The following is an 87,674-nucleotide window of genomic DNA, read 5'->3' as shown; positions in this document are numbered from 1 at the left end:
GGCGATCCTGTGGGAGCTGGCTTGCCGGCGATAGGGCCGGGGCAGGCATAAAGTGTTTCAGGCTGTTCAAATATTCACCAACCTCCTTGCTTGTCCGCCCCGCCTTCTCTACAATTGCGCCCCTTGCCGAGCTGGCAGGCGCTCATGTGCCTCCCCTCCGTGCAAGACATACAGTGTCATTCACTCCTTGTCTGACCAGATTCACTGGCAGACTACTAACCCGTAAGGAGCATTCATGCGTCATTACGAAATCATCTTCCTGGTTCACCCGGACCAGAGCGAACAAGTCGGCGGCATGGTTGAGCGTTACACCAAGCTGATCGAAGAAGATGGTGGCAAAATCCACCGCCTGGAAGACTGGGGCCGTCGTCAACTGGCCTACGCAATCAACAATGTTCACAAGGCTCACTACGTGATGCTGAACGTTGAGTGCACCGGCAAGGCCCTGGCCGAGCTGGAAGACAACTTCCGCTACAACGATGCCGTTATCCGTAACCTGGTCATCCGTCGCGACGAAGCCGTTACCGGCCAGTCCGAGATGCTGAAGGCTGAAGAGAACCGCAGCGAGCGCCGTGAGCGTCGCGAGCGTCCTGAGCATGCTGACTCCGCCGAAGGCGACGACAGCAATGACAGCGACTCCAGCGATAACGCTGACGAGTAATCCACGGACCTTTAGAGGAGCCTATTAAATGGCACGTTTCTTCCGTCGTCGTAAATTCTGCCGCTTCACTGCTGAAGACGTGAAAGAGATCGACTTCAAAGATCTCAACACCCTGAAAGCTTACGTATCCGAAACCGGCAAGATCGTTCCAAGCCGTATCACCGGTACCAAAGCTCGTTATCAGCGTCAGCTGGCTACCGCTATCAAGCGCGCCCGCTTCCTGGCCCTGCTGCCCTACACCGACAGCCACGGCCGCTGAGACCGGGTCGTCGACAAGCAGTAAGGGATTAGCATGCGAGCGTTAGCAAGTTTCATCATGCGCGGTCGTGTGCAGGCCACCCTGGTGGTGGTCATCAGCGCGGTACTGCCGCTGCTGTTCTGGTTGAGTGCCGCTGCCAGCAGCCTTGTGCTGCTGCGGCGTGGGTTCAAGGATGCTACAACGGTCATCGCCGGCGGCCTGCTGGCCGGGCTGGCCGTGTGGGTCATGGGCGATCCCATCACCTTTCTGGTGATTGCGGGTGCCCTGGCCCTGGCCGCCATGCTGCGTGCCGAGCATCCCTGGAACCGGGTGTTGCTGGCCAGTGCCGTGTTCGCCGTGGCGTTTAGCCTCGTGCTTGATCTGGCGCTGGCACAAACCTTCGATGTGCTGGCCAAGGCGTTTGCCGAAGCCATGCCGAAAATCGAAGGGCAACCGGTGCTCTCCGGTGAGCTGATCCGCCCTGTGCTGGTCGCTTCCACAGCAGTGACGGTGCAATTGTTCAGTGTGTTGGCGTTAATGCTGGCGCGCTACTGGCAGGCAGCGTTGTACAACCCTGGAGGCTTCGGTCGCGAGTTTCGCGAACTGAAGTTGCCGAAACAGACCATGGCGGTCTTGGTGGCAGTGATGGTGGTGGCGCCGTTTATCGGCCCGCAGTTCATCATCCTGGCATCGGCGTCCAGCCTGGTTCTGGTACTGGCCGGCATCGCCTTGATGCACGGGCTGGTGGCACAGGGTCGACTGGCCGGTTTCTGGCTGGTGGGCATGTACGTGACGCTGCCGCTGATCATGCAGCTGATTTATCCGTTGCTGGTGGTTTTGGCCATTGTCGACAGCCTGATTGATTTTCGCGGTCGCAAGTCCCCCAAGGGGAATGACTCCGCGAACGGTGAAGGTTAAAAGTTAAGAGGTTTTACCAAATGGAACTGATCCTGCTGGAAAAAGTCGCTAACCTGGGCAACCTGGGCGACAAAGTAAAAGTTAAGGCTGGTTACGGCCGTAACTTCCTGCTGCCATTCGGCAAGGCCACCGTTGCCAACGCCGCCAACCTGGCTGCGTTCGAAGAGCGTCGCGCCGAGCTGGAAAAAGCAGCCGCTGACAAGAAAGCTTCGGCTGAAAGCCGCGCTGCCCAACTGGCCGAGCTGGAAGTGACCATCACTGCCACCGCTGGCGACGAAGGCAAGCTGTTCGGTTCGATCGGCACCCACGACATCGCTGACGCCCTGACCGCCTCCGGCGTTGAAGTGGCCAAAGCTGAAGTTCGTCTGCCGAACGGCACCATCCGTCAGGTTGGCGAATACGACGTAGCCGTGCACCTGCACAGCGACGTTGAAGCCACCGTACGCGTGGTTGTCGTAGCTGCCTAAGCTGCGCTGACTGGCTGGCTCCTTGCGAGCCAGGCGGTTAACATCGGGCACGGTCCTGTTTTCGACAGGCCGTGCCCTTTGTCTTTTTCATCCTCCAGAATTCTTTCGTGGCCATGAACGAGATCACCAACTCCGAACAGCTAGACCTGCAAACCGCAGCCCTGAAGGTGCCGCCGCATTCCATCGAGGCCGAACAGGCCGTGCTCGGTGGCCTGATGCTGGACAACAACGCCTGGGAGCGAGTGCTGGATCAGGTGTCGGATGGCGACTTTTACCGGCATGACCACCGCCTGATCTTCCGTGCCGTGCACAAGTTGGCCGACGCCAACCAGCCATTCGACGTGGTGACCCTGCACGAGCAGCTGGATAAAGAAGGCCTCTCTTCGCAAATCGGCGGCCTGGCGTACCTGGCCGAGCTGGCCAAGAACACCCCGTCGGTGGCCAACATCAAGGCCTATGCCGCGATCATTCGCGAGCGGGCCACGTTGCGCCAACTGATCAGCATCAGTACCGACATCGCCGACAACGCCTTCAACCCGCAGGGGCGTAACGCCGAAGAAATCCTCGACGATGCCGAACGGCAGATCTTCCAGATCGCCGAGGCGCGACCGAAAACCGGTGGCCCGGTAGGCGTCAACGAGCTGTTGACCATGGCCATCGACCGCATCGATACGCTGTTCAACTCCGACAGCGATATCACCGGCGTGTCCACCGGCTTTACCGACCTGGATGAAAAAACCAGTGGCCTGCAGGCGGCCGACCTGATCATCGTCGCGGGCCGTCCGTCGATGGGTAAGACCACCTTCGCCATGAACCTGGTGGAAAACGCCGTGCTGCGTACCGATAAGGCAGTGCTGGTGTTCTCCCTCGAGATGCCAGGCGAATCGCTGATCATGCGTATGCTTTCGTCGCTGGGCAGAATCGACCAGACCAAGGTGCGTTCCGGCCAGCTGGACGACGATGACTGGCCGCGCCTGACCTCGGCGGTGAACCTGCTCAACGACCGCAAGCTGTTCATCGACGATACCGCTGGCATCAGCCCCTCGGAAATGCGCGCCCGTACCCGTCGGCTGGCCCGTGAGCACGGCGAAATCGCCATGATCATGGTCGACTACCTGCAGTTGATGCAGATTCCGGGGTCGGCTGGCGACAACCGGACCAACGAAATTTCCGAGATTTCCCGCTCGCTCAAGGCCCTGGCCAAGGAATTCAACTGCCCGGTCATCGCCCTGTCGCAGCTGAACCGCTCCCTGGAACAGCGCCCGAACAAACGCCCGGTGAACTCCGACTTGCGTGAATCCGGTGCTATCGAGCAGGACGCCGACGTGATCATGTTCGTGTACCGCGACGAGGTGTACCACCCCGAGACCGAGCACAAGGGCGTGGCGGAAATCATCATCGGTAAGCAGCGTAACGGCCCCATCGGCTTCGTACGCCTGGCGTTCATCGGCAAGTACACCCGCTTCGAGAACCTAGCGCCGGGCATGTACAACTTCGACGACGACGAATAAAGGCGAACTCAGCAACCTGTGAGGGCGGGTAAACCCGCTCCCATAGGGTTCGCCATGCTCCCAATGAATCCGACAACCATCGTCGGATTTGGTCAAAATTTGTGCTATATTCCGCGCCCGCGATTTCCCTGCACACCAGAACCGGTCACTGACATGCAAGCAGCCAAACCACTCTACGACTATCCCAAGTACTGGGCCGAATGCTTCGGGCCAGCACCTTTCCTGCCAATGAGCAGGGAGGAGATGGATCTGCTCGGCTGGGATTCCTGCGACATCATCATCGTGACCGGTGATGCCTACGTCGACCATCCGTCGTTCGGCATGGCGATCATCGGCCGCCTGCTGGAAGCCCAGGGCTTCCGCGTGGGCATCATTGCCCAGCCGAACTGGCAGTCGAAAGACGACTTCATGAAGCTCGGCGAGCCGAACCTGTTCTTCGGTGTGGCCGCCGGCAACATGGACTCGATGATCAACCGCTACACCGCAGACAAGAAGATGCGTTCGGACGATGCCTACACCCCCGGTGGTTTGGCCGGCAGCCGTCCGGACCGCGCCAGCCTGGTGTACAGCCAGCGCTGCAAGGAAGCCTACAAGCATGTGCCGATCGTACTCGGCGGCATCGAGGCGTCGCTGCGCCGCATCGCCCACTACGACTACTGGCAGGACAAGGTCCGCCACTCGATCCTGATCGACGCCAGTGCCGACATCCTGCTGTTCGGCAACGCCGAGCGTGCGGTGGTCGAAGTGGCCCAGCGCCTGTCCAACGGCGAGAACATCGAAAGCATCACCGACGTGCGCGGCACGGCCTTCGTGCGCCGTGACACCCCGCAAGGCTGGTACGAGATCGACTCGACCCGCATCGACCGCCCTGGTCGCGTGGACAAGATCATCAACCCGTACGTGAACACCCAGGACACCCAGGCCTGCGCGATCGAGCAGGCCAAGGGCGACCAGGAAGACCCGAACGAAGCCAAAGTGGTGCAGATCCTCGACAGCCCGAGCGTGACCCGTGAAAAATCGGTGATCCGCCTGCCGTCGTTCGAAAAGGTGCGTAACGACCCGGTTCTCTACGCCCACGCCAACCGCGTGCTGCACCTGGAAACCAACCCGGGCAACGCCCGTGCCCTCGTGCAGAAGCATGGCGAAGTGGATGTGTGGTTCAACCCGCCGCCCATCCCCATGAGCACCGAAGAAATGGACTACGTGTTCGGCATGCCGTACGCCCGTGTGCCGCACCCGGCCTATGGCAAGGAGCGCATTCCGGCCTACGAGATGATCCGTTTCTCGGTGAACATCATGCGTGGCTGCTTCGGTGGCTGCACCTTCTGCTCGATCACCGAGCACGAAGGCCGCATCATCCAGAACCGCTCGCACGAGTCGATCCTGAACGAGATCGAAGAGATGCGCGACAAGGTGCCGGGCTTCACCGGCGTGGTCTCCGACCTTGGCGGCCCGACCGCCAACATGTACCGCATCGCCTGCAAGAGCCACGACATCGAGAAGCACTGCCGCAAGCCGTCGTGCGTGTTCCCCGGCATCTGCGAAAACCTCAACACCGACCACAGCTCGTTGATCGAGCTGTACCGCAAGGCCCGTGCCTTGCCGGGTGTGAAGAAGATCCTGATCGCCTCGGGCCTGCGTTACGACCTGGCCGTTGAGTCGCCGGAGTATGTGAAGGAGCTGGTCACCCACCATGTGGGCGGTTACCTGAAGATTGCCCCGGAGCACACCGAGCGTGGCCCGCTGGACAAGATGATGAAGCCGGGCATCGGCACCTACGACCGCTTCAAGCGCATGTTCGAGAAGTTCTCGAAAGAGGCGGGCAAGGAACAGTACCTGATCCCGTACTTCATCGCCGCGCACCCGGGCACCACCGACGAAGACATGATGAACCTGGCCCTGTGGCTGAAGGGCAACGGCTTCCGCGCCGACCAGGTGCAGGCGTTCTACCCGTCGCCGATGGCTTCGGCCACGGCCATGTACCACTCGGGCAAGAACCCGCTGCGCAAGGTGACCTACAAGAGCGAAGGGGTGGAGATCGTCAAGAGCGACGAGCAGCGCCGCCTGCACAAGGCGTTCTTGCGCTACCACGACCCGAAAGGCTGGCCGATGCTGCGTGAAGCACTGCAGCGTATGGGCCGTGCCGACCTGATCGGCCCGGGCAAGCACCAGCTGATCCCGCTGCACCAGCCGCAGACCGATACCTACCAGAGCGCACGCCGCAAGAACTCGACGCCGGCGGGCAGCCACAAGGTGGGCAAGGATCAGAAGATCCTGACCCAGCACACCGGCCTGCCACCGCGTGCCAGCGATGGCAGCAAGCCGTGGGACAAACGCGAGAAGGCCAAGGCCGAGGCGTTTGCGCGTAACGAGAAGGCGGCCAAAGAGCGCAAGGAAGCGGCCAAGGGTGGCAAGGGCAACAAGAAGCCGCGCCAGCCCGTTATCCCGCGCTGATTTCGGGGGCCGCTTTGCGGCCCATCGCCGGCAAGCCAGCTCCCAGAGGTACAGCGCAAGTCTTGAGCTTTGTGCGATCAGTGTGGGAGCTGGCTTGCCGGCGATGGGCTGCAAAGCAGCCCCGAAATCTCAAGGTCAATCAGGCTTCTGGTCGACCCACTTCGGCGCCACCGGCGCAATGAAGCTGTCCATGCCATCCAGCAGTTCATCCGGCTGCTGCTCCAACAACAACATCGCCCGATGTTGCGGCCGCACAAAGCCTTCTTCGACGATATGGTCGAGGAACCCGCCCAGCTTGTCATAGAAGCCGTTCACATCGAGCAGCCCCAGCGGCTTGGCGTGATAGCCCAGTTGCCCCCAGGTCCATACCTCGAACAATTCTTCCAGCGTACCCAGCCCACCCGGCAGGGCGATGAAGGCATCGCTCAGCTCGGCCATGCGTGCCTTGCGCGCGTGCATGCCATCGACCACTTCCAGGCGCGTCAGGCCTTTGTGGCCGACTTCAGCGTCCAGCAGGCTTTGCGGGATGATGCCGACCACTTCGCCACCTGCTGCCATGGCCGCGTCGGCCACCACGCCCATCAGGCCCACGGCGCCGCCGCCATACACCAGGGTCAGGCCACGGCGGGCAATGGCCTGGCCGAGCGCGACGGCAGCTTCACGGTAAGCAGGGTTGGCGCCAATGCTGGCACCACAGAATACACAAACGGAACGTACGGGCATTGCTCATCTCCTGTCACTCAGGTGCACAGGGTACGGCGCATGCCCGTTGCTTCCAAGGCCGCGTTCATTCCGGGCGGGAGAATTCGCAGATGGCGCCGGTAGCCCCGTGGGCATAGGCGGCGAGCAGGCTATTGATGAAGGCAGAGATGGGCATTTGGTATTGCTCCTAAATGAGAGGTTGTCCCATCGTCTAATAAAAGGGCATGATGTGCCCTTAGATTGGTTGTATACAATCCATTGAACAATTCTACTGGCTGGCCTCTTGACACCCCCTTGACCCATATCAGCAAGGGGCTGAACGGTTTCAGGCAGTCTCGCAATTGATAAAACCCTGCCAAGGAGATTCATGATGTTTGCGAAAGCTGTAGCGGTATCCCTGCTGACCCTCGCCAGCGCCTCTGTCTTCGCCGCCGAGTGCTCGGTAACTGTCGACTCGACCGACCAGATGTCCTTCAACACCAAGGAAATCACCGTCGACAAGAGCTGCAAGGAATTCACCGTCAAACTGACCCACTCGGGCAACCTGCCGAAGAACGTGATGGGCCACAACCTGGTGATCAGCAAGACTGCCGACATGCAGGGCATTGCTACCGAAGGCATGAGCCAGGGCCTGGACAAGGACTACATCAAGGCTGACAACGCCGCGATCATCGCTCACACCAAGATGATCGGTGCGCCTGAGAAAGAAACCGAAGTGAAGTTCGACGCTACCAAGCTGGAAGCCGGTGGTGACTACAGCTTCTTCTGCACCTTCCCGGGCCACATCTCGATGATGAAGGGCAAGGTTGTCGTCAAGTAATGACAGCTGAGTAGGCCTATCGGGCCTATTCGCGGGCACGCCCGCTCCCACAGGATCACCACACACTCTGAAGGCTGTGTAGTACCTGTGGGAGCGGGCGTGCCCGCGAAGCTTTTCAAGGGGCGAACGGCAGTTCGCGCTTGTGCTGGGTCTTGCGGTAGGTGGCAACGATGATGTCGAACGCCGCCTGATCGACCGGCTGACCATGCAGGAAGGCATCGATCTGCTGGTAGGTCACGCCATGGGACGCTTCGTCCGGCTTGCCCGGCGCCAGGTCCTCAAGGTCTGCAGTCGGCACCTTCTCCACCAGTGACTCCGGCGCACCAAAGCTGCGCGCAATGGCCCGTACCTGGTTCTTCACCAGCCCGCTCAGCGGCGCCAGGTCGCAGGCACCATCACCAAACTTGGTAAAGAAGCCCATTACCGCCTCGGCGGCGTGGTCGGTACCGATCACCAGGCCTGCACGTGCGCCGGCAATGGTGTACTGGGCGACCATGCGCGTACGCGCCTTGACGTTGCCCACCACGAAGTCCACTAGGGTTGGCGAGCCATTCTTCAGTTCTACAACCTCAGCGGCCAGCGCCCTCACTGCCGGGGCAATGTCGACGGTGTGCACTTCATCGGCCTTGATCACGTCCAGGCAAGCCTGGGCGTCATGCTCGTCATGCTGGACCTGGTACGGCAGGCGCACGGCAATGAAGGTGTAGGCCTTGTCGCCGGTCTCGGCGCGCAGTTCGTTGATGGCGCGCTGGGCGAGCAGGGCGGCGGTCAGCGAGTCGACGCCACCGCTGATGCCCAGCACCAGGGTCTTGAGCCGGGCGTTGGCCAGGCAGTCCTTGATGAACGCCACGCGCCGGGCGACTTCGGCCTCAAGCGCGGCAGTGTCGGCGAACGGCGGCTGTACCTTCAGTGCCTGGGCAATCTCTTGCTGAACCGCTTGCATGGGTTACTCCTTGCTGGGGACTTTGAATACGTGGCGCAGGTAGGCGACGAAGTTCTCGTCGCGGCATTGGGTCTTGGCGGCTTCGTCCGAGATCTTGGCCACTGGCGCGCCGTTGCAGTCGGTCATTTTAAGCACGATGCTCATCGGGGCCACACCCGGGATGTCGCAGGTCAGGTTGGTGCCGATGCCAAAACTGACGTTGATGCGACCGCGCAGGGCACGGAAGATTTCCAGCGAACGGGTGAGGTTGAGGCCATCGGAAAACACCAGGGTCTTGGTCATCGGGTCGATACCCAGTTTCTGGTAGTGGGCAATGGCCTTCTCGGCCCAGGCCACCGGTTCACCGGAGTCGTGGCGCAGGCCGTCGAAGAGCTTGGCAAAGTACAGGTCGAAATCGCCAAGGAAGGCATCCATGGTGATGCAGTCGGTCAGGGCGATGCCGAGCAGCCCGCGGTATTCGCGCACCCAGCAGTCCAGCGCGGCGATCTGGCTGTCGATCAGGCGTGGGCCGAGTTGCTGGTGGGCCATGATCCATTCATGGGCCATGGTGCCCAGTGGCTTGATATCCAGTTTCCATGCCAGGTCGACGTTGCTGGTGCCGACGAAGCGGCCCGGGAAGTCGTCGCGCAGTACCCGCACCACGTCTTCCTGCACACGGCTGGAAAAGCGCCGCCGGGTGCCGAAGTCGGCTACCTGCAGCTCGGCCAGTTCATCGTCACTGGCATGCGCGCGCAGCCAGTCGAACTTGCGGTACAGCTGGTCGCGGGCCTCCGCCAGGCGCATGCGTGGGTGCAGGTGGCGGTTGCGCACTTCGCTGATGATGGCCAGCAGCGGTACTTCGAACAGAATCACATGCAGCCACGGGCCTTTCAGGCGCAGGAACAGCTGGTCGTTTTCGATGCCGATGCGCACGTAGCGCAGGTTGAAGCGAAACAGCCGCAGAAAACGCAGGAAGTCGGGCTTGAGGAAGCTGATGCGCTCGAGGAAGGCCGGCTGGCCATCATCCAGGGTGAGGTCGCTGAGCAGTTCGAGCTGGTGGCGGATCTCGCCAAGATACGGGCGCAGGTCCTCGCCGTTGCGGCAGCGGAATTCCCATTCGACGTCGGCGTCCGGGTAGTTGTGCAGCACACCCTGCATCATGGTGAGTTTGTAGAAGTCGGTGTCGAGCAGGTTGTGCACGATGCGCTCGGCGAATGCGCTCTCGCTCATCAAGGGGGCTCCGGAAGCGGCGAATGGCGGACATTGTGCCAGCCTTTTGGGGATTGTTGTGTCCGGGCTTGCCCGCGAAGAGGCCGGAACAGCCAAAACAGAGGTGTTTTTCCGTGCACCGGCTAGCCTTGAAACGGTGCCGCCTGTAGCAGTCACGCACCAGCGGTGTGCAGTTCGGTGACGTCCGCTGTTACAGGCTGGTTGCACGTTAACACTTGGCGGGGTTGCAATGATGGCACCAGGCGGTTGCTCCTTGTCTGTACGTGTGGTGGCGCCTGCCGCGTGGCAGACGGTTGCACGCTCAATAAAGAAAAGGCCGCCGGTCGCCTGCTGGCGCCCAGCACAGTGTGTTTTCCCGGAAGACAAACCCTATGGCACGGCCCTTGCTCTGAGCACAGGGTTGAGAAGTTGTAGTGCCAACCAAAAAAAACTCTAGGAGCACCACCTCATGTCGCAGACGTTTTACAAGAAAGGTTTCCTGGCTCTGGCCGTGGCTACAGCACTGGGTGTTTCTTCGTATGTTCAGGCCGACGTCAAGATCGGTGTAGCGGGCCCGATGACCGGGGCGAACGCAGCGTTTGGCGAGCAGTACATGAAAGGTGCGCAGGCAGCGGCCGACAAGATCAACGCCGCCGGCGGCGTGAATGGCGAAAAAATCGTCCTGGTAAAAGGCGATGACGCCTGCGAGCCGAAGCAGGCCGTAGCCGTGGCCAACCGCCTGGTCGACCAGGACAAGGTGATCGGCGTGGTCGGCCACTTCTGTTCCTCCAACACCATCCCGGCCTCCGAGGTGTATGACGAAGCCGGCGTTATCGCCATCACCCCAGGCTCCACCAACCCGCAGGTGACCGAACGCGGCCTGAGCGCCATGTTCCGCATGTGCGGCCGTGACGACCAGCAGGGCATCGTGGCCGGCGACTACATCGTCGACGTGCTCAAGGGCAAGAAAGTCGCGGTGCTGCACGACAAGGACACCTACGGCCAAGGCCTGGCCGACGCCACCAAGGCGCAGCTGGAAAAGCGCGGCGTGAAGCCTGTGCTGTACGAAGGCCTGACCCGTGGCGAGAAAGACTTCAGCGCCGTGGTTACCAAGATCCGCTCCACCGGTGCCGACGTGGTCTACTTCGGCGGCCTGCACCCGGAGGCTGGCCCGCTGGTACGCCAGCTGCGCGAGCAGGGCCTGAAGGACGTCAAGTTCATGTCCGATGACGGCATCGTCACCGACGAACTGGTGGCCACCGCTGGCGGTGCGCAATACGTCGATGGCGTGTACATGACCTTCGGCGCCGACCCGCGCCTGCTGCCAGACAGCAAGGCGGTGGTTGAAGAGTTCCGCAAGAACGGTACCGAACCTGAAGGCTACACCCTGTATGCCTACGCCTCCCTGGAAGCCCTGGCCGCCGGTTTCAATGGCGCCAAGTCGAACAAGGGCGAAGACGCCGCCAAGTGGCTCAAGGCCAACCCGGTCAAGACTGTGATGGGCGAGAAGAAGTGGGACAGCAAGGGCGACCTGACCGTGTCCGACTACGTGGTCTACCAGTGGGACAAAGACGGTAAATACCACCAGCTGGAAAAACAAAAATAACAACGGCCCGCGGCCCGGGTGCGCCTGCCCCCGGGCCAAAGCCCCGCGGTACCTGTCTTTATCCGTAGATCTGCACAGTACTGCGCTGCGAGGGCCGCCTTGTCCCAGGCCCGCCGTGGTCGGCGCTCGTGCAATCTCAATCAGGTGAGATTGCGTTATGGATGGTATTTTCCTGCAGCAACTGGTCAACGGCCTGACCCTCGGGTCGGTCTATGGCCTGATCGCCATCGGCTACACAATGGTCTATGGCATTATCGGCATGATCAACTTCGCGCACGGCGAGGTGTACATGATCTCCGCGTACCTCGCAGCGATCAGCCTGGCATTGCTGGCTTACTTCGGTATCGAGTCGTTCCCCCTGCTGATGCTGGGCACGCTGTTGTTCACCATCGTCGTTACGGGCGTATACGGCTTCACCATCGAGCGCATCGCTTACAAACCCCTGCGTAACTCCACCCGCCTGGCACCGCTGATCAGCGCCATCGGTATTTCGCTGATCCTGCAAAACTATGCACAGATCAGCCAGGGTGCCCGCCAGCAAGGTGTTCCGACCTTGCTTGAAGGTGCCATGCGTGTCGAAGTCGGCACCGGCTTCGTGCAACTGACCTACACCAAGATCTTCATTCTGGTGGCAGCCTTCGTCGGCATGGGCCTGCTCACCTACGTGATCAAGTACACCAAGCTCGGCCGCATGTGCCGCGCCACCCAGCAAGACCGCAAGATGGCCTCGATCCTGGGCATCAACACCGACCGGGTGATTTCCTACGTGTTCGTCATCGGCGCAGTCATGGCCGCGCTGGCCGGCGTGCTGATCACCATGAACTACGGCACCTTCGACTTCTACGCCGGCTTCATCATCGGCATCAAGGCGTTCACCGCCGCCGTGCTGGGTGGTATCGGCTCGCTGCCTGGCGCCATGCTCGGCGGGATCATCCTGGGTATTTCCGAGTCGCTGTTCTCTGGCCTGATCAACTCCGACTACAAGGACGTGTTCAGCTTCTCGCTGCTGGTGATGATCCTTATCTTCCGCCCACAAGGCCTGCTGGGTCGCCCGCTCGTGGCTAAGGTGTGAACATGTCCGTTGCCAAAACTGCCGCTGTTACCGAAACCAAGGGTTTCGACCTTAAACGCAGCCTGCTGGAGACCATCGTCGCCGGCCTGCTGGCACTCATAGTGTTTGGCCCGGTCGTCGGCGTGGTGCTCGACGGCTACAGCTTCAACGCCGAGCCGCGGCGCGTGGCCTGGCTGGTGGGCGGGGTGATGCTGGGGCGCTTCCTGCTCAGCCTGTACCTGCAGACCGCTGCTGGCACGCGCATGCTTCAGGGCTTTGAAAGCGGTGGCTCGGGCGTGCATGTGAACGCACCGGACTACAAGTCGCGCTTGCGTTACATCATCCCCGCGCTGATCGTGATTGCCATTGTGTTCCCGGTGTTTGCCAACAAGTACCTGCTGACCGTGGTCATCCTCGGGCTGATCTACGTGTTGCTGGGCCTGGGCCTTAACATCGTGGTCGGCCTGGCCGGCCTGCTTGACCTGGGTTACGTGGCGTTCTATGCCATTGGTGCCTACGGGTTGGCGCTGGGCTACCAGTACCTGGGCCTGGGCTTCTGGAGCGTGCTGCCACTGGCGGCCATTGCCGCAGCACTGGCGGGGTGCATTCTCGGGTTCCCGGTGCTGAGGATGCACGGTGACTACCTGGCGATCGTGACCCTGGGCTTTGGTGAAATCATCCGCCTGGTGCTGAACAACTGGCTGTCGTTCACCGGTGGCCCCAACGGCATGCCGGCCCCGTCGCCAACCTTCTTCGGCCTGGAGTTCGGCCGTCGGGCCAAGGACGGCGGCGTACCGATTCACGAGTTCTTCGGCTTCGATTACAACGCCAACCTCAAGTTCGTGTTCATCTACGCGGTGCTGTTCATCGTCGTGCTGGCCGTGCTGTACATCAAGCACCGCCTGACCCGCATGCCGGTCGGCCGGGCCTGGGAAGCACTGCGTGAAGACGAGATCGCCTGCCGTTCGATGGGCCTGAACCACGTACTGGTCAAGCTCTCGGCCTTTACCCTGGGTGCTTCCACTGCCGGCCTGGCCGGGGTGTTCTTTGCCACTTACCAGGGCTTCGTCAACCCGTCGTCGTTCACCTTCTTCGAGTCGGCGCTGATCCTCGCCATCGTCGTACTGGGTGGCATGGGCTCGACTGTGGGCGTGGTGATCGCAGCGTTCGTGCTGACCGTGGCGCCCGAGTTGCTGCGCAGCTTCTCCGAATACCGGGTACTGCTGTTCGGCGTGCTGATGGTGCTGATGATGATCTGGCGACCGCGTGGGCTGATCCGCATCAGCCGTACCGGTGTGACCCCGCGTAAAGGAGTGGCGCCATGAGCGACGATATCATTCTCTCGGTCGACAACCTGATGATGCAGTTCGGTGGCATCAAGGCGCTCAGCGACGTCAGCCTCAAGGTCAAGCGCAACCAGATCTTCGCCCTGATCGGCCCCAATGGCGCGGGCAAGACCACGGTGTTCAACTGCCTGACCGGCTTCTACAAGGCCAGCGGCGGGCGCATCGAGCTGAACGTGCGCGGCAGCCACACCAACGTCATCCAGCTGCTTGGCGAGCGCTTCCAGGCGGCGGACTTCGTGTCGCCGGCGCGCTTTGCCAACCGCCTGTACTACAAGATGTTCGGCGGCACCCACCTGGTCAACCGCGCAGGCCTGGCCCGTACGTTCCAGAACATTCGCCTGTTCAAGGAAATGTCGGTGGTGGAAAACCTGCTGGTGGCCCAGCACATGTGGGTCAACCGCAACCTGCTGGCCGGTGTGCTCAACACCAAGGCTTACCGCAAGGCCGAGAGCGATGCGCTGGACCACGCCTTCTACTGGCTGGAAGTGGTCGACCTGGTGGACTGCGCCAACCGCCTGGCCGGCGAGTTGTCTTACGGCCAGCAGCGCCGCCTGGAGATTGCCCGGGCCATGTGCACGCGGCCAAAGATCATCTGCCTGGACGAACCGGCAGCAGGCCTGAACCCGCAGGAAACCGAAGCCCTCAGCCGCATGATCCGTGTGTTGCGGGACGAGCACGACATCACCGTGGTGCTGATCGAGCACGACATGGGCATGGTCATGAGCATTTCCGACCATATCGTGGTGCTGGACCACGGCAACGTGATTGCCGAAGGCGCCCCGCAAGACATCCGCCACAACCCGACGGTGATCGCCGCCTACCTGGGTGCAGACGAAGAGGAACTGGTATGAGTGCGCCCATTCTCGAACTGAAGGACCTGGACGTGTTTTATGGGCCGATCCAGGCGCTGAAAAAGGTGTCGATGCACATCAATGAAGGCGAGACGGTCAGCCTGATTGGTGCCAACGGTGCGGGCAAGTCGACCCTGTTGATGTCTATTTTCGGCCAGCCACGGGCAGCGTCGGGGCATATCGTTTATCGCGGCACCGACATCACCCGCAAGTCGTCGCACTACATCGCCTCCAACGGCATCGCTCAGTCGCCGGAAGGGCGCCGGGTGTTCCCCGACATGACCGTCGAGGAGAACCTGATGATGGGCACCATCCCCATCGGCGACAAGCATGCCGACGAAGACATGCAGCGTATGTACGAGCTGTTCCCGCGCTTGAAGGAGCGGCGTAACCAGCGGGCCATGACCATGTCCGGGGGTGAGCAGCAGATGTTGGCGATTGCCCGGGCACTGATGAGCCGGCCGAAGTTGCTGCTGCTGGATGAGCCGTCGCTGGGGCTGGCGCCGATTGTGGTCAAGCAGATCTTCTCGACCTTGCGCGAGCTGGCCAAGAGCGGGATGACCATCTTTCTGGTGGAGCAGAACGCCAACCATGCGCTGAAGCTGTCGGACCGGGCGTATGTGATGGTCAACGGGCAGATCCGCATGACCGGGACCGGGCAGGAGTTGCTGGTCAACGAAGAGGTGCGCAACGCCTACCTTGGCGGGCACTGAGTTTCATTCGGGGCCGCTGAGCGGCCCCGTTCTCAATGTGGACAACTTGCCGCGGGCCTGTTTCCACATACCCCGGTTTTCCTTCCCGAGCCCATCTTTCCACAGGCCGGATCTTTTCCACGGATAATGTGGAACCGCCTGTGGAAAACATGGTGGCATCTCACTCAAGCCCTTTGATACCGAGCCCTGCAGAGGTTTGATCGTTTTTTGATCAGGTGCGCTTTGTGGATGATTTTTCAAGGTTTTTCAAAGCCCTGCAAGCACTTGGATGTCGCTGAAAATCCTGTGGATAACTCTGTGAAGAAACGTTGGACAGACCGCTGCAGGCGGCATGCTTGAAAGCCTTGCGCCATCACTCAAAAGATATCCACCGACCACCTATCGCTGAAAGGGTTCCGCACCGTGGACAAGTTGCCCCCAATCCGTGGGGAAAGCCTTGTGGATAACATGCGCATAGCTGGCGCCGGGCCCTCTGCTGCAAGGGTTTGCCGAAGATGAACAAAAAATGAACAGCCGCCTGACTGGCTTGCTGCCAGCGCCCGGCGCGGGCATGCTGCAAAGCTGCCATGACAACCTACCGTGAGGAACAGAGCATGACGTCCACCGTATTCATCACTGGCGCCACGTCCGGTTTCGGCGAGGCCACCGCCCGCCGCTTTGCCGAGGCCGGCTGGAAACTGGTGCTCACTGGCCGTCGCAAGGAGCGCCTGGACGCCCTGTGCGCGGAACTGTCGGCCAAGACCGAAGTGCATGGCCTGGTGCTGGACGTACGTGACCGCAAGGCCATGGAACAGGCCATCGCCACCCTGCCGGCCGGCTTCGACAAGCTGCGCGGCCTGGTGAACAACGCTGGCCTGGCGCTGGGCGTGGACGCGGCGCAGAACTGCAGCCTGGACGACTGGGAAACCATGGTCGATACCAACATCAAGGGCCTGATGTACACCACCCGCCTGCTGCTGCCACGCCTGATCGCCCATGGCCGTGGGGCGTCGATCCTCAACGTGGGTTCGGTGGCGGGCAACTACCCGTACCCGGGCAGCAACGTGTACGGCGGCACCAAGGCCTTTGTCGGCCAGTTCTCGCTGAGCCTGCGCTGCGACCTGCGCGGCACCGGCGTGCGGGTGAGCAACATCGAGCCGGGCCTGTGCGAGAGCGAGTTCTCGCTGGTGCGTTTTGGTGGTGACCAGGCCAAGTACGACGCCACTTACGCGGGTGCCGAGCCGATCCAGCCGCAGGACATTGCCGAGACCATCTTCTGGATTCTCAACCAGCCGGCGCACATCAACATCAACAGCCTGGAGCTGATGCCGGTGAGCCAGGATTGGGCAGGGTTCTCCATCGACCGTTCGGTCAAAGGCTGATCAACAAAGCGGGGCCGCTTTGCGGCCCATCGCCGGCAAGCCAGCTCCCACAGGATTGTGCAATCCTCAGGAGCTGCGCTGTACCTGTGGGAGCTGGCTTGCCGGCGATGGCGTCAGTACAGGCGCTGCAACCCTTCCAGGCAGGTCGCCAAGTGGTAGGGCGTAGTCGAAGGCATATCATGCCGGCTGACATTGCCTTCCCCATCCCGGCATTCATACCAGCCCGCTTCCCGCAGGAACCGCGCTTCCAGCGCCTGCATCTGGGTAGCCAACTTCGCCTCACCCGCCTCACGTAGCACCAACGCCCGCAGGTACTCCGCCTGCGCCCAGATCCGCTGGGTAGCATCGATCACCTTGCCATCCACATCCAGCATTGCCAGCACTGCCGCATCTTTCACCCCGTACTGCTCGGCAAAGCCGAATGCCCGGTCGAGGGACGCATGCAGTGGCGTGTCACGCAGCAGCGGTGAGGTATGCAGCAGGTAGAACCACTCGAACTGGTGCCCCGGCTCAAACCAGTTATCCACAGCCCCGCGTGGCTTTTCCAGCATCAGGCCGTGGGCCGGTTCGATGAAGTGTGTTTGCAGTGCTTCGCACAGTTGCAGCAGCGACTGTTGGGTATGCTCGTCATCACGCACCGCCAGCACTTGCAGGAACGCTTCGGCCAGGTGCATCTGCGGGTTCTGCAGCGGGCCGCTGCCCAGGTCGGCCCAGTCTTCGCCCAGGCTGGCTTCATACAGGCCGTCGTCACGGGCGAACTGCTGGTCGATAATGTCCAGCGCAGCGTTCAAGGTGGACTCGACCAGGCTTTCGCGCACCTTGCCCCAATAGTGCGCGCAGGCGAAGACGATGAAGGCGTGGGTATACAGGTCCTTGCGCCGATCCAGCGGCTTGCCCTGGGCGTCGATGCTGTAGAACCAGCCACCGTGCTCGGCGTCGTGGAAATGCTTTTGCAGCGAGCGGAACAAGGCGGCCGCGCGTTCGGTTGCGCCGGGTTGCCCGATGCGGCTGCTGAACAGGTACAGCTGGCGTGCGCAGGCCATCGCCCGGTAGCGCTGCACCGGCAAGGGCTGGTGCTGGGCATCCAGGGCTTCGTAGGGCAGGGCCATGTCGGCATTCCAGCCCGGGCCTTGCCACAGCGGCACGATGCGTTCGGCGAAGTGCTGGTTGAAGCGGGCCAGTTCAGGCAGGGTGAGGCGGGGGTTGGACATTTCGGCGCTCGTCGCTGTCGGGCAGGGCGCCATGGTAGCAGAACTAGGGTTGTGGGTTGCCCAGCCCTTGCCAATGCCGCGCCCCGACAAAGATGAAGCGCAGTTGCTGGGTGATCTTTTCCTGCGGCGTCAGTGCCTGTGGATAACCCGGTTCCGGGCTGTCGATAAGCTCTGGCAGGGTGGCGAACACGGTTTTCACCACCAGGTCGGCCATCACCGCCAGCGCGGCGCTGTCCAGGTGCTGCCAGCGCTTCATGCGCGCAAGGTCGGTGGCCAGGTCGTCGCTGATGTCCTGGCGCAGGCGGGCAATGGCCTGGCGTACGGCTTGTGAACCACCGTACTGCTCGCGGGCCAGGAACAGGAACTGCGCGCGGTGGGCGGCCACCACATCGAGGAAGATGCGCACCGAGGCGTCGGTGATGCCGCCCAGTTCGAATTCGTTTTGCCGTACCAGGCGGATGGTCTGACGGAAGGTTGTGTCGATTTCGGCCACCAGGGCCAGGCCCAAGGCGTCCATGTCGGAAAAATGCCGGTAGAACCCGGTGGGCACGATGCCTGCCGTCTTTGCCACTTCACGCAGGCTGATACTGCCGAACCCCCGGCCGCTCTCCATCAGCAGGCAGGCGGCATCGAGCAGGGCCTGGCGGGTCTGTAGCTTCTGTTCGGCGCGCGGCAGCATGGTGCGGGCTTCTGTGACGGTAAGGCTGGGCACTCTAGTTAAAAAAACAAAGCCCGGTCAATGACCGGGCCTGGAGGGGAGCAAGCGTTGTGACATGAGTTGTTCTTTTCGACCATGGCGATCAGCTCACACGGCTGAGTTCAACCAGACGATCCGAACCACCTTCAGCTACGCGGCCACTGCGTTCGATCAGGCGATCAGAGCCACCTTCGGCGACACGGCCACTGCGTTCGATCAGGCGATCAGAGCCACCTTCGGCGACACGGCCACTGCGTTCGATCAGGCGATCAGAGCCACCTTCGGCGACACGGCCACTGCGTTCGATCAGGCGATCAGAGCCACCTTCGGCGACGCGGCCACTGCGTTCGATCAGGCGGTCAGAGCCACCTTCGGCGACACGGCCACTGCGCTCGATCAGGCGGTCAGAGCCACCTTCGGCGACGCGGCCACTGCGTTCGATCAGGCGGTCGGAACCACCTTCGGCTACGGTTTTCAGCGGTTGGGCGATTTCGGCAGCGCTGGAGCGCGACTCAGCGGTCAGGTGCTGTTCGGCGGCTGGCAGGGCAAAAGCGTTGGCAGCCAGGATGGACAGGGTCAGGGTCAGCAGATGGCGTTTCATGATTTCGGTGCTCCTCTCGGGGGCTGGAAAGTGGGTACGGAGCCAATGCTACGCCGCGTAACGCCAGAGAGAAGTTCATACGGGTAATGGTAACAATCGACCGCATTGATAGAGGTTTGAAACGGCTCTATTCCGTACCTTGCAGGGATAGGTGTGGCGCGTTTCCCCTGCTGCGGGCGGGTAACAGGTAGGGCCTGGCGCGACAAATTGCTGAGCAAAAGGCCAGGAAAAACTTCGCTATCATGGCGCCATCGATAAAACCCTGCCGGTTTTCATCAGTCCCAGATATTAAGTGCCACCGCTGCGCCCGTTTTGTGCCATGCCGCAAGGAGAACCCCGCAATGACGCGTCCCGCCAGAATTCTCGTCTGGACCCTCACCAGCCTGCTGACACTGCTGGCGATCCTGGTGGTTGTGATTGCCACCTTTGACTGGAACCGCGTCAAGCCGCTGCTGAACGAGAAGGTTTCCGAGGCCCTGCACCGGCCTTTTGCGATCAATGGCAACCTTGCCGTGCAGTGGCATACCGAGCCCGAGGAAGGTGGCTGGCGTGCCTGGGTGCCATGGCCGCACTTCATTGCCGAAGACCTGACGTTGGGCAACCCCGACTGGCTCGAGGAGCCGAAGATGGTCGGCCTGGAGCGTGTCGAGTTCCGCCTGGCGCCGCTGCCGTTGCTGTTCCAGCAGATCAGCATCCCGCGCATCAACCTCACCAAACCTACGGCCAGCCTCACCCGCCTGGCCGATGGCCGGGCCAACTGGGCCATTGACCTCGGGCCAAAGGACGAAAACGCAGAACCTTCAAAATGGCAGCTGGACATCGGCGCCATCGGTTTCGACCAGGGCAATGTCAGCTTCGACGACCAGACCCTGCAAACCAGCATGAAGGTGCAGATCGACCCGCTGGGCAAGCCGATCCCGTTCAGCGACATCGTCGGCAAGGCCAGCGCCGAGAAAGCCGGTGGTGCCCAGGACTACGCCTTCGGGCTCAAGGCCCAGGGCCGCTACAAGGGCCAGCCGGTGTCCGGCACCGGCAAAATCGGCGGCCTGTTGGCATTGCAGGACGCCAGCCAGCCGTTCCCGCTGCAGGCCGACGTGCGGATTGCCGATACCCATGTGGTGCTCGCCGGCACCCTGACCGATCCACGCAACCTCGGCGCCCTCGACCTGCGCCTGCGCTTGTCCGGCGCCAGCCTGGGTAACCTCTATCCATTGACCGGCGTGACCCTGCCAGACACCCCGGCCTACTCCACTGACGGCCGCCTCAACGCCAACCTGCACGCGGCGCAAGGGGCGACATTCAACTACCAGGGCTTCAACGGCAAGATCGGTGACAGCGATATCCACGGTGACCTGGCCTTTGTCGCCAGCCAGCCACGGCCCAAGCTGTCCGGCAACCTGGTTTCGAACCAGTTGTTGTTCAAGGACCTGGCACCGCTGATCGGCGCCGACTCCAACGCCGAACAGAAGGCCCGTGGCGGTGCCAGCAAACAGCCGGCGGGCAAGGTGCTGCCGGTGGAAGAGTTCCGCACCGAGCGTTGGCGCAGCATGGACGCGGATGTCACCTTTGCCGGCAAGCGCATCGTGCACAGCGCGCAACTGCCGTTCAATGACTTGTCGGCCCACGTGATTCTGGAAGACGGCCTGCTGCGCCTGGAGCCCCTGCGGTTTGGCGTGGCGGGCGGCAACCTGGCCTCAAAGATCCGCCTGGACGGGCGCAACGTGCCGTTGCAGGGGCGTGCCCAGCTGACAGCGCGTGGTTTCAAGCTCAAGCAACTGTTCCCTTCCTTTGCACCGATGCAGACCAGCTTTGGCGAGCTGAACGGTGATGCTGACATCAGCGGCCGTGGCAACTCGGTAGCGGCTCTGCTGGGCACGGCCAATGGTGACCTGCGCATGCTGATCAACGATGGCGCCATCAGTCGCAGCCTGATGGAAATTGCCGGTTTGAATGTGGGCAACTATGTGGTCGGCAAACTGTTTGGTGACGAGGATGTGAAAATCAATTGCGCGGCGGCGGATGTGGGGATCAAGGATGGCCTGGCCACAACGCGCCTGTTCATCTTCGATACCGAGAACGCCATCATCTACATCAACGGCACGGCCAATTTCGCCAGCGAGCAGCTGGACTTGAAGATCACGCCAGAATCGAAAGGGCTGCGGCTGTTCTCGCTGCGCTCGCCGCTGTATGTGCGCGGGCCGTTTGCCAAGCCCAGTGCCGGGGTGCAGGCGTTGCCGTTGGCGCTACGCGGTGCGGGAATGGTGGCGCTAGGTGTCGTGGCCGGCCCGGCGGCGGGGTTGCTGGCGCTGATTGCGCCTAGCAGCGGGGATGATCCCAACCAGTGCACGCCGTTGTTGCAGCAGATGAAGGCGGGCAAGGCGCCGGCTGCGGTGAAAGGCAAGAAATGATAGGGGGCCGCGTTGCGGCCCAATCGCCGGCAAGCCAGCTCCCACAGGGACCGCACAGTATTCAGGGTTTGTGCAGTCCCTGTGGGAGCTGGCTTGCCGGCGATTGGGCTGCAAAGCAGCCCCTTGCGATTACAACCCCTGCAACAGATCGGACATGTCGTCCGCGTGCTCTTCTTCCTGCGCCAGGATGTCTTCAAACATCCGCCGTGTAGTCGGGTCTTTATCGCCGATGTACTGAATGATCTCGCGGTAGCTATCAATGGCAATCCGCTCGGCCACCAGATCCTCCAGCACCATCTCCTTCAACGATTTGCCCGCCACATACTGGGCATGGGAGTTCTTGCTCAGGTTATCCGGGTTGAAATCCGGCTCCCCGCCCAGCTGCACGATGCGCTCCGCCAGTTTGTCGGCATGCTCGGCTTCCTGGTTGGCATGCTCCAGAAACTCGCTGGCCGCCACACTGGCCTTGATGCCGCTGGCCATGAAGTAGTGGCGTTTGTAGCGCAGCACGCAGACCAGTTCGGTGGCCAGTGACTCGTTCAGCAGGCGCAGGATCTCCTTGCGGTCGGCGTTGTAGCCCTCGGTCACCGCGCCTTGCTCGACATGCTGGCGGGCACGCTCGCGCAGGGTTTGCACATCGGTCAGTTCAACGTTGCTCATGGTTATCTCCAGACGGGTCAGGACGGTAGATGAGGGTGGGACTCAGGCGCCATGCAAGGCGTCGCTGTCCTCTTGGCGTTGTTTGCAGGTTTTGAAACCCTTGGCGTCGACATGGCCGGTGGCGTCGAAGCGCACGTAGTAGGGCTGCTGTTTGCCGTCGCGGTTGAGGATGTAGTCGTTGCAGGTGCCCCCGTGCGGCAGGTCGATCACGTTCGACGGGCTGCCGCCGATGGCGATGACCTTCTGCATGGTCATGCCGTGTTCCACCTGCTTGACCAGCGGTTCGTCGCGGTAGGTGACGTAGTCCACCGGGTTTTCCGGGCGGCTGCCGCAGGCGGCCAGGGTGGCGCTTGCCAGAAGGATTGCCAGGGTCTGCTTGTACATGGTCCCGCTCCTTGCAAAGGGTCTGTGTGGTTTGGAACCACAGCGCGCGCCGGGAGTTCGATTGCGATGGTCATGATGGCCGCTGTAGTGTTGGCCGGTCGTCCACGGAAAGGGGCTGGGGCAATGCAGCAGGAATTGGCCACGCGATACCCGTTGGTGCTGGTGCCGGGCATGCTCGGGTTTGTCCGGTTGGTGCTCTATCCGTATTGGTTCGGCATCGTGCCGGCCCTGCGCAAGGGCGGGGCACGGGTGTTTCCGGTGCAGGTTTCGCCGCTGCACTCAAGTGAAGTGCGTGGCGAGCAGTTGCTGGCGATCATCGAAGACATTTGCCAGCGCACCGGCGCCGCCAAGGTCAATCTCATCGGCCATAGCCAAGGTGCCCTGAGTGCGCGCTACGCTGCTGCCAAGCGGCCGGATCGGGTGGCTTCGGTCACCTCGGTGGCTGGCCCCAACCATGGCTCCGAGCTGGCTGACCACCTGGAGCGCACGGCACCGGGTGATTCCCCCCAGGGCCGTATTCTCAAGGCAGTGCTGCATGGCTTTGCCGTGTTGCTGGTGTGGCTGGAAACCGGCTGGCGCCGTAACCCGCTGCCGGTGGATGTGCACGCCTCGCACCAGTCGCTGACCAGCGCCGGGGTGGGGCTGTTCAACCAGGCTTATCCACAGGGCCTGCCACAGAACTGGGGTGGGGAAGGGGCGTATGAGGTCAATGGCGTGCGCTATTACTCGTGGTCCGGCACCTTGCAGCCCGGCCTGACCGACCAAGGTCGCAACCGTTTTGATGGCAGCAACCGCTTCTGCCGCCTGTTCGCGCGCAGCTTCGTCAGGGAAAAGGGCCAATGCGACGGCATGGTCGGGCGCTGCAGTTCGCACCTGGGCCAGGTGATTGGCGACGACTACCCGTTGGACCATCTGGATATCGTCAACCAGTCACTCGGCGCCGTGGGCAAAGGTGCAGAGCCGGTGCGGCTGTTCACTGAACATGCCGCCCGGCTCAAGGCCGCGGGGCTTTAGCGGCGAATGGGCGTGGTCCAGCGCTCGGCCAGCACCACGCCAGCCAGGGTCAGCAAGCCGCCGACCAGGTGATAGCGGGCCAGTTGTTCGTCGAGCACCACGGCGGCGATCACTGCGGTGACAACCGGCAGCAGGTTGAAGAACAGCGTGGTGCGACTTGGCCCCAGACGATGCACAGCTTGCATCCACACCAGCGGCGCGATCATCGAGGCCAGCACGCAGGCGTACAGCACCAGGCCGATGTTGTGGCTGTTCAGGCCGGTCTTGTCCGATAGCAGGAACAACGGCAGCAGCACGACGATGGCCACCAGCACCTGCAGGTACAGCAACTGCAGGGGCGGCAGGCGCAGCTGCCATTTCTTCAGCAGGAAGCTGTACAGCGCGTAAGCCAGGGTGGCCACCAGCATCAGCAGGTCGCCGCTGTTCAGGCCGTGCGCCAGCAGGCTGGCGGGATGGCCGGCGCTGACCACTTCCAGTACGCCAAAGAACGACACCACTGCGCCCAGCAGGGCACCGTAGCTCAGGCGCTGGCCCAGCCAGGCGATGGAAAGTGCCAGTGACATCAGCGGCATCAGCGAGAGGATGATGCCCATGTTGGTGGCGCTGGTAATGCCGGCGGCGAAGTAGGCCAGGCTCTGGTACAGCGCCATGCCCAACACACCCAGCACGAACACCTTGCCCAGGTGCGGGCGGATCGCCGCGCGGTTGCGCCACACGGCAGGCAGCAGGAACGGAGTGAACAGCAGGGCGGCCAGCAGCCAGCGGTAGAAGCCGATTTCGGCGGGGTGGATGGCCCCGGCGGACATCTTGGTGACCACGGTGTTGCCGGCCCAGATGAGGATGGCGGTGAGGGGGAACAGGTAGTTCATGTAGCGGGTTACTCGTGTAGGACTGAAAGGGCCTGCGCAGCAGGCCCTGATGTCAGCCATTATCAACTGTCTGTCCACAAGCCTATACTTCCATCCAGACAACCCGCCCCGCAAGACAGTCAGCATGCCGCCCAAACACCTCGACATCCCTCAGTTCACCCAGCTCCCGGCCCCGGTGTACTTCCGCCACGACGAGTTCGGTGCCGACACCCTCAGCGCCCCGCACCGTCACACCTGGGGCCAGCTCAACTACTCCGCCCATGGCGTGATGCAGCTGGACGTCGCCGGCCAGCGCTTCCTGTCGCCGCCGCACTACGCCGTGTGGGTGCCGCCCGATACCGAACATGGCTGCTACAACCCCCAGGCCATCGTCTACCGCTCGGTCTACCTGGACCGCACCCTGTGCGCCGGCCTGCCGCAACAACCGTGCAGCCTGATGATCAGCGACATCCTCAAGGCCATCCTCGCCGACTTTGCCCGGCGCGACCTCAAGGTGGCGGAGGGCGAGCGCGACCAGCGCCTGGTGCAGGTGCTGCTCGACCAGCTGCTGCTGGCACCCACCCAGGCCTGTTACCTGCCGTTTGCGCATGGCGAAAGCCTGCGTCAGGTGCTCGACGCCTTGGGTGCCGAGCCCGGCGACAACCGCCCGTTGGCCGCATGGGCCGCGCAGGTGCATGTCAGCGAGCGCACCCTGGCCCGCCAGTTTCTGCGTGAGCTGGGCATGAGTTTTGGCGAGTGGCGCTTGCGCCTGCGGTTCTTGCGAGCCATCGAAGCGCTGGAGGCCGGCCTGCCGATTCAGGCCATCGCCTTCGACCTTGGCTACAGCAGTGCCTCGGCGTTCATTGCCATGTTCCAGCGCCAGGCCCAGTGTACGCCCGAGCAATATCGCCGGCAGGCACGGGCAGGGCGCTGAAAAATCTTGGCTACACTCAGCTCGACCCCCGTGCATCGGGCGCGGAGCGAAGGAGACCACTCCATGAAAGTGCTGCACATTCCATTACTGGTGCTGGCCGTGCTGTTCAGCGCCCAAGGCTTCGCGGCCAACACCGCGCAGCAGGAAAAGATGAAAACCTGCAACGCCGACGCCACCACCAAGGCCCTCAAGGGCGATGAGCGCAAAGCCTTCATGAGCACTTGCCTGAAAAAGGACGTGCCGCAAACCCAGCAAGAGAAGATGAAAACCTGCAACGCCGACGCCACCACCAAGGCCCTGAAGGGTGACGAACGCAAAGCCTTCATGAGCGACTGCCTGAAGAAGAAATGACCTGCGCCTATGCCTGCAGGCGCAAGGCTGGCAGACTGCGGGCATTCCCGCTGTCTGCCGTCGAGGCTGTATGACCTTTACCCCCCGTCAGATCACCCTGGCCAGCCTGATCATCGTCATGGCCGGGCTGCTGCTGGCCTTGCCCCTGAAGTTGCTGCCCAGCCTGCTTGCCGGCCTGCTGGTGTTCGAACTGGTCAACATGCTCACCCCGCGCCTGCAACCGCTGCTGGCCGGCCAACGCGCCCGCTGGCTGGCCGTGGCGCTGCTCGGTACGCTGGTGGTCAGTACCCTGACGCTGCTGATTGCCGGTGCCTTCAGCTTCTTGCTGCACGAGGCGGAAAACCCCGGCGCCTCGCTGGACAAGTTCATGGCCTTGGTCGAGCGCGCCCGTGGCCAGCTGCCGCCGTTCATCGAGGGCTACCTGCCCGCCAGCGCGGCCGAGTTCAAGGTGGCCATCGGTGACTGGATCAAGAGCCACCTGAGCGATCTGCAACTGGTGGGCAAGGGCATGGCGCACATGTTCGTGACACTGCTGATCGGCATGATCCTCGGTGCCATCATCGCGTTGCAGCGCATTCCCGATGTTTCCCGGCGCAAGCCCCTGGCGGCGGCGCTGTTCGAGCGCCTCAATCTACTGGTGAAGGCGTTTCGCAACATCGTCTTCGCGCAGATCAAGATCTCGCTGCTCAACACGGTTTTCACCGGCATCTTCCTGGCGGTGGTGATGCCGCTGTTCGGCGTGCACCTGCCGCTGACCAAGACGCTGATCGTGCTGACCTTCCTGCTGGGTTTGCTGCCGGTGATCGGCAACTTGATGTCCAACACCCTGATCACCATTGTGGGCTTGTCGCTGTCGATCTGGGTGGCGGCGGCGGCGCTGGGCTACCTGATTGTCATCCACAAGGTCGAGTACTTCCTCAACGCGCGGATTGTGGGTGGGCAGATCAGTGCCAAGGCGTGGGAGCTGTTGCTGGCGATGCTGGTGTTCGAGGCGGCGTTCGGGCTGCCTGGGGTGGTGGCGGGGCCGATCTACTATGCCTACCTCAAGAGTGAGCTGAAGCGGGCCGAACTGGTCTGATTTTTCACTGACCTGTACCGGCCTCTTCGCGGGCAAGCCCGCGAAGAGGCCGGTACAGGTCATAGGAATGTATCAGGCAGCCCCGTACCGCTTGCGCGCCTCAATGGCCAGCCCGCTACCAATGCTGCCAAAGATATTGCCTTCCACATGCCGCGCATTCGGCAGCATCGCCGCAACGCTGTTACGCAGCGCCGGAATACCGCTGGAACCGCCAGTGAAGAACACCGTGTCCACCTGGCCTTCGCTCACGCCAGCCTTGGCCAGCAACTCGGTCACGCTACCCCGCACTCGCTCCAGCAGCCCTTCGATCGCTTCTTCGAACAGCACGCGAGTCAGTTCTGCCGTCAGCTCAGGCTCGACACGGCGCAGGTCGATGTGGCGGCTTTCACTGTTGGTCAGCTCGATCTTGCTGGCCTCGACTTCCATCGCCAACCAGTGCCCTGCGCGCTGTTCGATCAGCTTGAACAGGCGGTCGATGCCGAAACTGTCTTCGATGTCATAGCGCATGCTGCCCAGCGCCAGCTGCGACTTTTGAGAATACAGGGCGTTGATGGTGTGCCAGGTGGCCAGGTTGAGGTGGTAGCTGGTGGGCATCAACGCGCCGCTCTTCATGCGGCTGCCGTAGCCGAACAGCGGCATCACGCCTTGCAGGCTCAACTGCTTGTCGAAGTCGGTACCGCCGATGTGCACGCCGCCGGTGGCGAGGATGTCGCTCTGGCGCTCGGCGACCAGGTGGCGCTCGGGCGACAGGCGGATCAGGGTGAAGTCGGACGTACCACCGCCGATGTCGACGATCAGCACCAGTTCTTCGCGGCTGATGCTCGACTCATAGTCGAAGGCTGCGGCAATCGGCTCGTACTGGAACGACACATCCTTGAAACCGATCTTGCGCGCTACGTCGGCCAGAGTGTCTTCGGCTTCCTGGTCGGCAGCCGGGTCTTCGTCGACGAAGAACACCGGGCGGCCCAGCACCACCTGGTCGAATTCGCGGCCAGCGGCAGCTTCGGCGCGCTTTTTCAGCTCGCCGATGAACATGCCCAGCAGGTCCTTGAACGGCAGGGCGCTGCCCAGCACGCTGGTGTCGTGCTTGATCAGCTTGGAGCCCAGCAGGCTCTTCAGCGAGCGCATCAGGCGGCCTTCGTAGCCTTCCAGGTACTCGTGCAGTGCCAGGCGGCCATACACCGGGCGACGTTCCTCGATATTGAAGAACACCACCGAAGGCAAGGTGATCTTGCCGTCTTCCAGGGCGATCAGCGATTCCACGCCAGGGCGATGCCAGCCGACCGTGGAGTTGGAGGTGCCAAAGTCGATGCCCAGGGCGCGGGCCGGGGATACGTCAGACATGGGGAATGAGCTTCCGGAGGCAAAACGGCCGCGCAGTGTATGCCAGTTGGCTACAGAATCAAGACCAGTCGTCTGCCATGGGGCAAACCCAAGGCGGCCTTGAAAGGCTATGCTTGACCCCTATCTTCAGTGGCAACACGCACATTTACATTGGTGATCCATAAATGGACTTCAAAGACTATTACAAGATACTCGGCGTAGAGCCCACGGCGGACGACAAGGCGATCAAGGCCGCGTACCGCAAGCTGGCCCGCAAGTATCACCCCGATGTCAGCAAGGAGCGCGACGCCGAGGACAAATTCAAAGAGGCCAACGAGGCCTACGAAGTGCTGGGCGACGCGCAGAAACGTGCCGAGTTCGACGAAATCCGCAAGTACGGCGGCCAGCATGGCCGGCCGTTCCAGGCACCACCGGGCTGGGAAAGCCGTGGCGGTGGCGGCGGCTTCGAGGGCGGCGACTTCTCCGACTTCTTCAGCTCGATCTTCGGTGGGCGAGGGGGTGGCAACCCTTTCGGTGGCGCCCGTCAGCAACAACGCAGTGCCGGCAGGCGAGGGCAGGACGTGGAGCTTGAACTGGCGGTGTTCCTTGAAGAGACCCTGAGCAAGGAGTCCAAGCAAATCAGCTTCCAGGTGCCGCAAACCAACGCCATGGGGCAGCGCACCGGCTTCACCACCAAGACCCTGAACGTGAAGATTCCGGCCGGGGTGACCGATGGCGAGCGTATCCGCCTTAAAGGGCAGGGCGCGCCGGGCAGCGGTGGCGGGGCCAATGGCGACCTGTTCCTGACCATCCGCATGGCACCGCACCCGCTGTTTGATGTCGAAGGCCATGACCTGATCATCACCGTGCCGCTGGCACCGTGGGAGGCGGCACTGGGCACCAAGGTGGCGGTGCCGACCCTGGAAGGCAAGATCAACCTGACCATCCGCCCCGACAGCCAGAGCGGCCAGCGCCTGCGCGTACCGGGCAAAGGCCTGGCGAACAAGCAGGGTGAGCGCGGCAACCTTTACGCGCAGCTCAAGGTGGTCATGCCGACGACTTCTGACGAATCTACCCGTGAACTGTGGGCCAAGCTTTCCGAAAAGGCCGCGTTCAACCCGAGGGCACAATGGAGTAAGTGATCATGAGCAGCACCCTGATCGTTCAACTGGACATGCGTACCCTGTGTCAGGAAGCCGATGTCACGGCGGACTGCGTGATCGAAATCGTCGAGCACGGCATTGTCGAACCCTCTGGGCGAACGCCTGAGGACTGGTTGTTCGACGATCAGGCGCCGTTATTGGCCAAGCGCGCGGCGAAGCTGCATCAAGAGCTGGAACTGGAATGGGAAGGGGTGGCGCTGGCGCTGGAGCTGTTGCAGGAAGTGCAGGCGCTGCGCAGCGAGAACAACATGCTGCGCCAGCGGCTGGGCAGGTTCACTCAGATGTGAGTGTGTTTGCCTGCACCGGCCACTTCGCGGGCAAGCCCGCTCCCACAGGTACTGCACAGGTCTCGGGGAATGTGCGATCCCTGTGGGAGCGGGCTTGCCCGCGAAGAGGCCAGTTAAGGCAACATCAATCTCAGGTTGGCTCTGCACCTGGGTTCAGCACCAGCTGCATGAAGGTCAAATCCAGCCACCGGCCAAACTTCACCCCTACCTGCGGCATCTGCCCGGTCACCACAAAGCCCAACCGCTCATGCAGGCGCACCGACGCCGCATTGCCACTTTCGATGGCCGCGACCATCACATGCTTGCCGCAACCGCGTGCCCGCTCGACCAACGCCGCCATCAACACCGGCCCCAGCCCCTTGCCACGCTGGTCACCCCGAACGTAGACCGAATGTTCCACTGTCAGGCGAAACCCTTCGAACGGCCGCCAGTCGCCAAACGAGGCATACCCCAGTACCCCCGTCTCATCCACCGCCACCAGGATCGGATACCCCTGCTGCGCCCGTGCGTCGAACCAGGCCTGGCGGTTGGCAAGGTCCACTGGTGTTTCGTTCCAGATCGCCGTGGTGTTGCGCACGGCGTCGTTGTAGATATCGAGGATGCCTGGCACGTCGGTAGGCAGGGCATCGCGTAATTCGTAACTCATGACAGCGTCTCGCAGGGTCGTTGCTTGCAGATTAAATGGTTACCAGCCCACGCACACCTTCGGCCTGCATGTTTTCGCCACGGCCGCGCTGGACGATCTCACCGCGGGCCATGACCAGGTACTGGTCGGCCAGTTCTTCGGCAAAGTCGTAGAACTGCTCCACCAGCAGAATCGCCATGTCACCACGCTCGGCCAGGCGGCGGATGACTGCGCCGATTTCCTTGATGACCGAGGGCTGGATGCCTTCGGTCGGCTCGTCGAGGATCAGCAGGCGCGGGCGGCTGGCCAGGGCGCGGCCGATGGCGAGCTGTTGTTGCTGGCCGCCCGACAGGTCACCGCCACGGCGTTGCTTCATCTGCTCCAGTACCGGGAACAGCTCGTAGATGAACGCGGGGACTTCGCGGGCTTCACGGGCCGGGAAGCGGGACAGGCCCATCAGCAGGTTTTCCTCGACGGTGAGGCGCGGGAAGATCTCGCGGCCCTGGGGTACATAGGCGATACCGGCATGTACCCGTTGCTGGGGCTTGAGGCGGGTGATGGGTTTGCCTTCCCATTCGATGCTGCCATCGCGGGCGGGTACCAGGCCCATCAGGCAACGCAGCAGGGTGGTCTTGCCCACACCATTGCGGCCCAGCAGGCAGGTGACTTCGCCGACCTTGGCTTCGAAGGACAGGCCCCGGAGGATGTGGCTGCCGCCGTAGTACTGGTGCAGCGTGTCGATTTTCAGCATGTCATGTCCTTGGAATAGATCATCGGCCCAGATACACCTCAACCACCCGCTCATCCGCCTGTACCTGCTCCAGCGACCCTTCTGCCAGCACACTGCCCTGGTGCAGGACGGTCACATGGTCGGCAATGCTCCCCACAAACCCCATGTCATGCTCCACCACCATCAGCGAGTGCTTGCCGGCCAGGCCTTTGAACAGCTCGGCGGTGAACTCGGTCTCGGCATCGGTCATGCCGGCCACCGGCTCGTCCAGCAACAGCAATTGCGGCTCCTGCACCAGCAGCATGCCGATCTCCAGGAACTGCTTCTGCCCGTGCGACAGCAAGCCGGCCTGACGCTGAGCCAGGGGCAGCAGGCGCAAGGTGGTCAGCACCTCTTCGATGCGCTGGCGCTGCTCACCGCCCAGGCGCGCCGCCAGGCTGGCCCACACCGACTTGTCGGTCTTCAGCGCCAGCTCCAGGTTTTCGAATACCGTAAGCGCCTCGAACACCGTGGGCTTCTGGAACTTGCGGCCAATGCCGGCCTGGGCGATCTGGTATTCGCTCATGCGGGTCAGGTCGAGGGTGTCGCCAAAATAGGCGCTGCCGGTGTCGGGGCGGGTCTTGCCGGTGATCACGTCCATCATCGTGGTCTTGCCGGCGCCGTTGGGGCCGATGATGCAACGCAGTTCGCCCACGCCGATGTACAGGTTCAGCGCGTTGAGTGCCTTGAAGCCATCGAAGCTGACGCTGATGTCCTCAAGGCTCAGCACCGTGCCGTGGCGGGTATCCAGGCCGGCCTTGCGGCTCTGGCCCAGGCCGATGGCATCACGCCCGGCGCCGAGGTTGTCGAACACAGGTTCCAGCATGAATTCCGGGTGGACCGGGGGCACGCCTCTCATGGCTGGCTCCTTTTCTTCAACAGGCCGACCACGCCCTTGGGCAGGTACAGGGTGACAAGGATGAACAGTGCGCCAAGGAAGAACAGCCAGAACTCCGGGAAGGCCACGGTGAACCAGCTTTTCATGCCATTGACCAGGCCGGCACCGAGCAACGGGCCGATCAGCGTGCCACGCCCGCCCAGGGCCACCCACACGGCGGCTTCGATGGAGTTGGTCGGTGACATCTCGCTGGGGTTGATGATGCCCACCTGTGGCACGTACAGCGCACCCGCCAGGCCGCACAGCACAGCGCTCAGCACCCACACCAGCAGCTTGAAGCCACGCGGGTCGTAGCCGCAGAACATCAGGCGGTTTTCGGCATCGCGCACGGCGGTGAGCAGGCGGCCGAATTTGCTGCGGGTCAGACGCCAGCACAGGTACAGGCTGGCCAGCAGCAACCCGACGGTAAGCAGGAACAGCACCGCCCGGGTGCCTTGCGCGGTAATGTCGAAACCGAGAATGGTGCGGAAGTTGGTGAAGCCGTTGTTGCCGCCAAAGCCGGTTTCGTTGCGGAAGAACAGCAGCATGCCGGCGAACGTCAGGGCCTGGGTCATGATCGAGAAGTACACGCCCTTGATTCGCGAGCGGAAGGCAAACCAGCCAAACACCAGCGCCAGCAGCCCCGGCGCCAGCACCACCAGGCACAGGGCCCAGGCGAAATGCTGGGTGCCGGCCCAGTACCACGGCAGCTCGGTCCACGACAGAAAGGTCATGAACCCCGGCAGGCCGTCACCGGCCGCCTGGCGCATCAGGTACATGCCCATGGCGTAGCCGCCCAGGGCGAAGAACAGGCCGTGGCCCAGCGACAGCAAGCCGGCGTAGCCCCAGACCAGGTCCAGGGCCAGGGCGACGATGGCGTAGCAGAGGATCTTGCCGACCAGGGTCAGGGTGTAGGCCGACACTTGCAGGGCATGGTCCGCCGGCAGCAGTGACAACAGCGGCAGGGCGACCAGCAGCAGGACGACGAGGGCGCCGATGGCCAGCGTCAGGCGTGGCCCGGCCTTTTGCGTAGCGGTGACAAGCAGTGGCTGGTTCATCAGTCGATTACCCGTCCCTTGAGGGCGAACAGGCCTTGCGGGCGTTTCTGGATGAACAGAATGATCAACGCAAGGATGAGGATCTTGCCGAGCACGGCACCGATCTGCGGCTCCAGCAGCTTGTTGGCGATGCCAAGGCCGAAGGCCGCCCAGAGGCTGCCGGCCAGTTGGCCGACGCCGCCCAGCACCACCACCAGGAACGAGTCGATGATGTAGCTTTGGCCGAGGTCCGGGCCCACGTTGCCGACCTGGCTCAAGGCCACGCCGCCGAGCCCGGCAATGCCAGAGCCCAGGCCGAAGGCGAGCATGTCGACGCGCCCGGTGGACACACCGCAGCAGGCGGCCATGTTGCGGTTCTGGGTGACAGCGCGCACGTTCAGGCCCAACCGCGTGCGGTTGAGCAGCAGCCAGGTGAGCAGCACCACGGCCAGGGCAAAGCCGATGATGACCAGGCGGTTGTACGGCAGCACCAGGTTGGGCAGCAGCTGGATGCCGCCTGACAGCCAGGCCGGGTTGCTCACCTCGACGTTTTGCGCGCCGAACAGCAGGCGGATGGCCTGGATCAGGATCAGGCTGATGCCCCAGGTGGCCAGCAGCGTTTCCAATGGGCGGCCGTAGAGGTGGCGGATGACCGTGCGCTCCAGTGCCATGCCGACCCCGGCACTGATGGCGAAGGCCACCGGCAGGGCAATCAGCGGGTAGAACTCGATGGCGCCCGGGGCGTAGCGCTGCACCAGCACCTGGACCATGTAGGTGCTGTAGGCGCCCAGCATCAGCATTTCACCGTGGGCCATGTTGATCACACCCAGCAGGCCAAAGGTGATGGCCAGACCAAGCGCGGCCAGCAGCAGGATCGAGCCCAGCGACAGGCCGCTGAACGCCTGGCCGAGCAGCTCGCCGACCAGCAGCTTGCGCTTGACCTGGGCCAAGCTGGTTTCGGCAGCGGTGCGCACCCCTGGGTCGCTTTCTGCATCGGGCTGCAGCAGGGCTTCGAGGCGGGTGCGGGCCAGCGGGTCACCGGTTTCGCCCAGCAGGCGCACGGCGGCCAGGCGCACTGCCGGCTCGCTGGCGCCCAGTTGCAGGTTGGCCAGGGCCAGGCCGAGGGCGGCATGCACGGCGGCGTCGGGTTCGCTGGCGAAGCGCCGGTCGAGGAAGGCCATTTGCGCGGGTTGTGCGCTTTTTTGCAGTTGCTGGGCGGCGGCCAGGCGGGTGTCGCTGTTGTCGCTGAGCAGCTGGTGGCTGGCCAGGGCGTTGTCGATCAGGCCACGCAGGCGGTTGTTCAGGCGTACTTTGCGGGTGTCGTCAGCGGCGATGCGGCCTTGGCGCAGGTTTTCGAGCAGTGGCAGGCGTGCGGCATCGGGTTGCGCCGCCCAGCTTTCGAGCAGTTGGGCTTGCTCGGCGGGCTTGGCGGTGAGGAAGAATTCGCCTTCGCTGGCCTGGGTTGCCAGGGGCAATAGCAAGAGAAGGGTGAGCAGGAGTCTGAGCATGCGGGCAATCCTGGAAATCGGTGTTGGATTCATCGCCGGCAAGCCAGCACCCACAGGTCCTCCACAGGCCTTGAGGGCGGTGCTGTCCTTGTGGGAGCTGGCTTGCCGGCGATTGGGCTGCAAAGCAGCCCCAGTGCACTCAGTTACCTTTCACTGCATAGTCCGGGCGCTTGTCGTTACCTGGAATAAACGGGCTCCAAGGCTGCGCCCGCAGCGGCTGTTCGGTTTCCCACACCACGCTGAACTGCCCGTCATCCTGGATCTCGCCAATCATCACCGGCTTGTGCAGGTGGTGGTTGGTCTTGTCCATGGTCAGGGTGAAGCCCGATGGCGCCTTGAAGGTTTGCCCGGCCAGCGCTTCGCGCACCTTGTCCACATCGGTGGACTTGGCTTTTTCCACCGCCTGCGCCCACATGTGGATACCTACGTAGGTGGCCTCCATCGGGTCGTTGGTCACGGCTTTGTCGGCGCCCGGCAGGCCCTTGGCCTTGGCGTAGGCCTTCCAGTCGGCAACGAACTTCTGGTTCACCGGGTTATCCACCGACTCGAAGTAGTTCCAGGCGGCCAGGTGGCCCACCAGCGGCTTGGTGTCGATGCCGCGCAGCTCTTCTTCGCCTACCGAGAACGCCACCACCGGCACGTCGGTAGCCTTCAGGCCCTGGTTGGCCAGTTCCTTGTAGAACGGCACGTTGGAGTCGCCATTGACCGTTGAGATGACCGCCGTCTTGCCGCCAGCGGAGAACTTCTTGATGTTGGCGACGATGGTTTGGTAATCGGCGTGACCGAACGGCGTGTACACCTCTTCGATGTCCTTGTCGGCCACACCTTTGCTGTGCAGGAAGGCGCGCAGGATCTTGTTGGTGGTGCGCGGGTAAACGTAGTCGGTGCCCAACAGGAAGAAGCGCTTGGCGCTGCCGCCGTCTTCGCTCATCAGGTATTCCACGGCCGGGATCGCTTGCTGGTTGGGCGCGGCGCCGGTGTAGAACACGTTTGGCGACATCTCTTCACCCTCGTATTGCACGGGGTAGAACAGCAGGCCGTTGAGCTCTTCGAACACCGGCAGCACCGACTTGCGCGAGACCGATGTCCAGCAGCCGAACACCACCGCCACCTTGTCCTGGGTCAGCAGCTGGCGGCTCTTTTCGGCGAACAGCGGCCAGTTGGAGGCCGGGTCGACCACGACCGGTTCGAGCATCTTGCCGTTGACCCCGCCCTTGGCGTTGATCTCGTCGATGGTCATCAGCGCCATGTCCTTGAGCGAGGTCTCGGAAATGGCCATGGTCCCGGACAGCGAATGCAGAATACCGACCTTGATGGTCTCGGCGGCCTGGATACTCCAGCTCAGGCCCATTGCGGCAATCGATGCGCTGAGGGTAAAAGCCTTGATCAGACTGCGACGCTTCATGTGCTCTCTCCGCTGAGTTTTTATGTGTTGGGCAAGCGGGGAGAGGTATTGCAAGGGGTGTGCCTAGTGGCAAAAGGTACGTAATAGAGGGGTTGTGCGAGGTGTTGGGGCGTTGGTTGGATCCAGATTGGTGCCTGGGATATTTATGTGCACAGGATTGGGGCTGCAAAGCAGCCCCGATGGCCGTCAGCCTTTACGTGTTGCCCTGTGTCATTCGCGCTGCTTCTTTTCTGATCTCGCCTATTTGCTTGATGAACTCGCCATCATCGGCCTTGGCCGTGTACACCATGTTGAACTGTATGTCCTCGATGATCGAAGGGTCCTTTAGCAGACCCTCGTCGCCCAGTAGCTCCAGCGTCCACTGCGAGATGGCGCCGGTACCTTCGTACGGCAGATAACGACCATCGTGGAACATCAACTCATAGACCCAGGTACCTGCATCGTACCCAAGCCCGTCTTCCGCCACCGTTGACGACAATGCGATCTGCTGGTCTTCGCGGGGGTTGTGCAGCACCAGCTTGGGGTTTTCACGCGCTTTCGTTACATCCTCATCGTTCTCCTTGCCTGGGTAGAACGAGCGGGCTGCGTTCTTGTCGGGCTCAAGGAGCGTAGCGCTACGTGTTTGCTTGAGGATGGCGCATAGTTCTTCCACCTTTTTGTCTGTTTTGAGTACGAGCGTGACAGATACATACTTCAGCTGGCGCAGATATTGGCCAGGGTAGCTTTTGTCGAAGTCTTCTGCCTTGAACTCGAATGAATGGGTCAGCGGGGTGGTGCGTTCAGCATCCGCCTTGAAAATTTCGGCCCATTTGCTGTCGTTTTCGGTGGTGCCATTGCCCAGTTGTTTCTTGAGGCTGAACGACTTCTTGATGGTCAGCCGCCGTTCGTTCCTGGCCAGGTACTCGTTCTCCATTTGCTGCAAATTCACCAGCAGCGACTCGCCCACCAGCATGCCTTTCCAATTGACGCGCCAAGCGGTGGTGTCGATGAAGCTGTCACGCCGGTAGTCACCGATCTCGTAGCGCCAGGCTGCCTCTGCGCTCATGCACAGTGCGCGGACAGCGTCGTAGGCGGCGCCGTAGATATACTCCTGGCGTGTCACCAGCCAGTTATAGGTGGGGATGATGGTAAACCCGGTGGTCATGGACACATAAGCCTCCTGCAGGTTGACCTTTTCTTGTACACACTGAGCGAGGGCGATGGTGCTGGCGTTGAGTTCGATGTTGGTTTCGGTGATTTGCTGGTCGAGTATTTTTAGGTCCCATTCGGCCTGTGCCTTGTCAAACGCCCACTGCGCTGCGCGGCGGTTGTAGGCGGCTTGAGTTTCCAGTTCATCGGCAATGACTTTGGAGATGTCACTAGCCATATCGAAGCCTTGGCCAAGATGCAGGTTTAAGGCTCCAGGATCGTTTCCTCCAACGGCAAGTCCATAAATCGTGGGGATTGAAACACCCAGTGAACCCGCGATAGCGAGGTTGTAGATAGCTGCTGCCTTGAAGGTTTTTGAGGTCCAGCTTAAGGCTGTGGCGGCTTCTTCTTCGGGAGAGCGACCGACATCAATGAGGTCGCTGAAATACTTCTCTTGCGCCAGCGTTTTTTCGCGGCTGATCAGCAGTCCCTTCTTCTTGGCTTTAACGCCGCTAACGGCCTCCCTTTGCAGACGAATCGCAAAGTCGGCCATCTTGATATCTTGGGCTTTCAACTGCACTGCCAAACTTGTGTTGAACTCTTCCTCCATCAAACTCATGTAATGCCGGCCGAAGTCCGACAGCTGCTGGGCCGCTGCCTTGGCCAGGGGCAGCAATTGGCGGAATCGGTAGTGTGGAATATCAATCTGGCCACTGCGGTAGGGGATTGGAAGGTTGCTGACGCCACCCTTTGTGTTGGCAAAGGCATCCAGGCTCTCGCTATTCCAGTCCAGCGGTGGCAAGCGTTTGCCATCCAAAGTAAGCCCATGCCGCAGGTTGTACAGCCGGCTTTGCAGGGTTTCGTGCAGGTCGGTCACCCGCCGATTGACTGGCCGACGAAATGCGTCGTTTGCGAGTGAGGCCAACGTTGCGGCCTGCCAGCGCGAGGCGTTGCTGCCTATGGGTAACGGGCCAAGCAGTTGCAGGGCCTGCTGATAGCATAGCCAGGCCTGGTTCAGCGAGCTGAGTGTGAGCTGGCGGTAGAAGTGGTCGCCTTGGCGCTGCCAGTTTTCCAGTAGTGCCAGGTAAATAGCCTGTTGGTAGTGGCGTGACAAGGTGAACACCCGGCTGACGACATCTACTTCCGCGCGCAGTGTCGAGCTCAGGGTACCGACTTGTGCAAGGGGGCGGGTAGCCCAGGGGGCAGGGCGGCCGTCCTGATCGGGTTCGGTCCGGTAAGGATTGAACAGATAACGCAGGTACCAGTCTTCGGCCTCCTCGAACTGCTGCTGCTCGGTCAGGCGCATGGCGATCATGGCAGGCACATGCAGGAACAACTCACGGAAGTACAGGGCATTGGCGCCATGGAAGTCCATGGGGACTGTGGTTTTCGAATCATCAAGTGCGGGTTCTTGAAGATTTTGCGTGTCCCAGGCCAGCACCCGGTCGACGCTCTGGTTAGCGCGTGCCAGCAACTGACCGGCACCTTGCCCGGTTTGCGCCAGCGAGTTTTTGCCGAACAGAGTGTTGAGGCGGATTTTGTCCGCAGGCAAGGTAGGCGAAAGGTCCTTGACGCCAGTGAGGTCAAGGTACTGTGCCTGGGCAGTATTCTTGGAAATTGAAATATTCCAATCTTCGTCTGCTTCTAAGTTGCAACAGGTGATGGTGAGTGTGAAACTGAGATTTAGGGGGCAGTCCTGGATGGTAAAATACGTTATTATCGTTATGTTAAGCTCTCTATTCAATTCAAAAATACAATGAATGCTTTTTGTCCGGGAATTTTCAGTTTGGTCGTCTGTGATATGGTTGGGGCCATGATCGGACCATACAGAGAAATCGAATGATTTAATTAGGGTCGAGATGATTTTGGCTGTAAATTTCAACTTTTTTTCTGAAGCTGATAAGATGTGTGCGTCTATGTGCAGCCTGGCATGGTTGAGTTGATCTGAGAATTCGGATAAGTCAATTGTTGGGTCAGGTCGCTCTATGTTCAGTAGTATAGGTATAGGTGTTTTGTTAGGGATATAATTTATTCTGAAGCTATCAATTTTAAGAGGTGGTCCATCAAATGGTTTTTTGATTGTCGATGATTTTTCATAGCTTGCGCGCAGGGCCTTGGTGAGTTTGGTTTCTTCCTCTGAGTCAAAAGACTGTCGATTTATAAGTAAGAGGTCGCGAGCTTCAAGGAAGTAGTTGGTGTCCTTAATATATTCGTTTGTGTTGTCGTGCAGCAGTACCGTCAACCAGGGGTCAGTTGCACGCTTACCTTCGCAATTAACTACGGCAATCAGGGATGGCTTGAAATCCAGATCTTTCGCATAACTGTCTTGCCATGCCCCATTCGGGGCATATCCATCAAGGCGCATGAGTTCATTAGGTGTGCTCCATGTCCCGTCACTTTGTTGGAAACTGTAGTTAACCGTCAGCTTTCTTTTTTTATCCAGGGTCTTACCGGTGTCCTTTGGATCTGGCAAATCAGTGCTGTCCCGTTCTGCCCACAGCGTATAACGACGTCCGGCAATAACCACAGGCACAATGATATCGCCATCTTGGCCTTGGACAATTGTTCCGGAAGCCGCCACGTCAATCTTTTCCCACTCGCTCCAAGCCAACGGGCTTAGCCGTTCCTGATCATCGCGCATTTGCATGTTGAGGGTGCGCCAGTAGTACTCATAAGGCGTTGTATTGGTTTTGGCGATGAAATGGTAGGTATCGCGCTTGGGGTCGTGCCCGTCCAGGTAACCGCTGATTACTTGAAGATTGCTGATGCGTTCAAACTTGGCCAGGTAAGTACAAATGGCCGAATGCAGCAGCGAAGTGTCCATCTTGCCCTGATTGAGTTCTACCTCCAGCTCCTGAAACGCCATGCTTTTGTTCGGACGGTTGGCATAGTAAATAAGGTTGGCGGGATGGTTGCTGCGCTCCCGGTTCCGTTTCCAGGTGCCATATTGCCCCAGGCCATTTTGCCACTCTACTTGAGCCTGCCCCGAGGGGGCGCTGTTGCCGTACCCCGGCTCAAGTCGCGCAAACAGGCGAGAAAGATAGTGTTGCAGGCTACCAATGGCCTGATTGAGCAGTGTGGTGGTTACGTCACTGCTGACGCATATGTCGCTCAGGCAGAAAGTCGACAGTTCGTCGAAGGAGGTGATGCTGGCGCTGGCTTCTGGCTCGGGCGGCGCCCAATAGGCAATCAGATAGCCGGCCAATGCATCGCGCCAACGTTCGTGCATCGGCTTGTCGATGGTTTCACGCAAGGCATCATCGGTGCTGGCCATGATCAGTTGGCTGGCGGCTTCGAAGGCTTGGTAGGGCGAGTGTTCGTTCAGCTCGCTGAGGCTCAACAACGAGGTACAGGCCAAACCTGTTTTATCGCAGAGCGCTTTCAGCCGCAGGACAAAGTCGATGTCACTCATGTTGCTGGGAACGCAGGGGACGCCGGTTAAGCGATTAACCGTTTTCGGCCGATCAGCCAGCACTTCCAAGGTGATCGGGAAATAACCATATTCTCCGCTGGGTTGGCGTTCTTCCCATGTTTTGAGCCACTCGTCGGTTCGATACCCCTTGTCAGACTGGTCTTTGGTGACCAGTAAAGGGCCCGGGTTGTGGTTAAGAAAGTCGAGCAGTTTATCTACTGCGCCTTGGAAGTCTCGCTCCCACTTGTAGCCGCCTGTTGTGCGAACGACGAAATTACGTAAAAAGTGCCTTATTCTTATGCGGTCATAGTAAGCGCGCTCGCTGTCGGAGAGCGTTTGCAGGAAATCGTCAAATGTCGGCCTGTCATCCTCGACCTGCATAAGTGTGAGAATGGTTGGGCTGGCTGCTTCAACTTCGGCCTCGCTCCACCCGATCAAGGTCCCTAGTGCTTTGGCGGCGGCGGTGACTTTTTTCGGCTCGGTACTCTCACGGTGCTTGGCCAGAAAGGCTATGGCGTCATGCTCATCGGCGCCGTTTGCCCGGCATAGTTCGACCCAAGTCTGGAAACGACTTAGCTGATAGCACAGGTCGAGACTCGGCGCTGAGCTTGGCGCCTGTTCCAGGTCGAACCACCCGGGGTTGTCATACAGTGCCATGAGTGCACCGGCGCTTACCCGCAACAGTGTGCACAGTGCATAACGGCGTTCTAGCTTGAACCACAGTTGGGCTGCTGCCAGCTGGGCCGCGTCTTTGGGTTGGCTAGGCGTATCCATAACAGTGATCGCTGCCTGCAACAGCTCCAACGCCGTTGTACCACACAAGCCCAATAACGGCTTTGCATGCTGCAGCGTCAGGTGAGGCTTGGTCCGCTGGTTACCGAAAACGATCATCAGCAAGGTTCCGACCAGCTCTTCCTGTCGCTCGGAGGTCGCAGAGGGCTGCACCATATCATCGATGAAGGGGCGCTGTTCTTTGAGGGCGACCAGTAATGCGTTCCCCAGTATCACCTCTGTGTCGGGGACCGGTGCTAATGTTTCCAGCAGCACGCTGGGCGGGATCTGTTGTTGACGCAGCCAAAGGTCAAGGTTGCTTAGCCCGATCAGGGCATCGAGCACATCAGAAGGCTGGGTATCGCTGATGACAGGTTTACCGGCCATCTGGGCAAGCACGTCAGTGCCAGTCGTGGCCAGGAGCTTAACCAGTGCGTCAGCTTCGCGGGCAGACCGCTTGAGCAGGCGATGCAAGCGGCTGAGGCGATACAGCGACGAGAGTAATGTCAGCGAGACGCTGAGTGTTTTCACCCCTAGTGCCAGTTTGGCTTGCGCCAGATACACCCGTGTTGTCTGCTCGTCTACGCCCATTGCCTTGGCAAGTGCGGGCACGACTTTGAACTGACCATCGTTACCATCGTTGGGGTCGAATGTGCGGTCATCGAGTATCAACGCGTTAGCGGTGTCGGGCTGTCCTGCACCAGGGCCATCGAGCACCCGGTCAAGCATCGGGACTTGGTCGCCAACCGCAAAGGCGTTGACCTCGCACACCAGGGCGGCGAACTGTTCGGCAGTAATGCCATACGCTTCGCTGAAATAGCGGAACACACCCAAGGCACGCAGCGTGTTGGCAGTGAAATGCCAATTGCCGGTCTGTCCTTCGGCGCGCAGGATCGAGGTCAATAGCAGGTCGACCTCGCTGAACGGCAGTGCCAGTGCCCGTTGCAAGTGGATCATCTGGTACATGCGCGAAAGGGCGTCGTAGTCGAGATCATTGAACTGTGGCTTGATACCTGCACCCGCCAACGTATCTTTGATCGTTAGCGGCGACTTGCGACGGGCATTGATGTACGCAGCGCCATAATGGAATTTTGTCAGGGCTGGCTTGTTGGGGCGATAGGCAGTGGAGCTGTGTACCTGGCTGTAGCTGGCAGTGGCGTCGTCATCGATGCCGGCCACTGCCAGCAATTCCAGCACTTCTTCGAAGCTCAGGCCGGTGCGGCGCCCGAACGTTTCGACGTCCAGTAACGAGTTGATGGCTTTTTGGGGGGCGATATCTTCCATGCCATACCATGTGCGCCAGTGGTTACCGCTACTGCGCAGGGCTTTGTCATCCAGCAATAGCGCTTGCAGCGCCGGGCTGAACCCGCTGGCGTTGCGCATGACCTGGCGCAACTCATCAGTGCGCAACTGCGGGTGGCAGAAGCTGGGGTAGCTGTATTCCGCTTGCTGCAGCAGCTCGAAGTGCGGGATTTTTTTGTACTTAAGGCCTGCCTTCAATTGCTCATGGGCATAGTTGAAAGGCAAGTTGACGTGCTGCCCGGCGTTTGCCAAAGCCTCAGGCAAATAGGCTGCGACACCGGCACGCTCTTGGGCATGGTGCGTCAGCGTGTGGATGGCCAGGGCCAGTGCACTGACTGGCTGCTCCAGCTTGGCTGGGTCGAGTAGCAGTTCACTGATATCCGGGCGTCGCATTGCCAGTGTCTGGCGGGTGGTGTGGTTGCTGCCCCCTTCGATCTCCAGAACCTTCTGATAAAGCGCATGCAAATAGGCAATGGGGCCGGTGTTCGATTCAGGGGCATCGGGGTTGCAGGGGTTGGCCAGTTGTTCCGGGAACAATTTGGCGAAGGTGCAGGCACTGGCGGATTGCTCGGTCATGAATAGTGCTCCCTGGCGGGTGAGGGTGGGGTTTTGCCTCATGCTGTCTGGTCCTATTGGACGAGGGCGGTGGGGGAGCGCACAACTGGCAAAAATGTCAGGTCGAGGCCTGGGGGAATGCCGGAACACTGGCATGGCGATGGCACCTGTAGTCACGCCTTCCGGAAGTGATTGCGAGGATGCACAGGTGTGTGCCGTGGCGACTTTGAAGGCGGGGCGCGGTTAAGACGGTTGCTGAGGGCTATGCAGCGCTCGTTGGCCGAGCGCTGTGTAGAAGGGGAGCAACGGGAGTTCCTTAGGGCTGCAAGGCAGCCCCAGGGCTATCAGCCGTTGCGCACAGCCGAGCGTGGGTGGCGTCTGCTGCGCACACCCTGATAGGTCACTGCCAGCAGCACGAACCAGATCGGCGTCACCACCAGCGCCGAACGCGTATCTGCCTCCAGGCTCAGCAACACCAGGATGAAAGCGAAGAACACCAAACACACGTAGCACATGAAGCGCCCGCCCGGCATCTTGTACTTCGACGCCTGGTGCAGTGCCGCACGGTTTTTGCGGTACTTCAGGTACGACAGCAGGATCAGCGTCCAGACGAACATGAACAGCACCGCCGAAACGGTGGTTACCAGGGTGAATGCCTCGATCACGTTCGGCACCAGGTAGATCAGCACCGCCCCCAGCAGCAGGCAGGTGCAGGAGAAGTACAGGCCGTTGGCCGGCACCGAGCGGCTCGACAGTTTCTCGAAGGCCTTGGGTGCGTCACCTTCCTGGCTCAGGCCGAAGAGCATGCGGCTGGTGGAAAACACGCCGCTGTTGGCTGACGAGGCCGCCGAGGTCAGTACCACGAAGTTGATGATGCTGGCCGCCGCCGGCAGCCCGGCCAACACGAACAGCTCGACGAACGGGCTCTTGCCCGGCACCACGTCGCGCCATGGGGTCACGGCCATGATCGCGATCAGCGCCAGCACGTAGAACACAATGATCCGTACCGGAATCGAGTTGATTGCCCGCGGCAGGGTGCGCTCCGGGTTCTTCGCTTCGGCGGCCGTGGTGCCTACCAGTTCAATGCCGACAAAGGCGAACACCGCAATCTGGAAGCCGGCGAAGAAGCCCATCAAACCGTGGGGGAACATGCCGCCATCGTTCCACAAGTTGGCCAACTGCGCCGTGCGCCCGCTGGGCGAAGTGAAACCGGTGATGACCATGTACAGCCCGGTGGCAACCAGGCCGAGGATGGCGACAATCTTGATCAGGGCGAACCAGAATTCCATTTCGCCAAACATTTTCACAGTGACCAGGTTCAGCGACAGCAGCAGCCCGACACAGGTCAGCGCCGGTATCCACTGCGGCAGGTCGGGGAACCAGAACTGCGTGTAGGCCGCGATGGCCACCACGTCGGCAATACCGGTGACCACCCAGCAGAACCAGTAGGTCCAGCCGGTGAAGTAACCGGCCCAGGGGCCGAGCAGGTCGGCGGAGAAGTCGATGAACGATTTGTAGTTGAGGTTCGACAGCAGCAGTTCGCCCATGGCGCGCATGACGAAGAACAGCATGAAGCCGATGATCATGTAGACGAAGATGATCGATGGCCCGGCCAGGCTGATGGTTTTGCCCGAGCCCATGAACAGGCCGGTACCGATCGCGCCACCGATGGCGATCAGCTGGATGTGGCGGTTGGTGAGGTTGCGTTGCAGGTGTTGCTCTTCTGGTGGTGTGGGTGAAGTTGCGGTCATAAGCTGCATTCCCTTGAAAGTCGCCGGCTAGGCTAACACGTGCGTTCCGATTCGAGATCGCGACAGATCGACACGATTTTCGGATAGCAGCCTGCGTTTCGTAGGAGTAGTTCGACACCTGTACCGGACTCTTCGCGGGCATGCCCGCGAAGAGGCCAGTGCAGGTATCAGGCGTTGACCAGCTCCCGGCGCCGCCTTACTACAAAGCTATCGACAGCCCACATCACCACCATCGATACCCCCACCAGCGGGAACATCACTCCCAGCACCAGCATCACCCCCACCGCCGTCTTCCAGCGCGGCAGGTCATGGCGCAGCGGCGGTACGCCCAGCTCACCGGTTGGCCGGCGCTTCCACCACATCACCAGGCCGCTCACCGAGCCCAGCAGGATCATCAAGCACACCAGCAGGATGATGATCTGGTTGATCGCCCCGAACATCTTGCCTTCGTGCAGCATTACCCCCAGCTCGGTGGCGCGGGCGACCGGGCTGTAGTCCTGCCAGCGCACATCGGCCAGGACCTTGCCGGTGTACTGGTCGACATGCAGGGTGGCGTCGTTGCGCGGGTCGTCGGCGAACACGGCAATGGTGAACACGCCGTCTGCCGTGGTCGGCAGGGTGATGCTGTAGCCCGGCTCGACCTGGCGGACAGTGGCAATGTCTTCGACCTGCTGCACGCTCACCTGGGGTGCTGCGGGCATGTCCGACATCATGCTGTGCCCGGCGTGTTCGGCGTGCGCGCCGGACTGCGGCATCGGCGTGTTCTCCATCGCCCAGGGCACGGTCTGGCGGTGTGCGCTGTTCAAGTCACCGGCTTGCTGGTCTGACTTGGGCACGTCGTTCCACATGGCTGCGGGGAAACGGTTCCACACATCGGCGTACTGCTTGCCCCACAGGCCGGTCCAGGTCATGCCGCTGACCAGCATCAGCAGCAGCAGGGCCGAGCCCCAGAAGCCGGTTACCGCGTGCAGGTCGCGCCACAACAGCCGGCCGCGAGCACTCAGCCGTGGCCATAGCACGCCAGCGCCAGTGCGCCCGCGTGGCCACCATAGATAGAGGCCGGACACCACCAGCACGATGCCCCAGCCGGCTGCCAGCTCCACCAAGCGGTCACCGACCGTGCCGACCATCAGTTCGCCATGCAGGGCGCGGGCGATGGCCTGCAGGTTTTGCTTGCCGTCCTGCTCGCCGAGGACCTTGCCGCTGTACGGGTCGACAAACACATTCAGTTCACGCCCGCCGTCATGCACCACGAACTGCGCACTGCGCTCGGCGTTCAGCGGCGGCAGGTACTGGCCGACGTGGGCCTTGGGGTAGGCCTGGCGCACTTCGGCCAGCATCAGGTCGGCGCTCTGTCGATGGTGGCCGGCTTCGACCACCATCAGGTCGCGGTATAGCAGCGGGTCAAGCTGCGGCTTGAACAGGTAGATGATCCCGGTGATTGCCAGCAGGATCATGAACGGGGCCACGAACAGCCCCGCATAGAAATGCCAACGCCAGGCCAGGTTATAGAAATTGATGCGTGTTCCTCTCATGGGAACCTCCTGTGTGACCAGCTGATGGGCGCAACCGAAGTTGCGCCCGTTGTTGTTATCAGAAGCTGAAATCGACCTTGGTCCAGAAGGTCCTGCCTGGCTCATTGACCGGCTGTGGATCTGTAGCCGGGTAGCCGAACCCGGCGTTCCCGGCCAGGTTCAAGTGCTCGGCGTAGGTTTTGTCGAACAGGTTGTCGACCCCCGCGCTGAGCTTGAGGTTGTTGTTCACCTTGTAGGCGCCATTGAGCGAGAACACGCCGAAGCCGGCGCTCTTGTCGTAGTCCTTGCCGACCACGTTGCCCTGGTTCTCGGCAATGCGGTTTTGCGCCGCCACCAACCGCCACAGTGCACCGACGCTCCACACATCACGGCTGTAGGTCAGGCCCAGGCGGCTCTCCAGGGGTGGCATTTGCGGTAGCGCTTTGCCATCACTGCTGTTTTTGCCCCAAGCGTAGGCCAGCGTGCCGTCGGCCTTCCAGTTTTCGGTCAGCTGGTAGGCCGCGCCCAGTTCGCCGCCCATGATGCGGGCGTCGATGTTCTGTGCCTGGGAGGTGCTCATGCCCATCATGCCGGTACGGTAGTCGAACAGGATGTAGTCGCGGATCTGCCCGACATAGCCCGAAGCCCAGGCTTCCAGGCGCTCGGTGCGGTACTGGATGCCGAAGTCGAGCTGGGTGGTTTTCTCCGGCTTGATACCGTCAAAGGCGTTGGCCGCCCCGGGCGGTGCCAGCTTGGGCGAGAACAGCTCCCAGTAGTCGGGGAAGCGCTGGGCATGGCCGAGGCCGATGTAGGTAGTGGCGGGGATGGCCGCCAGGTCGTGCTCGTAGCGGACGAAGCCGCTGGGCAGGGTGTCGGCGCGAGTGTCGCCCTCGGTGGCGCTGCCTTTGCGGAAGTCACGGGCCGAGGCGCGGTCCAGGCGGGCACCGGTAATCAGCCGGTCTTCACCGCTGACGTACCAGGTCAGTTCGCTGAAAGCGCCGTAGTTATGGAAGTCGGCGTCCTTGGTCCAGGCCTGGCCCTTGTGCGCATCCACGCCCATGCCGCCGCGCTGGCGGTGTTCGTTGGTCTGTGCGTCGATGCCGCTGATCAGTTGCACATCGGCCCAGCGCCAGGTGGCCTTGATACGTGCGCCCATGGTGCGGCGGTCGACGTTGCTGACCATCGGCATGCCCATCATGCCGCTGCCCGATGGGGTGCGCAGGCTGTAGTTGTCCATCACATGGTCGGCGTAGTTGTAGTAGACCTGCGCCTCGACCTTGTCGAGCACCTCGCCGAGGTTGGACTTTTCAAAGCGCAGGCCCAGGCTTTCGCGCTTGAACTGCGAGCCGTCCATACCGCGCCCGGCATAGCGGGCCTCGCCATCGCCCTTGCCTGCAGTCAGCTCCAGCAGGGTGTCCTGGTCGGGCGTCCAGCCGAGGGCGACATCGCCGTTCCATTTTTCCCAGCGCGACGGCACGGTGTCGTTGTTGCCGTCGTGGTAGTCGTCCGAGCGAGACTGGTTACCGACGAAGCGGGCATAGGCCTGGCTGTTGCCGGCGGCGGCATCCAGCACTTTGTCGAAGCGGCCGTTGGAGCCGGCCAGCAGGCTGGCGTTTACCCGGCTGCCGAGGGTGCCGAATTTCTCTGGTTCGCGTTCGAAAAGGATGGTGCCTGCCGAGCCGCCCGGGCCCCAGATCACGCTTTGCGGGCCTTTGATCACGGTCAGGCGGTCGTAGGTTTCCGGCGAGATGTAGGACGTGGGCGCGTCCATGCGGTTGGGGCAGGCGCCCAGCATCAGGCCACCGTTGGTGAGGATGTTCAGGCGCGAGCCGAACATGCCGCGCAGTACCGGGTCGCCGTTGGTGCCACCGGCACGGATTGCCGAGAAGCCGGGGATGGTCTTCAGGTAGTCGGCGCCGTCGCTGGCCGGTACGGGCTGGCGCGGGTCTTTCGGGTTGGTGACCACGGTCAGCGGCGAACTCGGGGCCACGGCGGTGATTACCGTCGGGCTCAGCTCGGGTGCTTCGTGCACATGGCCTTCATGGCCAGGGTCGGCGGCCAGGGCCACGGGCGCGAGCAGCGAGCCGCACAGGGCGGCGATGGTCCCACGCAGGGACAAGGCAAAAACAGGGGTGCAGCCGGACATAATGATTCCAGTCGATCAGTCATGAGTTAGCGCGAAGCCTCCTGGCTTCGTGCGCAAAATGTGGGTCAGACGCTGATCGAGGAAGGTGGGGCGCGGCTGCGCGCACCGGGGAATACAGCCTGCCGGGCATGGCCCTGGTGCGTTGGCGCAAGCAGGTGGGTGGTGGGGACGACACTGTCGGCACTGAGCGGGCTGAGGGCCTGGGGCAGGGCCGGGCAGTTGAACAACAGGCTGCAGTAACCGCACTTTTCCCACATCACATGCAGCTGGCCATCGTTGCCGTGGCCGTGATGGGTGTCGCCGCCATGCTGATGGGCAGCCGTCATCGGCATGTCCATCGGCATGCTCATGCCGGCATGGTGGTCCATCGGCATCGACTGGGAAATCAGCGGGCCGATGAAGATCATCCACATGGCGAACAGGCTCAGCCATCCGCCACCGGCGCGCCTGCGGTCAGGGCGGGTGGTACGGCTGATGCTGTTGCGCGGCAGGCTCATGGCGAGTGCCTGTCAGCAGGTATCAGTGTGCGTGTTCGTGGGCTTGCGGCTGGTCCGCTGGCGCCTGCTTCTGCACGGCCACTTCAACAGTGATGTCGCCGGCTTTTTCGAAGTGCAGGGTCAACGGGAAGCGCTTGCCGTCGGTGAGCAGGCTGCGGTCCTTGGGCTGCATCAGCATCACGTGGTAGGCGCTGGGGGCGAAGGTCAGGTCCTTGCCGGCAGGTACCACCACGTTGGGCACCTGCTGCATCTTCATGGCGCCGCTGGCGCTCATGGCATGCTCGTGCAGTTGTGCATCATTCGTGATGGGGCTGTCGACGCTGAGCAGGCGGTCGTCGGCCTTGCCGTTGTTGTGCACCACGAAATATGCGGCGACGTTTGGCGCGTTGGGTGGTAACTGCAGCGACCAGGGGTGGGCGATGTGCAGGTCGCCCACGCTGTATTCGTGGGCGTTGGCAAAGGCGCCGGGCAGCAGCAGGGCGGCCATGACGAGGGCGTGCTTGAGCATGGTGAATCTCCGTTCTGTTCAGGTTCAGGCAGACAGCGTGATGAACTCAGGCCAGCGGAGAGGCACGGGGGTTGAGCGCAGGCCAAAGTTGGCGCGGCGTGGGTTGGTAGTCAGCTGGTGGCGACAACAGCCCGGCGAGCAGTGTGGGCGGGTTGTGCAACTGTGGCGGGTAGCCGGGAAGGGCCAGCAGCGGTGCGGCGCCCGAGCAGCACCAGCAGTTCATCATGCTGGCGCTGTCGTCGTTTTGCGTGCCGAGGTCGATCTTGGCCAGGGCCTGGACGTCGACTTTGGCCTTGTTGGCCATGCTGGAACAGAAAGCCCCCCACAGCAGCTGCTCGGCCGGGCCCTTGGGCGCAGCAGAAGACAGCGGCATGGCCAGCAGGTTGAACAGCACTGCAAGGCAGGCTATCCAGGCAATGTGCCGACGTGGGGGCATGGAGAGATCCGGTCAGGAATCGTGGTGGGTATTGTAAGGCGGAGTATAGGTAAAAATGGCGGGGTGCGGTGAAGTGACGCAGTTAGGCAGTTGAAGCTGTGTCGTCTGCTTCGCGGGCACGCCCGCTCCCACAGGTAGCTCGCAGCTCTCAAGGCTGTTGGTTATCCTGTGGGAGCGGGCGTGCCCGCGAAGAAGGTTAAATCAATCTCAGGCCTTGTTGCGGCCCATCAACCCACGCACGGTCTCTTGCAGGTCCGCCGGCAGCACCACCACCTTGGCATTGCTGCTGCCCGCCAGGTTCTCCATGGCCCCGACATAGCGCTCACCCAGCAGGTACATGGCTGGTACGGTCTCGTTGCCCACCGCTTCCTTCACCAGCGAGATCGCCCGCGCCGAGGCCTCGGCCAGGCTGATCTGCGCCTCGGCATCCAGCCTGGCGGCCTGCAGGCGTGCTTCCGCTTCAAGGATCGCCGCCTGCTTGGCCCCTTCGGCACGGGTTACATCGGCCTTGCGCTCACGCTCGGCTGCCGCCTGACGCTCCATGGCCAGTTGCATGTTTTCCGAAGGCTTGATGTCCTGGATTTCCACCGAGCGTACGGTCACGCCCCAGTCTTCGGTTTGCTCGGACATCGCATCGCGCAAACGTGCCTTGATCTGCTCGCGGCTGGACAAGGCTTCGTCCAGGTCCATGGCACCGACGATGGCACGCAGCGAGGTCATGGTCAGGCTGGTGACGGCGAACGAGAAGTTCTGCACGCCGTAGGAGGCCTTCTGCGGGTCGACCACCTTGGCGAAGCACAGTGCGTTGGCGACGATGACTGCGTTGTCCTTGGTGATGATTTCCTGTTGCTGCACATCGAGGATGATGTCTTTGGTCGGCAGGCGGTAGGCGACCACATCCATGTAGGGGATGAGGATGTTCAGGCCGGGCTTGAGCGTGCTGTGGTAGCGGCCCAGGCGCTCGACGATCCATTCCTCGCCCTGGGGCACGATACGCACCCCCTTGAACACGGTGATCAGGACGAACAGGGCGATGGCCGCGACGACGATAAGGCTGGTCATGATGCTAAATTCCTTTTAGTGCAGGTTCAGGCCCGGATGACGCGGGCGGTGTTCCCCTCGATGGCGGTAAGGCGCACCCGCTCGCCAGCAGGGATCTCGCTGTCGGCGATGCAGGTCCATTCTTCGTTACCCAGAATCGGCTTCTGGAAGCGTACGCGGCCTTTCTGAAACTCCGAAACGCCGGCAGTCAGCAAGCCCACTTCACCGATCACGCTGTCGGCGGTCCAGCGCACATCCGGCTGCTTGCGCCGGAACAGCTTGAACCAACACGCGGTGGTGACCGACGACAGCAATACCCACAGCAGTACCTGCATGTCCAGTTGCAGGCTGGGGGCGGCCAGCGAGATGAGCGAGACCAGCACGGCACCGATGCCGAACCAGAGGATGAAGAACGTCGGCAGGACCAGTTCAAGCAGGATCAGCGCGATGCCGAAGACCAGCCAGATCCACCATTGCATTTCCATATGGGTGAAACCTTCCAGGGGTGGGGGAGTTGAGTTTAAGGCAGTAGGGCGGTAACGGGCCACTTGGCAGGCTGGAAGAAAAATCTGAAATCAGTGTAGGAGCGCTGTTGCCAGATCAGTCAGGGAGCCGAATTGTCGGTCAACTTCCGGCAACACCGGCCGCTTCAGGATCAGTACCGGCACACCCAACTCCCGCGCCACTTCGAGCTTCGGCTCGGTCGCCACACTGCCGCTGTTCTTGCTGATCAGCACATCGACCCTGCGGCGCTGGAACAACGCCCGTTCATCCTCGATATGGAATGGCCCGCGGGCACCAATCACTTCGCAACGCTCGTTGCCAGGGCATGCCTCCAACGCCCGCAAGGTCCAGAACTGCTCCGGCGGTATTTCGTCCAGATGTTGCAGCGGCTCTCGTCCCAGCGTGAACAGTGGCCTGCGGAACGGCTTGAGCGCCTCGATCAACCCCGCCCAGTCCTCGACCTCGCGCCAGTCGTCCCCCGCTTGCGCCTGCCAGGCCGGGCGTCGCAAGGCCCAGCACGGGATGCCGGCAATACGCGCAGCACTGGCGGCGTTGCGGCTGATCTGCGCGGCGTAAGGGTGGGTGGCGTCGATCAACAGCGTGATACCGGCCTCGCGCAGGTAGCTGGCCAGGCCTTCGGCGCCGCCAAAGCCACCGACCCGCACCTGGCATTGCAAATCCTGCGGCACGCGGCCGATACCGGCCAGGCTGTAGACGTGCTGCGGGCCGAGGCGACGGGCGATGGCCAGGGCCTCGGTGACGCCGCCCAACAGCAGAATGCGCGCGGTCATTGCACACCCGCCCGGCCAACGATGCCGCCTTGGCGGTCGATGGCGAACACTTCCACTTGCACCTGTGCCGGCACCACGCTGCGGGCGAAGGCCAGGGCGTGGGCACACACTGCGTCACCGAGGGCAACGCCGGCTGCATGAGCCAGAGCGAGTGCTTGCTGGCTGGTGTTGGCGCCGATGATGGCGGCCTGCAACGCTTCGTCAGCGCCAATGTCTGCAGCCCAGCCCGCCAGTTGCGGCAGGTCGATGCTGGAATGGCGGCTGTGCAGGTCCATGTGCCCGGCCGCCAGTTTGCTGATCTTGCCGAAGCCACCGCACAGGCTCAGGCGTGGGACCGGCACCTTGCGCAGGTGCTTGAGCACTGCGCCAACGAAATCGCCCATTTCGATCAGGGCGATTTCTGGCAAGCCGTAGACGCGGCGCATGGTGTCTTCGCTGGCGTTGCCGGTGCAGGCGGCGATATGTGTGTAGCCGTTGGTGTGGGCCACGTCGATGCCTTGATGAATCGAGGCGATATAGGCTGCACAGGAGAACGGCCGCACGATGCCGCTGGTGCCGAGGATCGACAGCCCGCCCAGTATGCCCAGGCGCGGGTTCATGGTTTTCAGGGCCAGTTGCTCACCGCCCTGCACATTGACCGTGACCTCGAAACCGCCGGGATAGCCGCACTCATCGGCCAAGCGCTGCAGGTGTTCAGTGATCATGCGCCGAGGTACCGGGTTGATGGCTGGCTCGCCCACCGCAAGCACCAGCCCCGGGCGGGTCACGGTGCCGACGCCGGTCCCCGCGACAAAGCGGATGCCCGTCTCGGCCAACAGACGCACCTGGCTGTAGAGCAAGGCGCCGTGTGTCACGTCCGGATCGTCGCCCGCATCCTTGAGGGTACCGGCTTCGGCGCCTTCGCCAATCAGGCGGCAGAACTCCAGGCGCATCTGCACCACCTTGCCCTTGGGCAGGGTGATGTCCACCGCATCGTCTTGCTGGCCGGTGAGCAGCAGCTTGGCCGCTGCCAGGCTGGTGGCGGTGGCGCAGCTGCCGGTGGTCAGGCCGCTGCGCAGGGGCGCCGGCTGTTCGCGGGTTTCTTCACGCATCGGCGGGCTTCATCACTTCCAGCAGGGTGATCGGCAGCGCCTGGCGCCAGGTGTCGAACGTGCCCAAGGGTTGGGCATGGGCGACATGCAGGCGGGTCAGTTCACCCCCGTGCTGTTCGCGAAAGTGCGCCAGGGCCAGTTCGCTTTGCAAGGTCACTGCGTTGGCCACCAGCCGGCCGCCGGGGCGCAGGTTCGCCCAGCACAGGTCCAGCACGCCTTCACGGGTGACGCCGCCGCCGATGAAGATGGCATCGGGCTGTTCCAGGCCTTGCAGTGCCATTGGCGCCTTGCCACGAACCAACTGCAGGCCGGGTACACCCAGCGCATCGCGGTTATGTTCGATAAAGCCCTGGCGGCCTTCGTCGGCCTCGATGGCCAGTGCGCGACAGGCCGGGTGGGCACGCATCCATTCGATGCCGATCGAGCCGCAGCCCGCGCCCACGTCCCACAGCAGTTCGCCGGGCTGGGGCGCCAGGCGCGCCAGCGTGATAGCGCGGACATCGCGCTTGGTCAGCTGGCCGTCGTGCCGGAAGGCACTGTCCGGCAGCCCGGCCAGGCGATGTAGGCGTGGCGCTTCGGGTGAGGCCAGGCATTCGATGGCCACCAGGTTGAGCGCTGCGGCTTCGGCGTGCGGCCAGTTTTGGGCGGTGCCGGCCAATGCGCGTTCTTCCTGGCCACCCAGGTGCTCGAAAACCTGCAGGCGGCTTGGCCCGAAGCCACGTTCGCGAAGCAGTGCTGCAACGGCCGCCGGGCTGTCGCCGTCGTTGCTCAGCACCAGCAAGCGCACACCGCTGTGCAGGTGGGCATTGAGCGCCGCCAAGGGGCGGGCGACCAGCGACACCACTTGCACGTCCTGCAGCGGCCAGCCCAGACGCGCAGCGGCCAGGGCGCAGGAGGAGGGCATCGACAGCACGCGCATTTCATCGGCAGGCACCTGGCGCGCCAGGCTGGCGCCGACGCCGTAGAACATCGGGTCGCCGCTGGCCAGCACGCACACCGGCTCGCCGCGCAAGGCCAGCACCGGGGCCAGCGAGAACGGGCTTGGCCAGCCCAGCCGTTCGCCGGGCACGCAGCGTGGCAGCAAGGCCAGCTGGCGCGGGCTGCCGAAGATCCGCGCAGCACCCAGCAGCGCGCGCCGGGCCTGTTTGCCCAGGCCACTGAAGCCGTCTTCGCCGATGCCTACTACTGTCAGCCAGGGTGCCATGTATACCTCTTCAAGATTTTGGGGCCGCTGCGCACCCAAAAATCTGCTCAAACTCGAATGATGCTCGACCACCGGCTTTTCATGCCGCCGGACAAAGCAGGCATAATACCGCGCCTTCTACACTCAAGCGCATTTTCACAGATTGCCGGACGCCCCTTTGACGCAGGCCCATGCCCCCAACGTTTCGCCCCGCCCCTCGGCCTGCCCGGGGTTGTGGCGCATCGTCAGTGCCCGTGATGGCGGCATCTGCCGCATCAAGCTGCCGGGCGGCCTGCTGCTGGCCGATCAAGCCGAAGCGGTAGCGTCGGCGGCCGAGCGTTTTGCTGGCGGTGTGATCGAGGCCACCAACCGTGGCAACCTGCAGATCCGTGGTATCGGCAGCGCTCATCGTGCCCTGATCGACACGTTGCTCGATGCCGGCCTTGGCCCGCGTGATGCGGCCGGTGACGATGTGCGCAACCTGATGCTCAGCCCGCTGGCCGGGCATGACCCAGCCATGCTGCTGGATGCGCGGCCGTTGGCCGAGCAGATCCTCCTTATGCTGGAAAGCACCCCGCGCTTCCATCAACTGTCGGCCAAGTTCGCCGTACAGCTGGATGCCGGCGAACGCCTGGCCATGCTCGAACACCCTCACGACCTGTGGCTGTCGGCCCTGCGCCTGGAGCAGCAGACCTGGCTGGCGTTCGGCCTGGCGGGTTGCCCGGCAGATGGCCAGGCGCTAGGTGCGGTGCCGCTGGAGCAAGGCCTGGCACTGGTGCGTGCCGTGCTGGAACGCTTTCTCGACCTGGCAACCCCTGCGCAGTCGCGCATGCGCCAGTTGCTTGAGGTGTACCCGGCAAGCGATTTCGTCGATGGGCTCGGGCTGGACATCCGCCGCGACGACGCTGTGCTCGCGTGGCGACGCGAACCACACCTTGCTTCTTGGCTGGGCGTGCTGCCGCAGTCGCAGGGCGTGGCACTCGGCGTTGCCCCGCCCCAAGGCCGCCTGACCCCCGCGATGCTGCGCGGTGCTGCATGTATTGCCCGTGAATGGGGCGATGGCAGCCTGCGCCTTAGCCCCTGGCAAAGCCTGGTGCTGACCAATCTGCAAGAACGACACATCGACCAGGCCCAGGCCGAACTGTCTGCGCTGGGCTTGCTGTGCCACGACCATGAACCCCTGGCGCGCATCAGCGCCTGCACCGGCGCCAGCGGCTGCGCCAAGGCCCTTGGCGAAACCAAGGCCGACGCCGTTGCCTTGGCCGCGCTGCTGGGCCCTGGCGTACCCGCCAGCGTGCACCTGTCCGGTTGCCCTCGTTCCTGCGCCGTGGCCCATGTAGCCCCGGCCACTTTGCTGGCCCGTTCACCGGGCCGTTATGACCTGTACCTGCGTGATGCGCGCCATCCGGGCTTCGGAGCCCTGCGCGCCACCGACCTTACCTTGAATGAAGCAGGCGCCATGCTCGACCTGCCGACGGAGCACCTTGATGATTGACTACATCCGCGATGGTCAGGAGATCTATCGCAATTCCTTCCGGATCATCCGCGAGGAAGCCCGACTCGAGCGGATCCCCGCAGACCTCGAAAAGCTTGCCGTGCGTGTAATCCACGCCTGCGGCATGGTCGATGCCATCGACGGCCTGCAGTTCTCCGAAGGTGCCGGCCGGGCCGGGCGCGAAGCGCTGCTGAACGGCGCGCCGATTTTGTGCGACGCGCACATGGTGGCTGAAGGCATTACCCGGGCACGCCTGCCGGCAGACAACAAAGTTATCTGCACCCTGCGTGACCCGAGCGTGCCGGGCCTGGCGAAGGATGCTGGCAATACCCGCTCCGCCGTAGCCCTTGAGCTGTGGCGCCCATATCTGGAAGGCAGCGTGGTGGTGATCGGCAACGCGCCAACCGCGCTGTTCTACCTGCTGGAGATGATTGACGCTGGTGCTCCCAAGCCGGCATTGATCCTCGGCTTCCCGGTCGGTTTCGTCGGCGCTGCCGAGTCCAAGGCCATGCTCGCCGCCGACAGCCGTGGCGTGCCGTTCGTGATCATGCAGGGCCGCCTGGGCGGCAGCGCGATGGCCGCCGCCGCGGTCAACGCCCTGGCCACGGAGGTGGAATGATGGCGCCGCGTGGACGACTGCTGGGCCTGGGCGTGGGCCCTGGCGACCCTGAACTGATCACCCTCAAGGCCCTGCGCCTGTTGCGCGAAGCGCCTGTGGTCGGCTACTTCGTGGCCAAGGGCAAGCGTGGCAATGCCTTCGGTATCATCGAGGCACACCTGCAGCCCGAGCAGACCCTGCTGCCGCTGGTGTACCCCGTCACCACCGAAGCCCTGCCGGCGCCACTGTCCTATGAACAGGTGATCAGCGACTTCTACGACGAAGCCAGCGTGCAGGTGGCCGAGCACCTGGATGTCGGCCGCGACGTGGCGGTGATCTGCGAAGGCGACCCGTTCTTCTACGGCTCCTACATGTACCTGCACGATCGCCTGGCGCAGCGGTATGAGGCTGAAGTGATCCCGGGCGTCTGCTCGATGCTGGGTGGGGCTTCGGTGCTGGGCGCGCCGCTGGTGTACCGCAACCAGAGCCTGTCGGTGTTGTCGGGCGTATTGCCGGCCGAAGAGCTCAAGCGCCGCCTGGCCGACGCCGATGCTGCGGTGATCATGAAGCTTGGCCGCAACTTCCCCAAGGTGCGCGAGGTGCTGGCCGAACTGGGCCTGGACGGGCGTGCGCTGTATGTGGAGCGGGCCACCATGGCCAACCAGAAGATTGTGCCGCTGGACCAGGTCGACCCGCAGTCGTCGCCGTACTTCTCGCTGATCATCGTGCCGGGTGAAAAATGGCAGGGTTGAACATGCACAAGGCACCCGCCATCGTCATCCTTGGCCCAGGCAGCCTGGCCACCGCGCAGCGTATCCAAAAGCGTTACCCGCAGGCGTCGATCCATGGCCTGGAAGGCCGGGTCGAAGGTGTCGACCTTCACTACGCTGCGTTCGGCGACACCCTGCGCCGGCTGTACCAGCAGGACACGCCGATCATCGCCCTGTGCGCTGCAGGTATCGTCATCCGCAGCCTGGCCAGCCTGCTCAGCGAGAAGGGCGTCGAGCCGCCTGTGCTGGCTGTGGCCGAAGATGGCAGCGCGGTAGTGCCGCTACTCGGTGGCCTGAGCGGCGTGAACGTGATGGCGCGTGAACTGGCTGAAGCGCTTGGGGTTGCCGCTGCCATTACCACCAGTGGCGAGCTGCGTTTTGGTACCTGCTTGCTGAACCCGCCACAGGGCTATGCCTTGGCGGATATCGAACAAGGCAAGCGCTTTGTCTCCGACCTGCTGGCCGGCGAATCGGTGCGCATCGAAGGTGATGCCCCCTGGCTGCAGCAGGCGCAGTTACCCGCCAGCGAGGCGGCTCGGCGCACCATTCATGTGGGGCATCAGGCGCGCCCGGCCAACCGCGACGAACTGCTGATTCACCCGCGTTCGGTGGTTGTGGCTGTTGCAGGCGGTAACCTGCACGGTATTCGTGCCGCACTGCAGCAGGCCGGCATCGCCGAGCCATCAGTGGCTTGCCTGCTGGCGGACGAGCAGGCCATGGCCGACAGCGGCTTGCATGAGGCCGCGCAGGCGTTGGGTGTGGCCTTGCGTTTCGCTGCCAACCCAGACGGTGTGGCCAGCATGCTTGCGGCGGCGTTGCCCGATGCCCGGCTGACCGAGCTTGAGGGTGTGGCCATTGCCGTGGCGCCAGCCCCGGTCGAGGTGGCGCAGGTTGGCCGCCGTCGTGGTCGTCTGGCCGTGATTGGCCTGGGGCCGGGTGCTGCCGAACTGATGGTGCCGGCGGTGAAGGCCGAGCTGGCGCGTGCCGAAGACGTACTCGGCTATGAAACCTACGTGCGCATGGCTGGGCCGTTCCGTGACGACCAGGTGCTGCACTGCACCGACAACCGTGAAGAGATGCAACGCGCCCGGCATGCCTTCGAGCTGGCGGCCCAGGGCCGTTCGGTGGTGGTGGTGTCGTCGGGTGACCCGGGCGTGTTCGCCATGGCTGCTGCGGTGCTTGAAGCGTTGCATGAGTGCAGTGACCCGGCGTGGCACCGCGTCGACCTCGAGATACTGCCTGGCGTATCGGCCTCGCTCGCGACGGCCGCCCAGGCAGGTGCTCCACTGGGGCATGACTTCTGCGTGATGTCGCTGTCGGACAACCTCAAACCTTGGTCGATCATCGAAAAACGCCTGGACCTGGCAGCCCAGGCTGACCTGGTGCTGGCCTTCTATAACCCGATCTCCAAAGCCAGGCCTCATCAGCTGGGTGTGGCGCTGGAGGTTGTGCGCCGGCATCGCGATGGCAACACCCCTGTAGTCCTTGGCCGCGACATCGGTAGGCCGGGGCAGACGCTGAAGGTAGTCACATTGGCCGAGTTGCTGCCAGAAATGGTCGACATGCGCACCATGGTTCTGGTCGGCTCGTCCACGACCTGCCAATTCCCCAGCGGCGATGGCAAGCAGTGGGTGTACACCCCGCGCTGGTACCCTGCAGCCGAGTGAGGCACCGAGGGAACCGGTTCATGCCTGTTCCCTCGTCGTTTACGGCATAGGGTGAATGCCCCTCGATGATTCCCGTCGAGGACATTCAAGGACCCTTTCCATGACCGATACCAAAGCATCCAGTGGCGATAGCATCGCTGTTGTCGAACAATCCCTTCTGGCGCTGAGCGCAGGCATGTCGGCGCAAAGCCGGCGCGATGCCAAGACCACCTTCCAGTTCGCTTCTCGCGTGGCGTCCAAGCTGCATGACCGTGACGGTGAGTCCGAAGCCTGGTTCAACAAGTTTCTGGAAGTGATGCGCACCCTGGGCTGGGTGGCGGGCCGACGCTCTTACGAACGTGACTACGACCAGAGCGCATCGCTGACCTTGGGCCCGATTGCCTTCAAGGTCGCCAGTGCCGCAGGTAAAGCCCTTCTCGGTGGGCCGGTAGGCGAGGCCGTGGCCAAGTTAGCCGGCGATGCCATCAATGCACTCGGCAACATCGAAGAGGCGCAGAAGGTCTACAAGCAGAACGTCAAAGGTAACCCTGTCTCGACCACGGGGCTGGGGATGTGCCTCGAAACGCCTGAGGGCGAACTGTTCATGCTGGTGAACGCATTCAGTGCTTCGCCGAGCGAAAACGACCTGAATACCACGGTGTTCGAATGGAAGAGTTCGAGCAAGGACCGTTACTGTGGTTCGGCTGTGCTCTCCCTGAACGAAGTGGTGTATACCGACGAGGTGCGTGCATCGATCGAGCAGAAACTCGCGGACAAGGCCGTCAAGGCCGCCGACGAATACGAGATTTGACAGCAAACGGGGCCTGCGGGCCCCGTTCTTCATTCTGCACGTTTGAAATTCGAGGTATTGCAATGAGTAAGGAAGGCTATTCCTTGTGGCTCGTTGGCGGCACCGCGCTGTTGGTCGCGGACACAGCGCAGCCCTTGAGGCAGTATGCGCTGGACTCGATTCTGTTTGCCCAACTGCGCTCGGACAAATTGAACGGTTCACGGTTTACCCACTACGGGCGCTGGTACAGCGGGTACCGCACCGCCCTTGAGGAACGCGGCTGGGTGATCGTGCGCAGTCGCAGTGATCACCAGCAGGTGCAGGCTGGGCAATCACTGGTGCCGGTTCAGCGGCTCAGCGACGATTTGCAGGCCCGTCATCCCAGCCTGTCGGGCCATCTGCGGGCTGCCATTACCCTGCTCTCGCAGGTGGTGATGCAGAAGCACCTGCAACCCTTCACGCTGGCGGAGCAGGACAAGACCACACACTGCGCCTACGAGCTGGGCGTGATGCTACCTGATGCGTCGCTGGATATGTGTGGGCTGGCGTTCAAGAGTTCCCTGTCCCCTTCGCAGATTCGTCCTTGCACCCCTTTGCAGCCGTTACCTACCGAGGGGGTAGAGCTGCGAGCCAGCGTTGCGACATTAAGCGAATACCTGACTGTCGCTCATCGTCAGGGTCTGCACGATCTGCTTGAGCGAACGCAGCATGCTGGAAAAATTATGGACCTAGGCGTGTTGAAACCGGAGGAAGACGATGCAAAAGCATGAAGCCGTAGTTGTGGGCGCGGGCTTGGTTTCTTTCATTCCCGGGGTCGGCCTCGAACAGCGCAAGGCCGTGAAACTGGCCTCGTTGTGGGCTGAGACCGTGACATTGAAAGATATGGCCGAGGAAGCGCACCAGGAACAGTACCAATACTACCGTAAGAAATTAATGTTCCTGGGGTGGGACGCAAAGTCTGCTGAAGAAGTCCATTGGCCAGACCCGCAGCGTCCGAAAATCGTTGACCAAGCGTTAAGCAAGATCGACGCCATAGCAGGGTCTCAGCACTCCAGCAGCATGGCGGTGGCATTTGAAGTATTGAAGAAAAACGACTGGGCCTTGTTTCAATTTGAATCTCGCAGCAAAGAACGAGAGCAGTTTCAACTGTTGTCCTGTGCGCCCGTCAACGGCAGTTATGTGGACATTGTGCTGTACCACGAGGCTGGTAACTCGGCTGTTTTTACCAGTGGCTTTCTGTTTCGTGAGCGCCGCAACATGCAGGTGACCGCAGAGCTGGTGCGCTTCAATACACGCCTGTTCGATCAGGAGCGTCGCAGCAGTGTAGAGCGGGCATTGGTGGCAACTGCCTTGAAGGAAATCGAAAAAGCGGATATTTAGGGCATCAGGTATCCCTTGATACCGGTAAAGATGATCTGCGCTGCCAATGCGCAGACAAACAGGCCCATCAAGCGGCTGACGATCTGCAGGCCCTGCTCGCCAAGAATGCGTTCGATGCCGTGTGACAGGTACAGCACCAGGCCCACGGTGAAGCTGGCCAAGGCAATGCTGATGATGGCGAGCAGCTTGTCATCCCAGTGCGGCTGGCCGACGCCCATCACCAGCAGGGCACCGATGGTGCCGGGGCCGACGGTCAGTGGGATGGTCAGCGGTACGATGGTCACATCTTGCTGCACGTTGTCGGCCTGCACGGCCGGTTTGCCCTGAGCCATGCCCAAGGCCGAGATGAACAGCACGCTGCCGGCACCGATGCGGAAGGCGTCGGCGGTGATGCCAAAAATACCGAAAATCACCCGCCCGAACAGGTACAGCAGCACGCTGGCGACCAGCGCTGCGAAGGCCACCTTCCAGGCCAGTTGCTTGCGCTCCTTGCTGGAGTGGCCGCGGGTCAGGCTGATGAAGCACGACAGCACGAAGAACGGGCTGTAGAGCACGAGCATTTTCAGGTAGACGCTGAACAACTCATGGAGCATGGGCCGTAGTCCTCAGCAATGCAGATGCTTGTGTCCGCTAGGAAGTATGCGCCGGATCTACCTGGGTTTCCCGCTGGTTGGCCCAGTACTGGATCAGCTCGCGCAACTGTGACAATTCCACCGGTTTGGCCATGTGCCCGTCCATGCCCGCCAGCCGTGCGCGCTCCTTGTGTTCGGCCAGAATGTGCGCCGTCAGCGCCACCACCGGCGTGCGCTGGCGCTGGTTGGCCGCTTCCCAGGCGCGCAGTTGCTGGGTGGCCGAGAAGCCGTCCAGTATCGGCATCTCGCAGTCCATCAACACCAGGTCATAGCGCTGCGCTTTCATCGCCTGCAGGGCTTCTTCGCCATTGCAGGCCGTGTCGGGCTCAAGGTTGAGCTTGCCGAGCATGCCGCGGATCACCTTGGTCGAAATGCTGTTGTCCTCGGCGACCAGCACGCGGAAGTTGCCAGGCAGGTCCAGCGCCTGCGGGATGCCAGGCAGGCTGGCAGGCACCGCCTGCTCGCGGCCGCGCTGGGCCAGCTCTTCGGCCAGGGTGGTTTTCAGTGTGTAGCCGGCCACCGGCTTGGCCAGTATCCGCTTGACCCCGGCATTGCGCGCAATGACCTTGCTCGGCGCATTGCTGATGCCGGTGAGCATCACCACCAGGATGTCGTGGTTCAGGCTCGGGTCTTCCTTGATCTTGGCGGCCAACTGCATACCGGTCATGCCGGGCATGTTCTGGTCCAGCAGCACGGCGTCGAAGTAGTCACGCAGGTGCGCCTTGGTACGCAGCAGCGCCAGGGCTTCCTTGCCCGATGGCACCGCGCTGACGTTCATGCCCCAGGCGCTGCACTGCTGTACCAGCACCTTGCGGCAGGTGTCGTTGTCGTCCACCACCAGCACACGGGCATCGCGCAGCGGGCCGTCGAGGTCGGCCGGTGGTTGCTCCAGGCGTGAAGGGTCCAGCGGCAGGGTCAGCCACAGGGTGTTGCCCATGCCCGTGCTGCTCTTGATGCCGAACTCGCCCTGCATCAGGCCGATCAGCTGCTTGGCAATGACCAGGCCAAGGTGCCCGCCCAGCTTGTTGCTGGACAGGAAATGGTGGCTGTGCAACTCCGCCTGCAGCAAGGCTTCGCGGTCGGCGGCGGGCAACGGCTCGCCGCTGTCCTGCACGGCAATGCGCAAACGGGGTACCTCGCCACGCTGGTCCAGCGCCACCACCAGCAGGATCTCGCCCTGGTCGGTGTTTTTCAGCGCATTCTCCAGCAGGCTCGACAGGGCCTGGCGCAGGCGTGTCGGGTCGCCACTGATCACGCGCGGCACCTGTGGCTGGGTGAAGCTGATCAGCTCGATGTTCTGTTGCTCGGCCTTGGCGCGGAAGATGTTCAGGCAGTCCTCGATCAGCGCGTTAAGGTCGAACTGCACATCATCCAGCTCGATCTGCCGGGACTCCAGCTTGGAAATGTCGAGAATTTCGTTGATCAGCGTGAGCAGCTCGTTGCCGGCACTGTGGATGGTCTGCACGTAGTCGCGTTGCTTGACCGACAGCGGTGTGCCCAGCAACAGCTCGGTCATGCCCAGTACACCATTCATGGGGGTGCGGATTTCGTGGCTGATCTTGGCCAGGAACTCAGCCTTGGCGTTGATTTCGGCATCGCTGGCGGCCAATGCACGGCTGGCGCTGAAGCGCTCCTCGCTCATGCGCCGCAGGCGTTCGCTGACGGCCAGGTTCAGCAGCAGGCCGCTGACCACGGTCAGGCCCAACAGGATGCACAGCAACCAGGGCGTCGAGGTGCGGGTCAGGCCCAGCAAGGCCGGCAGCAGTACCAGACCACCCAGGTTGAACACCACCATGGCCAGGCTGAACAGGCGTCCGGGTGCATAGCCACGGTACCAGTGGTAGCTGCTGACCAGCAGCATGCTCACGCTGCCCAAGGCCAGCAGGGCGTAGGTCATCAGGTTGAGGGGCAGGGTGTCGACGAACAGCAGCACCAGGCCGCTGACCCCGACCACCAGCATTTCACCTTGCAGCAGGCGGTTAAGCCGGGGCGAATTGCACGGCGTGAAGAAATGTTGGGTGAAATACAGCCCGGCCAGGCCTGCCAGCACCAGCGTCAGGTAGGCAGCCGGTGTTTGCGCGTTATGCCACACATGCCACCAAGGGCCGCTGAGGTTCAGCAGGATCAGGCCGCTGAGCAGCATCAGGCCGTGGTACAGCGCCAGGATCAGGGTGGTGGTGGAGCGGCTGTAGAGGAAGCGGATCAGGTTGTGCATGATCAGCATCACCAGGCCGCCGAACAGCATGCCGAACAGCAGGGGCTGGCTTTGGTCTGAGGCCGCTACGGCTGCCGGCTCCAGGCTGATGGCCGGGCGCAGCTGGTGTTCGGAAACCAGGCGCAGGTAGATGTCCAGCGGTTGTTTGCTGTTGGGCAGGGGTAATACATGGTCGCTGCCACGCAGGGTGGGGCTGGCGTTGCCGGCCAGGCGTCCGTGGTGCAGCTGACGCAGAAGTTGGTCGCCCTCAAGGGCGTAGAGGTCCAGGCCGGAAAGGTCCGGGGCAAATACCCGCAGCAGTTGTTCCTGGTCGCCGGGTTGCAGGCGATAATGCAGCCACAAGGCCTGCTCTGGGGGGGCAGCATCCAGCTCGGCGAGGATCAGCGGGCTGAACTGGTTGCGGTAGCGCTCGGAGCGCACATCGCTCAGTTGCAGGTTGGCCTGTTCGTCGAGCAGAACGGTCCAGCCTCCGTCATGTTCGGCAGCTGCCGGGAACATACAGAGCAAGGTCAGCAAGCTGACGATCAGAGCTGAGGCAATCCGAAGCCGACGCACTACGAAATCCCTTCTTAGCCGATGTGCCGGGTACTAACTATGCGCGGCGCGCCAAGTCGAAAGCAAGGCCCGTGCCGGGCCTTGTCGACGAGCCGGATGCCGTGCGCTGAAAGCGCTACGGCGTTCCGGTTGTACTTACTGCTGGTGCTCACCGCGCTCGCGGGCGATGGCCCGATAACCGATGTCGGTACGGTAGAAGCTGCCGTTCCAGCTCACTTCCTTGGCCAGACGGTAAGCCTGCTGCTGCGCGTCAGCGACGGTGCTGCCCATGGCAGTGGCACACAAAACGCGACCGCCGTTGGTGACCACTTGGCCATCCTTGAGCGAAGTACCGGCATGGAACACCTTGCCTTCGATCTTGGCCGCAGCGTCCAGGCCGCTGATGGCGTCGCCCTTGGCGTAGTCGCCCGGGTAACCTCCAGCTGCCAGCACCACGCCCAGGCTTGGGCGCGGGTCCCACTGGGCTTCGACCTTGTCCAGCGCCTTGGCGAAGGCGGCTTCGATCAGCAGCACCAGGCTCGACTCCAGGCGCAGCATGACCGGCTGGGTCTCTGGGTCGCCGAAGCGGCAGTTGAACTCGATGACTTTGGGGTTGCCCGCCTTGTCGATCATCAGGCCCGCGTAGAGGAAGCCGGTGTAGACGTTGCCTTCCTCGGCCATGCCGCGCACGGTCGGCCAGATGACCTGGTCCATCACACGCTGGTGCACGTCGGCGGTGACCACCGGGGCAGGGGAGTAGGCACCCATACCGCCGGTGTTCGGGCCGGTGTCCTGGTCGCCGACGCGCTTGTGGTCCTGGCTGGTGGCCATGGGCAGCACGTTGTGGCCGTCGACCATGACGATGAAGCTGGCTTCCTCGCCGTCGAGGAACTCTTCGATCACCACACGCGAACCGGCTTCACCAAAGGCGTTACCGGCCAGCATGTCACGCACGGCGGCTTCGGCTTCTTCGAGGGTCATGGCGACGATCACGCCTTTGCCCGCAGCCAGGCCGTCGGCCTTGATCACGATCGGTGCGCCTTTCTCTTGCAGGTAGGCAAGTGCAGGCTCGATTTCGGTGAAGTTCTGGTAGTCGGCGGTCGGGATCTTGTGGCGTGCCAGGAAGTCCTTGGTGAAGGCCTTGGAACCTTCCAGCTGGGCCGCGCCCTTGGTTGGGCCGAAGCAGTCCAGGCCACGGCTGCGGAACAGGTCCACCACGCCGATGACCAGCGGTGCTTCAGGGCCGACGATGGTCAGGTCGACGTTCTTCTCGGCGAAGTCGGCCAGTTGCTCCAGCGCGCAGACGTCGATGGCGACGTTTTCGCACTTGGCTTCAATGGCGGTGCCGGCGTTGCCCGGGGCAACGAAAACTTTCTCGACGCGTGGGTCCTGGGCGACTTTCCAGGCCAGGGCGTGCTCACGGCCGCCGCTGCCGATGATCAAAACTTTCATGTCAAAACCTCGAATTCTTTCGGACGGGAGGCAAGGCCTCACACTGTACGAGGTCGCAATGAAGCAGGTAGATGCAAGGCGGGGCCGGTTCCGATGAGCGGAGTTGCCTTCTGGCAATGAGCATCAGCGGAACCGGCCCCAACGCAGCAGATGCCTGCTTCAGTGCGGCCGATTACCGTAAATCAGTGGCGGAAGTGGCGCATACCGGTGAAGACCATGGCGATGCCAGCTTCGTCGGCAGCAGCAATCACCTCGGCATCGCGCATCGAACCACCCGGCTGGATCACGGCGCTGATACCCACTTTAGCCGCATTGTCGATGCCATCACGGAACGGGAAGAACGCGTCCGAAGCCATGACCGCGCCCTGCACCTGCAGGCCAGCATGCTCGGCCTTGATTGCAGCAATGCGGGCGGAGTTGACGCGGCTCATCTGGCCAGCGCCTACGCCGATGGTCTGGCGCTGCTTGGCGTAGACGATGGCGTTGGACTTGACGAACTTTGCCACTTTCCAGGCGAACACCAGGTCGTGGATTTCTTGCTCGGTCGGGGCGCGCTTGGTGACGATTTTCAGGTCATCGGCGGTGATCATGCCGATATCGCGGCTCTGCACCAGCAGGCCACCGTTGACGCGCTTGAAGTCCCAACCGGCAGCGCGCTCGGCAGGCCATTCGCCGCACTCAAGCAGGCGTACGTTCTGCTTGGCGGCAACCACTTCACGGGCAGCCTGGGAAATTTTCGGCGCGATGATCACTTCGACGAACTGGCGGTCGACGATGGCCTTGGCGGTTTCGCCGTCCAGCTCGCGGTTGAAGGCAATGATGCCGCCGAATGCCGACTCGGTGTCGGTGGCATAGGCCAGGTCGTAGGCCTTGCGGATGCCGCCTTCGTCTTCAGGCACAACGGCCACGCCGCACGGGTTGGCGTGCTTGACGATGACGCAAGCCGGCTTGACGAAACTCTTCACGCACTCCAGCGCGGCGTCGGTGTCGGCCACGTTGTTGAACGACAGCTCCTTGCCTTGCAGCTGGATGGCGGTGGAAATGCTGGCTTCGCCTTTCTTGGCTTCTACGTAGAACGCCGCGCTCTGGTGCGGGTTCTCGCCGTAACGCATTTCCTGGGCCTTGACGAACTGGCTGTTGAAGGTGCGCGGGAATTCGCTGCGGTCGGAAGTCGAAAGGGTGTCCTTGGCCTGGTTGATGGTGCCCATGTAGTTGGCGATCATGCCGTCGTAGGCGGCAGTGTGCTCGAACGCCTTGAGCATCAGGTCGAAGCGCTGGGCGTAGGTCAGGCCACCGGCCTTGAGGCCTTCGACGATGCCGGCGTAGTCGCTGGCGTTGACCACGATGGCCACGTCTTTGTGGTTTTTGGCAGCCGAACGGACCATGGTCGGGCCGCCGATGTCGATGTTCTCGATAGCGGTCGGCAGGTCACAGCCAGGCTTGGAAATGGTGGCTTCGAACGGGTACAGGTTGACCGCGACCAGGTCGATCGGCTTGATGCCGTGCTCGTTCATGATGGCGTCGTCGGTGCCGCGACGGCCGAGGATGCCGCCGTGGATCTTCGGGTGCAGGGTCTTGACCCGGCCATCCATCATTTCGGCGAAGCCGGTGTAGTCGGCCACTTCCACCGCGTTCACGCCGTTGTCCTTGAGCAGCTTGTAGGTGCCGCCGGTGGACAGGATCTCGACACCGAGCTGCTGCAGCTCACGGGCGAATTCGAGGATACCGGTCTTGTCGGAGACGCTGATCAGGGCGCGGCGGACTGGCAGGCGGGTAGTCTGGTCGGTCATTTCGGGTTCCAATAACGCGGTGGAGTCAGCAAAAAAGGCGCCTCTGTTCAGGGAGCCGCCTTTTCTGGTTGGGATTCTGGCTTACAGCAAGTCGTACTGCTTGAGCTTCTTGCGCAGGGTGCCTCGGTTCAGCCCGAGCATCTCGCTGGCCTTGGTCTGGTTGCCCTTCACGTAGTTCATCACGCATTCGAGCAGGGGCGCCTCGACTTCGGAGAGCACCAGGTTGTACACGTCCGTCACGGTCGCGCCTTCCAGGTGGGCGAAGTAGTTGTGCAGCGCCTTCTCGACGCTGTCGCGAAGGGTCTGGCCCTCTTCGCTCGGCGTGTTGAGGTGCTGTTTCAGGTTGGCGTTGTCGCTCACGGGCGTTGTTCCACTCACAAATGTCTCGGTCATCATCGTCATGCGGCCACCCCTTGTCCGTCCTCTGTCTCAAGGCTCTGTCGACGTTCACTGAAAAACGCGCGAACGTTGGCGCACTGCGCTTGTGTGTCTTCCAAAGCGTTGAACCGGGAGCGAAACTCCTTGCCGCCGGGTCGTGTTGCCAGGTACCAGCCAACGTGCTTGCGGGCGATACGTACGCCCATCACATCGCCATAGAAGGCATGCAGCGCGGCCAGGTGCTCCAGCAGGATGCGTTCCACTTCGTCCAGCTGCGGCGCTGGCAGGTGTTCGCCAGTGCGCAGGTAATGCTCGATCTCGCGAAAGATCCACGGCCGCCCTTGGGCGGCGCGGCCGATCAACAGGCCGTCGACCCCGGTGGCATCCAGCACCGCCCGGGCCTTTTCTGGCGAAGTGATATCGCCGTTGGCAAAAACCGGGATCGACACCGCCTGTTTGATGGCAGCGATGGTGTCGTATTCGGCTTCGCCGGTGTACAGGTCGGCGCGTGTGCGGCCATGCACCGCCAGCGCCTGGATGCCGGCCTGTTCGGCGATCTTCGCCACGTTCAGGCCGTTCTTGTTCGCCCGGTCCCAACCGGTGCGGATCTTCAGGGTCACCGGAACATCCACGGCGCCGACAACGGCGTGGAGGATTTCGTGGACCAAGGCTTCATCTCTCAATAAAGCAGAGCCTGCAGCTTTGTTGCAGACTTTTTTTGCCGGGCAGCCCATGTTGATATCGATGATCTGGGCGCCCGCTTCGACGTTGGCCTTTGCCGCCGCTGCCATCATCTGCGCATCACCGCCGGCGATCTGCACCGAGCGTGGCTCGGGATCACCTTCATGGATGCGGCGCAGGCTCGACTTGCGGCTGTTCCACAGGCTCATGTCGCTGCTGACCATTTCCGACACCACCATGCCCGCGCCCAGGCGCTGGCAAAGTGTACGGAAAGGCTGGTCCGTGACCCCGGCCATGGGCGCGAGGATCAGGTTGTTACGTAGTGTGTATTGGCCGATGCGTACCGCCGACATAGGTGATCCCTGTTGTGGGGCCGAATCTTGGAGTTCGAAAAAGGGTTGGCATGATACCCGCTCTCGGTGACCGGATAAAGATGGATTTGGATAAAATCTGAACAGTTGTCGGCTTATGACTTTTGGTGCGACATATGGACAGCGGGGCTGCCTGGCAGCCCCGCTGGCGCACTGCCTATTCCGGCGAACGGAAGCTCAGGCTGTAGTTGACGGCCTTCGGCCCCGGGTCGAGGATGTCCAGGGCGATATGGATCGGCGTCTGGCTGGGCATGTCGCCACGCCCGGCCAACTCGCCCGACAGGTACTCGCTGGGCTTGAAGCGACGGCTGGCGATCAGCTGGCCATTGAGGTCGGCAAAGCGCAGCTCCAGCAGCGGGAACGGCTGGGAGAAGGGGGCGCGGTTGTAGATGATCGCATCGACGATCAGTGCACCCTTGAAGTCGGGGTGGCTGCGCACTACCAGGTTGCTGCTCTTGATGCGTGCAATATCGACGCGGGTGGGCACCTGGCAACCGACCATCGGGCAGATCTGCTGGAAGATTGGCCGGTACTGGTCCTGGCGGGCCATCTCGTCGAAGTGGAACCACACGTACTGGAAGGCCAACAGGCCAGCAGCCAGCAAGGTCAGAAAACCCCACAACAAACGCTTGCCCCAGTTGGGGGCGGGTTTTTCCCAGCCCAGCTGCAGCGGGTCGTCGACCACATCGACCAGCGGTTCCTTGCGTGCCAGGCGCTCGGGTTTACTGGCAAGGCCTGGTTCAAGGCGGTCGCCGGGTAGGGGCTCGTCGGGTTCGTCGTCGCGGGCCGACAGGTGCAGCGCCAGCGGCTCATCGTCGCGGGCGCTCAGGCCTTTTTCCGGTATTTCGTCATCGCTGGCGCGCAGTGGCTCGCTGAAGGCAGGCTGCTCATCGATTTCGGGCGCGCGGTGGACGGGCGGCTCGTCATCGATCTCCAGGTCAAGGTTGCTGCCCAGGGTCGGTTCGGTGCGCTCGCCGGGTGCCGGTTCCAGGTCCAGCGCCAGGGGCTCCGGCTCCAACAGCACCGGGGCGGCTTCTGCCGGCTGTTGGGGTTCAAAGGGCTCGTCGGTGGCTGTGCCGAACAGGTTGTCTGCGTGCTCGTCCGGGTGCAGCTCGTCGCGCCTTGCCTGCAGCCCGCCATCCAGGTTGGCCGGGCGTGTGGGTGCCGGTTGGCCACGACGTTCCAGGCGCTCCAGTTCCTTGTCGAGGTCAAGCTCATCCAGGGCCTGGGCGGTAAGCGCCCAGGCATCGTCAGGGCTATCGTTGCGTACTTCGATGGCGGGCTCAGGGGTGACCGCCTGTTCGATCAGCGGTTCGGCCGGCACAGCGGGTACTGGCGCAGGCACCACCGGTGCATTGGCGCGGTTCTGCTCCAGCAACTGCTTGGCGGCATTGAACACCTGCAAGCAGTGACCGCAGCGCACCACACCGCGAGCCACGCTCAACTGGTGGTGGGTGACGCGAAAGCTGGTCTGGCAATGCGGGCACTGGGTGACGAAACTGTCGGTCATGCGGCAATCCGGGAGCTGTGCAGAAGACTATTCTAGGCCCGCTTAACGGCGGCGACCACTGATGCGCACCCAGCCGTCGCGTACGACGATCGGGTCCAGCTCGAAGTCGGCAGCGTAGGCGGCAGCCACCTCTTCGCCCTGCTCGGCGAGGATGCCCGACAGGGCCAGCAGGCCACCTGGGCGGACCAGGCCGGACAACTGCGGCGCCAGCGATACCAGCGGGCCGGCCAGGATGTTGGCGACCAGCACGTCGGCCTGCATGGCCGGCATATGCTCGGGCAGGTACAGCGCCAGCTTTTCATCGGCAATGCCGTTGCGCTGGGCATTGTCGCGCGAAGCCTCGATGGCCTGCACGTCGATGTCGGTGCCGACTGCTTCACGGGCGCCCAGCAGCAGCGCGGCAATGGCCAGGATGCCCGAGCCACAGCCGAAGTCCAGCACCTGGGTGCCTTCCATTTGCTGGGCATCCAGCCACTCCAGGCACAAGGCGGTGGTGGGGTGGGTGCCGGTGCCGAAGGCCAGGCCCGGGTCGAGCAGCAGGTTGACGGCGTCCTTTTCCGGGGCATCGTGCCAGCTTGGTACGATCCACAGGCGTTGGCCGAAACGCATCGGCTGGAAGTTGTCCATCCAGCTGCGTTCCCAGTCCTGGTCCTCGATCACTTCGGCCTGGTGTTCGGGCAGCTCGGCGCCGGTCAGCAGGCGCAGGTGGGCGAACACTTGCTCAGGGTCGGCATCGGCCTCGAACAGCGCCAGCAGGTGAGTGTGCGACCACAGCGGGGTGGTGTTGAGGTCTGGCTCGAAGATCGGTTGATCTTCGGCGTCCATGAACGTGACCGAGACGGCGCCTACTTCAAGCAGGGCGTCTTCGTAGGTTTCGGCTTGTTCCGGGCTGATGGCCAGGCGTACTTGCAGCCAGGGCATGGCGGGCACCTTTGGTAAATCGACAGGGGCAGCCCTAGGCTGCGCGAAGGCTGGCAGTTTACGCGAGTACGGAAGGTTTGTAGAGAAGGCCTGGTACGGACCCTGTGGGAGCGGGCGCGCCCGCGAACACGGGCGAAGCCCGTGCCATCCACCGCGGTGCCTGCTTCGCGGGCATGCCCGCTCCCACAGAGGTCGTGATGCATCAGACGAAACAGAGCGAGAGCGACTCAGCTATATAAGCCGGCTTCTCTTCACCTTCTATTTCCAACGTGGCAATCGCCTTCAGCAACCATTGCCCCGGCTTTTTCTCGGTCACCTCGGCCAGGTCCACCTTCAAACGCACCTGGCTGTCGACCTTGACCGGCTGAATGAACCTGACGCTGTCCAGCCCATAGTTCACCACCATCTTCAGCCCTTGCGGCAGGACCAGGATGTCCTCGATCAGCTTGGGAATCAGCGACAACGTCAGGAAACCGTGGGCAATCGTACCGCCAAACGGTGTTTTTGCCGCCTTCTCAGGGTCGACATGAATGAACTGGAAATCGCCGGTTGCCTCGGCGAACAGGTTGATGCGCTGCTGGTCGATCTTGAGCCAGGCAGAGCGGCCCAGTTCCTTACCAACGTACTGCGAAAGCTCTGTAACCGGTACATAGGGCATCGCGGACTCTCCAGGTTGTCAGTTGGTACGAAAGTGCAAGATCAGCACGGCTAACCGTTTCAGTCAAGTTGCCCGCTTTTCGGCGAATATCGGTCTATAGCCGGGCGTGCTTATAATGGCCACCATGCCCGAGGGAGATGCTTATGCTGTTGCGTGGTTTGACCTGGCTGGTGCTGTTCCAGCTGCTGGGGACGGCGATCAATCACCTGTTGGTGCCGGTTTTGCCGGGGCCGATTATTGGCCTGTTGCTGCTGTTGTTCTTTCTCATGGCTCGCGGTGAGGTGGGCAAGCCGTTGAACGAGGCCGCCAGTAGCCTGCTGCGCTACCTGCCGCTGTTGCTGGTGCCGCCGGCGGTAGGGGTAATGGTGTATGCCAAGGACATTGCCGCTGATTTCTGGGCCATTGCCGGAGCCTTGCTGATTTCCTGCCTGGTGACGCTGGTGTTTGTCGGGGTGCTGATGCAAAAGCTCATCCAGCGCCAGGGCAAACGTGAGGAGCAGCCATGATGCTCGACTGGCAAGGCGCGCTTGACGCAGTCGTCCATCACCCGTTGTTCGGTATCGGCATTACGCTCGGGGCCTACCAGGTTGTGCTGGCGGCCTACGAAAAGACCCGCTGGATCTTCCTGCAGCCGGTGCTGGTTTCGATGTTGCTGGTAATCGGCGTATTGCTGCTGTGCGGTATCGACTACAGCGAGTACCGCAAAAGCACCGAAATCATGAACATCCTGCTGGGGCCTGCCACCGTCGCCCTGGCTGTGCCGCTCTATCTCAACCTGCGGCGTATCCGCCAACTGTTCTGGCCCACATTTACTACGCTGGTAGTCGGAGGCCTGTTCGCCACCCTGTGCTGCCTGTTGCTGGGCTGGTGGTTCGGTGCCGAACACATGATCCTGATGACCATGGCGCCGAAGTCCGTTACCTCGCCGATCGCCATGCTGGTGGCCGAACAGATTGGTGGCGTGGCGGCCTTGGCTGCGGTGTTCGTATTGATTACCGGGGTGATCGGGGCCATCTTCGGTCCGGCGCTGCTGAGCCGCTTCGGGGTGCACAGCCCTGAGGCGCGAGGCATGTCGCTGGGCGTGACCGCGCACGCGGTGGGCACTTCGGTGGCCCTGCAGGAAAGTGACGAATGCGGCGCCTTTGCCGCGCTGGCGATGAGCCTGATGGGCGTGGCCACGGCGGTGTTCCTGCCGCTGGCGGTCAGCCTGGTGGCTTGAGGACTTGTGATGACGCTACCGCTGTTTCCGCTCAATACCGTGCTGTTTCCTGGCTGCTTTCTCGATTTGCAGATTTTCGAGGCGCGCTACCTGGACATGATAAGCCGCTGCATGAAGCAGGGCGAAGGTTTTGGTGTGGTGTGCATCCTTGAGGGCGAGCAGGTTGGCAAAGCGCCGCCGATGGTCGCCTCGATTGGCTGTGAGGCGGTCATCCGCGACTTCGTCCAGCAAGACAACGGGTTGCTGGGTATTCGCGTCGAAGGTGTGCGGCGCTTCAACCTCGACAGCACCGAAGTGCAGAAGGACCAGTTGCTGGTAGGGCAGGTGCAATGGTTGCCGGAGCAGGCGGACAGCCCGTTGCTGGAGGCGGACGACGACCTGTTGGCGCTGCTGGTGGCGTTGGGTGAGCACCCGATGGTCGAAGCGCTGGACATGCCGAGGCCAGTGGACGGGCGGCAGGCGCTGTCCAATCAGCTGGCGTACCTGCTGCCGTTCATGGAAGAGGACAAGCTGGATCTGCTGACCCTTGACTCGCCGCAGCAGCGGCTGGGGGAGATCCAGAAGCTGCTGGAGCGGATTCAGGGCGAACTGTTTGCCTGAGGGGACTGGCTAAATCAATATTGGTATCGAAGCAAAGCCTGCGGCAGCGCATGCATGGCGAAGAACGCCAGTAGCGCCACGCAGGCCGGCAGCACCAGCCACCACGCCCGCTGCGGCAGGGCTGGCAGTGTCTGGCGCCGTTGCACCAGGGTCAGGCTAAGCGCACACACACAGCACGCCAGCAGCGCCCCGGCCAGGATGTCTGTCGGCCAGTGAGCCCCCAGGTAAACCCGCGACAGGGCAATCGCCAGGGCCGGAATGCAACCCAGCATCACCCAGGTCAGGCGCATCCGCGGTGGCTGCCCACGCCCCGCCAGCACGGCCATCACCAGAAAGAACGCAAACGACGCCGAACTGTGCCCGCTGGGCATGCTGTAGCTGGTCAGCGGGTCGGTCAGCACTTCTGGCCGTGCCCGGGCGAACAGCCATTTGAGTGTGCCGTTGGCAATCGCCGTGCCCATCAGGGCGCCGGCAGCGAACAGGGCGTGTCGCCACTGCCGGGCAAGCAGCAACAGGCCTGTCAGCAGCCCGCCAAGGAAGAACTGGGTACGGAAGTCACCCAGCCGCGTCACCAGGACCACGGTGCCATCGATGGCCTGGCTGCGGTGTTCCTGGACCAGTGTCATCACGCCTTGATCGAACTCATGCAGGTAAGGCCAGCCGATAAATATCCCGGCCAGGGCGATGAAACTGAGGCCGGCAACCAGCCGGGTGCCGTGGCGCTGGTCACGCAGGCTGCTGTTGAGGCTAAGGCCGATCAGCACGGCCAGGGTGCCGGCGATGATGCCCGCATCCAGCCAGAAGCCTTCCGGCAGCGGTAGGCGCATGGCTGCGCCAGTGGCCCAACCGGGCAGCAGGTAGGCGACCGACCAGCCGGCGCCGGCCACCAGGCTGACGGCGATGAAGCGCGGCAGGGGCATGTCGAACATGCCGGCCACCATCGGCAGCATCGGTCGCAGAGGGCCGATAAACCGGCCTACCAGCAGGCTGGCAATGCCATAACGCTGGAAGTAGGTCTCTGCGCTGCCAATCCATTCCGGGTGGTGGCGCAGTAAGGGCAGGCAGCGGATGTTCTGGTGGAAGTACTTGCCCACCGTATACGACAGCGCATCACCCAAAAGGCCGCCAAGAAAGCCCAGCAGCAAGGTTTCCCCCAGGCTGAAGGCGCCACTGCCGGCCAGTACCGCGACGGCGAACAGCAGCACGGTGCCCGGCACGATGATGCCGGCGATGGCCAGGCATTCGATGCAGGCCACCAGGAAAATCGCCAGGCCAAGCCACTGTGGGTTGGCGCTTAGCCAGCCGGTCAGGCTGTCGAGCCATTGGCCCATGTTCAGCTTCCTTGTTCGTGAATGAAGAAGTCCCGGCCTTCGACTTGGCCGCGGCGTAACGGGTTCCGCGTGCAGAAGCGGGCGTATTCGGCATCGACGAAACGGTAGGGCAGGTGTTCGTCACGCCCGTGCGGGATGCCCAGGCGCGCGGCCTGGATGACCCGTGGTACGGCGTTGCCGCAATCGTCCACGTACAGCCGCTCGGCGTCGAAGCGCTGGGCGTCCCAGTGCGGCACTTTCAGGCCCAGAGCCCGGCATAGCAGGGTCTGGCCCGCGCACAGACGCTCATCCGGGCGCAGCTGGCCGCTGGCATCGGGGTTGTTCAGTTGCATCTGCGCCAGGCTGTTGGGGCCTGAAAGGGCATCCTGCCAAGGATAGGCGGACTTGATCAGCACCGCGTTGCCCGGCCCGTGAGCGCTGAAATTCAGCGAGTCGCCGCCGCGGGCGTAGTACATGTAGATGTGCCCGCCATCGAGGAACAGCGCTTTGCGCTTTTCGGTGTAGCCGAGCGAGGCGTGGCTGCCTTTGTCGGCGAGGTAGTAAGCCTCGGTCTCGATGATGCGCGCGGCAAGCCACAGGTCGCCGTGGCGATGGCGGATAACCTTGCCGAGCAGGGCTTTGGCCAGGGTCTGGGCGTCGCGGTCGAAAAAGCTGTCGGGCAGGGCTGGCATGCGGGCGGTTCGTGGCTGGGGAGGCGGGATGATAGCAATGAATGGCTTAATCGAGGCTGAACCTGTTGGGCGTTGCGTGGCTGCATTCGCGAGCAAGTTCGCGCCTGCAAGTGCTCGCAAATCCTTGTAGGCGCGGGCGTGCCCGCGAAAGGGCCACAACAGGAGATTGATTTTTCGATAACCCCGGTTACATCTTTCCTACGCATTGCCCCCGACCATTTTCTACCATCCGCCACCCGCCGCTGGGCGTACACCTGCGCGGCAGTTATAATCAGCCGATTTCCCCTTCGCCAAGACACCGAACCCATGACTGAGTCCGTTCTTGACTATATGACCCGCTTGGGTCGCGCTGCCCGTGAGGCTTCCCGGGTGATCGGCCGTGCCAGCACCGCGCAGAAGAACCGCGCCCTGCAAGCCGCCGCCGATGCGCTGGATGCTGCCCGTGCCGAGCTGACTGCCGCCAACGAACTGGACCTGGCCGCCGGCCGCGCCAATGGCCTGGAGCCGGCGCTGCTCGACCGCCTGGCGCTGACCCCGGCACGCATCGACGGCATGATCACCGGCCTGCGCCAGGTGGCCAGCCTGCCGGACCCGGTCGGTGCGATTCGCGACATGAGCTACCGCCCATCGGGCATTCAGGTCGGCAAGATGCGCACACCGCTGGGGGTGATCGGGATCATCTACGAATCGCGCCCGAACGTGACCATCGATGCCGCCAGCCTGTGCCTGAAGTCGGGTAACGCGACCATCCTGCGCGGCGGCTCCGAAGCCATCCATTCCAACCGCGCCATCGCCACCTGCATCCAGCGTGGCCTTGCTGAAGCCGGCCTGCCGGCAGCCGTGGTTCAAGTGGTCGAGACCACTGACCGTGAAGCCGTGGGTGCGCTGATCAGCATGCCGCAGTTCGTCGACGTCATCGTGCCGCGCGGCGGCCGTGGCCTGATCGAACGCATCAGCCGCGATGCCCGGGTGCCGGTCATCAAGCACCTGGACGGCATCTGCCACGTCTACGTCAGCCAGCATGCCGACCTGGACAAGGCCTGGAACGTGGCCTTCAACGCCAAGACCTACCGTTATGGCATCTGTGGCGCCATGGAAACCCTGCTGGTCGACCAGCAGGTGGCCGAGCGCTTCCTGCCGGAAATGGCCCGCCGCTTCCAGGAGAAGGGCGTGGAGCTGCGTGGCTGCGAACGTACCCGCGCGCTGATCGAGGCCAAGCCGGCCAGCGAAGACGACTGGCACACCGAGTACCTGGACGCGATCCTGTCGATCCGCGTCGTGGACGGCCTGGACCAGGCCATCGAGCACATCAACCACTATGGCTCGCACCACACCGACTCGATCATCAGCGAACACCAGGGCGAAGCTCGCCAGTTCATGGCTGAAGTCGACTCGGCGTCGGTCATGCTCAACACCCCGACGTGCTTCGCCGACGGCTTCGAGTACGGCCTGGGTGCGGAAATCGGCATTTCCACCGACAAGCTGCATGCCCGTGGCCCGGTCGGCCTGGAAGGCCTGACCTGCGAGAAGTACGTGGTCATCGGCGATGGCCAGCTGCGCGGCCAGGGGTCGTGCTGAGTTGAGCAAAGCCCAGGCAGTCCGGCGTATCGGCATTCTAGGCGGCACCTTCGACCCCGTGCACATCGGCCACCTGCGCAGCGCGCTGGAAGTGGCCGAGTTCATGGGGCTGGACGAGTTGCGCCTGTTGCCCAACGCCCGGCCGCCACACCGCGATACCCCGCAGGTGGCCGCCGAGGATCGCCTGGCCATGGTGCGTGAAGCGGTGCAAGGCGTTGCCTGCCTGAGCGTCGATGCCCGCGAGCTTGCGCGTGACAAACCGTCGTACACCATCGATACGCTGGAGTCGATCCGCGCCGAACTGGCCGACAACGACCAGCTGTTCCTGGTGCTGGGCTGGGATGCCTTCTGTGGCCTCCCTACCTGGCACCGCTGGGAAGAACTGCTGCAACACTGTCACATCCTGGTGCTGCAACGCCCGGATGCCGACGTAGAACCCCCTGACGAGCTGCGCAACCTGCTGGCTGCGCGCTCGGAGAGCGATCCTGCCGCCATGTCCGGCCCGGCGGGAAATATTTCGTTCGTCTGGCAGACGCCGCTTGCGGTGTCGGCTACACAGATCCGACAGCTGCTGGCCAGCGGCAAATCGGTGAGGTTCCTGGTGCCGGACGCCGTACTGGCCTACATCGAGGCGCACGAACTGTATCGTGCGCCCAACTGACGGTGCCTCTGGCGCCTCATCCAACGAGTTGAACGAGTTTTATATGACCAAGCAGAAAATTTACGGCGAAGAACTGGTCGCCCTGACCAAGGCAGCGCTGGAAGACGTCAAGGCCCAGGACATCCAGGTCATCGACGTGCGCGAAAAGCACAGCCTGACCGACTACATGATCATTGCCACCGGTACCTCCAACCGCCAGATCAACGCGATGCTGGAAAAGGTCCGCGAAGCCGTGAAGGCCAAGGGCGCCCAACCACTGGGTGAAGAAGGCAAGGGCGACAGCGACTGGGTGCTGCTGGACCTGAACGACGTCATCGTGCACATGATGACTGCCGCTGCCCGCCAGTTCTACGACCTGGAGCGCCTGTGGCAGGGTGCCGAGCAAAGCCGTGCTGCCGATGGCAAGCACCACAGCCCGGACCACGCTCACGAGTACTCCGACAAGCTCAAAGACCGCGAATAAGGGCAGCGCTGTGCGTTTGCGCCTGATTGCGGTCGGCTCGCGCATGCCGAAGTGGGTCGAGGAAGGCTGGCATGAATATGCCAAGCGCCTGCCTGCCGAGCTGTCGCTGGAGCTGGTGGAAATCCCGCTGAACACCCGTGGCAAGAATGCCGACGTCGCCCGCCTGATCCGTCAGGAGGGCGAAGCCATGCTGAGCAAGGTGCAGCCTGGGGAACGCATTGTCACCCTCGAGGTCCATGGCAAGCCCTGGAGTACCGAGCAGCTGGCGACCGAGCTGGACCGCTGGCGCCTGGATGCGCGCACGGTGAATTTGATGGTGGGGGGCCCGGAGGGCCTTGCGCCTGAGGTCTGTGCGCGCGCCGAGCAACGCTGGTCGCTGTCGCCGCTGACCCTGCCGCACCCGTTGGTAAGGATACTCATCGGCGAGCAGATCTACCGCGCCTGGACCGTGTTGTCCGGGCACCCTTACCACAAATGAGCCTGTAAGCAGTCCGATGTCGCAGCCGATCCGTCTCAAGGACCACGAGAAAGACGCCCGCCTGGTGCGCAACCGCGTCGTGGTCGGCGCGGTGGCGATCATGCTGCTTATTTGTGTGCTGATCGCGCGGCTGTATTACCTGCAGATCATCCAGTACGACTACCACTCGACGCTGTCGGAGAACAACCGGGTGCATGTGCAGCCGATTCCGCCGACTCGCGGGCTGATTTTCGACCGCAACGGGGTGATCGTTGCCGACAACCGGCCCAGCTTCAGCCTGTCGATGACCCGCGAACGTGCGGGTAACTGGCAAGAAGTGCTGGATACCATCGTCGAAGTGCTGGAGCTGACTGCCGACGACCGCGCGTTGTTCGAGAAGCGCATGCGTCAGGGCCGTAGGCCTTTCGAGCCCGTGCCGATCCTGTTCGAGCTGAATGAAGAGCAGATCGCCCGGGTGGCGGTAAACCAGTTCCGCCTGCCTGGTGTGGAAGTGGTTGCCCAGCTGGTGCGGCATTATCCGCAGGGTGCGCATTTCGCCCATTCGGTGGGTTATGTGGGGCGCATCAACGAGAAAGAGCTGAAAACCCTCGACCCGGTGAACTACAGCGGCACCCACCATATCGGCAAGACCGGCATCGAGCGCTTCTACGAAGACGCCTTGCACGGCCAGGTCGGCTACGAGGAAGTCGAGACCAACGCCCGTGGCCGTGTGCTGCGAGTGCTCAAACGCACCGACCCGAAACCTGGCAAAGACATCGTACTGAGCCTGGACATCAAGCTGCAGGAAGCCGCCGAAGCCGCGCTGGGCGGGCGGCGTGGCGCAGTGGTGGCGCTCGACCCGCGTACTGGCGAGGTGCTGGCGATGGTCAGCCAGCCAAGTTTCGACCCCAACCTGTTCGTGACGGGCATCAGCTTCAAGGCCTATGCCGAACTGCGCGACTCGATAGACCGGCCGCTGTTCAACCGCGTGCTGCGAGGCCTGTACCCGCCGGGTTCGACCATCAAGCCGGCCGTGGCGATTGCCGGCCTGGACAGTGGGGTGGTCAACGCCAGCAGCCGGGTGTTCGACCCGGGCTACTACCAGTTGCCCAACTATGACCACAAATACCGTAACTGGAACCGCTCCGGCGACGGCTGGGTCGATCTGGACACCGCGATCATGCGGTCCAACGACACCTACTTCTATGACCTTGCGCACAAGATGGGCATCGATCGGCTGTCCAGCTACATGAACAAGTTTGGTATCGGCCAGCGGGTTTCCCTCGACATGTTCGAGGAGTCCGCCGGGTTGATGCCATCGCGTGAATGGAAGCGTGCCACGCGCCGCCAGGCCTGGTTCCCGGGTGAGACCCTGATTCTCGGCATCGGCCAGGGCTACATGCAGGCCACACCACTGCAACTGGCCCAGGCCACGGCATTGATCGCCAACAAGGGCGTGTGGAACCGCCCGCACCTGGCCAAGACCATCGAAGGCCAGCCGCCGGTGGACGAAAACCCCATGGACAACATCGTGCTGCGTGACAAGTCCGACTGGGCCAAGGTCACCCACGGCATGGAGCAGGTGATGCACAACGCCCGTGGTACCGCACGCAAGGCAGCTGCTGGCGCCCAGTACCGCATTGCCGGCAAGAGCGGTACCGCCCAGGTAGTGGCGATCAAGCAGGGTGAGAAGTACGACCGCAACAAGCTCCAGGAGCGCCACCGCGACCACGCCCTGTTTGTCGCCTTTGCCCCGGCCGATGACCCGAAAATCGTGGTCTCGGTGATGGTCGAGAACGGTGAGTCCGGCTCTGGTGTTGCTGCCCCCGTGGTACGCCAGATCATGGACGCCTGGCTGCTCGACGAAAACGGCCGGCTCAAGCCCGAGTTCGCGCCTGCCACCGTGACCCAGGAATCGGCCCTGTGATGAACAATTTCGATCGCATGCTCTCCAGCGAGGATGTGATGCGTCGGCGCGCCAGCTTTCTGCAGCGCATTCATGTCGACGGCCCCTTGCTGGTCATTCTGCTCACCCTCGCGGCCGGCAGCCTGTTCGTACTGTATTCGGCCAGTGGCAAGAACTGGGATTTGCTGCTCAAGCAGGCCACCTCGTTCGGCATCGGCCTGGTGTCGATGTTCGTCATCGCCCAGCTCGAGCCACGCTTCATGGCCCGTTGGGTGCCGCTGGCCTACCTGACCGGTGTGCTGTTGCTGGTGGTGGTGGACGTGATGGGCCACAACGCCATGGGCGCCACGCGCTGGATCAACATCCCCGGGGTGATCCGCTTCCAGCCCTCGGAATTCATGAAAATCATCATGCCGGCGACCATCGCCTGGTACCTGTCCAAGCGCACCTTGCCACCGCATTTGAAGCACGTGGCCATCAGCCTTGTGCTGATTGGCGTGCCGTTCATATTGATCGTACGCCAGCCCGACCTGGGCACGGCGCTGCTCATCCTTGCCTCCGGTGCCTTCGTGCTGTTCATGGGTGGCCTGCGCTGGCGCTGGATCCTCAGCGTGCTGGCAGCGGCAGTGCCGGTGGCGGTGGCGATGTGGTTCTTCGTGATGCACGACTACCAGAAGCAGCGCGTACTGACCTTCCTCGACCCGGAAAGCGACCCGTTGGGCACGGGCTGGAACATCATCCAGTCCAAGGCCGCAATCGGCTCGGGCGGGGTATTTGGCAAGGGCTGGCTGCTCGGTACCCAGTCGCACCTGGACTTTTTGCCCGAAAGCCACACCGACTTCATCATCGCCGTGCTGGGCGAGGAATTCGGCCTGGTCGGCATCTGCCTGTTGCTGATTGTCTATCTGTTGCTGATCGGCCGTGGCCTGATGATCACAGCCCAGGCGCAGACCCTGTTCGGCAAGCTGCTCGCGGGCAGCCTGACCATGACCTTTTTTGTGTACGTGTTCGTCAATATCGGAATGGTCAGCGGCCTTCTCCCCGTGGTGGGCGTGCCGCTGCCGTTTATCAGCTATGGCGGAACATCGTTGGTGACGCTGCTGTCAGCGTTTGGCGTTCTGATGTCGATCCACACGCACCGCAAATGGATCGCACAGGTTTGAATAAGGTGAAGAACTTCATGCAAGCAGTGCGTAACTGGGCTGCCCGTTGTGCGCCGTGGATCGGCGCGGTGGGCCTGTTCGGCGCTGTACAGCTGGCCCATGCCGGCGATTACCAAGGCTCGCCGCAGGTGGCCCGGTTTGTCGGCGAAATGAGCCGCGACTATGGCTTTGCCCCTGAGCAGCTGATGGGCGTGTTCGCTGACGTGCAGCGAAAGCAGTCGATCCTCGACGCTATTTCGCGCCCGGCCGAACGGGTCAAGCCGTGGAAGGACTACCGGCCGATGTTCCTCACCGACGCGCGCATCGCCCGTGGTGTGGACTTCTGGCGCCAGCACGAGGCGGTATTGGCCCGCGCCGAGCAGGAATACGGCGTGCCGGCACAGTACATCGTCGCCATCATCGGTGTGGAAACGTTCTTCGGCCGCAATACTGGCAACTACCGGGTGATCGATGCCCTGTCGACCCTGGGCTTCGACTACCCGCCTCGGGCTGAATTCTTCCGCAAGGAACTGCGCGAGTTCCTGTTGCTGGCTCGCGATGAACAGCTCGACCCGCTCACGCTCAAAGGCTCCTACGCCGGCGCCATGGGCCTGCCGCAGTTCATGCCGAGCAGCTTCCGTAACTTTGCGGTGGACTTCGACGGCGACGGCCACATCAACATCTGGAACAACCCGGACGATGCCATCGGCAGCGTCGCCAGCTACTTCAAGCGCCATGGCTGGGTGGCCGGTGGGGGCGTGGTCAGCCGCGCCTGGGTGGATGGCACACGCGCCGACGAAGGCCTGACCACAGGCATCGAGCCTGTGAAAACCGTCGGGGAGTTGCGCACGCTCGGCTGGTCGGTTCATGATTCGCTGCGCGATGATCTGCCGGTTACCGCTTTCCGCCTTGAAGGTGACAATGGCCCCGAGTACTGGGTGGGCCTGAAGAACTTCTACGCGATCACGCGTTACAACCGCAGCGTGATGTATGCCATGGCGGTGCATCAGCTTGCGGAACAGCTGGTTCAAGTACGGGGCGTCAAGTAATGCGCGCAATCATCTCTGCCAATTCTTTCAAGCTGCTCACCTGCCTCGCCGTTGGCGTGGTGCTGGCCAGTTGCTCCTCCAATCGCCCGGCCCAGCAAAGCAGTGGCAACGTCGTGCGCAGCCAGCCAGGCCTGGACATCAACCGGGCACACAAGGACGGCGCACCGTGGTGGGACGTGGATGTGAACAAGATCCCCGATGCCACGCCGACCGTGCACACCGGCAACTACAAGGCCAACCCGTACACGGTGCTGGGCAAGACCTACTACCCGATGCAGGACTCGCGCAACTACCGCGCCGAGGGCACCGCATCGTGGTATGGCACCAAGTTCCACGGGCAGAACACCGCCAACGGTGAGCTGTATGACCTGTACGGCATGAGCGCGGCGCACAAGACGCTGCCGCTGCCGGCCTATGTGCGGGTGACCAACCTGGCCAACGGTCGCAGCGTGATCCTGCGGGTGAACGACCGTGGCCCGTTCTATTCCGACCGTATCATCGACCTGTCCTATGCGGCGGCGAAAAAGCTCGGTTACGCCGAGATCGGCACCGCGCATGTGCGCGTCGAGGGCATCGACCCGCAGCAGTGGTGGGCCCAGCGTGGCCAGACACCGCCGATGGTGCTGAAAGAACCGCAGGTAGCCCAGACCCAGGCGATCCCGGCCAACACCGGGCGTGTCGAGCAATGGACCCCACCGCCGCAGCAGCACGCGGCGCCGGTGGTGCCGGTGCAGGTGGGGGGCAACAATGTGCCGGCGGGCAATGGCGGCAGCTTCTTGCAGGTAGGCGCCTTTGCCAACCCGGACGCCGCCGAGCTGCTGCGCTCCAAGCTCAGCACCATGGTCAGTGCGCCGGTGTTCATCAGCTCGATCGTGCGCAACCAGCAAACCCTGCACCGCGTGCGCCTGGGGCCGATTGGCAGCCAGGGCGAGATCCAGCAGGCACAAGACAGCATCCGCCTGGCGAACTTGGGGCAGGCCAAGCTGGTCACAGCTGACTGACCGCGTCGCTTTCTTCGCGGGCTCGCCCGCTCCCACAGGGCTATGCGAAACCCTGTGGGAGCGGGCGCGCCCGCGAAGAAGGCAACACCAAACTGTCGGTTTTGTCATGAATTGCCGGGCGCGCCCATGTACAATGACGGCTTTTGCCCGCAGCGACATAAAGCCGCACGTTCGTGGGCCAGGCCGACGGCCACAAAACTAGACTGACTGGCGCTGGGCACACGATCTTGCCCAGGGAACATCTCAGACCATTAGCGATTTTCGAGAGACGGATGAACATCACCAACCTTGCCAAACGACTTTGCCTGCCTGTACTGCTGATGATCACGCCTGCCGCCTTCGCGGCGGAGCAGATGACGCCGGCACCACCGCAACTGGCAGCCAAGTCCTACGTACTCATGGACGCGTCCAGCGGCAACGTGCTGGTCGAGAACAACGGTGACGAGCGCCTGCCGCCGGCCAGCCTGACCAAGCTGATGACCGCCTACATCGCCACCCTGGACATCCGCCGTGGCCAGATCGGTGAAAACGACCCGGTCACCGTCAGCGAAAACGCCTGGCGTACTGGCGGTTCGCGCATGTTCATCAAGGTGGGCAGCCAGGTGACCGTCAGCGACCTGCTGCACGGCATCATCATCCAGTCCGGCAACGACGCTTCGGTCGCCCTGTCCGAGCACATCGCCGGCAGCGAAGATGCCTTCGCCGACATGATGAACAAGACGGCTGCCGACCTGGGCATGACCAACAGCCACTTCATGAACCCGACCGGCCTGCCGAACCCGGACCACTATTCGTCGGCGCACGACATGGCCACCCTGGCCCGTGCGATCATCACCGTCGACCCGGCCCACTACGCCATCTATTCGCAGAAGGAATTCTTCTGGAACAACATCAAGCAGCCGAACCGCAACCTGCTGCTGTGGCGTGACAAGACCGTCGATGGCCTGAAAACCGGCCACACTGACGAAGCCGGCTACTGCATGGTGGCTTCGGCCGTTCGCGACGGCCAGCGCCTGATTGCCGTGGTGTTCGGTACCAACAGCGAGCAATCGCGTGCTGCCGAAACCCAGAAGCTGCTGACCTATGGCTTCCGCTTCTTCGAAACCCAGACCTTCTACCAGAAGGGCACCGAGCTGACCCAGGCACCGGTCTGGAAGGGCGCCACCGGCCAGATCAAGGCTGGCCTGGCCGACGACCTGACCATGACTATGCCTAAAGGCCAATTGAAGCGCCTGCAGGCTTCGATGACCATGAACCCGCAGCTCACCGCACCCATCGCCAAAGGTGACGTGATCGGCAAAGTGGAAGTCAAACTGGACGAGAAAGTGGTTCACAGTGCCGACCTGATCGCCCTCGATGGCGTCGAGGAAGGTGGTTTCTTCCGCCGTATGTGGGATAGCATCCGTCTATTCTTCTACGGGTTGTTCAACTGATACGTGACCTGCATGCCCCCGCGTATCTCGCGGGGGCGTTGTTGTTGCCACGGCTTACGAGGCCGTTTCCGCCATGAGCGAACCAGACGTCAAGTCGCATAAAATCGAATTCCCTTGCGACGATTACCCGATCAAGGTAATCGGCGATACCGTTGTCGGCTTCAAGGACACCGTGATCGAAATCCTCAGCAAGCACGCCAAGGTCGACCTTTCCACCCTGGCCGAGCGCCAGAGCAAGGAAGGTAAGTACACCACCGTGCAATTGCACATCGTTGCCGAAAGCGAGAACCAGCTGCACGATATCAACAGCGCCCTGCGCGCTACCGGCATCGTGAAAATGGTGCTTTGATGTCCGCCTGCCTCGGTTTTCGCGAGCTTGGCCTGCAGCCCTACGAACCGGTGCTGGAGGCCATGCGTCGCTTCACCGAGCAGCGCACCCCGGACAGCCAGGATGAAATCTGGCTGGTCGAGCATCCCGCGGTCTTCACCCAGGGCCAGGCTGGCAAGGCCGAGCACCTGCTGGTGCCGGGCGATATCCCGGTGGTGCAGACCGACCGCGGCGGCCAGGTGACCTACCATGGCCCCGGGCAGTTGGTGGCCTACCTGCTGCTGGATGTGCGCCGGCTGGGCTTTGGCGTGCGCGAACTGGTCAGCCGTATCGAGCAGACGCTGGTCGACCTGCTTGCCAGTTACGACGTGCAGGCTTCTGCCAAGCCCGACGCCCCGGGCGTCTATGTCGATGGAGCGAAAATCGCCTCCCTCGGCCTGCGAATTCGCAACGGCCGTTCGTTCCACGGCCTTGCCCTGAACGTGGACATGGACCTTGCGCCATTCCGCCGAATCAACCCCTGCGGCTATGCGGGGCTGGCGATGACCCAGCTGCGCGACCTGGCAGGTCCGATCGAACTCGACGAGGTCAGGACAAGGCTGCGCGGACAGCTGGTCAAGCACCTCGACTACGCTGAGCAGACGACCCTCACGGGCGGAATCGACTGAATATGACAACTGTGCAAGAAGCCGTGCCGAACCTGATACCCACCCAGGATGTCACCCCGCGCCCAGCGCCGAAGAAGGTGGAAGCTGGGGTAAAACTGCGTGGCGCCGAAAAGGTGGCGCGCATCCCGGTGAAGATCATCCCCACCGAAGAGTTGCCGAAAAAGCCTGACTGGATTCGCGTGCGTATTCCGGTATCGCCCGAGGTAGACCGCATCAAGCAACTGCTGCGCAAGCACAAGCTGCACAGCGTGTGTGAAGAGGCTTCCTGCCCGAACCTGGGCGAGTGCTTCTCGGGTGGTACCGCCACCTTCATGATCATGGGTGACATCTGCACCCGTCGTTGCCCGTTCTGTGACGTAGGCCACGGCCGGCCGAAGCCGCTGGACCTGGATGAGCCGAAAAACCTGGCTGTCGCCATTGCCGACCTGCGCCTGAAGTACGTGGTGATCACCTCGGTGGACCGCGACGACCTGCGTGACGGTGGTGCCCAGCACTTCGCCGACTGCATCCGCGAAATCCGTGCGCTGTCGCCGGGCGTGCAGCTGGAAACCCTGGTACCGGACTACCGTGGCCGTATGGACGTCGCGCTGGAAATCACCGCGCAAGAGCCGCCAGATGTGTTCAACCACAACCTGGAAACCGTACCGCGCCTGTACAAGGCTGCGCGTCCGGGCTCGGACTACGACTGGTCGCTGGACCTGCTGCA

81 protein-coding genes (1 of these 81 cut by a window edge) are annotated in these 87,674 nt (G+C 62.5%); 42 read left to right on the top strand and 39 right to left on the bottom strand.

The genetic code is table 11. From position 1 onward, the window contains the following. The first annotated feature begins 235 nt into the window (after positions 1-235). The 6 genes from rpsF to A0O30_RS09495 all read left to right on the top strand — a co-directional run bounded on the left by rpsF (position 236) and on the right by A0O30_RS09495 (position 6,249). Positions 236-661, top strand: coding sequence for a 30S ribosomal protein S6 (rpsF, locus tag A0O30_RS09520; protein WP_003249557.1), 426 nt, complete (start codon positions 236-238; stop codon positions 659-661). A gap of 28 nt (positions 662-689) precedes the next feature. Beyond that, positions 690-920: a 30S ribosomal protein S18 gene (gene rpsR, locus A0O30_RS09515; RefSeq protein WP_003249563.1), complete on the top strand. Its 231-nt coding sequence runs from the start codon at positions 690-692 to the stop codon at positions 918-920. 33 nt (positions 921-953) lie between these two features. Beyond that, positions 954-1,817, top strand: a complete 864-nt coding sequence (locus tag A0O30_RS09510) for a hypothetical protein (protein WP_105946302.1) — start codon at positions 954-956, stop codon at positions 1,815-1,817. Positions 1,818-1,837: 20 nt separating this feature from the next. After that, a complete protein-coding gene (gene rplI / locus A0O30_RS09505; protein ID WP_003249568.1) occupies positions 1,838-2,284 on the top strand; it encodes a 50S ribosomal protein L9 in 447 nt (148 codons plus the stop codon). 113 nt (positions 2,285-2,397) lie between these two features. Further along, entirely contained in the window at positions 2,398-3,795 is a 1,398-nt protein-coding gene (gene dnaB, locus A0O30_RS09500; RefSeq protein WP_060500398.1) for a replicative DNA helicase, read from the top strand. A gap of 153 nt (positions 3,796-3,948) precedes the next feature. Next, positions 3,949-6,249: a YgiQ family radical SAM protein gene (locus tag A0O30_RS09495; RefSeq protein ID WP_105946301.1), complete on the top strand. Its 2,301-nt coding sequence runs from the start codon at positions 3,949-3,951 to the stop codon at positions 6,247-6,249. 135 nt (positions 6,250-6,384) lie between these two features. On the opposite strand, the gene A0O30_RS09490 is transcribed toward A0O30_RS09495, so the two are convergent. Beyond that, positions 6,385-6,972, bottom strand: a complete 588-nt coding sequence (locus A0O30_RS09490; RefSeq protein WP_105946300.1) for a TIGR00730 family Rossman fold protein — start codon at positions 6,970-6,972, stop codon at positions 6,385-6,387. Between the two features lie 349 nt (positions 6,973-7,321). Between A0O30_RS09490 and azu the strand changes: the two genes are divergently transcribed. Beyond that, positions 7,322-7,771, top strand: a complete 450-nt coding sequence (gene azu, locus A0O30_RS09485; RefSeq protein WP_025752457.1) for an azurin — start codon at positions 7,322-7,324, stop codon at positions 7,769-7,771. A 115-nt stretch (positions 7,772-7,886) separates the two neighbouring features. Here azu and nadE read toward each other — a convergent pair whose 3' ends face one another. Both nadE and pncB read right to left on the bottom strand, forming a co-directional pair. Continuing rightward, on the bottom strand, positions 7,887-8,714 hold the full coding sequence (nadE, locus tag A0O30_RS09480) for an ammonia-dependent NAD(+) synthetase (RefSeq protein WP_019098913.1): 828 nt from the start codon (positions 8,712-8,714) through the stop codon (positions 7,887-7,889). A gap of 3 nt (positions 8,715-8,717) precedes the next feature. Then, positions 8,718-9,923 (bottom strand): nicotinate phosphoribosyltransferase, encoded by a 1,206-nt coding sequence (pncB, locus tag A0O30_RS09475; protein ID WP_060498568.1) that lies wholly within the window; start codon positions 9,921-9,923, stop codon positions 8,718-8,720. A 448-nt stretch (positions 9,924-10,371) separates the two neighbouring features. Here pncB and A0O30_RS09470 point away from each other — a divergent pair, with 448 nt between their 5' ends. The 6 genes from A0O30_RS09470 (at position 10,372) to A0O30_RS09445 (ending at position 16,830) form a co-directional block, all read left to right on the top strand. Continuing rightward, positions 10,372-11,508, top strand: coding sequence for a branched-chain amino acid ABC transporter substrate-binding protein (locus tag A0O30_RS09470; RefSeq protein ID WP_060498567.1), 1,137 nt, complete (start codon positions 10,372-10,374; stop codon positions 11,506-11,508). 157 nt (positions 11,509-11,665) lie between these two features. Then, on the top strand, positions 11,666-12,580 hold the full coding sequence (locus A0O30_RS09465; RefSeq protein ID WP_019098910.1) for a branched-chain amino acid ABC transporter permease: 915 nt from the start codon (positions 11,666-11,668) through the stop codon (positions 12,578-12,580). 2 nt (positions 12,581-12,582) lie between these two features. Continuing rightward, complete coding sequence (gene livM / locus A0O30_RS09460) at positions 12,583-13,884, top strand: high-affinity branched-chain amino acid ABC transporter permease LivM (RefSeq protein WP_016712245.1); 1,302 nt, start codon at positions 12,583-12,585, stop codon at positions 13,882-13,884. Continuing rightward, on the top strand, positions 13,881-14,756 hold the full coding sequence (locus A0O30_RS09455) for an ATP-binding cassette domain-containing protein (protein ID WP_019098909.1): 876 nt from the start codon (positions 13,881-13,883) through the stop codon (positions 14,754-14,756). The genes livM and A0O30_RS09455 overlap by 4 nt, the downstream gene beginning before the upstream one ends. Further along, positions 14,753-15,469, top strand: a complete 717-nt coding sequence (locus A0O30_RS09450; RefSeq protein ID WP_016712243.1) for an ABC transporter ATP-binding protein — start codon at positions 14,753-14,755, stop codon at positions 15,467-15,469. Before A0O30_RS09455 ends, A0O30_RS09450 begins: the two co-directional genes overlap by 4 nt. Positions 15,470-16,062: 593 nt before the next feature. Continuing rightward, positions 16,063-16,830 (top strand): SDR family oxidoreductase, encoded by a 768-nt coding sequence (locus A0O30_RS09445; RefSeq protein ID WP_060498564.1) that lies wholly within the window; start codon positions 16,063-16,065, stop codon positions 16,828-16,830. Positions 16,831-16,943: 113 nt separating this feature from the next. Here A0O30_RS09445 and A0O30_RS09440 read toward each other — a convergent pair whose 3' ends face one another. The 3 genes from A0O30_RS09440 to A0O30_RS09430 form a co-directional block, all read right to left on the bottom strand. Beyond that, entirely contained in the window at positions 16,944-18,041 is a 1,098-nt protein-coding gene (locus A0O30_RS09440; protein WP_105946299.1) for an AGE family epimerase/isomerase, read from the bottom strand. A gap of 43 nt (positions 18,042-18,084) precedes the next feature. After that, positions 18,085-18,720 carry a TetR family transcriptional regulator gene (locus A0O30_RS09435; protein ID WP_019098907.1) on the bottom strand — a complete coding sequence of 212 codons (636 nt, stop codon included), beginning with the start codon at positions 18,718-18,720 and terminating at the stop codon, positions 18,085-18,087. A 121-nt stretch (positions 18,721-18,841) separates the two neighbouring features. Beyond that, complete coding sequence (locus tag A0O30_RS09430; protein WP_089229915.1) at positions 18,842-19,339, bottom strand: phage infection protein; 498 nt, start codon at positions 19,337-19,339, stop codon at positions 18,842-18,844. 341 nt (positions 19,340-19,680) lie between these two features. Here A0O30_RS09430 and A0O30_RS09420 point away from each other — a divergent pair, with 341 nt between their 5' ends. Then, positions 19,681-21,747, top strand: coding sequence for an AsmA family protein (locus A0O30_RS09420; RefSeq protein ID WP_105946298.1), 2,067 nt, complete (start codon positions 19,681-19,683; stop codon positions 21,745-21,747). A 129-nt stretch (positions 21,748-21,876) separates the two neighbouring features. Here A0O30_RS09420 and A0O30_RS09415 read toward each other — a convergent pair whose 3' ends face one another. Continuing rightward, positions 21,877-22,407 carry a bacterioferritin gene (locus A0O30_RS09415; RefSeq protein ID WP_105946297.1) on the bottom strand — a complete coding sequence of 177 codons (531 nt, stop codon included), beginning with the start codon at positions 22,405-22,407 and terminating at the stop codon, positions 21,877-21,879. Between the two features lie 42 nt (positions 22,408-22,449). Beyond that, positions 22,450-22,791, bottom strand: a complete 342-nt coding sequence (osmE, locus tag A0O30_RS09410; RefSeq protein ID WP_016712236.1) for an osmotically-inducible lipoprotein OsmE — start codon at positions 22,789-22,791, stop codon at positions 22,450-22,452. Positions 22,792-22,914: 123 nt separating this feature from the next. On the opposite strand from osmE, the gene A0O30_RS09405 reads away from it, so the two are divergent. After that, positions 22,915-23,805 (top strand): triacylglycerol lipase, encoded by an 891-nt coding sequence (locus A0O30_RS09405; RefSeq protein WP_105946296.1) that lies wholly within the window; start codon positions 22,915-22,917, stop codon positions 23,803-23,805. On the opposite strand, the gene A0O30_RS09400 is transcribed toward A0O30_RS09405, so the two are convergent. Then, positions 23,802-24,674, bottom strand: coding sequence for a DMT family transporter (locus tag A0O30_RS09400; protein ID WP_019096785.1), 873 nt, complete (start codon positions 24,672-24,674; stop codon positions 23,802-23,804). The two genes, A0O30_RS09405 and A0O30_RS09400, sit on opposite strands and share 4 nt — an antisense overlap. Before the next feature lie 124 nt (positions 24,675-24,798). On the opposite strand from A0O30_RS09400, the gene A0O30_RS09395 reads away from it, so the two are divergent. The 3 genes from A0O30_RS09395 to A0O30_RS09385 all read left to right on the top strand — a co-directional run bounded on the left by A0O30_RS09395 (position 24,799) and on the right by A0O30_RS09385 (position 27,016). Further along, positions 24,799-25,587 (top strand): helix-turn-helix transcriptional regulator, encoded by a 789-nt coding sequence (locus A0O30_RS09395; protein ID WP_105946295.1) that lies wholly within the window; start codon positions 24,799-24,801, stop codon positions 25,585-25,587. A gap of 63 nt (positions 25,588-25,650) precedes the next feature. Continuing rightward, complete coding sequence (locus A0O30_RS09390) at positions 25,651-25,938, top strand: PsiF family protein (RefSeq protein ID WP_105946294.1); 288 nt, start codon at positions 25,651-25,653, stop codon at positions 25,936-25,938. Between the two features lie 70 nt (positions 25,939-26,008). Next, positions 26,009-27,016 carry an AI-2E family transporter gene (locus A0O30_RS09385; protein WP_060498558.1) on the top strand — a complete coding sequence of 336 codons (1,008 nt, stop codon included), beginning with the start codon at positions 26,009-26,011 and terminating at the stop codon, positions 27,014-27,016. A gap of 72 nt (positions 27,017-27,088) precedes the next feature. Here A0O30_RS09385 and A0O30_RS09380 read toward each other — a convergent pair whose 3' ends face one another. Continuing rightward, a complete protein-coding gene (locus A0O30_RS09380; protein WP_060498557.1) occupies positions 27,089-28,360 on the bottom strand; it encodes an Hsp70 family protein in 1,272 nt (423 codons plus the stop codon). 164 nt (positions 28,361-28,524) lie between these two features. On the opposite strand from A0O30_RS09380, the gene cbpA reads away from it, so the two are divergent. Both cbpA and A0O30_RS09370 read left to right on the top strand, forming a co-directional pair. Continuing rightward, positions 28,525-29,481, top strand: coding sequence for a curved DNA-binding protein (cbpA, locus tag A0O30_RS09375; protein WP_060498556.1), 957 nt, complete (start codon positions 28,525-28,527; stop codon positions 29,479-29,481). Between the two features lie 2 nt (positions 29,482-29,483). Further along, on the top strand, positions 29,484-29,789 hold the full coding sequence (locus A0O30_RS09370) for a chaperone modulator CbpM (protein WP_105946293.1): 306 nt from the start codon (positions 29,484-29,486) through the stop codon (positions 29,787-29,789). Between the two features lie 130 nt (positions 29,790-29,919). Here A0O30_RS09370 and A0O30_RS09360 read toward each other — a convergent pair whose 3' ends face one another. From A0O30_RS09360 to cbiE, 18 genes are all read right to left on the bottom strand, one after another. Beyond that, positions 29,920-30,435: a GNAT family N-acetyltransferase gene (locus A0O30_RS09360; protein WP_105946292.1), complete on the bottom strand. Its 516-nt coding sequence runs from the start codon at positions 30,433-30,435 to the stop codon at positions 29,920-29,922. A gap of 31 nt (positions 30,436-30,466) precedes the next feature. Further along, positions 30,467-31,165 (bottom strand): urea ABC transporter ATP-binding subunit UrtE, encoded by a 699-nt coding sequence (urtE, locus tag A0O30_RS09355; protein ID WP_105946291.1) that lies wholly within the window; start codon positions 31,163-31,165, stop codon positions 30,467-30,469. A gap of 19 nt (positions 31,166-31,184) precedes the next feature. Beyond that, the gene (gene urtD, locus A0O30_RS09350; protein WP_016712226.1) at positions 31,185-32,042 is read right to left on the bottom strand and encodes an urea ABC transporter ATP-binding protein UrtD; all 858 of its coding nucleotides are present in this window, start codon (positions 32,040-32,042) and stop codon (positions 31,185-31,187) included. Continuing rightward, on the bottom strand, positions 32,039-33,118 hold the full coding sequence (gene urtC / locus A0O30_RS09345) for an urea ABC transporter permease subunit UrtC (protein ID WP_019098563.1): 1,080 nt from the start codon (positions 33,116-33,118) through the stop codon (positions 32,039-32,041). The genes urtD and urtC overlap by 4 nt, the downstream gene beginning before the upstream one ends. Further along, positions 33,118-34,638: an urea ABC transporter permease subunit UrtB gene (gene urtB / locus A0O30_RS09340; protein ID WP_371921619.1), complete on the bottom strand. Its 1,521-nt coding sequence runs from the start codon at positions 34,636-34,638 to the stop codon at positions 33,118-33,120. The genes urtC and urtB overlap by 1 nt, the downstream gene beginning before the upstream one ends. Positions 34,639-34,744: 106 nt before the next feature. Beyond that, positions 34,745-36,010, bottom strand: a complete 1,266-nt coding sequence (gene urtA / locus A0O30_RS09335) for an urea ABC transporter substrate-binding protein (protein ID WP_016712223.1) — start codon at positions 36,008-36,010, stop codon at positions 34,745-34,747. Between the two features lie 193 nt (positions 36,011-36,203). Next, positions 36,204-43,199: a neuraminidase-like domain-containing protein gene (locus tag A0O30_RS09330; protein ID WP_158261456.1), complete on the bottom strand. Its 6,996-nt coding sequence runs from the start codon at positions 43,197-43,199 to the stop codon at positions 36,204-36,206. A gap of 323 nt (positions 43,200-43,522) precedes the next feature. Then, positions 43,523-44,929: a D-serine/D-alanine/glycine transporter gene (cycA, locus tag A0O30_RS09325; protein ID WP_105946288.1), complete on the bottom strand. Its 1,407-nt coding sequence runs from the start codon at positions 44,927-44,929 to the stop codon at positions 43,523-43,525. 167 nt (positions 44,930-45,096) lie between these two features. Next, the gene (locus A0O30_RS09320) at positions 45,097-46,464 is read right to left on the bottom strand and encodes a PepSY domain-containing protein (protein ID WP_105946287.1); all 1,368 of its coding nucleotides are present in this window, start codon (positions 46,462-46,464) and stop codon (positions 45,097-45,099) included. 58 nt (positions 46,465-46,522) lie between these two features. Further along, on the bottom strand, positions 46,523-48,589 hold the full coding sequence (locus A0O30_RS09315; protein ID WP_105946286.1) for a TonB-dependent copper receptor: 2,067 nt from the start codon (positions 48,587-48,589) through the stop codon (positions 46,523-46,525). Between the two features lie 65 nt (positions 48,590-48,654). Further along, positions 48,655-49,086: a DUF2946 domain-containing protein gene (locus A0O30_RS09310; protein ID WP_105946285.1), complete on the bottom strand. Its 432-nt coding sequence runs from the start codon at positions 49,084-49,086 to the stop codon at positions 48,655-48,657. 22 nt (positions 49,087-49,108) lie between these two features. Then, entirely contained in the window at positions 49,109-49,594 is a 486-nt protein-coding gene (locus A0O30_RS09305) for a copper chaperone PCu(A)C (RefSeq protein WP_104833873.1), read from the bottom strand. 46 nt (positions 49,595-49,640) lie between these two features. Beyond that, the gene (locus A0O30_RS09300) at positions 49,641-50,030 is read right to left on the bottom strand and encodes a DUF2946 domain-containing protein (protein WP_105946284.1); all 390 of its coding nucleotides are present in this window, start codon (positions 50,028-50,030) and stop codon (positions 49,641-49,643) included. 207 nt (positions 50,031-50,237) lie between these two features. Beyond that, positions 50,238-51,092 (bottom strand): SPFH domain-containing protein, encoded by an 855-nt coding sequence (locus A0O30_RS09295; protein ID WP_016712216.1) that lies wholly within the window; start codon positions 51,090-51,092, stop codon positions 50,238-50,240. A 26-nt stretch (positions 51,093-51,118) separates the two neighbouring features. After that, the gene (locus A0O30_RS09290) at positions 51,119-51,556 is read right to left on the bottom strand and encodes an NfeD family protein (RefSeq protein WP_104833875.1); all 438 of its coding nucleotides are present in this window, start codon (positions 51,554-51,556) and stop codon (positions 51,119-51,121) included. Positions 51,557-51,646: 90 nt separating this feature from the next. Continuing rightward, entirely contained in the window at positions 51,647-52,366 is a 720-nt protein-coding gene (locus A0O30_RS09285; protein WP_105946283.1) for a cobalt-precorrin-6A reductase, read from the bottom strand. Beyond that, positions 52,363-53,457, bottom strand: coding sequence for a cobalt-precorrin-5B (C(1))-methyltransferase (locus A0O30_RS09280; RefSeq protein WP_028698504.1), 1,095 nt, complete (start codon positions 53,455-53,457; stop codon positions 52,363-52,365). Before A0O30_RS09280 ends, A0O30_RS09285 begins: the two co-directional genes overlap by 4 nt. Further along, a complete protein-coding gene (cbiE, locus tag A0O30_RS09275; RefSeq protein WP_105946282.1) occupies positions 53,450-54,661 on the bottom strand; it encodes a precorrin-6y C5,15-methyltransferase (decarboxylating) subunit CbiE in 1,212 nt (403 codons plus the stop codon). Before cbiE ends, A0O30_RS09280 begins: the two co-directional genes overlap by 8 nt. Before the next feature lie 142 nt (positions 54,662-54,803). Between cbiE and cobG the strand changes: the two genes are divergently transcribed. The 7 genes from cobG to A0O30_RS09240 all read left to right on the top strand — a co-directional run bounded on the left by cobG (position 54,804) and on the right by A0O30_RS09240 (position 61,319). Next, positions 54,804-56,135 (top strand): precorrin-3B synthase, encoded by a 1,332-nt coding sequence (cobG, locus tag A0O30_RS09270; protein WP_105946281.1) that lies wholly within the window; start codon positions 54,804-54,806, stop codon positions 56,133-56,135. Continuing rightward, positions 56,128-56,754 (top strand): precorrin-8X methylmutase, encoded by a 627-nt coding sequence (locus A0O30_RS09265; RefSeq protein ID WP_016489386.1) that lies wholly within the window; start codon positions 56,128-56,130, stop codon positions 56,752-56,754. The genes cobG and A0O30_RS09265 overlap by 8 nt, the downstream gene beginning before the upstream one ends. After that, positions 56,751-57,485 (top strand): precorrin-2 C(20)-methyltransferase, encoded by a 735-nt coding sequence (locus A0O30_RS09260; RefSeq protein ID WP_177410267.1) that lies wholly within the window; start codon positions 56,751-56,753, stop codon positions 57,483-57,485. Before A0O30_RS09265 ends, A0O30_RS09260 begins: the two co-directional genes overlap by 4 nt. Further along, positions 57,473-59,170, top strand: a complete 1,698-nt coding sequence (gene cobJ / locus A0O30_RS09255; protein ID WP_105946280.1) for a precorrin-3B C(17)-methyltransferase — start codon at positions 57,473-57,475, stop codon at positions 59,168-59,170. Before A0O30_RS09260 ends, cobJ begins: the two co-directional genes overlap by 13 nt. Positions 59,171-59,270: 100 nt before the next feature. Further along, positions 59,271-59,960, top strand: coding sequence for a hypothetical protein (locus A0O30_RS09250; RefSeq protein ID WP_105946279.1), 690 nt, complete (start codon positions 59,271-59,273; stop codon positions 59,958-59,960). 62 nt (positions 59,961-60,022) lie between these two features. Beyond that, positions 60,023-60,709: a hypothetical protein gene (locus tag A0O30_RS09245; RefSeq protein ID WP_105946278.1), complete on the top strand. Its 687-nt coding sequence runs from the start codon at positions 60,023-60,025 to the stop codon at positions 60,707-60,709. After that, positions 60,696-61,319 carry a hypothetical protein gene (locus A0O30_RS09240; protein ID WP_105946277.1) on the top strand — a complete coding sequence of 208 codons (624 nt, stop codon included), beginning with the start codon at positions 60,696-60,698 and terminating at the stop codon, positions 61,317-61,319. The genes A0O30_RS09245 and A0O30_RS09240 overlap by 14 nt, the downstream gene beginning before the upstream one ends. Here the strand turns inward: A0O30_RS09240 and A0O30_RS09235 are convergent. The 9 genes from A0O30_RS09235 to A0O30_RS09195 form a co-directional block, all read right to left on the bottom strand. Continuing rightward, the gene (locus A0O30_RS09235; protein ID WP_016712205.1) at positions 61,316-61,912 is read right to left on the bottom strand and encodes a MarC family protein; all 597 of its coding nucleotides are present in this window, start codon (positions 61,910-61,912) and stop codon (positions 61,316-61,318) included. The genes A0O30_RS09240 and A0O30_RS09235 overlap by 4 nt on opposite strands. A gap of 37 nt (positions 61,913-61,949) precedes the next feature. Then, positions 61,950-64,721 (bottom strand): hybrid sensor histidine kinase/response regulator, encoded by a 2,772-nt coding sequence (locus A0O30_RS09230; RefSeq protein ID WP_105946276.1) that lies wholly within the window; start codon positions 64,719-64,721, stop codon positions 61,950-61,952. Positions 64,722-64,856: 135 nt separating this feature from the next. Continuing rightward, on the bottom strand, positions 64,857-66,152 hold the full coding sequence (gene purD / locus A0O30_RS09225; RefSeq protein ID WP_016712203.1) for a phosphoribosylamine--glycine ligase: 1,296 nt from the start codon (positions 66,150-66,152) through the stop codon (positions 64,857-64,859). 182 nt (positions 66,153-66,334) lie between these two features. After that, the gene (gene purH / locus A0O30_RS09220) at positions 66,335-67,942 is read right to left on the bottom strand and encodes a bifunctional phosphoribosylaminoimidazolecarboxamide formyltransferase/IMP cyclohydrolase (protein WP_060498534.1); all 1,608 of its coding nucleotides are present in this window, start codon (positions 67,940-67,942) and stop codon (positions 66,335-66,337) included. Between the two features lie 81 nt (positions 67,943-68,023). Next, positions 68,024-68,344, bottom strand: a complete 321-nt coding sequence (gene fis, locus A0O30_RS09215) for a DNA-binding transcriptional regulator Fis (protein WP_019099786.1) — start codon at positions 68,342-68,344, stop codon at positions 68,024-68,026. Next, positions 68,341-69,354 carry a tRNA dihydrouridine synthase DusB gene (gene dusB / locus A0O30_RS09210; RefSeq protein ID WP_016712200.1) on the bottom strand — a complete coding sequence of 338 codons (1,014 nt, stop codon included), beginning with the start codon at positions 69,352-69,354 and terminating at the stop codon, positions 68,341-68,343. Before dusB ends, fis begins: the two co-directional genes overlap by 4 nt. A gap of 175 nt (positions 69,355-69,529) precedes the next feature. Further along, positions 69,530-70,882 carry a DUF3426 domain-containing protein gene (locus tag A0O30_RS09205; protein WP_105946275.1) on the bottom strand — a complete coding sequence of 451 codons (1,353 nt, stop codon included), beginning with the start codon at positions 70,880-70,882 and terminating at the stop codon, positions 69,530-69,532. 42 nt (positions 70,883-70,924) lie between these two features. Beyond that, positions 70,925-71,803 carry a 50S ribosomal protein L11 methyltransferase gene (prmA, locus tag A0O30_RS09200; protein WP_105946274.1) on the bottom strand — a complete coding sequence of 293 codons (879 nt, stop codon included), beginning with the start codon at positions 71,801-71,803 and terminating at the stop codon, positions 70,925-70,927. A 202-nt stretch (positions 71,804-72,005) separates the two neighbouring features. Then, positions 72,006-72,461 carry a MaoC family dehydratase gene (locus A0O30_RS09195; RefSeq protein ID WP_016712197.1) on the bottom strand — a complete coding sequence of 152 codons (456 nt, stop codon included), beginning with the start codon at positions 72,459-72,461 and terminating at the stop codon, positions 72,006-72,008. A gap of 143 nt (positions 72,462-72,604) precedes the next feature. On the opposite strand from A0O30_RS09195, the gene A0O30_RS09190 reads away from it, so the two are divergent. From A0O30_RS09190 to A0O30_RS09180, 3 genes are read left to right on the top strand one after another with little or no spacing between them, the layout of a single operon-like run. Beyond that, positions 72,605-72,967 (top strand): CidA/LrgA family protein, encoded by a 363-nt coding sequence (locus A0O30_RS09190; RefSeq protein ID WP_060498529.1) that lies wholly within the window; start codon positions 72,605-72,607, stop codon positions 72,965-72,967. Further along, the gene (locus A0O30_RS09185; RefSeq protein ID WP_105946273.1) at positions 72,964-73,680 is read left to right on the top strand and encodes an LrgB family protein; all 717 of its coding nucleotides are present in this window, start codon (positions 72,964-72,966) and stop codon (positions 73,678-73,680) included. Before A0O30_RS09190 ends, A0O30_RS09185 begins: the two co-directional genes overlap by 4 nt. 9 nt (positions 73,681-73,689) lie before the next feature. Next, positions 73,690-74,280: an LON peptidase substrate-binding domain-containing protein gene (locus A0O30_RS09180; protein WP_016712194.1), complete on the top strand. Its 591-nt coding sequence runs from the start codon at positions 73,690-73,692 to the stop codon at positions 74,278-74,280. 14 nt (positions 74,281-74,294) lie between these two features. On the opposite strand, the gene A0O30_RS09175 is transcribed toward A0O30_RS09180, so the two are convergent. Both A0O30_RS09175 and A0O30_RS09170 read right to left on the bottom strand, forming a co-directional pair. Continuing rightward, positions 74,295-75,611: a bifunctional DedA family/phosphatase PAP2 family protein gene (locus A0O30_RS09175; RefSeq protein WP_105946272.1), complete on the bottom strand. Its 1,317-nt coding sequence runs from the start codon at positions 75,609-75,611 to the stop codon at positions 74,295-74,297. A gap of 2 nt (positions 75,612-75,613) precedes the next feature. Then, on the bottom strand, positions 75,614-76,282 hold the full coding sequence (locus A0O30_RS09170) for a DNA-3-methyladenine glycosylase (protein ID WP_104833882.1): 669 nt from the start codon (positions 76,280-76,282) through the stop codon (positions 75,614-75,616). A gap of 306 nt (positions 76,283-76,588) precedes the next feature. Here A0O30_RS09170 and A0O30_RS09165 point away from each other — a divergent pair, with 306 nt between their 5' ends. From A0O30_RS09165 to lipA, 12 genes are all read left to right on the top strand, one after another. Continuing rightward, positions 76,589-77,860, top strand: coding sequence for a glutamate-5-semialdehyde dehydrogenase (locus tag A0O30_RS09165; RefSeq protein ID WP_105946271.1), 1,272 nt, complete (start codon positions 76,589-76,591; stop codon positions 77,858-77,860). Beyond that, positions 77,829-78,521: a nicotinate-nucleotide adenylyltransferase gene (nadD, locus tag A0O30_RS09160; protein ID WP_105946270.1), complete on the top strand. Its 693-nt coding sequence runs from the start codon at positions 77,829-77,831 to the stop codon at positions 78,519-78,521. Before A0O30_RS09165 ends, nadD begins: the two co-directional genes overlap by 32 nt. Positions 78,522-78,564: 43 nt before the next feature. Continuing rightward, entirely contained in the window at positions 78,565-78,984 is a 420-nt protein-coding gene (rsfS, locus tag A0O30_RS09155) for a ribosome silencing factor (RefSeq protein ID WP_016712189.1), read from the top strand. A 10-nt stretch (positions 78,985-78,994) separates the two neighbouring features. Beyond that, positions 78,995-79,462, top strand: coding sequence for a 23S rRNA (pseudouridine(1915)-N(3))-methyltransferase RlmH (gene rlmH, locus A0O30_RS09150; RefSeq protein WP_003249722.1), 468 nt, complete (start codon positions 78,995-78,997; stop codon positions 79,460-79,462). A gap of 16 nt (positions 79,463-79,478) precedes the next feature. Further along, a complete protein-coding gene (mrdA, locus tag A0O30_RS09145) occupies positions 79,479-81,368 on the top strand; it encodes a penicillin-binding protein 2 (protein WP_016712188.1) in 1,890 nt (629 codons plus the stop codon). Positions 81,369-81,406: 38 nt separating this feature from the next. Continuing rightward, on the top strand, positions 81,407-82,510 hold the full coding sequence (gene rodA, locus A0O30_RS09140; protein ID WP_042131952.1) for a rod shape-determining protein RodA: 1,104 nt from the start codon (positions 81,407-81,409) through the stop codon (positions 82,508-82,510). A 17-nt stretch (positions 82,511-82,527) separates the two neighbouring features. Continuing rightward, entirely contained in the window at positions 82,528-83,538 is a 1,011-nt protein-coding gene (gene mltB / locus A0O30_RS09135; protein ID WP_105946305.1) for a lytic murein transglycosylase B, read from the top strand. Next, the gene (locus tag A0O30_RS09130; RefSeq protein ID WP_105946269.1) at positions 83,538-84,539 is read left to right on the top strand and encodes a septal ring lytic transglycosylase RlpA family protein; all 1,002 of its coding nucleotides are present in this window, start codon (positions 83,538-83,540) and stop codon (positions 84,537-84,539) included. The genes mltB and A0O30_RS09130 overlap by 1 nt, the downstream gene beginning before the upstream one ends. A gap of 272 nt (positions 84,540-84,811) precedes the next feature. After that, on the top strand, positions 84,812-85,972 hold the full coding sequence (locus A0O30_RS09125) for a D-alanyl-D-alanine carboxypeptidase family protein (RefSeq protein ID WP_105946268.1): 1,161 nt from the start codon (positions 84,812-84,814) through the stop codon (positions 85,970-85,972). A 73-nt stretch (positions 85,973-86,045) separates the two neighbouring features. Beyond that, positions 86,046-86,321, top strand: a complete 276-nt coding sequence (locus A0O30_RS09120; RefSeq protein WP_003249736.1) for a DUF493 domain-containing protein — start codon at positions 86,046-86,048, stop codon at positions 86,319-86,321. Further along, a complete protein-coding gene (gene lipB / locus A0O30_RS09115) occupies positions 86,321-86,968 on the top strand; it encodes a lipoyl(octanoyl) transferase LipB (protein ID WP_019098023.1) in 648 nt (215 codons plus the stop codon). The genes A0O30_RS09120 and lipB overlap by 1 nt, the downstream gene beginning before the upstream one ends. 2 nt (positions 86,969-86,970) lie before the next feature. Next, positions 86,971-87,674, top strand: the 5' portion of a protein-coding gene (gene lipA / locus A0O30_RS09110) for a lipoyl synthase (RefSeq protein ID WP_016712182.1). Its footprint extends 313 nt past the window's final position; 704 of the gene's 1,017 nt are visible here — the first part of the coding sequence; it begins with the start codon at positions 86,971-86,973; its stop codon lies off the right edge, out of view.

The organism is Pseudomonas sp. LLC-1, assembly GCF_002992185.1.
GTDB classification, from domain to species: Bacteria; Pseudomonadota; Gammaproteobacteria; order Pseudomonadales; family Pseudomonadaceae; genus Aquipseudomonas; species Aquipseudomonas monteilii.
The sequence above is the reverse complement of the archived record's forward strand: the minus strand, read 5'-3'. Positions and strand labels throughout refer to the sequence as shown.

Excerpts from the sequence above, each read along its gene's own strand:
- A0O30_RS09385 (WP_060498558.1), top strand. The coding sequence starts at position 26,009 with ATGACCTTTACCCCCCGTCAGATCACCCTGGCCAGCCTGATCATCGTC.
- A0O30_RS09280 (WP_028698504.1), bottom strand. The coding sequence starts at position 53,457 with ATGCGTGAAGAAACCCGCGAACAGCCGGCGCCCCTGCGCAGCGGCCTG.
- nadE (WP_019098913.1), bottom strand. The coding sequence starts at position 8,714 with ATGCAAGCGGTTCAGCAAGAGATTGCCCAGGCACTGAAGGTACAGCCG.
- A0O30_RS09240 (WP_105946277.1), top strand. The coding sequence starts at position 60,696 with ATGCAAAAGCATGAAGCCGTAGTTGTGGGCGCGGGCTTGGTTTCTTTC.
- A0O30_RS09290 (WP_104833875.1), bottom strand. The coding sequence starts at position 51,556 with ATGGAAATGCAATGGTGGATCTGGCTGGTCTTCGGCATCGCGCTGATC.
- A0O30_RS09320 (WP_105946287.1), bottom strand. The coding sequence starts at position 46,464 with ATGAGAGGAACACGCATCAATTTCTATAACCTGGCCTGGCGTTGGCAT.
- rodA (WP_042131952.1), top strand. The coding sequence starts at position 81,407 with ATGCGTCGGCGCGCCAGCTTTCTGCAGCGCATTCATGTCGACGGCCCC.
- rplI (WP_003249568.1), top strand. The coding sequence starts at position 1,838 with ATGGAACTGATCCTGCTGGAAAAAGTCGCTAACCTGGGCAACCTGGGC.
- cbpA (WP_060498556.1), top strand. The coding sequence starts at position 28,525 with ATGGACTTCAAAGACTATTACAAGATACTCGGCGTAGAGCCCACGGCG.
- A0O30_RS09205 (WP_105946275.1), bottom strand. The coding sequence starts at position 70,882 with ATGACCGACAGTTTCGTCACCCAGTGCCCGCATTGCCAGACCAGCTTT.
- A0O30_RS09465 (WP_019098910.1), top strand. The coding sequence starts at position 11,666 with ATGGATGGTATTTTCCTGCAGCAACTGGTCAACGGCCTGACCCTCGGG.
- A0O30_RS09310 (WP_105946285.1), bottom strand. The coding sequence starts at position 49,086 with ATGAGCCTGCCGCGCAACAGCATCAGCCGTACCACCCGCCCTGACCGC.
- A0O30_RS09450 (WP_016712243.1), top strand. The coding sequence starts at position 14,753 with ATGAGTGCGCCCATTCTCGAACTGAAGGACCTGGACGTGTTTTATGGG.
- A0O30_RS09195 (WP_016712197.1), bottom strand. The coding sequence starts at position 72,461 with ATGCCCTATGTACCGGTTACAGAGCTTTCGCAGTACGTTGGTAAGGAA.
- A0O30_RS09495 (WP_105946301.1), top strand. The coding sequence starts at position 3,949 with ATGCAAGCAGCCAAACCACTCTACGACTATCCCAAGTACTGGGCCGAA.
- A0O30_RS09370 (WP_105946293.1), top strand. The coding sequence starts at position 29,484 with ATGAGCAGCACCCTGATCGTTCAACTGGACATGCGTACCCTGTGTCAG.
- dusB (WP_016712200.1), bottom strand. The coding sequence starts at position 69,354 with ATGTCGGCGGTACGCATCGGCCAATACACACTACGTAACAACCTGATC.
- A0O30_RS09305 (WP_104833873.1), bottom strand. The coding sequence starts at position 49,594 with ATGCTCAAGCACGCCCTCGTCATGGCCGCCCTGCTGCTGCCCGGCGCC.
- osmE (WP_016712236.1), bottom strand. The coding sequence starts at position 22,791 with ATGTACAAGCAGACCCTGGCAATCCTTCTGGCAAGCGCCACCCTGGCC.
- A0O30_RS09445 (WP_060498564.1), top strand. The coding sequence starts at position 16,063 with ATGACGTCCACCGTATTCATCACTGGCGCCACGTCCGGTTTCGGCGAG.
- A0O30_RS09405 (WP_105946296.1), top strand. The coding sequence starts at position 22,915 with ATGCAGCAGGAATTGGCCACGCGATACCCGTTGGTGCTGGTGCCGGGC.
- A0O30_RS09435 (WP_019098907.1), bottom strand. The coding sequence starts at position 18,720 with ATGCTGCCGCGCGCCGAACAGAAGCTACAGACCCGCCAGGCCCTGCTC.
- rpsR (WP_003249563.1), top strand. The coding sequence starts at position 690 with ATGGCACGTTTCTTCCGTCGTCGTAAATTCTGCCGCTTCACTGCTGAA.
- A0O30_RS09430 (WP_089229915.1), bottom strand. The coding sequence starts at position 19,339 with ATGAAACGCCATCTGCTGACCCTGACCCTGTCCATCCTGGCTGCCAAC.
- rpsF (WP_003249557.1), top strand. The coding sequence starts at position 236 with ATGCGTCATTACGAAATCATCTTCCTGGTTCACCCGGACCAGAGCGAA.
- A0O30_RS09165 (WP_105946271.1), top strand. The coding sequence starts at position 76,589 with ATGACTGAGTCCGTTCTTGACTATATGACCCGCTTGGGTCGCGCTGCC.
- A0O30_RS09315 (WP_105946286.1), bottom strand. The coding sequence starts at position 48,589 with ATGTCCGGCTGCACCCCTGTTTTTGCCTTGTCCCTGCGTGGGACCATC.
- A0O30_RS09285 (WP_105946283.1), bottom strand. The coding sequence starts at position 52,366 with ATGACCGCGCGCATTCTGCTGTTGGGCGGCGTCACCGAGGCCCTGGCC.
- A0O30_RS09295 (WP_016712216.1), bottom strand. The coding sequence starts at position 51,092 with ATGACCAGCCTTATCGTCGTCGCGGCCATCGCCCTGTTCGTCCTGATC.
- A0O30_RS09390 (WP_105946294.1), top strand. The coding sequence starts at position 25,651 with ATGAAAGTGCTGCACATTCCATTACTGGTGCTGGCCGTGCTGTTCAGC.
- A0O30_RS09360 (WP_105946292.1), bottom strand. The coding sequence starts at position 30,435 with ATGAGTTACGAATTACGCGATGCCCTGCCTACCGACGTGCCAGGCATC.
- A0O30_RS09235 (WP_016712205.1), bottom strand. The coding sequence starts at position 61,912 with ATGCTCCATGAGTTGTTCAGCGTCTACCTGAAAATGCTCGTGCTCTAC.
- A0O30_RS09470 (WP_060498567.1), top strand. The coding sequence starts at position 10,372 with ATGTCGCAGACGTTTTACAAGAAAGGTTTCCTGGCTCTGGCCGTGGCT.
- cobJ (WP_105946280.1), top strand. The coding sequence starts at position 57,473 with ATGGCAGGGTTGAACATGCACAAGGCACCCGCCATCGTCATCCTTGGC.
- mltB (WP_105946305.1), top strand. The coding sequence starts at position 82,528 with ATGCAAGCAGTGCGTAACTGGGCTGCCCGTTGTGCGCCGTGGATCGGC.
- A0O30_RS09455 (WP_019098909.1), top strand. The coding sequence starts at position 13,881 with ATGAGCGACGATATCATTCTCTCGGTCGACAACCTGATGATGCAGTTC.
- A0O30_RS09175 (WP_105946272.1), bottom strand. The coding sequence starts at position 75,611 with ATGGGCCAATGGCTCGACAGCCTGACCGGCTGGCTAAGCGCCAACCCA.
- A0O30_RS09490 (WP_105946300.1), bottom strand. The coding sequence starts at position 6,972 with ATGCCCGTACGTTCCGTTTGTGTATTCTGTGGTGCCAGCATTGGCGCC.
- A0O30_RS09400 (WP_019096785.1), bottom strand. The coding sequence starts at position 24,674 with ATGAACTACCTGTTCCCCCTCACCGCCATCCTCATCTGGGCCGGCAAC.
- urtD (WP_016712226.1), bottom strand. The coding sequence starts at position 32,042 with ATGAGAGGCGTGCCCCCGGTCCACCCGGAATTCATGCTGGAACCTGTG.
- prmA (WP_105946274.1), bottom strand. The coding sequence starts at position 71,803 with ATGCCCTGGCTGCAAGTACGCCTGGCCATCAGCCCGGAACAAGCCGAA.
- A0O30_RS09395 (WP_105946295.1), top strand. The coding sequence starts at position 24,799 with ATGCCGCCCAAACACCTCGACATCCCTCAGTTCACCCAGCTCCCGGCC.
- urtA (WP_016712223.1), bottom strand. The coding sequence starts at position 36,010 with ATGAAGCGTCGCAGTCTGATCAAGGCTTTTACCCTCAGCGCATCGATT.
- rsfS (WP_016712189.1), top strand. The coding sequence starts at position 78,565 with ATGACCAAGCAGAAAATTTACGGCGAAGAACTGGTCGCCCTGACCAAG.
- nadD (WP_105946270.1), top strand. The coding sequence starts at position 77,829 with ATGGCCAGCTGCGCGGCCAGGGGTCGTGCTGAGTTGAGCAAAGCCCAG.
- A0O30_RS09185 (WP_105946273.1), top strand. The coding sequence starts at position 72,964 with ATGATGCTCGACTGGCAAGGCGCGCTTGACGCAGTCGTCCATCACCCG.
- A0O30_RS09440 (WP_105946299.1), bottom strand. The coding sequence starts at position 18,041 with ATGTCCAACCCCCGCCTCACCCTGCCTGAACTGGCCCGCTTCAACCAG.
- dnaB (WP_060500398.1), top strand. The coding sequence starts at position 2,398 with ATGAACGAGATCACCAACTCCGAACAGCTAGACCTGCAAACCGCAGCC.
- pncB (WP_060498568.1), bottom strand. The coding sequence starts at position 9,923 with ATGAGCGAGAGCGCATTCGCCGAGCGCATCGTGCACAACCTGCTCGAC.
- A0O30_RS09130 (WP_105946269.1), top strand. The coding sequence starts at position 83,538 with ATGCGCGCAATCATCTCTGCCAATTCTTTCAAGCTGCTCACCTGCCTC.
- A0O30_RS09170 (WP_104833882.1), bottom strand. The coding sequence starts at position 76,282 with ATGCCAGCCCTGCCCGACAGCTTTTTCGACCGCGACGCCCAGACCCTG.
- A0O30_RS09190 (WP_060498529.1), top strand. The coding sequence starts at position 72,605 with ATGCTGTTGCGTGGTTTGACCTGGCTGGTGCTGTTCCAGCTGCTGGGG.
- A0O30_RS09380 (WP_060498557.1), bottom strand. The coding sequence starts at position 28,360 with ATGTCTGACGTATCCCCGGCCCGCGCCCTGGGCATCGACTTTGGCACC.
- A0O30_RS09415 (WP_105946297.1), bottom strand. The coding sequence starts at position 22,407 with ATGAGCAACGTTGAACTGACCGATGTGCAAACCCTGCGCGAGCGTGCC.
- A0O30_RS09420 (WP_105946298.1), top strand. The coding sequence starts at position 19,681 with ATGACGCGTCCCGCCAGAATTCTCGTCTGGACCCTCACCAGCCTGCTG.
- A0O30_RS09300 (WP_105946284.1), bottom strand. The coding sequence starts at position 50,030 with ATGCCCCCACGTCGGCACATTGCCTGGATAGCCTGCCTTGCAGTGCTG.
- urtE (WP_105946291.1), bottom strand. The coding sequence starts at position 31,165 with ATGCTGAAAATCGACACGCTGCACCAGTACTACGGCGGCAGCCACATC.
- A0O30_RS09265 (WP_016489386.1), top strand. The coding sequence starts at position 56,128 with ATGATTGACTACATCCGCGATGGTCAGGAGATCTATCGCAATTCCTTC.
- purD (WP_016712203.1), bottom strand. The coding sequence starts at position 66,152 with ATGAAAGTTTTGATCATCGGCAGCGGCGGCCGTGAGCACGCCCTGGCC.
- A0O30_RS09125 (WP_105946268.1), top strand. The coding sequence starts at position 84,812 with ATGAACATCACCAACCTTGCCAAACGACTTTGCCTGCCTGTACTGCTG.
- A0O30_RS09245 (WP_105946278.1), top strand. The coding sequence starts at position 60,023 with ATGAGTAAGGAAGGCTATTCCTTGTGGCTCGTTGGCGGCACCGCGCTG.
- A0O30_RS09330 (WP_158261456.1), bottom strand. The coding sequence starts at position 43,199 with ATGACCGAGCAATCCGCCAGTGCCTGCACCTTCGCCAAATTGTTCCCG.
- A0O30_RS09510 (WP_105946302.1), top strand. The coding sequence starts at position 954 with ATGCGAGCGTTAGCAAGTTTCATCATGCGCGGTCGTGTGCAGGCCACC.
- A0O30_RS09250 (WP_105946279.1), top strand. The coding sequence starts at position 59,271 with ATGACCGATACCAAAGCATCCAGTGGCGATAGCATCGCTGTTGTCGAA.
- urtC (WP_019098563.1), bottom strand. The coding sequence starts at position 33,118 with ATGAACCAGCCACTGCTTGTCACCGCTACGCAAAAGGCCGGGCCACGC.
- urtB (WP_371921619.1), bottom strand. The coding sequence starts at position 34,638 with ATGAATCCAACACCGATTTCCAGGATTGCCCGCATGCTCAGACTCCTG.
- fis (WP_019099786.1), bottom strand. The coding sequence starts at position 68,344 with ATGACGATGATGACCGAGACATTTGTGAGTGGAACAACGCCCGTGAGC.
- A0O30_RS09180 (WP_016712194.1), top strand. The coding sequence starts at position 73,690 with ATGACGCTACCGCTGTTTCCGCTCAATACCGTGCTGTTTCCTGGCTGC.
- cbiE (WP_105946282.1), bottom strand. The coding sequence starts at position 54,661 with ATGGCACCCTGGCTGACAGTAGTAGGCATCGGCGAAGACGGCTTCAGT.
- mrdA (WP_016712188.1), top strand. The coding sequence starts at position 79,479 with ATGTCGCAGCCGATCCGTCTCAAGGACCACGAGAAAGACGCCCGCCTG.
- A0O30_RS09260 (WP_177410267.1), top strand. The coding sequence starts at position 56,751 with ATGATGGCGCCGCGTGGACGACTGCTGGGCCTGGGCGTGGGCCCTGGC.
- azu (WP_025752457.1), top strand. The coding sequence starts at position 7,322 with ATGTTTGCGAAAGCTGTAGCGGTATCCCTGCTGACCCTCGCCAGCGCC.
- lipB (WP_019098023.1), top strand. The coding sequence starts at position 86,321 with ATGTCCGCCTGCCTCGGTTTTCGCGAGCTTGGCCTGCAGCCCTACGAA.
- livM (WP_016712245.1), top strand. The coding sequence starts at position 12,583 with ATGTCCGTTGCCAAAACTGCCGCTGTTACCGAAACCAAGGGTTTCGAC.
- purH (WP_060498534.1), bottom strand. The coding sequence starts at position 67,942 with ATGACCGACCAGACTACCCGCCTGCCAGTCCGCCGCGCCCTGATCAGC.
- A0O30_RS09120 (WP_003249736.1), top strand. The coding sequence starts at position 86,046 with ATGAGCGAACCAGACGTCAAGTCGCATAAAATCGAATTCCCTTGCGAC.
- cycA (WP_105946288.1), bottom strand. The coding sequence starts at position 44,929 with ATGACCGCAACTTCACCCACACCACCAGAAGAGCAACACCTGCAACGC.